The 115,343-nt window shown below is 42.2% G+C and carries 70 protein-coding genes (1 of these 70 only partly in view); 11 read left to right on the forward strand and 59 right to left on the reverse strand.

Annotated elements, in window-relative coordinates; translation table 11 throughout:
• The first annotated feature begins 134 nt into the window (after positions 1-134).
• The gene (era, locus tag B2107_RS17090) at positions 135-1,013 is read left to right on the forward strand and encodes a GTPase Era (RefSeq protein WP_293956894.1); all 879 of its coding nucleotides are present in this window, start codon (positions 135-137) and stop codon (positions 1,011-1,013) included.
• Positions 1,014-1,084: 71 nt separating this feature from the next.
• Here the strand turns inward: era and uvrC are convergent, their stop codons facing one another.
• From uvrC to B2107_RS17110, 4 genes are all read right to left on the reverse strand, one after another.
• A complete protein-coding gene (uvrC, locus tag B2107_RS17095; RefSeq protein WP_293956895.1) occupies positions 1,085-2,884 on the reverse strand; it encodes an excinuclease ABC subunit UvrC in 1,800 nt (599 codons plus the stop codon).
• A gap of 94 nt (positions 2,885-2,978) precedes the next feature.
• Complete coding sequence (locus B2107_RS17100; RefSeq protein WP_293956897.1) at positions 2,979-5,249, reverse strand: penicillin-binding protein 1A; 2,271 nt, start codon at positions 5,247-5,249, stop codon at positions 2,979-2,981.
• Between the two features lie 237 nt (positions 5,250-5,486).
• On the reverse strand, positions 5,487-5,966 hold the full coding sequence (gene ispF, locus B2107_RS17105; RefSeq protein WP_209578265.1) for a 2-C-methyl-D-erythritol 2,4-cyclodiphosphate synthase: 480 nt from the start codon (positions 5,964-5,966) through the stop codon (positions 5,487-5,489).
• 360 nt (positions 5,967-6,326) lie between these two features.
• Positions 6,327-7,145: a glycogen/starch synthase gene (locus B2107_RS17110; protein ID WP_209578264.1), complete on the reverse strand. Its 819-nt coding sequence runs from the start codon at positions 7,143-7,145 to the stop codon at positions 6,327-6,329.
• Between the two features lie 147 nt (positions 7,146-7,292).
• On the opposite strand from B2107_RS17110, the gene panC reads away from it, so the two are divergent.
• The 9 genes from panC to B2107_RS17155 all read left to right on the forward strand — a co-directional run bounded on the left by panC (position 7,293) and on the right by B2107_RS17155 (position 17,353).
• Positions 7,293-8,153: a pantoate--beta-alanine ligase gene (panC, locus tag B2107_RS17115; protein WP_293956898.1), complete on the forward strand. Its 861-nt coding sequence runs from the start codon at positions 7,293-7,295 to the stop codon at positions 8,151-8,153.
• 44 nt (positions 8,154-8,197) lie between these two features.
• Entirely contained in the window at positions 8,198-8,548 is a 351-nt protein-coding gene (gene panD, locus B2107_RS17120; protein WP_293956899.1) for an aspartate 1-decarboxylase, read from the forward strand.
• A gap of 134 nt (positions 8,549-8,682) precedes the next feature.
• Positions 8,683-9,045 carry a hypothetical protein gene (locus tag B2107_RS17125; RefSeq protein WP_293956900.1) on the forward strand — a complete coding sequence of 121 codons (363 nt, stop codon included), beginning with the start codon at positions 8,683-8,685 and terminating at the stop codon, positions 9,043-9,045.
• A gap of 363 nt (positions 9,046-9,408) precedes the next feature.
• Positions 9,409-11,745: a TonB-dependent receptor gene (locus B2107_RS17130; protein ID WP_293956901.1), complete on the forward strand. Its 2,337-nt coding sequence runs from the start codon at positions 9,409-9,411 to the stop codon at positions 11,743-11,745.
• 17 nt (positions 11,746-11,762) lie between these two features.
• Entirely contained in the window at positions 11,763-12,230 is a 468-nt protein-coding gene (locus B2107_RS17135; RefSeq protein WP_293956902.1) for a thioredoxin family protein, read from the forward strand.
• A gap of 74 nt (positions 12,231-12,304) precedes the next feature.
• Positions 12,305-12,991, forward strand: coding sequence for an FKBP-type peptidyl-prolyl cis-trans isomerase (locus B2107_RS17140; protein ID WP_293956903.1), 687 nt, complete (start codon positions 12,305-12,307; stop codon positions 12,989-12,991).
• Between the two features lie 200 nt (positions 12,992-13,191).
• A complete protein-coding gene (locus B2107_RS17145) occupies positions 13,192-13,791 on the forward strand; it encodes an FKBP-type peptidyl-prolyl cis-trans isomerase (RefSeq protein ID WP_293956904.1) in 600 nt (199 codons plus the stop codon).
• Between the two features lie 1,008 nt (positions 13,792-14,799).
• Positions 14,800-16,443: an NAD+ synthase gene (locus B2107_RS17150; RefSeq protein ID WP_293956906.1), complete on the forward strand. Its 1,644-nt coding sequence runs from the start codon at positions 14,800-14,802 to the stop codon at positions 16,441-16,443.
• Between the two features lie 337 nt (positions 16,444-16,780).
• Positions 16,781-17,353, forward strand: a complete 573-nt coding sequence (locus tag B2107_RS17155; RefSeq protein ID WP_293956907.1) for a DUF4136 domain-containing protein — start codon at positions 16,781-16,783, stop codon at positions 17,351-17,353.
• 191 nt (positions 17,354-17,544) lie between these two features.
• Here B2107_RS17155 and B2107_RS17160 read toward each other — a convergent pair whose 3' ends face one another.
• The 33 genes from B2107_RS17160 to B2107_RS17320 all read right to left on the reverse strand — a co-directional run bounded on the left by B2107_RS17160 (position 17,545) and on the right by B2107_RS17320 (position 75,164).
• Positions 17,545-18,582: a GntR family transcriptional regulator gene (locus B2107_RS17160; RefSeq protein ID WP_293956909.1), complete on the reverse strand. Its 1,038-nt coding sequence runs from the start codon at positions 18,580-18,582 to the stop codon at positions 17,545-17,547.
• 314 nt (positions 18,583-18,896) lie between these two features.
• Positions 18,897-20,297 (reverse strand): glycoside hydrolase family 28 protein, encoded by a 1,401-nt coding sequence (locus tag B2107_RS17165; protein WP_293956911.1) that lies wholly within the window; start codon positions 20,295-20,297, stop codon positions 18,897-18,899.
• Positions 20,298-20,593: 296 nt separating this feature from the next.
• A complete protein-coding gene (locus B2107_RS17170; RefSeq protein ID WP_293956912.1) occupies positions 20,594-22,672 on the reverse strand; it encodes a RagB/SusD family nutrient uptake outer membrane protein in 2,079 nt (692 codons plus the stop codon).
• Between the two features lie 27 nt (positions 22,673-22,699).
• Positions 22,700-25,828, reverse strand: a complete 3,129-nt coding sequence (locus B2107_RS17175) for a SusC/RagA family TonB-linked outer membrane protein (protein WP_293956913.1) — start codon at positions 25,826-25,828, stop codon at positions 22,700-22,702.
• A gap of 338 nt (positions 25,829-26,166) precedes the next feature.
• Positions 26,167-28,908 (reverse strand): glycosyl hydrolase, encoded by a 2,742-nt coding sequence (locus B2107_RS17180; RefSeq protein WP_293956914.1) that lies wholly within the window; start codon positions 28,906-28,908, stop codon positions 26,167-26,169.
• A 12-nt stretch (positions 28,909-28,920) separates the two neighbouring features.
• A complete protein-coding gene (gene rhaM / locus B2107_RS17185) occupies positions 28,921-29,232 on the reverse strand; it encodes an L-rhamnose mutarotase (protein ID WP_293956915.1) in 312 nt (103 codons plus the stop codon).
• A gap of 73 nt (positions 29,233-29,305) precedes the next feature.
• Positions 29,306-30,460: a glycoside hydrolase family 88 protein gene (locus tag B2107_RS17190; RefSeq protein ID WP_293956916.1), complete on the reverse strand. Its 1,155-nt coding sequence runs from the start codon at positions 30,458-30,460 to the stop codon at positions 29,306-29,308.
• Positions 30,461-30,479: 19 nt separating this feature from the next.
• The gene (locus B2107_RS17195; RefSeq protein WP_293956918.1) at positions 30,480-32,090 is read right to left on the reverse strand and encodes an arylsulfatase; all 1,611 of its coding nucleotides are present in this window, start codon (positions 32,088-32,090) and stop codon (positions 30,480-30,482) included.
• Position 32,091: 1 nt separating this feature from the next.
• Entirely contained in the window at positions 32,092-32,871 is a 780-nt protein-coding gene (locus B2107_RS17200; RefSeq protein ID WP_293956919.1) for a rhamnogalacturonan acetylesterase, read from the reverse strand.
• A gap of 8 nt (positions 32,872-32,879) precedes the next feature.
• The gene (locus tag B2107_RS17205; protein WP_293956920.1) at positions 32,880-33,650 is read right to left on the reverse strand and encodes a rhamnogalacturonan acetylesterase; all 771 of its coding nucleotides are present in this window, start codon (positions 33,648-33,650) and stop codon (positions 32,880-32,882) included.
• 58 nt (positions 33,651-33,708) lie between these two features.
• Positions 33,709-35,556: a rhamnogalacturonan lyase gene (locus B2107_RS17210; RefSeq protein WP_293956922.1), complete on the reverse strand. Its 1,848-nt coding sequence runs from the start codon at positions 35,554-35,556 to the stop codon at positions 33,709-33,711.
• Positions 35,557-35,597: 41 nt separating this feature from the next.
• Entirely contained in the window at positions 35,598-36,920 is a 1,323-nt protein-coding gene (locus B2107_RS17215; protein ID WP_293956923.1) for a rhamnogalacturonidase, read from the reverse strand.
• 718 nt (positions 36,921-37,638) lie between these two features.
• Entirely contained in the window at positions 37,639-40,500 is a 2,862-nt protein-coding gene (locus tag B2107_RS17220) for a glycoside hydrolase family 2 protein (protein WP_293956924.1), read from the reverse strand.
• Between the two features lie 366 nt (positions 40,501-40,866).
• Positions 40,867-41,808, reverse strand: a complete 942-nt coding sequence (locus tag B2107_RS17225; protein WP_293956925.1) for a glycoside hydrolase family 43 protein — start codon at positions 41,806-41,808, stop codon at positions 40,867-40,869.
• Positions 41,809-41,885: 77 nt separating this feature from the next.
• Positions 41,886-44,414: an alpha-L-arabinofuranosidase C-terminal domain-containing protein gene (locus B2107_RS17230; RefSeq protein WP_293956926.1), complete on the reverse strand. Its 2,529-nt coding sequence runs from the start codon at positions 44,412-44,414 to the stop codon at positions 41,886-41,888.
• Between the two features lie 313 nt (positions 44,415-44,727).
• Positions 44,728-46,038, reverse strand: a complete 1,311-nt coding sequence (locus B2107_RS17235) for a rhamnogalacturonan acetylesterase (RefSeq protein ID WP_293956927.1) — start codon at positions 46,036-46,038, stop codon at positions 44,728-44,730.
• A gap of 421 nt (positions 46,039-46,459) precedes the next feature.
• A complete protein-coding gene (locus B2107_RS17240; RefSeq protein WP_293956928.1) occupies positions 46,460-47,827 on the reverse strand; it encodes an FGGY-family carbohydrate kinase in 1,368 nt (455 codons plus the stop codon).
• Between the two features lie 12 nt (positions 47,828-47,839).
• Positions 47,840-49,114 carry a TIM barrel protein gene (locus B2107_RS17245; protein WP_293956930.1) on the reverse strand — a complete coding sequence of 425 codons (1,275 nt, stop codon included), beginning with the start codon at positions 49,112-49,114 and terminating at the stop codon, positions 47,840-47,842.
• A gap of 80 nt (positions 49,115-49,194) precedes the next feature.
• Positions 49,195-51,303, reverse strand: coding sequence for a bifunctional aldolase/short-chain dehydrogenase (locus B2107_RS17250; RefSeq protein WP_293956931.1), 2,109 nt, complete (start codon positions 51,301-51,303; stop codon positions 49,195-49,197).
• Positions 51,304-51,321: 18 nt separating this feature from the next.
• On the reverse strand, positions 51,322-52,398 hold the full coding sequence (rhaT, locus tag B2107_RS17255) for an L-rhamnose/proton symporter RhaT (RefSeq protein WP_293956932.1): 1,077 nt from the start codon (positions 52,396-52,398) through the stop codon (positions 51,322-51,324).
• A gap of 270 nt (positions 52,399-52,668) precedes the next feature.
• Entirely contained in the window at positions 52,669-54,993 is a 2,325-nt protein-coding gene (locus tag B2107_RS17260) for a DUF5703 domain-containing protein (protein ID WP_293956933.1), read from the reverse strand.
• A gap of 6 nt (positions 54,994-54,999) precedes the next feature.
• Positions 55,000-56,421 carry a sialate O-acetylesterase gene (locus B2107_RS17265; protein WP_293956934.1) on the reverse strand — a complete coding sequence of 474 codons (1,422 nt, stop codon included), beginning with the start codon at positions 56,419-56,421 and terminating at the stop codon, positions 55,000-55,002.
• A gap of 17 nt (positions 56,422-56,438) precedes the next feature.
• Complete coding sequence (locus B2107_RS17270; protein WP_293956935.1) at positions 56,439-58,457, reverse strand: aceric acid hydrolase; 2,019 nt, start codon at positions 58,455-58,457, stop codon at positions 56,439-56,441.
• Between the two features lie 7 nt (positions 58,458-58,464).
• The gene (locus B2107_RS17275) at positions 58,465-61,866 is read right to left on the reverse strand and encodes a glycosyl hydrolase (RefSeq protein WP_293956936.1); all 3,402 of its coding nucleotides are present in this window, start codon (positions 61,864-61,866) and stop codon (positions 58,465-58,467) included.
• 152 nt (positions 61,867-62,018) lie between these two features.
• A complete protein-coding gene (locus tag B2107_RS17280; protein WP_293956937.1) occupies positions 62,019-65,339 on the reverse strand; it encodes a glycoside hydrolase family 2 TIM barrel-domain containing protein in 3,321 nt (1,106 codons plus the stop codon).
• Entirely contained in the window at positions 65,317-67,476 is a 2,160-nt protein-coding gene (locus B2107_RS17285) for a trehalase family glycosidase (protein WP_293956938.1), read from the reverse strand. The genes B2107_RS17280 and B2107_RS17285 overlap by 23 nt, the downstream gene beginning before the upstream one ends.
• 131 nt (positions 67,477-67,607) lie before the next feature.
• Positions 67,608-68,903 (reverse strand): L-fucose:H+ symporter permease, encoded by a 1,296-nt coding sequence (fucP, locus tag B2107_RS17290; protein WP_293956939.1) that lies wholly within the window; start codon positions 68,901-68,903, stop codon positions 67,608-67,610.
• 11 nt (positions 68,904-68,914) lie between these two features.
• Positions 68,915-69,367, reverse strand: a complete 453-nt coding sequence (locus B2107_RS17295; RefSeq protein WP_293956940.1) for a MaoC/PaaZ C-terminal domain-containing protein — start codon at positions 69,365-69,367, stop codon at positions 68,915-68,917.
• A gap of 53 nt (positions 69,368-69,420) precedes the next feature.
• The gene (locus tag B2107_RS17300) at positions 69,421-70,506 is read right to left on the reverse strand and encodes a Gfo/Idh/MocA family protein (RefSeq protein WP_293956941.1); all 1,086 of its coding nucleotides are present in this window, start codon (positions 70,504-70,506) and stop codon (positions 69,421-69,423) included.
• Positions 70,494-71,720 carry an extracellular solute-binding protein gene (locus tag B2107_RS17305; protein WP_293956942.1) on the reverse strand — a complete coding sequence of 409 codons (1,227 nt, stop codon included), beginning with the start codon at positions 71,718-71,720 and terminating at the stop codon, positions 70,494-70,496. Before B2107_RS17305 ends, B2107_RS17300 begins: the two co-directional genes overlap by 13 nt.
• Complete coding sequence (locus B2107_RS17310; RefSeq protein ID WP_293956944.1) at positions 71,713-72,855, reverse strand: CaiB/BaiF CoA transferase family protein; 1,143 nt, start codon at positions 72,853-72,855, stop codon at positions 71,713-71,715. Before B2107_RS17310 ends, B2107_RS17305 begins: the two co-directional genes overlap by 8 nt.
• A 1-nt stretch (position 72,856) precedes the next feature.
• The gene (locus B2107_RS17315) at positions 72,857-74,008 is read right to left on the reverse strand and encodes a CaiB/BaiF CoA transferase family protein (RefSeq protein WP_293956946.1); all 1,152 of its coding nucleotides are present in this window, start codon (positions 74,006-74,008) and stop codon (positions 72,857-72,859) included.
• Positions 74,001-75,164, reverse strand: a complete 1,164-nt coding sequence (locus B2107_RS17320) for an ABC transporter substrate-binding protein (RefSeq protein WP_293956947.1) — start codon at positions 75,162-75,164, stop codon at positions 74,001-74,003. The genes B2107_RS17315 and B2107_RS17320 overlap by 8 nt, the downstream gene beginning before the upstream one ends.
• Positions 75,165-75,546: 382 nt before the next feature.
• Here B2107_RS17320 and B2107_RS17325 point away from each other — a divergent pair, with 382 nt between their 5' ends.
• Positions 75,547-76,323 carry an IclR family transcriptional regulator gene (locus tag B2107_RS17325; RefSeq protein WP_209578213.1) on the forward strand — a complete coding sequence of 259 codons (777 nt, stop codon included), beginning with the start codon at positions 75,547-75,549 and terminating at the stop codon, positions 76,321-76,323.
• 5 nt (positions 76,324-76,328) lie between these two features.
• Here B2107_RS17325 and B2107_RS17330 read toward each other — a convergent pair whose 3' ends face one another.
• The 22 genes from B2107_RS17330 to B2107_RS17435 all read right to left on the reverse strand — a co-directional run.
• A complete protein-coding gene (locus B2107_RS17330; RefSeq protein WP_293956949.1) occupies positions 76,329-77,909 on the reverse strand; it encodes a sodium:solute symporter family transporter in 1,581 nt (526 codons plus the stop codon).
• A complete protein-coding gene (locus tag B2107_RS17335; RefSeq protein ID WP_293956951.1) occupies positions 77,906-79,000 on the reverse strand; it encodes a Gfo/Idh/MocA family protein in 1,095 nt (364 codons plus the stop codon). The genes B2107_RS17330 and B2107_RS17335 overlap by 4 nt, the downstream gene beginning before the upstream one ends.
• 1 nt (position 79,001) lies before the next feature.
• On the reverse strand, positions 79,002-81,512 hold the full coding sequence (locus tag B2107_RS17340) for an L-rhamnose mutarotase (RefSeq protein WP_293956952.1): 2,511 nt from the start codon (positions 81,510-81,512) through the stop codon (positions 79,002-79,004).
• A 66-nt stretch (positions 81,513-81,578) separates the two neighbouring features.
• Positions 81,579-81,719, reverse strand: a complete 141-nt coding sequence (locus B2107_RS17345) for a hypothetical protein (protein WP_293956953.1) — start codon at positions 81,717-81,719, stop codon at positions 81,579-81,581.
• A 32-nt stretch (positions 81,720-81,751) separates the two neighbouring features.
• A complete protein-coding gene (locus B2107_RS17350) occupies positions 81,752-84,148 on the reverse strand; it encodes a glycoside hydrolase family 2 TIM barrel-domain containing protein (RefSeq protein WP_293956954.1) in 2,397 nt (798 codons plus the stop codon).
• Between the two features lie 154 nt (positions 84,149-84,302).
• Positions 84,303-85,424 (reverse strand): glycosylase, encoded by a 1,122-nt coding sequence (locus B2107_RS17355; protein WP_293956955.1) that lies wholly within the window; start codon positions 85,422-85,424, stop codon positions 84,303-84,305.
• A gap of 97 nt (positions 85,425-85,521) precedes the next feature.
• The gene (locus tag B2107_RS17360) at positions 85,522-88,260 is read right to left on the reverse strand and encodes a family 78 glycoside hydrolase catalytic domain (protein WP_293956957.1); all 2,739 of its coding nucleotides are present in this window, start codon (positions 88,258-88,260) and stop codon (positions 85,522-85,524) included.
• Between the two features lie 39 nt (positions 88,261-88,299).
• Positions 88,300-89,763, reverse strand: a complete 1,464-nt coding sequence (locus B2107_RS17365; protein ID WP_293956959.1) for a glycoside hydrolase family 28 protein — start codon at positions 89,761-89,763, stop codon at positions 88,300-88,302.
• A complete protein-coding gene (locus tag B2107_RS17370) occupies positions 89,754-90,641 on the reverse strand; it encodes a sugar phosphate isomerase/epimerase family protein (RefSeq protein WP_293956961.1) in 888 nt (295 codons plus the stop codon). Before B2107_RS17370 ends, B2107_RS17365 begins: the two co-directional genes overlap by 10 nt.
• Positions 90,638-92,050, reverse strand: coding sequence for an alpha/beta hydrolase family protein (locus B2107_RS17375; RefSeq protein ID WP_293956962.1), 1,413 nt, complete (start codon positions 92,048-92,050; stop codon positions 90,638-90,640). Before B2107_RS17375 ends, B2107_RS17370 begins: the two co-directional genes overlap by 4 nt.
• Positions 92,031-93,179 (reverse strand): sialidase family protein, encoded by a 1,149-nt coding sequence (locus tag B2107_RS17380; protein WP_293956964.1) that lies wholly within the window; start codon positions 93,177-93,179, stop codon positions 92,031-92,033. The genes B2107_RS17375 and B2107_RS17380 overlap by 20 nt, the downstream gene beginning before the upstream one ends.
• Before the next feature lie 40 nt (positions 93,180-93,219).
• On the reverse strand, positions 93,220-95,961 hold the full coding sequence (locus tag B2107_RS17385; RefSeq protein ID WP_293956965.1) for an alpha-L-rhamnosidase: 2,742 nt from the start codon (positions 95,959-95,961) through the stop codon (positions 93,220-93,222).
• The gene (locus B2107_RS17390) at positions 95,961-98,738 is read right to left on the reverse strand and encodes a glycoside hydrolase family 2 protein (RefSeq protein ID WP_293956966.1); all 2,778 of its coding nucleotides are present in this window, start codon (positions 98,736-98,738) and stop codon (positions 95,961-95,963) included. The genes B2107_RS17385 and B2107_RS17390 overlap by 1 nt, the downstream gene beginning before the upstream one ends.
• A gap of 12 nt (positions 98,739-98,750) precedes the next feature.
• Positions 98,751-100,184, reverse strand: coding sequence for a sialate O-acetylesterase (locus B2107_RS17395; RefSeq protein WP_293956968.1), 1,434 nt, complete (start codon positions 100,182-100,184; stop codon positions 98,751-98,753).
• Positions 100,185-102,017 carry an exo-alpha-sialidase gene (locus B2107_RS17400; RefSeq protein WP_293956970.1) on the reverse strand — a complete coding sequence of 611 codons (1,833 nt, stop codon included), beginning with the start codon at positions 102,015-102,017 and terminating at the stop codon, positions 100,185-100,187.
• Position 102,018: 1 nt separating this feature from the next.
• Entirely contained in the window at positions 102,019-102,948 is a 930-nt protein-coding gene (locus B2107_RS17405) for a glycoside hydrolase family 43 protein (RefSeq protein WP_293956971.1), read from the reverse strand.
• On the reverse strand, positions 102,948-104,348 hold the full coding sequence (locus B2107_RS17410; RefSeq protein WP_293956973.1) for a glycoside hydrolase family 140 protein: 1,401 nt from the start codon (positions 104,346-104,348) through the stop codon (positions 102,948-102,950). The genes B2107_RS17405 and B2107_RS17410 overlap by 1 nt, the downstream gene beginning before the upstream one ends.
• Positions 104,349-104,352: 4 nt before the next feature.
• The gene (locus tag B2107_RS17415) at positions 104,353-107,472 is read right to left on the reverse strand and encodes a DUF6298 domain-containing protein (RefSeq protein WP_293956974.1); all 3,120 of its coding nucleotides are present in this window, start codon (positions 107,470-107,472) and stop codon (positions 104,353-104,355) included.
• Between the two features lie 2 nt (positions 107,473-107,474).
• Positions 107,475-109,097 carry a polysaccharide lyase gene (locus B2107_RS17420; protein WP_293956975.1) on the reverse strand — a complete coding sequence of 541 codons (1,623 nt, stop codon included), beginning with the start codon at positions 109,095-109,097 and terminating at the stop codon, positions 107,475-107,477.
• 16 nt (positions 109,098-109,113) lie between these two features.
• Positions 109,114-110,745, reverse strand: a complete 1,632-nt coding sequence (locus B2107_RS17425; protein ID WP_293956976.1) for a polysaccharide lyase — start codon at positions 110,743-110,745, stop codon at positions 109,114-109,116.
• 119 nt (positions 110,746-110,864) lie between these two features.
• On the reverse strand, positions 110,865-112,895 hold the full coding sequence (locus tag B2107_RS17430; protein WP_293956977.1) for a RagB/SusD family nutrient uptake outer membrane protein: 2,031 nt from the start codon (positions 112,893-112,895) through the stop codon (positions 110,865-110,867).
• An 86-nt stretch (positions 112,896-112,981) separates the two neighbouring features.
• Positions 112,982-115,343, reverse strand: the 3' portion of a protein-coding gene (locus tag B2107_RS17435; RefSeq protein ID WP_293956979.1) for a SusC/RagA family TonB-linked outer membrane protein. The gene runs 902 nt beyond the window's last position; the window shows 2,362 of its 3,264 coding nt (coding positions 903-3,264); its start codon lies off the right edge, out of view — the gene reads right to left on this strand; its stop codon occupies positions 112,982-112,984.

Raw genomic sequence — 115,343 nt, forward strand, 5'->3', positions numbered from 1 at the left:
CCAACTGCTCCACCCCGCAATATATTTTTGAACAAAATTGCTTTTTTCTTTTGAAAAAACAAGATTATGATCCTTCCGAATTGGAGTACAAAGATATATTTTGTTTCTTTGTAATCCTAATAAAATTTAGAAAAATGTCACACAAAGCAGGATTCGTAAGTATCATCGGAAAGCCAAATGCTGGTAAGTCCACCCTAATGAACGCTTTAGTGGGTGAAAAAATGTCTATCATTACACCCAAAGCGCAAACGACAAGACACCGCATTATCGGTATTGTAAACGATGAAGACCATCAAATTGTGTTTTCGGACACTCCAGGTGTTATTAAACCAAACTATTCTTTGCAGGAATCCATGATGAATTTTGTCCAAGGATCTTTGATCGATGCAGACATTATACTATTTGTGACAGATATCAACGAAAAATACGATGAGAACGATGTCCTCGAGAAATTACGCAAAACAAATTCTCCTGTTGCTGTATTGATCAATAAAATTGATAAATCTTCAGAAGAAGAAGTCAAAGCAAAAATTGAATTCTGGCAAGAAAAATTAAATCCAGATACCATTTTTGCCATTTCAGCAAAACTGAATCATAATGTTGCTGCCGTAATGCAATACATAAAAGACAAGTTACCAATTCACGAAGCTTATTATGAAAAGGATGAACTGACAGATAAATCCATGCGTTTCTTTGTCTCCGAAATGATCCGTGAAAAAGTGTTCAAACTGTATGACAAGGAAATTCCTTACAGCACAGAAGTGATCGTCACATCGTACAAAGAAGAAGCTAATATTACGCGTATTGCTGCCGAAATTATTGTTGAACGCGACTCTCAAAAAAATATTATCATTGGAAAGGCGGGCGCCATGATCAAAAAAGTAGGAACCTACGCGCGTCAGGATATTGAGGAGTTTATCGACGGAAAGGTATTTCTCGAACTTTTCGTTAAAGTAATTCCTGACTGGCGAAGCAAGAAAAATTACCTTAAACGTTTCGGTTACGATGACTAATTCGTATGGAATACATCAGCGGAAGACTTTGATATATAAACCTTCGGCTGATGCACTATTCTATTTTAAAGTTACTTTGCAAAGTATTCACGAAGTGCTTTAATCTGTTTGAGATTAAGCACTTTTTTTAGGTCTTCATCAGACGCCTCCTTCACCTTTTTTACCGATTTAAATTCAGTTAACACTTTCTCCACTGTTGTTTTGCCTATGCCTGGCACATTTTCAAGTTCAGAAACAAAAGTTTTTCGGCTCCGCTGATTTCTGTGAAACGTGATTCCGAACCGGTGAGCTTCATCTCGAAGATGTTGAATCACCTTTAAGGTTTCAGATTTTTTATCTAGATAAAGTGGATATTGGTCACCGGGATAGAAAAGCTCCTCCAGCCTCTTCGCAATACCGATCACCGTTACTTGCCGTTCGATCCCCAATAAGCGCAGACTCTTTAAAGCAGCCCCTAATTGCCCCTTACCACCGTCGATAATAATCAATTGGGGCAGAGGCTGATCTTCATCCAACAATCTTCTGTACCGTCTAAAAACAGCTTCCTCCATCGTAGCAAAATCATTAGGTCCCTCCACTGTCTTTACATTGAAATGGCGATAATCCTTTTTTGAAGGTTTGGCATCCTTAAAGACAACAATAGCAGATACTGGGTAATTGCCCTGAATATTCGAGTTATCGAAACACTCAATATGCTGTGGGAGCACATTCATGCGAAGATCCTTTTGCATTTGCTTTAAAATACGCTCAGTGCGGACATCCGGATTAAGCTTCTCATATTGCAACAAACGTTCCTTCCTAAAAAATGCTACGTTCTTTTGCGAAAGCTCCAGAAGCTTCTTCTTTTCACCCAATTTAGGGATTGTAAATCGAATCCGTTCGTTCTCTTCAATATCTAACTCGAATGGTACGATAATTTCCCGCGACAGACTTTTGAAACGTTCCCGTATCTCTGGTATGGCCAGGGCTAGGAGCTCCTGTTCACTCTCATCTAAACGTCGTTTCATTTCCAGTGTTTGCGTCTGAATAATCACACCATTCATCACTTTCAGGTAGTTGACAAAAGCATACCCCTCATCCGAAGCGATGCTAAATACATCGACGTTTGTAATGGATGAGTTAACAACAGTGGATTTACTCTGATAATTGTCTAGCTTATCCAACTTCGCCTTGATTAACTGCGCTCTTTCGAAATCCAGAGCTACCGCGGCAGTAGCAATACCTTCTTTCAGCCGATTGGTCACCATAGCGATCTTTCCGTTCAGAATATCCTTAATATCGCTCAGATTCTGATCATAGTCTTCCTCAGATTGATACCCTTCGCAAGGCCCCTTACAGTTTCCTATTTGATATTCAAGACAGATCTTAAACTTGCCTTTCCGTATATTTTCCTGTGTTAGGGCCAAATTGCAGGTCCGCAAGGGAAACAATTCGCGAATCAGATCCAAAACAATATGCATCATCCCCACCGAAGGATAGGGCCCATAATAGCGAGAACCATCTTTGATATATTGCCTGGTCCAAAAAACGCGTGGAAAAGGCTCGTTCTTAATAACAATCCAAGGATAGGTTTTATCGTCCTTAAGAAGGACATTATACTTCGGTTTGTGTTTCTTGATCAATGAATTTTCAAGCAACCAAGCATCAATCTCCGTATCAACTATAGTAAAGGATATCCGATTAATCTTACGGACCAAAACACGTGTTTTGCCATTCAGCTGATTTTCACTAACGAAATAAGATCCGACCCGATTGCGCAAATCTTTCGCTTTCCCAATATATATCAGCTCGTTATTTTTATCAAAATACTGATAGACTCCAGGCCGATGCGGTATCTTCTTTAATTCCTCTCTATAATCAAATACGTCCATTATGTTTTAATATCAAGCACGCTCAGCAAAAAAGCCAGACAACAAATTTCGAAAAAATTTATTGTCTGGCCCACTGGTATTTTTTTAAAATAACTTAGAAGCCTAAGCGGTCATCTTTTAGTTTAGTTTCGTCTTTACTGCTCGAATCGGTAGATCCATCTTCTACATCAGAGCCTCCGCCACCCCAGTACTGATTACAGTCTATCACACGGGTGAGTCCACCTTGAGGTTGCTCAAAATCACCTTTGGTATATTTCAAATTCGAATCTTTATATACTTTCTGCATGTAATAAGCGAATACTGGCATAGCTGCCGCAGCCCCTTGACCGTACTCCATGCGATCGAAACTAATGCCCCGATCTTCCGCCCCGGTCCACACACCTGTAACCAATTCGGGCGTAATACCGATAAACCAAGCATCCGAGTTGTCATTCGTTGTACCCGTTTTACCACCGATTGGATTGGTGAGCTTGTACATCCATTGAATACGTCTAGCAGTACCCTGAGACACCACCTTTTTCAACATATCAACAATAATATAAGCAGATTCACTATTTAAGGCTTTTACGACCTTTGGTGCTTTATCATAGATCGGTGTACCATTTTTATCTTCAATACGTAAGATCGCAGTCGGTTCAATCCAGGTTCCTTGATTTACAAATGCCGAATAAGCACCCACCATATCAAACACCGACGCTTCATAAGCACCTAATGAGATCGAAGGATAATTAGGCACATCACTTGTTATACCCATTCGCTTTGTCAATGCGGCGACTTCGGCAGCACCAACTTCGTGTACTAAATAGGCTGTCGCATAGTTTTGAGAATAAGCCAATGCCTTAGCCAAGGTAATAGGGTTTCCTCCTTGCGCATTTCCCCTTGGGGTCCATCCGTTATACGTTTGCTGGTAGTTTGGAATACTATAACATGGTGAATAGCCATTGTCAATCGCAACCGCGTAAGTAAATGGTTTAGCCGTCGATCCGACTTGACGCGTGCCCATTTTTACCTGATCATATTTAAAATGGTCAAAGTCAATACCCCCTACCCACGCTTTAATATGTCCCGTCTTTGGCTCCATTGACATCATCGCATTGCGCAACATGAGTTTATTGTATTTAATGGAATCCATTGGCGTCATCATGGTATCGACGCTTCCTTTCCATGTAAAAATATTCATAGGAACTTTTACATTGAAAGCCTTTTTGATTTCGTCTTCATTCAAACCTTCTTCCTTCAAAATGCGGTAACGATCAGAACGCTTCATTCCGCTGATTAATAGCTTCGCTTTATCGCCTTTGAAGGGATCCCTATTTTTCCATTGTGCGGAAAATTTAGACTGCAATTGCTTCATCCACTCCTTTTGTGAATCCTCTGCATATTGCTGCATAGACATGTTGATTGTCGTATAGATTTTCAATCCATCGCGATCAAGATCATAGGGCGTACCATCCGGCTTGGTAATAGAAAGCTTGGCAAATTCCTTTTTGATCTCGTCTTTTAGTACCGCTCTAAAATAGGGAGCCAATCCTTCGCCGTAATTTGCGATCTTAAGCTCTAAACCAAGTGGTTTCTCTTTTGCTTTTGTTGCCTCTTCTGCCGAGATAAAATTGGCGGCAACCATATTGTTCAACACCGTATTACGTCGGGTGCGAGATCTATCAGGGTAACGCACCGGAGAATATGCTCCCGGACCTTTTAGCATACCCACCAACAAGGCTGCTTGTTCCGCTGTCAATTTGTCGGGAGTCGTATTAAAGTAAGTCCGCGCAGCTGATTTGATTCCGTATGTATTGTAGGCACCAAAGTCTACCGTATTGAAATACATGGTAATAATCTCATCCTTGGTATAATTTCTCTCCAGACGAACCGCCGTAATCCATTCCTGAAATTTTTGAATGACTCGTTTTAAAAAATTCTTCTGACGTCCATCCGAGAAGAGATTAAGTGCCAGCTGTTGTGTAATCGTACTCCCCCCTTGCTTATTACCTGTCAAGGTATGGAAGATGACTGTGAATGTACGCGAATAGTCTATACCAGAGTGATCATAGAAACGTTTATCCTCTGTAGACACCAATGCTTTGACTAAATAAGGGGACAATTCGCTATACTTTACATTGGAACGGTTTTGAACATAATAGGTCCCCAGTACTTTATGATCTTCAGTGATAACTTCAGAAGCTAAATTGCTTTTTGGATTCTCCAAATCACTGAAGGAGGGCAATTTCCCAAATAATCCAAGACGGATACTCAATATAAACAGAAAACCTATCGCAACAACTCCAACGATAATCTTCCAAAAATTGAATGTATATCGTTTGATATCAGCTTCCGTCAGTTGATTTTTTTTTGATACTCGTTTCATCTATTTACTAAATTTCAGACGTAAATATTATTCATTTAAAGGCCACGAAGCGTATTCAGGTTTTACACCCACTGTGCTATTTTAACACTCGAATACTGCATTATTTTAACCCTTGTAGACTTCTATTAAGACATTAATGCTCACTCTATCAGATAGTGTGCCAATAATCCTTACTTGGCAAAGGTATTACTAATTGTACCAAAAGCAAGAATTTAAACGCGAAAATATTGAGCAGAACTACGCACGTTCGATCAAGCAAACCGCATAGGCAACGGCCCCTTCCTGACGGCCGATAAATCCCATGGTTTCATTTGTCGTTGCTTTAATGGAAATATCATCGATATCCAAACCAGTGGCTTCAGCCAATTTAACTTTCATTTGCGGGATATAAGGTTTGATCTTAGGAGCCTCCAAACACAGCATTGAATCGATATTGCCGAGTGTGTACCCTTTCTTCGCAATCAGCGCCACACATTCTTTCAGCAACAATAAGCTACTGATACCTTTCCAGCGCATATCTGTGTTTGGAAAGTGATAGCCAATATCTTCCAAATTGGCAGCACCCAAAATGGCATCACATATCGCATGCACCAATACATCTGCATCAGAATGGCCAAAGGCCCCAGCATGATGCTCCAATTGAACGCCTCCAACAATAAAGGGATGTCCCTCTTTCATCTGATGGACATCAAATCCAAATCCTACCTTAATTTTCATGACAATAATTATAACTATGGTGTCTATTCCTCCTGAAACAGATTCCGAGACACACGATTGATATACCTTTAAAACAAAGCCAATATATGCTGTTAGGGGCGTGTATAACCGCTATAAATCAAACTTAGGAAATCTTCTCTTAAATTTCCACATATCAATATATATACCTAATAACAGATTACTGCGAAGATAACAATTCGCAGCTATATTTATTGTTACAAATGACTTAGGGAATCGGCATCACGACTAAAGTCAATCAAATAGTAATTCGACTCGATGAAAACCAGCGGAATAAAAAAAGGCTATTTTTTTGAAATAACCTTTTTTTATTGTTTTTTGAAATGCTTCGAAAAGTACAGCCTACGCTTCTACTTCTTCCGGTGCAAATTGATCATATACTTCACCAAAAGCATCATAGTCTTGATCGCCGTTAGGCTCAAAAACCTGAATATCTTTTGATCTTGCAAAATCAACTATTTCGGTATTGACATTTTGATCCGCCACAACAACCATATCGGTAAAATGCAAAGCACCTTTATAGATAGCCTCATAGCTACCATCTCCGTAAACCTGTGCATCCTCAGCTTTGAATGAACCCTCTGGTGCCATTTCCGCATACTTCGTACCTAATGTACCTTTAAACTCTTCATTGAACAAAGAGTACATCACTTTTGCATCCTTGAATGTCGGATCGTCTTTATAAGTCGTCTTGACATACGCCGGTACCAACGCAGAGAACCATCCATGACAGTGCACTACATCTGGGGACCAACCTAATTTCTTCACAGTTTCCAACGCTCCTTTACAGAAGAACACCGAACGCTCATTGTTGTCTGCAAAGAACTCGCCATGCTCATCACTAAAAACTTTTTTACGCTGAAAGTAGTCTTCATTATCCAAGAAATACACCTGCATCCGGGCCGCAGGTAATGAAGCAACTTTAATAATTAGCGGATTATCATTATTATCCACAACAATGTTCAGGCCTGAAAGACGAATAACCTCATGTAATCTATTTCTACGCTCATTGATATTCCCAAAACGCGGCATTAAGATCCGGATCTCAAAACCCTTTTCTTGCATCGCTTGCGGAAGTTGACGTGTGATTTCAGAAATTTTAGTTAATTCGAGGAAAGGCGACATCTCGTGAGTAATAAACAATATCTTCGTTTTTGCCATCTCCAGTTATTTTTATTTATTATTTTCGAACAGTAAAATCGGTCTACAAAGGTACGAAAAAAATACTTACTATGCAATTTACTATTAATCATCGTTTTATATTCCCAAAATTATATGCAACTTTGCCCACAAAAACTAAATAGCAAAGTGGAAATTTTCAAAACGAAAGCCTCTCTCCAAGCATACCTGCAAGAAGCACGAAAAACCGATCAAAAAATCGCCCTAATCCCGACCATGGGGGCATTACATGAAGGACATTTATCCTTATTAAATTATGCAAAACCATTGAGCGACATTCGCGTCTGCAGTATTTTTGTAAATCCTACGCAATTTAATGACCCAAAAGATCTCGAGAAATATCCACGCCCAATCGAGAACGATATCAAACTATTGGAAGCTGTGGGGTGTGATATTCTTTTCTTGCCAACCGTTGACGAAATGTACCCCGACAAACACGAACACTGGCATATCGATTTGGGCGAACTGGATCAAATCTGGGAAGGGGAAAAACGTCCAGGGCATTTTCAGGGCGTCACTCAAGTCGTCTATAAATTATTTACATTAGTACAACCGCATATCGCCTGTTTCGGACAAAAAGACTTTCAGCAGGTCATGGTTATTAAACGCATGATTGAAATGAAGGATCTACCTATTCAATTGGCGATATGCCCCATCATTAGAGATCAAGATGGCCTAGCTTTGAGCTCCAGAAACATGCGATTAAGTGAAGAAGGAAAAACCATAGCGTTGGCCCTTTCACGTTCCTTGACATACGTAAAAGACCACATCAATGATGCTACAGCACTCCGGGAAATAAAAGACCAAGCGCTGAAGATATTAACAGCTACAGATGGACTGAGCGTTGAATACTTTGCCATATGTGAGAGTACCAGCTTAAAGGAGGTCGATCACATCGATTTCAGCAAACAAAATGTTGCCCTCGTCACGGCCTGGGTTGAGGGCGTGCGTCTGATCGATAATATGATTCTGAATAATTTGTCAAATTAATTGACAAATCTTTCAAATTCAGTAGAAAGCCCTAACTTTGCGCCATGGTAATAGAAGTAATGAAATCCAAGATTCACCGCGTTAAGGTCACACAAGCGGAATTGAATTATGTGGGTAGTATCACAATAGATGAAGATTTGATGGATGCCGCAAATATCATCGCTAACGAGAAAGTTCAAATCGTAAACAATAACAATGGAGCACGTTTTGAGACATATGTTATCCCTGGCCAACGCGGTTCGGGAACAATTTGTTTGAATGGTGCCGCGGCCCGCTTGGTTCAAGTTGGCGATATCGTCATCATCATTTCCTATGCAACCATGGATTTCGAAGAAGCTAAACAATTTCAACCCTCGCTTGTATTTCCAGACGACAACAATCATCTGATTAAATAGTTAGAATGTAAGGATGGAGAACATTAAGGTTTCAAAAATAGGCATACTTAATATTTATTTAATCCATACAGCTTTATACTGATAAAATAAAATCGTAATTTTGAAGCGTTACCCTAAAAAAGTAACGCTTTTTTATGTACCGAAAAACAACCAGAAGTCCACGTCAGCTTATCGCATTATGCCAATTGGTGTTAATGTCGCTGATTATTATTTCAGGTGTTGTTTTTATGCACAAAGAGGTAAAATCTACAGGTGAAATTGTCATGCACACCCACCCTTATGATTTTACCAAGAAACAAAAGCCCCAAGAAACAGATGACCAAATCGAATACCTGAATGTCATCTATCACAACACCTACGTACAAACCGAATTTACCGTCCTTGAACTTCCAATTCCCCGCGAAGTAAGACAGGTACGCTATAGTTCCTTTTGTCCGGAAGCAATTACGTTAACTATCGATCATTACCACTTACGTGGTCCCCCCAGCATAGTATAAAACCAACATCAGAGATTTCGAAAACCGGTAGTCTGAAATGGCAGTACTCGACGCTAATAAACGGAACGTACCGTATGCGTCCAGTAACGCATTGCTAAACCACGGAATGACTATATCGGTACGACCTCTTTGATACAATTTCTTATTGGCCTCCTTTTCGAGAATTGTCGTTGATGCCAAGGCGACACCCTTCGTTGGACTACCTTACAGTGGTTTCAATGAACTCCTTGGTACAATAGCCCTATATAAGAACAAGTTATTTTCTTGTTTCCTATCCGTATTCAACACCTTGAATGCTGTTCATAGCGCGCTATAGACAATGGGATGCGAGGCTTGTATTTTTAAAATTTTTATAAAATTACTATGCTAAAGCAATACACTTTATTCGCCGCATTACTGGCGGGTACATCCACTATATATGCCCAATCGAAACTTGAAGGCTATTTATTCAATAAAAACCATGAAGCAGTTCCCTCCGGCACACTGACTTTAAAAAACAGCAAGCTTGCGACCACATCTGATACAGCGGGCTACTTCAAGTTGTCTGCTATACCGATGCAAAAAGTAACATTAAATATATCTGCAGTAGGCTACCGCTCAATCAGCAAGGTTATCTCCCTTGATACACTAAAGGCTCCATTACATATTCAACTGGAGGAAGACAACCTCAATTTGGATGAGGTTGTTGTTTCTGCTACACGTTACGGCGTCAAACGAAAGGATGCTCCCGTGGTTGTGAATGTCATAGGTCCCAAATTATTTAATGCGACACAATCTGTCGCCATGTCTGAAACACTGAATTATCAGCCGGGGGTACGCGTAGAAAACAATTGCCAGAATTGCGGTTTTTCACAAGTCCGGCTGAATGGTCTAGAAGGTCCTTATTCACAAATATTGATCAATAGCAGAGCCGTATTCTCCGCATTGAATAGCGTATATGGATTAGACCAGATTCCCACCAGTATGATCGATCGTATTGAGGTGGTAAGAAGTGGCGGTTCGGCATTATTTGGCGCCAATGCGATTGCTGGGACAATTAATATTATTACAAAAGATCCGGTAGAAAATGACTGGCAGGTAAAATCAACCAACTCACTCATAGGTGGCAGAAGCTGGGACAATACGGTTGATTTTAACACCTCGACGGTCGCAGAAGACCTCAAGAGAGGTGCGACGTTCTACGGCATGCACCGTAATCGGGAAGCATATGATGCTAATGGAGATGGTTTTTCGGAAATGACCAAACTTCGAAACACTACTTTTGGCACAAAAATATTTTACAAACCGAGTGATCTAGATAAAATAACGGTAGATTTTAGCACAGTGAATGAGTTCCGTCGCGGTGGTGATCAGCTTGATAAAGTACCCCACTTGACGCAAATCACAGAGCAATTGGAAACCAGTTCGCTTGTTGGCGGAATCACCTATGATCATTACTCTACCGATTACAAGCAGAAAATGTCGCTTTACGGCTCTGTACAGAAAACCGTTCGTGACAGCTACTATGGCGGCCTAGGGGGCGGATCAACACTCGCCGACAGCATATTAGCTGCCAATGCATACGGAAAGACAAATGATATCGCGCTGGTCGCAGGAGGACAGTATACTTACAACTTTGAACGCGATGTATTTACCGCCGGAGTGGAGTTCTCGTACAACGATACCCAAGACGACATACCGGGGTACAAACGAACCATTGATCAGCAAAACAGGGGATTAGGCAGTTATGCCCAATACGAATGGAAGCCTTTAAGCAATTTTAAAACCTTGATCGGAGCGCGATACGATTATACCTATGTCGATGGCAAATACAGTCTTGCAGGTACAGACCGAAACTCAGATCAGCGTTTTGGCACTTTTAGCCCACGGTTGACAATCTTATATGATATCACCAAGGACCTTCAATTTAGAGGGGGCTATGCCCGCGGTTTCCGTGCGCCCCAGGCATTTAACGAGGATATGCATGTCACTTCCATTGGTGGCAATCAAGTATTTGTGTTGATTGGTGAAAATCTAAAAACGGAGTATTCCAATGCGTATACAGGTTCCTTTAGCTACAACAAAACTTTTGGAAATGTACAGACGAGTCTGCTTGTGGAGGGGTTTTATACGGATCTAAACAATCAATTTGTCAATGTCATGGCATCAGAAAAAGACGGATTGATCACCCAGGAGATGCAAAACGGTGAGGGTGCCCGGGTATATGGCTCTAATATTGAGATCAATATTGCACCATCATCTTGGTTTTCTATCCAAACCGGTGGGACCATTCAGCGCTCAAGCTATAAAAAAGATCAACTTATCTACGAGGGAAGGGAAGATGGACAAGACATCCTGACCAAGAAATACGTCCGTACACCCAATATTTATGGCTATATGAATAGTAATTTAAAAGCGACCAAACAATTTGCGATCGATCTGACCGGAGTCTACACCGGAAAGATGATTGTTCCTCATATCCAAAACGATATGATGACCTTGAAAGACGCACGCGACTTCGTCGAGTTAAATCTGCGGCTGGGTTATACCTTACCCATACATAAAGATTTTAGTATTGAAATTTTCGGCGGTATACAAAACATGTTCAATGCTTTTCAGAAAGACTTTGACAAGGGACCATTGAGAGACTCAGACTATATCTATGGTCCGACTCGTCCACGGACATTTACCTTTGGCTTGCGCGTTGGCCATTTCCATTAAAAAACAATAACTGATCTATGAAGCAATTCAGCAAAATATACATTATGTCGATGATGCTATTTTATCCGCTCTGTCACTTTGGACAAGAGCGGATTAATTGGATCAGCTTCGAACAGCTTGATTCTTTACTCGCAGTGGAGCCAAGGGAGACACTACTTTTCATTCATACCGATTGGTGTAGCTATTGCAGAAAAATGGAGCAAGAAATCTTTACAAAAAGAGAAATTATTGAATTAATTAACCGGCGTTACTATGCGGTGAAGTACGATGCCGAATCTACCGAAGAGATTGTTTTCGACAACAGCATATGGAAGCCACTGAGCAGAAAAAAGAAAGTAGGGAAATACCATCCATTAGCAGTACAATTACTGCGGGGAAAACAGTTTGTCTTTCCGAGTATTTTAAGGCTGGACTCTAAATTTCATTTAAAAAGCATACGACAAAAATACTTGAATTCAAAAGAGTTATATGCTTTTTTAGAATAATTTAACATTTGATGTAGCGAAGTTTGTCCAGTCTGCGTTTTGAGTTTTATAATTAATACACACTTTAAGAAATTATGAAAAATATCACAAAATTTTTAATGGCGTTTTTGTGTCTTGGTATTCTTTTTACAGCTTGTAATAAAGATAATTTTGATTGGGACGCCTATTACAAACAACAAGAAGAAGCAATAAGAAAGGAAAAAGCAAGACAAGATTCTTTATATAAAGATCAAGCACCTCTATTGGAAGCTTACGCGAAACAGAAGTGGGGTAACGACGCTAAGCGTTCAGACTCTTTGCTATCAAAAGGTATTTGGTACAAAATCGAATATGCTAAAGAAACCGCTACACCTTATACATATGGTATCACTTTAACAAATAACGGTCCTGCGATTACACCTTTTGCGGCAACTTTCAATTTTCAAGGAGAGTTAATGGATGGAAGAGTTTTTGATAAAAATCCAGTTGGTTCACCAGCTGTTTATACTGATATATACAAAGCCATCAATATATATAATGTAGGATGGATGAGAGCCTTTACGCCTCCTGTAATTAAACAGAATGGCATAGATTATTATCCACACGGATTACTTCCAAAAGGATTACAAAAAGGAGATAAAATTACTTTTATTGCGCCTTCATATTATTCGTTTGATCAAAATGAATATACCAAAGGCAGTGAGAAGGTGACAGTACCTAAGAATACACCAGTTGTGTATACAATCGAATTGTTAAGTATTGGAGCTGCTACCTCCAACTAAACAAATAAGCCGTACAAAAAAAAGCCATTTTCTTAATGAGAATGGCTTTTTTTAGCAGATCTTAATACAGAAATGTAAATTAATGTATCAATTTGTTAATTATTTAGGCGTAAATATACAAAAAGAAAAAAATCACATACATTTGCTAGGCCAATTTCACAATGAAATGGCTGCTTATTGAAAAACTAACAAATAATACCATGAAAAAATTGTTATCACCATTATTTTTAGGAATTACAGCAATCGCTTTCCTTATTATTAGCTGTGCCAAAAGTGATGATGCGCCGATTTACGATGCAGCTGCACAATTTAAAACAGACTCTGTCGCACTTAAAAATTATGTCAGCCAAAAGTATCCCGATGCCCAATACAATAGCGAGACAGGCATTTGGTATGAAATTTTGGCTGAAGGCACAGGAAATTATCAATATAAAATTGTGGATACCTTAAATGCTAAAGTCTTTAAAGTTAATCCAACTGTAAAGTATACTGGTCGCTTATTAAATGGCAGTATTTTCGACCAAACTGGAACCGATAAAACGGCTAGCTTTGAGCTCCTCACCAATACCGGTTATAATTATCCTTTCGAGAGCACGCTTATACCAGCTTGGACATTCGCATTTGCTCCTAAAAAAATAGGTGATGTAGATCTCGGTGGACTGACAGAGAAAGGGCTTCAAAAAGGTGCTAAAATTCATATCATGGCGCCTTCTAAATTCTGTTATGGAAATCGCGCGATAGGACCAATTCCTGCAAACTCACCCTTGGACTTCGTGATTGAAGTGGTAGACATAAAATAGAAATATTTTAACTAGATAAGTGCTATTCTATACGATGGTGTTAGGATTCAAAATCCAAGCACCATTGCTATTTATTATTGAATCCATCAACCCGTGTTCGGAAAAAAGCCTGATTTACCTTACAACACCTCGAACGTAAATCACTATATCAATTGACCTGCAAATACCTAATAGCTTTTAGAAAATTCCTGCATTTAAGAAGTCGATTCGGCTATCAATCAGCCCCAATTAATCGCATGTGTATGATATTTCAATATTGGATCTGAAAAACTTCAGCCTGAAAGCAGCGTGAAGTTAAATGTGTCGGTATGCATTCTAACTAGATTCAGAGCTACCTATCTAAAGACAATATGTAAGCTACATCTTCCTCATCGAAGTAATTTCCTACAAACTTTCGATATGCTACCTTGATGAATTCTAGTACTTCCAAATAAAAAATAACAAATGGATCCCTCTTATACATCAACAAATCTAGGCGGGATGGAAATGAATTGGGGGCAAAACCGAATGTGAAATGTTTATAATAAAAAAGCTCGAAGTGGGGAACTCCGAGCTTTACCTAACCAATTATTAACCTAAATTATGAAAAGTTCTTTATATATTATTTTTAATATCTTTCGTTTCTTTTGATATATCAAAGGTACTATACATCTGCTTTCATGTCAAGAAATTTAACAGCATTTAACGTTGTTAAAATTATGTTAAAACAATTTAGCATATCTCATACTGTTAAAACTATTCATTCTCGCCCCCCGATTTGCCTACAGGCTGTTGCTGCTTTAAAGAAGCGGCCCCATTCGATTCAATTGCCCTAGCTTATTTCTATGTATACCTTACAAATACCCCTATATATCGCCACATCGGTAACATACAGGGTGCAAACATCGATTTCTCTTGGTTAACTTTTCTTTATTCGAATAAGAGGAAGCTTAGTATCAAAAAAAAGAAATAAATTTGTGAGAAGATCCTCCATAAGCAGGTATCTTATTTTTAGACGATCAATAGCATATGAAAATAGCTTTAGCACAGTTAAATTACCATATCGGTAATTTTGAAGCAAATACTAAAAAAATAATTAGCGCCATCCATCAGGCCAAAGAAGCAGCTGCCGATCTTATTATCTTCGCCGAACTCGCAATTGGCGGATATCCCGCCAAGGACCTGTTAAGAAATAAGGCATTCAAACATCAATGTGATGAAGCTATTCATCAAATCGCCGCACATTGCCAGGATATTGCCTGTATCATTGGAGCACCCGTCAAAAACGGTGATCCTGAGGGCAAAGAACTCTACAATTCTGCTGTATTTATCGAGCATGGAATCGTAAAAGATGTTATTAAAAAAGGTCTTTTGCCTGATTATGACGTATTTGATGAATATCGCTATTTCGAACCTAATAGAGTTTTCAACTGCATCGAACTGAGCGGCGTAAAGATTGCCCTAACAATTTGCGAAGATCTTTGGGACGATGACGAGGGTGGCAATTCGTACGTTGGCGATCCCATGGCAGAACTGAGAAAAGAAAATCCAGACCTACTCATCAACATTGCGGCCTCTCCCTTTTCCTATACGCATTTTGAGGAACGCGTTAACGTTCTTAGTCGGCAGGTCAAAAAGTCGGGCAGACCGCTGATTTATGTTAATCAAATTGGTGCTCATATGGATATTATCTTTGATGGACGCTCCATTGCATTGAATAATGAAGGCACAACGGTCGCTGAACTAAAAAGCTTTGAAGAGGATCTCCAATTTATAACCTATCATCAACAAAACATAATCTCAACCACAGCTGCTCCAAAGCATCCTAAATCTGAAATGGAGCTGGTGCATGATGCATTAGTCCTGGGCCTTCGTGATTATTTTCAAAAATCTGGTTTTAGAAAGGCAGTTTTAGGCCTATCGGGCGGACTGGATTCGGCTTTGGTTGCTGCCTTGGCCTGCGAGGCTCTCGGGGCCGATAATGTACTCGCCATATTGATGCCATCGGTTTATTCTTCCGACCATTCGATAAAAGATGCCATGGATCTGGTCGACAGTACTGGCTGCAAACATCGTATCGTTCCCATCAAAGATATTGCTAATGCCTACGAGCATAGCCTGGCCCCTCTTTTTGAGAATTTACAACCCGATACTACTGAGGAAAATATACAGGCACGCGCCCGTGCAGTAATTTTGATGGCCGTTTCTAATAAGTTTGGTCACATCCTGCTCAATACGTCCAACAAAAGTGAAGCTGCTGTGGGTTATGGCACACTCTATGGTGATATGGCAGGCTCTATATCTGTAATAGGTGACGTCTACAAGTCCAAAGCCTATGATTTAGCGCGCTACATCAATCGAGAACGGGAAATCATTCCAATAAATACCATTGAAAAAGCGCCTTCCGCAGAACTTCGACCAGACCAAAAAGATTCAGATTCATTACCGGAATATGAGTTATTGGATAAAATACTCTTTGAACTCATCGAAAATGAGAAATCAGGATCTGAGGTTGTAGCAATGGGCTTTGAACAATCGTTAGTAGAAAGGATATGTAAATTGGTTAATAATGCTGAATTCAAACGTTTTCAAGCTCCTCCTATCCTGCGGATCAGTCCAAAAGCATTTGGCCCAGGAAGACAGATTCCACTAGTGGCAAAATATCCTTATTAATTTTACAATTACGATTAAACCATATTTATAGTTTTTTGTCTAAAGTAATAGGTTGTAAAATCAAAAAGGATAATAGCATCCCGGAGGATAAAGAAACAATCGCCATAAAGACCGCCAACTGTAATATTTTTACACTTGAAAGGTATACGGATAAGGAATAAAAGCAAATTAGTTAAATAAATATAAGTTCAATATTGTCCATGAACCATCATGAGTTGGTCGCTAAATACGGTGATAAAATACTCACTCATGATAGATTCATCACAGTTAATAAACAAACCGAGTGAAACGAGCTCATTTACACCGATGAGATCAACACTTATAAATAATTACTACGATGAAAAAGATTCTATTATTTTTGGTGCTTTGCGTTGCACTCGCATCATGTTCGTCTTATCAATACAATACCACTCGGGTAGAAAAGATGGATTTTACGCCATTTAAGACGTATGCTTGGTTGCCTCCGGTCGACTCGTTATCAAAGTCTTATTTTGACAATGATATCGCTAAAACAAATATTCTGGACGCAGCTAATACTGCTTTGGAAGCAAAAGGCCTTCAATATTCCAAAGATAACCCTGATTTGCTATTTCGATACATCACGATTGTCAATAATAAGAGTCGCTTGGTGTATGGTGGCGGCGGTTACTACGGCTGGGGGGGACCCTGGGGATGGTATCGTCCGTGGTTTTCACCATATTACTACGGTGGCGGCTATTACCCAGTTGCAAAAGAACGCTATCGTTACGGTCATTTGATTATTGAAGCTATTGACCGCAAAACAAATGCTGTGATTTGGCAGGCACGCGGCTCGGGAGATGTCGATAACCCAGAAAAAGCAATTAATAACATCAGCAAGGTTGCAAAAGGTGTTATTGATCTGTTTCCCGTAAAGACCTTAAAAAAATAAACAAAGTTTATAAACAAAAGAAAGACTGGTTGACACTAATTAACCGGTCTTTTTCTTTTATATACAACGCCCTCTATTACAAAAAGACAGTTACTATCGGCATATATTTTGGACTGTGCATTCCTTTTGGACTGTGCATTCCTTAAGTATATTCCCCCGCTATGCGAAGAACTCATTATTATATCTTGATTCTAAATCGATGATCTAACTTTCAAATAAAATGGAACCTCAACACGGTCTTTGGATTTTTTTATGATCAATTCGGCTGCTAAACGCCCCATCATTTCAAAATCAGTTGATATGGTTGTAATACCATTGAGGATAAATTTTTTCAATGGTGTTTCATTGTAGGATATCACGCCAACGTCTTTCCCGATGACCAATTTCTTTTGTATTACTTTGTTCAATAATTTCACCAGATCATCTTCGATAATATTAATATAGCACGTTCCCTTCTCTACCTTCTCTTCATCGATATCAGAGACTAATTCATGTTCAAAAGCATATTGCTGGCAAAATTTATAAAACCCTTTGATGATAGCCTTCGGGAAATCACTATAGTCTGGAAAGACCAGTTTTAAGCTTTTGTATTTACTCAATACTTCATTAGCTTCCTCTAAGGCGGAGTAAATATCCTGTTCATAGTTCTCATAAACAGCCGGAAAATCGCCAGGTACATCTTCGATAAATTTGCCCAATAGCATTAGCTTTTCTGAAGGGATTTTCCGGATAATATCAGGGGCCTTATCTCGGCCTTCTTTAAAATGTGGAAATAGGACATAATGGTCATAAGTTTTCGTTAGACTTCCTAAAAGTGTATTTAGATAGGATAGGTCTGAATTGTAAACAAACAAGTCTAAATTTGCGTAGTCGCTAAGTTCCTTCGCAAAAGAATCGTACACAATTTTCTTATGTGCACTGAGCTTATTCAGAAAGATTGCTATCTTGAGTTTTGATTGTACATCTGTCTTATGCACATAATAGCCCTTACCGGGGTTCGAAGCAATAATCTCATTTTTCTTAAGGTATCGGTAAGCCTTTTCAACGGTATCACGTGATATTTCTAAATAGGCACTTAACTCATTAATGGAAGGCAACATATCATCTCGGACCAATATTTCGTTTCTTACGGCATCGGTGATGGTATTTGCCAATTGCAAATACTTTGGAGTAGCAGAGAAATCACTAATTTCTAAAGTTTTTAAAAATTGATTTACTGAATTGGTCATTGTTAGATTTTAAGAAATATAAAATTAACGATTTGTTCATAACTTTTTAAAAAAAACTTAAAAACCACCGTTTTCATAGATCTTTTACGATGCAGCCCATGGGAAAAATCTACTGCCTTCGAATCATATAAACATCCCCTTATTTTAACAGTGAATTTTTTAACAATTGAAATCGTTATATATTGAGCCGCTTAAAATGTAACTGAAGTTTAATTTAAAGGATATTGAACGAACCAATGATTTCTATCTAGCAAATATTGGCGAATTTGGTTCGTTTGGCCTTCGGAGTACTTCTGCGTGACGGATAGGTTATGCTAATCGAAAGACTTGATTTCCTTTCCATTAACAATGACATTCTTTAGCGTAACATGCTTTAGGTAATCTACTTTATAGGCTTCTTTTACACCTTCAATTTTACAATTCACCATTGTAAAATCAGTGACAGGTGAAGATTCATAAGCCGTGGAGAGCACAGCATACTTGCCGCCACCTTTTACCTGAAGGTTTTCGACCCAGATATTCCGAATCGTCGGAATATGTTTTCCGGGCTTTTCATAAAACATATTAAAACGCACAGCTGCCTCTTTATACTGTCCCACCTTCGTGTTATAAAAAAACACATTTTCGATAGTACCGCCTCTACTTGAACTGGTCTTTATCCGAAGGGCACGATCTAGATTTGGACTATCCATCACATTGTTCAGCGCATAGATGTTTTTAGCTCCGCCGGCAATCTCGCTACCGATAACGACACCGCCATGTCCATCCTTCATTTCACAATTTTCGATGATATGATTCTCCGCAGGTCGACCAATATTGCGGCCATCTTCGTCTCGTCCAGACTTAATAGCAATACAATCGTCGCCGGTATCAAAATAGCAATTCCTGATCCATACATTTTTACTTGCTTCGGGATCACAGCCATCATTATTAGGTCCATGACTCACCACTTTCACGCCTTCAATCAACACATTCTCACATAGAACAGGATTGAGATTCCACATCGGAGAATTAATTAACTTCACGTCGGCAATCCAGACATTTTTACATAGATAAGGTTGTACAAAATTGGGCCGGAGAAAATGTCCGTCGCCAAATACCCTTTTTTGCGGATCGATCTCTTCGGCCATCTGCTGATGCAACATTGCGCGTGCAGGCTTTTGTTCGCCAGGGCGGCCTTCATGCCAACCGTATTTGCGTGCACCGCACCAATACCACCAATGATCATTATCGGCATTTCCATCCATTAACCCTTTTCCCGTAATGGCAATATTTTCTTCTTTATACGCATAGATGAATGGGGAAAAATTGACACATTCCATCCCTTCCCAACGGGTGAATACCATTGGGTAATCTGCGCTATCTCGGCTAAAAAGGACTGTTGCCCCTTCGCTGATGTGAAGATTGACATTGCTTTTCAGATAAATAGCACCGGTCAAGTATACCCCTTTAGGAACCACCACCCGTCCTCCACCTTGCTTATTGCAGGTTTCTATTGCCTTTTGAAAGGCTGCCGTATTTTTTGTATTGCCATCTCCAATAGCACCGAAATCAGCGATGGAATAATCTTTATTTCTAAATGAAGGGGCCACAATGATCTTTTTAAGCTGTTCAATTTCTTTTAGGGGTTGCTGGGCACTGTTCCAGGTCGTCTGTTGTGCTTGACCTGCTAGGCAGGCAAAAATTGCGAGGAGCATACTGAGAATCGTTTTCATTGACTTATAATTGTTTCTGGTTATACTTAAATATATGAGCGGGCACCTACAGCCCACTGGCATCGATCGTGAAAATACACAGAATGGCCAATGGGATTTCTATCCATTTAAACACTTCCGTCCCGTGGTTTACAATTTGGTTTAATTAGACTCGCAGTGATAGGCGAATCAAGCTGTAAGATAGCAAAACTAGCAAAGGGACCTATCCTGCGCTATCCTGTAACCGAATGCATTTTTACAAAAAAAACCTTCCCGTTCAGAACGGGAAGGTTAGGTTGAGTTTGATTATAAAAATATTAATAGCCCGGATTTTGCATAGCCTGTTTTTCGGCCGGTGTCAATGCAGCACCACTTTCATTGGTGGTTGCATCCAAGAAAGATTGCGGAATTGGTCGATAGTAATGCGTATTCGGACTAAATACTGTATTACCCCGTACATAACCATCATTGAAAGCCTTCCATCTCGATTCCAAGGTTTTGGTGCGTGCCAGATCTTCCCAGCGGTAGAGTTCGCCACACAATTCGCGCGTGCGCTCATTCAACAGGAAAGCCATCATTTTCTGCGCATTGCTTGCCGCACCCAATTTTTGGTAGATTGGAGCATCTACTGCTGAGTTATAAATATCAGCGACCGAATTGATCAGCATCTGTGTTTCCGAAGATGCCGTGGTTTTAGCCATATCATTATTGGATTCGTAATAAGAGTTCCCTTCCCAGTAGATTGCACCTTCAGCGGAAAAACCACCTCCTTTACCGACCGCATAGGAATTATTCTTATAGGCTTGTCCGCCATCGACATTTTTCGCGCGGTCTTCACCATTTTTATAGCCGGCACGGCTACGTAGTTTATTGATCCACTGTATGGCATTGGCATACTGGCCTTCACCCTTGCGGATATAAGCTTCGGCCACCATCAATACGTCTTCTGCCGAACGTGCCATAATCACATCTCGGGTACCGTTGGCTGAGGCGATACTAACCCGATAACCGTCTCTAAACTTTGAAAGCGCCACATAGCGTGACTGTACACCATAGTAACCGTTATTTCCATGTTTTCCCACCCAGGCTTGCGGTTCTCCTTGAAAATAACGTACAAAGGTATGGGTATTTTGCATCACGCCATTTTTAAGCACCCCTGTTGCATCACTGGCTACTGCCGTGTAGCGCGTATCGCCATTGTTATTTACAATATATTTTATACCCAGCTCACCCCCTTTAAAGCGTTTGGTACCTGCAACAGTCCCTGTAGGCCCAAGAGATGCATTAGTTGCAGTCCATACAGGTGCATTCGCGGTATTATTGGCGCCATACATTGTAATAAAGGATTTCCAGAAACGGGAATCATTGACGCGGTCAAAGACATCTAAGGTATAGTTTGTGGTACGCGCATAGGAGAATTCACGATCGCCCGATATGTCTCGACTCGTTCCACCTAAATCTTGATAAACAGCAGGATAGTAAAGATGGATCTGATTTCCATAACGTCCCCAGGTTGCCTGGTCGTCCGAAAACTGTGCTGAAAGAACAACTTCAGATACTTTTTCATTGGCACTATTCGCCTTTTGATAATCCCATAGTTTTACATAGTCATCAACCAGGGGATGTGCCGCCACGACTTCCGTTCCGTATTTGATAACCGCATCCAAATCTTCTGCGATATATTTTGAATTCCAAGAAGCATATAACTCACTCGCCCGAGTCAGTCTGGCTTTAGCAACGTAATGTGCTGCAGCTGATTTGGTCACACGTCCAAATTCTGTCGCCGAAGCGGGCAGCAAGGCATAAGCCTGCTCCAGATCAGAAATGGCCTGCGCAAAACACGCGTCTTCGGAAGCGCGCGTAAAATAGGATTCCACTTTTGTCGTTGGGGTCAACTTTAAGGGTACACCACCAAACTGTACGATCAATTGTAGATAGAAATATCCCCGCATAAAATACCCCTCGCCTAGACGTGTATTATAGTTGGCATTGGATTTATCGTAATATAGTGGTACATTCTGAATCAGGGTATTGGCCGATTCAATACCGCTATACATATTGTCAAACACCGGCTGAATATTTGCTCCCCCATAGGTTGATTCAGCTGGGTTAAGATCCATACTATAACTATTGAAGCTCGGAGAGGGGTTATTTGCATCCGTAAACTCGTCAACACCTAAATTAAACAAAGCCATGCCCCAGGTATAATTATATTTAAATTTCAGCTTCGAGTAAACTCCTGTCGCCAGATCATCCAACCCTGCCTGTGTTTTAAAATAGTCAGTCGTCGGTGTGGTGATCTGCTCTTCTTTTAAAAAATCTTTACTACAAGCATTTAATCCCAGCAATCCCGCTGATCCAAGCATTAAAGCAATTAATATTTTATAATTTTTCATGAGAATCTTTTTTAATCTTTTTACGGTCTAAAACCCAATGTTTACACCAATTACTGCACCTCGTGTTGTTATTGCTGAGCCAGCTTGTGTCGTGTTATTATTATAACTTGCTAAATCCGGATCCAAGAAATCCACTTTTGAATACAACATTGCCGGATTCATAATTTGTGCATAGATTTTAAAGTTACTTACCCCCAGCTTCGCTAATTTTGTTTTCGGAAAATTATAGCCCAAACTTACATTCCGCAACTTAATAAATGAGCCATCACGATAATTCATGGAAGAACTCCACGGATCTGCCGCCTCTCCATTTGATCCTGGTTGGTAATATTCTGCATCTTCATGAACCCCAGGAATAAAATAATCCAATTTACGCATCATAAAACGACCGCCTAAGGTCTCCGCACCAGCATTAATCATTTGCCCCCAACGGGAGAAAATAAAGAAAGATAAATCAAAGTTTTTATAGGTGAATGTATTCATAATACCTGCTGACCATTTCGGACGATAAGAACCTAATATTTGTGAATCATAGTTTCTGTCCACTTTTCCATCAGGCACACCATCCGGACCACTAATATCTTTTACACGAATTTGTCCAGGTTTCGCCTTGTATTTGGTAGCTTCTTCCAGTTCTGAAGTTTTCCAAATACCATCATAAACTAGATCGTAGGGAACAGAAATTTCCTGACCCACAAACCATTTGTTGCTGATATCACTCGTACGACCGTTTTGCAATTGGATAATTTTACTCTTGTCTTTGGACCAAGTTAAAGTTGTATTCCACTGGAAATTATCCTGTTTGATATTGACAGTATTCAATTGTAAATCAATCCCCCAGCCACCGGTTTTCCCAATATTTGCCCAAGTATTTGGAAATCCTGTTACAGGGTTTAATCCCATCAACATAATTAAATCATTGGTTCGTGTCTTATAGAAATCCAGCGCTCCATTAACGCGGTTATTGAAAAAGCCATAATCTATTCCCATATTATATTGCGTCGTACGTTCCCAACCCAACTCAGGGTTTGCCATGGATTGGGGAGACGCTGCAGAAGGGTCTGATGCAATATAGCCTGGCGTTGAATTCGTTGCACTCCAATTGTAAAAGTTCTGTGTTAATAAGCCTTTAGTTCGATAAGGAGATATTGCCTCGTTTCCTACGATACCAAATCCCATGCGTAATTTTAAAGTATTGATGTAAGATGAATTTTTCATAAAATCTTCTTGATCAATACGCCAAGAAGCAGCTACAGAGGGGAATGAACTCCATTGATGCCCTGGAGCCAATACCGACGATCCATCCCATCGCACAAAAGCAGTTAACATATAACGGTCCTTGTAGCTATAGTTTGCACGAGCCATATAGGATTCCATTTGTCGTTCTGATAAGCCTGTCCCGTAGCTACCGATAAAACCTCCGGAACTAATATTATACCATAGTTCATTTGCACTATACACATCGGTCGCACGCATATCGCTTGTTTCGACATTTTTTTTCGATGAACTCTGTAATAAGGTAATCCCCAAGTGATGATCTGTGCCGAAGTCGCGATCGTAGTAGATCAAATGATCCAAGGTCCAAGCAAGATTTCGAGTTGTCGAAAACCTTACTGCGTTATTTCCGTCACCATTAATTCCTTCAGCCGCATTGGCCAAGCCCGCACGATAATATCTAAACTCCGGCCCAAATTGCACACGATATTTTAAACCTTTTAATGGCTCATAAATCTGTCCAAAATCCAATTGGCTAAAGAAACTACCATTCGCACCAAAAGTCTGCCGTTGATTGGTATTGTATTCCAATTCATTAATTGGATTAATGATATTGATATCACCTGCCGCAGGGTTTCTCAGGTAGTTTCCATTCTCGTCATAGGGTACTGTCCAGGGCAACATTCCTCGTAAAGCGTTGTAGTAATCGCCCGCTCCCGTGACGGATTTAGAAAAGTTATAGCCATAATCTTGATCGGAGAAAAATACATTTAGTGAAGCACCCATAGTAAACCACTTCGTCGGAGTCGCTTCAAAACTTACTTTTGAAGTATAGCGATTAAATTTTTGCCCTGGCTGTGTGGCATCTTGCTTTAAATAGCCAAATGAACCATAACCTTTTGAATTCTCGCCACCACCAGAGACGCTTAAGGTATGTTCAGTAGATAAGGCATTTTTACGGCCAGCATCAGCCCAATCGTAATTACCTACTAAGCTTGGATCCCAAACCGTATTATTATTGGTCCAACCTTTCGCGATATTTGCCCAGGAGGCTGCTACAGAGCCCCACTTTGAAAAGTCACTTGTATAACTAGGTGTTGTTGTTCCAAATTTCGCCAAGCGCGCATAATCCAACCATTGTGCAGCATCCATGTATTCTGTGACATCATACATCTTCTCGAATGTCGCTGTACCTGCATAATTTAATTGTAAACGACCTTTTTTGCCTTGCTTAGTCGTCACCAAAACCACACCATTGGCACCACGCGAACCATACACAGCGGTTGCAGAAGCATCTTTTAAGACATCAATGGTCTCAATATCACTCGGATTGATATTCTCAATGCCACCGGCCTGTAATACCATCCCATCAACTACATATAAAGGGTCTTGATCGGCGTTTAACGACCTTACACCCCTGATTTTTATGCTACCAGTTGTTCCCGGCCGTTGATTTGATGTAATATCAACCCCTGCCACCTTGCCTTGCATCGCCTGCAACGCATCTTTTACGGGCATTGCCTTAAGTTCTTTTTCGCCCACACTCGCTATCGAACCCGTCACATCTTTCTTTTTCATCGTGCCGTAACCAACCACCACGACTTCGTCCATGACATCGACCTTTTGTGCAAGAACTATATTGAAGATATTTTTATTACCCACAGAAATTTCTTGAGGTTCATAACCAAGGCTTCTGAAGGCCAATACATCCGATGGCAGTGCATTGATGTTAAATGACCCATCGGCATTGGTCTTTGCCGTCATAGTTTTGCCTTTTACCTGTACAGTTACACCTTGGATAGGCAAACCTTTTTCATCGTTTACTTTTCCAGTCCGAGCGGTTTGAGCAAATAAATTCAAGGTGCACAGCATCGCCATAAGTAGCAAAAAAGTGTACTTCTTTACATGATGATCAAACCTAATTGTTAAATAGTTTATCATTAAAGTATTATTTAGGTATTATTTTATTCTTTCCCTTTTTGATCTTCGGTAGTGAAAATCGGTTTTCACTATACGAGATAATGAAAGTGTTGGATGATCTTTACGTATTGCTTTATAGGACGACTGGCTTAAAAAATAATCAGATTTCCCCTTAGGCTTATAATGTTGGTTAAAAGTAACAGGATGATTTGTAATAACCATCCTGTTCAATCCTGTCACTGAAAGAGGCTTCTAAATAAAACGGGGCTGTCCAAGAAATTTAGACAGCCCCGTTTCCATGCGATTCATTGCACATCTCTAAGCAGCAGCATTTAAGCTATACATGTATCGTTTTTCATTTAATAACTCCAAATGGTTACGGGCCCAATCAGCCCACTTTCCATGGGCGCCCATTTGCTGGCATCAAAATCTTTATAATTGATATTGACGAAATTAATTTCGTGATAATTTCGCCAGGTAACTTTTTTGCGGTCCAAATAACTAATCCGGTTTGCCATTAAGTTGGCGACTTCAATACGAATCTTGTTTTCGCCATTCACCAATAATGGGGTAATATCCTGTTGAAAAGGAATTGACCATAACACACCCGCGTCCTTTCCGTTAATATATACTCTGGCACTTTCCGCAACACGCCCAAGCTTGAGTAGATATGATTTTGACAAGTCTTTATGGATAGAGAATGTTTTCTCGTAGTTTGCTGTACCCGAAAAATTAACAGCATCTTTATCGCCCCATTCGGTCCACGAAGAGAGCTGATCAAGCTTTTTGGCCTTCGGTAAAACAGGTCCTCCGGCAATAAAATTCACTTTCCAGTCGCGGTCCAATTGAGCCACTTGGTGTAACTCATCCTGATAGCGGAAAGGTTCGCTGGCTTGTTGCTCCGAGGCCAAGACAATCCAAGAATAACCCGATGGAATCTGCACCCGTATCTTTCCATCAGATGATGGCAACTGATAGGTCCGCCCAGTCTGGGGATCCAATAAAGAATAATATTTCGCTTGTACATTCAGCGCGATATGGCGATCCACGGTCTGTCCGCTGTGATTGACTAAATAATAATAGGTATCCTTACCGGCAACTCTTCTTGAAAACTTTAGCCCGGTTTGATTAATCCGTTCAGGTAATATCTGTTCGGTTTCCAGGGCTGAATTAATATCTGTAGTCAAATAGATTTTTCCTTTTCCAAATGCTGTATACTGATTAGCCTTATCTTTATCGAACCCTAGTGATGCAATTAATTTATTGAACAGCGTGCGCCGTTTCTCTAATTGGCTATATCCAGGAACCTCTTTCGGTAATTGCTGGAAGATGACAGTTGCGCCTTGGTTGGCCATTTCCAGAATTTTCTGCAGGGTCACTTCTGAAAAATAATGACAGGCAGGTATATAAATTGCTCGATACGGGATCGCATCCTTTGAGGTTTGTAATTTTCCGCCGTTTACTGTAGTTCCCGCCAAAATTTTATCAGTTGCAAAATCAAAGCTATACCCCCGTTTCTGCAGCTGAACACTTTGTTTATAAAATTGCGTTGGATGTAACCACTCGTCCACATCATGAACCTTTAGTGCCTTATCCATTCCTTTGGCATTATTCCAAATATCATAAATTGGCCAATATACCAGCATTTCATTGTCGGCCCGGCTGGATTGAAGGATGGATTGCACACGCGTAATATATTGATTCAAACCAGTAAGGTGGTCCCAGAACGAGTTTTGCGGAACAAAATTAACGGAAGCATAGAACAACCATCCCGGAAAAGGTACATTTTTCGGCGAATAGGTTGTCCCATGATAGAATACATGATTCACTCCAGCAAGGAATAATTGTTCGACTTCTGGTTTCGTTTGTGACAAAGAAGTTTTAAAATGTTCCGTCAGCCAGGTGAATGTTTCCGAAGAAGTATATTTTTTACCGTATACATTTGTCGCCGACGTCGCAAATTTCGCCATCATGGGGTCTGGATCCACATTACGGATATCAGCAGTATCCAGTCTTAATCCGGGAATATCAAAACTGCTGGATCCAAAGGTTTCACACTCCGCAATATCGGTATCCGCATACAAATCAATCAGATTTCCTGGAGATCCATGGGCTTGATTTTTTGAGACTGCGCTAAAGCGATGGGCAAAATCCGTAAATGGGGTCAAGAAATTCTGGGCAAGCAGTATATTTACAACTTCACGATAATCCGATTTAAGTCCTGCTGTTTTAGCTTCATTCTTGCCTTTACCTACAAAATCCAGCAGATGATCCTGTAACCTATATCCCTTTATCCGTTCGAATGATTGCAAAAATTCATCCGTCCAATTCGCACCGTATACTTCGTAGCTATCGTTAAAAAAAGCACGTACATGCAATGGTTTGTCCTGAAAAGCTTCGGCAAATCTATTGAAATAAGATGCGACAGAATGCTTCCCCAGGTGGTCCAACGTATATCCTTCTCCGCCCGGAGCGGCACGTTTGACTTTCTGCCCTGTTCTTCCAGAAAAGACAGCTATTAGACGAATATCGGTAGGGGCTTCCCATGTTCCGGCAGTCTTTGAAATATGATCATCCAGATTAATCTCGCTATTGTCGGCTCTAAATGCCCGTAATGCCTGCAAAAAGAAATAATGTTGTTTAGGATCCTTTGGCTTTAAGGGAAAGGTGACTTTTTCACCTTTTTTTAATTCAAATTCATCCAAGATCAATTTGGTAGCGGCATCCTTTTCTTTGATTTGAGGCCCCCCAAATGGCCAACCAGTTCCCAAATTGATGTCCACTCCCATGCCCAAGGCATTGGCCTTATCCGTCGTTACCCCCAACATATTCATCCATTGTGGTGAAAGAAAGTTCAGGTAGCTGGATTCAAATCCCTTAGCACCATAAATCGGTGTTACCTCAACTCCACCAAAACCACTTTTTTCAAATAAGGTTAATTCGCGTTCGATATTAGTTCGGTCCACAGCCGAACCGAGCCACCACCAACGCGTCCAAGGCCTCATTTCTTTGGTCACTGCTGGCCATAAATCCTGCGCCATCGGTCGACCGAAAGCCAACAGATTACAGGCAAGCACTAATGATATATAAATTTTCTTCATGTTACAATTGGCCTAATCCATGTGAAATACTTTTTTCAAACTGACCGATACTGGAGAATGATCGGCATGTACTTCCATTATATCGCACATATAATCCCACCATTGCTGAACAATAGCTTCCTTACCCAACTCTTGTGACGAATGTCCTGCTAAATATTGAACAGCAAATAGAGTGTCTGTCTCCTCATCCAAAAAAATGGAATAATCAGACACCCCATTTTCGCGTAATAAGGTTATCAATTCTGACCAGATCGCATCATGTCTCCGCTTATATTCCGCAGACATTCCCGGTTTCAATTTCATTTTAAATGCTATTTTCTCCATTTCTTTTCAGTCTTCAACTATTTTATGATCGACAAATTTTCTTAACTGGCCAATACCTGATGGATGCGGGTACTTATCTGGACAACATTTTATAAACCTCTGTACCCCCCAACAAAAAACATCCCAGCCCATAATCTTCAAAATCCGGTTGACTTGAAAAACTGACCGGCTGACCATCCTTAGGTTCCTTTCCCGTTCCTTGTAAATAGCCCAAAAAACCAGAAGGGTGTACCGCTTCTGCTGTCATTGCTTTCCACGCCTTTTCTACAACAGGTCGATATATTTTAGCATCTAGGAAACCATTATTGATGCCCCAGGCCATACCATAGACAAACAGTGCAGTGCCTGAAGTTTCACGCCCACCAAAATTAGTCGGATCGTGTAGACTGACATTCCAGAATCCATCCGGTCTTTGAATAGGAACAAGTGCTTCCATCATAGCTTTATAATCCGACATGTACTCGGCACGATGTGCTTCGTTCTCCGGAATCAAAGAGAGTACCCTAACCAAAGCTGCCACAACCCATCCATTGCCACGTGACCAATAGCAATCCTCACCATTCGGCTCCTTGTAAGGAGGAACAAAATCCTTATCGCGCCACCAAAGTTTATCGGCCTTATTATAGAGGCCTCCACCTTCTCGCGTTTTTGAATGATGATACATTTTATACATGTAATCAAAGTAAGTTTGATCCTTCGTCATTACCCCCAGTTTAGCATAAATTGGCATGGCCATTTGTATGGCATCAATCCAGGTCCAATCGTCTACTTTTCCAGATTTGATAATGTAATCTATATTAGCTTTAATCTTTTGGATACGCTCAGGCTTCGCTTCAATTTCATAGAGATCCAGATAGGTCTGCCCACAAGCTTGGTCATCGGCATTTCGAGTTTCCAAACCGTTGCGCATACCCCAGTCATGTTTATTTCCCCAATCCACAGCATAATTGTAGTATTCGTTATTTTTATCAATCTGATAAAGTGCCATGAGCCCTTCGTAATAAACGGCTCGGGTCCAGATATTGCTCGGCCGCCAACGGTTGGTATAGATCGGTTTACCGGTGTCTGTCCATTTGTTCATGAAATAACGATTGGTCAGCTGCAACGACTGAAGTACATCTACAGCGGTTAATTCCTGCTTCTGTTCGACAACTTTCTTCGTCGATGAACATGCTGAAAGGAAAAACGCAATCATCAAAGTGGCCGTATAAATATTAAATAGTTTCATGCTTTGTTTGCTTTATAATTTATTTATCAGGAGAATTTCCCTTTTTTTGTACAAGTTGTTCGTATGGTATCACTCCGACTCTTTTCGCCCAATTTTCATAGACCTGAATCATTTCATGATATATTTTCGGAAAAGTGGTGGACAAGTCTACCGTTTCGCTCCGATCGTTTTCTAAATCATACAGATACCAGCTGTGTTCAGGATAGGAAGACACAAGTTTCCATTTTCCTTTGCGCACAGCTTTGTTGCCCTCATGCTCAAAACAAATTTCCCTATTAACATCCCCTTTTTGTGCTGTCCATAGTGGAAGCAAGGACAATCCTTCCATCGGTTTAATCGTATTACCTGCATAGGTTTTAGGATAGCTTGCTCCTGACCATTGCGCCAAGGTTGGCATGATATCGATCAAATGGGCTGGCCTATCAAATTGTTTTCCTACTGGCAGGAATTTCGGTCCATAAGCGATAAATCCGGTGGCATTTCCACCCTCAAACTCCCAATGCTTGAACTTTTTGAAAGGCGTATTGCTCACTGCAGCACCTTCAACTCCATAAGCTGTAAAAGAGCGTGGGTGACTGGCAGGAAATTCGTCAGCTGCTCTAATTTCTGCCGTAAATCCAGCATTGCTTATCGTTTCATTACTCGCGCCGTTATCAGAGAGAAAGATAAAAACAGTGTTGTCCAATTGTCCCTTCGATCGGAGAAAATCAACCAGTCTGCCAACATTCTGATCCAATTCGTCTACCATCGCCGCGTAGACAGCCATCTTTTCGTCCCATTTGACTTTTTCTTCCCAACTGCAATCATTCCAATTTCGCAATGTTGTATCAATTGGTGACAATTTGGTCGTTGGCGGCAATATCCCTAACTGCTGCTGTTTTTGAAAACGCTTTTCACGAATAGCCTCCCATCCTTCCATATATTTACCCCGATACTTTGCAATATCCTGAGGTTTGGCATGTATAGGCCAGTGGGGAGCCTGAAAAGCGAGGTATAGAAAAAAAGGATTCTCTTTTTTAGTTTCTAAATGCTCACCAATGAAAGTCATTGCATAATCTGTATAGGCATCCGAGCTATAGTAATCTTTTGGCGGAACGATCGCCTCATTGTCCAAGGCTATCGTTAATGTTTGATTGGGGCGATAAGGCCGGTTTTCAAAGTAGCTGTTTGCTCCATCAATTAGCCCATAGTAGCGCTGAAATCCACGCTGCCTTGGCCAATTTTCCTTTTCTTGTCCAACATGCCACTTCCCAGCCATATAGGTTCCATAACCTGCGCTTTTCAATAGTTCGGCCAATGTGATCGAATTTCTGTTCAAATAACCCTGATAGGCTGGAAAAGGACGCTTGTTCATCATATCGCCCACACCTGCCTGATGCGGATATAATCCGGTCAATAGGGAAGCACGCGATGGACAACAACGCGAAGCATTATAAAAATTAGTCATCTTAATCCCTTCCTTTGCCATTTTATCCAGATTTGGAGTCTGAATTTCAGAACCAAAGCAACCCAAATCCGCATAGCCCATATCATCGGCCAGAATCAACACAATATTGGGCCGTTGCTGTGCATGCACTTTAAATAGGGTCAACAGAAAAAAGATCGCCAGAGGAAAGGTAGATTTCTTCATACTACATAAATTTCTTTAGTCCTATTTTGGTTTGTGCTTTCAATTGTTCAGCAACGAGTTTAGCATTTAGCATAGCACCTGCTTTAATTGTATGGGTCGCATCTTTAAGATCAAAAAATTCTGTTTCTACTTTCTTTTTCCCCAATGTTTCATACTGGGCAATCACGAGATCCTGCAAGGGGATAAAAAACGCATTGGCCTGTTGTGCAGCTTCTTTTGCCCATGTTGCGTAATCCGATTTGCGTACTTGGTTTCCTTCCCAAGCATTGCGCGGAATGGGGGAACAAATAATTGCTGTGGCTCCTTTGTCTTGAATATTTTTCACAAATCGACGTAAGTAAAAACCATAACTATAGACAACCTCATGTTGCTTCAGCAATGGATTATACACTTCTTGGTAATCGTCGCCATTTCCTTTTATCGTTCCACGAGCACGTAACGTATCCACAATAGGACTTGAATCATTATGTCCAAATTGCATAAGGACAAAATCGCCCGGCTGTATGCTATCCAGTACCCTCTGCCAAAGTTTTGGATTGTTATAAAATGTCCGGGTACTTGTTCCCCCCAAAGCACGATTCTTGACATTGATTTTATCTAATTTAAAATACTGACCCATCAAACTTCCCCAGCCCCACTGTCCATTGGCCCCATTTCCCTGTCCGTTTTTTACGGTGGAATCACCAATAATAAATAAGGTCGGTTTATGCTGTTTTTCCAAAAAAGACATACTGATTACAGCGGAAAGGACCGCAGCCCAAGGCAACAATTTCAATTTCATCTTCGTTTTTATTTAATGTATTGTACCAATTGGCTTTTAATTCTCCGAAATCCTTCGATTACAGACAATGCATTTTCTCTTGCTCCAGCTTTATTCGTATGCGTATGGTCACCTGGAAAATAATTGGATTTTACCCGTTCAGCACCCAGCTGATCATATTTATCTGCGGTAATACTATTCAGATCCAAAAAAGGAACGCACTGTTCTTCTGCAATCTGCCTAGCCCACAAGCCAAAGTCGTTGTCGGCCCGTTTCACCTTACCTTGATTATCCCATTGGTTGCGCGGAATCATGGATAACAAAATTGGTCTTACCCCCTTTTTCTTTGCTTCAATCACAAAACGGCGAAGGTTTTCACCGTAAGTGTGCACGATCTCCTTCTTTCCATTTCCCCAATCCAGCACAACGGAGTCCTGGCCAATGCCCCGCAGCACACCCCGATAGCCTTGTTTGCTGGTATCGGGCTTACTGCCTTCGTTGTGGCCAAACTGAATCAATAAAAAATCTCCCGGCTTGAACAAAGAATCAACTTTTGCCCATCTTCCTTCTTTGACAAATGTTCGTGTACTACGCCCCGCCATCGCATGATTGTCTACACGGATTCGTGTCGTATCCAATAATTCAGGAAGCAGGGTACCCCAGCCCCAATATTCCTTATTGCTGTTCCTAACGGTCGAATCACCGATAAGATAAATCGTAGGTCTATCTTGCTGTTTTGCAAAAGATATCAAAAGAACGGCTGTTAGCGCCATCCCTATCCATTTTATTGTATGCTTCATTTGTTAACTTATCTATTTCTTTTAAATCAGACAGTTCTAGTCGTACACTTCTAAATTTCTATTTTATGCGGGCAGGCTTTACCAATTGTATATTTGGGCTAACTGGACGATCCATACCTACACCAAGGTAATAACCAGTATGTGGGGGTTGATTATAACCTACATTCTGCCATGCTATACTCAAGCGATACTGTGGATCATGCATCAACGTATACGCCCTTTGCGTTGTAGGGATCGTTGTTGTATAAATACGTAGGCTTTGGTTGTCATCTGCACGGAGGATCAATTCTTCACGCCAATCGCCAAAGATATCCGCGCTCAGGTTAGGTGTACTTTTAGTTCCATTGATCGATGATGCTCCAATCGCCGTAAAGATTCGTTCTATTTTCCCATTTTTATATTTTTCAATATAGTTGCTGTTTAAAAGTTCACGGCTCAAATCAGCATCCCACCAAATCAGAAAATTGGTCGATCTCGGAGCCGGTCCTACACGATTACCTTTGGTATCGTACATATCTCGAGATCCCAGCCACCACAGATACGCCCCTTTATGATCGGGATCTATATTTGCAGCAACACCGCGAGGAATATCTTGGTCTATTGCACTTTTAAACAAAATTGCCCCGGTTTTGGCATCCAATAAAGCCACACCAGTCCCTTTCCGCCCACCTTTCAGTTCATGGATTCCAAAAATCTCCAGGCCGGGTCTATCCGGATCCAAATCACTGACATGCAAAGCATCACCATGCCCAAGACCTGTACTATATAGACCTCTGCCATTATCATCAATAACCATCGAACCAAAGACAATTTCATCTTTGCCATCTTGGTCTACATCCGCAACCGTGAGATTGTGATATCCCTGACCAGAATACGGATCTTTACGCACTTTGCTATCAAATACCCAACGGTTCACTAATTTTTTATCTTTAAAATCCCATGCTGCCAGAGCTGTCCGTTCATAATATCCCCGCGTCATTATAACACTAGGATTTACACCATCCAAATAGGCTACACAAGCCAGAAATCGGTCACTTCGATTGCCATTTGTATCCCCCCATGAACTTAGCTCTCCGCGTTGTGGCAGATAATCAACCGTACTCAGGGCTTTTCCCGTCAATCCATCAAATACCGTTAAGTATTCAGGACCTTTCAATATACGACCAACTGTCCGCGAATTTAATACGGTATCACGCCAATCGGCCTGTGCATCACCAATAACATTTCCCAGTCCATCTTTCGTACCGTCGGCCGTTTTACAGACTAACTCCGCACGGCCATCACTATCGAGGTCATAAACCATAAATTGGGTGTAATGTGCCCCTTCACGGATATTTTTACCCAAATTAATTTCCCATAAAAAAGTACCGTCCAGTTTGTATGCTTGCAATATAGGTTCGGAAGTTATGCCATTGTGCGCATTGTCGTGTCCAACACCAGTCTGATGAACAATAAGTTCATACGTCCCATCACCATCCAAATCGCCGACGGAAACATCCCCAGGCATATAGCCTTTAGGAGTGCGTAAAGGAATATCCAAGTATTGCTGTACTTTTTGATCTTTCGATAAGGTCAATTTAGCAACTTCTTTTTCTTTACCTCTGGTTACTATATCCAAAATGTAGGTAACATCTTGATTCAAATCGACATGATCGTCCAAAAAATTAGTCCCTTTGGTCAAAGGTGAAGTATTTAGTTTTTTCAGCTGACCATTCCTTTCCTTTCTATAAATTGCGAAGGCTGTATCAAAATCGTCAGTACCAAGCAAACGCCAGCTTAAAAAAACAGCGTTATCCGTCGTTTTTACAGCCACCATCCCCCGATCCAAAAACTCCATTTTACGTTGACCTGAGACGGATAGGGAACCGATCAGCGCCACAGTCAAAAGAACAAGTTTTGTCTTCATAATTCAAGGTCTAAGCCACAGCAATATCCTGGTACATATTATTATTGCTTTTTACTGTTAACAGTCACCTGATTCAGGACAAAGTTTTTAACATATTCCTTATGAATCACGGGATCTTTGGCGGCGCGGACATGCAGATTTTGAAATGTAAAATCCGACAGCACATATTGCTCCGAGTTGAGTACATCAAATACGATGTCGCAATCTAGGTCAATATTGCGCAAAACAATATTTTTTGCATAAGACATTTTGATATCTTTTTCGCCTTTCAAATCAAAAAATTGGGTCCAAGGTTTAATAAACAACATGCTATTGACATTTCCCTTTACATTTTCGATCAAAATGTTTTCATATTCCTGTGGCGTATCTGGCCGCATCTTTAACTGCAACAGCTTGCGTGCTTTATCTAAGGTATTGTTCCTAAAAATCACATTGTAACTATGAATAGATTCACTGCCACAAGTCAGTGCGCTATGACAAAAACCAAAGAAACAGTTCTCAATAATAATATTTGAGTTAGGTCCATTATTAGGATCTTTATCAGACTTTGGCCCTTTACCACCTTTTAATGCAATGGCGTCATCATTAACGGATAAGTAACAATCCTTAATCAATACATTGCGGCAGACATCCAAATCAATCGCATCTGAACTAGGCGCTTTCACAGGTTCCTTTGGCGCCGAAATGTGCAAACCGATCAATTTGAGATTTTCACATTTATAATAATGTGATGTCCAAAACGGTGAATTGATCAAACGAATGCCCGAGATTTGTACGTCCTTGCTATTGGACACATAAAGTAAGCGCGGACGCATCTCGTCCATATTTGTGCATTGTGGATTAAACTGTCTTCGAAGCCAAAAGGATCGCCAGTAGCGCAACCCGTTTCCATCGAGTGTGCCTTTACCCGAAATTGTAAAACCATCCACCTGATCCGCATTGACAAGCGCCAAAAAATATTTCACTGTCTGACCTTCCATTCGAGTCTCCGCTAGCGCAAAATCTGCGATATCATCACTTCCTTTTAACACAGCGCCTTCTTCCAAGTGCAAGTGTGTCTTTGGTTTAAAAAATAAGGATCCACTCAGGTAGACACCTTTAGGCACTATGACTACACCTCCACCGCTGGTATAGGCCTTATCAATAGCCTGTTGAATTTTGGCAGTTTGCACGATGGTGCTATCTGCGAGCACACCAAAATCCGTGATGAGAAATTTCTCTCCGAGCGTTCCGATCTCAGTCGATTTTACAGTCTCGAACCATTTTGAGATTGCTGTTCCGTCCGGAAACTTGCCTTGCGCATGTGCATTGGACAAGATGGCAATTGATGTAAGCAGAAGTAAAAATCGAAAGAATTTTTTCATCACAATTTAGTTTTATTTTAAGTCTTGTTTCCCCGCTTGTCTACAGCTTAATTAAAAAATGTAGACAATGACTTCGAATTGATTAGCGTATTTAAGAATGCTTAATAAGTAGCTTGTTTTAAAAGTATCAACATTTTTAACAAGAGCCATCCTGTAGTATCCTGAACAAAACAGACAATACAGTCAGAAAGTGCTCGTTTTCATGTATAATAAGGTTAAAAACAGGGATTCAACGCCATTCGTAATATATTTGTTATAGAATCCTCAACTCCATACCAACTTATTACCAACTTATTACCAACTCCTAACTGCAACCACGTTGAGTGCACAGTGAGTCCACGTTGAGTCCACCTTTAAAGGTTGATTCACTATGCTTTCACCTTTTTAACAATCCGTTTGCAGTCAGGAGTTGGTATGGATTTGGTAATACCTTATCCTTAAGAAAGTATATCCAAACCACCTTGTACTTTCTTGCTTGGTAAAATTAGAAGATCAATGGCAATCCCGAACTTCCAATTCAGACCGTACAATTGAAGGATGAACATCTTAAAAAAACAACATCAACTGCTATTCAAAATAAATACGCCAATGATTTTTCCTACACGAATAGCGATAAAAGTGAATAAAGCACAACCTTTTTGGGGTCAAGAAACCTAAATAAGCATTATTGAAAAGAATACATACTATTAGGGGTACACCTTTTTTATGCATTATTCTTTTAATCCGTCAACACATTAACCTTAGGCATCACAAATTGTGTATTTTCTTTTTCGCCTTTTGGGGTTCCAAAATAAAAATAGAGTGTCCGGTTAATCCTTTTATCCATTTGATTAAGCTCACCCGCGGGTCCATTCACCCCAGCATTTCCATTAATTCCCAATGCCAGTTTTGTTCCAATAGGGGGAATAGCATCTAAAAAGGAAATATCTCCAGACGGCAATTGCGGATATCCTTTAGGACCGGAAATTCCGTAAAACTCGAACAATCGCACAAATAAATCTTCCTGATCTGTTGCGACCAAAAACTTACCTTGCACGGTATTGAATTGTACCCAGCTAACATCGGAGAAGTAGCCTTTAAATTCAGGAAATGCCCATGGACCAATACCGGCTTTTCCATCATTGTACATTTTTTCCCATGTATTTAGGGTGACACCTTGCATCCTATTCTTCCATACGCGATACGGTCCATTACCGAGCCATTTGGCCCCAATAATATAGTTTTCAGGAAAGTTGAAGCTTACTCCGGCATAAGGCACCGTTTTTTTCATATTGTAAGCATAATCAAGTTTCAACCAGCCGTCTGGCCGCATCGTCCAACGGATAAAGCTTAGATTGCCATCAAACATAAACTCAACAACTTCATTTTTTCCATCCTGCCAACGTTTAGCACTTTTCAGCTCCGACTGTCCATCAATAAGCACCGGGCCATTATTAAAAGCTAATTTCATGCTATAATCATTGGCTAGATCAACCAATAATCCTGTTTTTTTGGAGATAAAAGCTGTTATTCCGTTTGCCTTGAGGATAAAATTCACACTGTCCTCTTTCGCTTCAACATCGGTCGAAGATTTTAAAGGTAGAATTTCAGCTGTAAGAACCTGATTGGATTTTACACGCCATGTCCAAGTATAAATTTCCTCCCCATGTGGGTCAGTTGCCATCAATATTAGCGCATCATATTGTTTCCAATCGCTCGGTAAATTCAACTGCACGTTTCCTTTTTGAGTCGGCGCCAATACAGGACTATTTATCTTTAGTTTCAACACCGAGTCCACCCCTGCTTCTTCGGCATAGGGTTGTTGATACGTCACCAATTTACCCTCAAACCTGCAATCTTTTAGGTCTGTAAAGTGATATCGATTTTCCACGGAAATAGTTCCATTGAAGTCGGCAGGTAATTTCTTCATCGTAATATGCACAGGTGAATAGATTTCCCGAATAGCATAGAAACTTCCCTCTTTTTCGCGATGTGGCCCAAGGATTCCATCGGGGGCATTTACGCGATTGACATCAATCGCATTATTGAAATCTGTACGCACAATACCTTCATCTGCAAAATCCCAGATAAATCCGCCGGCACCTAATTTGGCATTCCAGTGCAGCTCCCATATATCCGCCAATCCTGCCGCAGCACCTCCATCATCCTGTGCGTGGAGAAATTCCGTTGGCATATAAATATTTGGTCCTTCCAGAATTTTTTTTGTCGAATAAAAATCTTCATAATGGTTACAGTCGATTCCATTGATTGCATTTCCCGGTCTATGATGTGCATGAATGACTGTTCTCGACGAAAGATCATATTTCTTGTACTCGTCTACAAGTTCTTTATTATGTCCACCTTCATTGCCGTTGCTCCAAAGTATAATGGAAGGATGGTTGGCATCTCGAATAACCATTTCTCGCACCAACTTTTTACCCACAACAGTACTGTATGCTTTTTGCCAGCCAGCCAATTCATCCAAAACATATAAGCCCAATGAATCGCAATAGGCCAAAAAAGATCTATCTGGCGGATAATGCGAACAGCGGACCGCATTCATATTCATTTCTTTGATCAATTTAACATCGTTCAGATCCAATTGTGCGTTTACCGACCGTCCGGTTTCGGGCCACCATACATGACGATTAACACCTTTCATCTTCACTTTTACACCATTGACATAAATGCCATCTCCTTCGCGAACTTCGATCGTTCTGAAACCAAAACGATCTTCGTGTTTGTACCCTTTATTCTTTCCGTTCCATAGCGTGTACGTGACCTGATATAGGTTTGGTGTTTCAGCGGTCCATAATAAAGGGTTTTCAACTTTCATTTCGACCAATTTCACTGAGTCTTTCGCAGTAATTGGAAACTGTTGAATCGCGATCACATTACCCTTCAGATCTTTGATCTCTACCGATAGTTTATTAGCCTTAGAGAGCCCCTCTAAGTGCACATTGCTTCGAAAAGCTCCGTCTGCCTTTGCATCGATAGCTGTCCAACTGATATGCTCTTGTGGTGTCGCCTCGAGGTATACAGGTCTATAAATGCCGCCTAAAATCCAATAATCTGCAAGGCGCTCCGCATTGTTAACAGATTTGTCAGAAGACATTTTTGATACAGTCGCTTCCAATATATTGGCCTTGTCAAAGCTGATCTTGTCGGTGACATCGTATTTAAATTGATAGAAAGCACCTTGATGAATATCACCGGCCAGCTTCCCATTGATCTTAACTTCGGTATCGGTCATCGAACCTTCAAAAACAAGGCTTATTTTTTTACCTTTCCAGCTTTTTGGAACAGTAAATTGATGCCGGTACAAACCTTTCTCATCGTGAAAAATGAAGTTCTTGCCATAAGTCACATAGTCCCGACCATAGTTATAAGCCCCAAATCCCTGTTGTTCCCAATGACTGGGAACCGCAATCTTATCCCATTTTCCAGCCTTACGTCCCCCGGTTACCCAGAAGTCCCAATTAACGGTACGATCGTTGTCAGTTCCCGAAAGATACTGTATTTCTTTCCCAATCTGCGCTGAGGCGATATTTGCAACCATAACGTATATCAAAGCAAAGAAGAGAATTCGAATTTTAAGCATCGGTTTATTCATTTGGGTTAGCAAACTCCTAAAATAAAAAATTCAGGACGCACCAGTGTCCTGAACTTACCTGAATGGTTTCAGATCTAACCCCATACTTTTGGAACAGTACAGCACAGGATGACAAGTTCATTTGGTTTACGTAAACTTGCTGTATTGAATCGGTAGCTTTTCAATTTAATTGGCCTGTACATATGTTATGATTTAGATGAGATGGTTTAAATCAAAGGAAAGCCTATAGTAAAGCATGATATTTTTCATCATATATTTAGGATTAATTGGTTATTTTAAAGGTTTTCATTCTCCCCGTTTGAAAACCTTTTTTATTACAATCGCTATAATTAAGATGACAACTGTTATTCTCAACTATCTTTTCAATGCTAATAGATTGGATAAAACGGTTGGATTTACCGTAAAAGCTGTTCCATGACGAACGCCTTTAGGAAAGCTCACCAGATCAGAGACATCTTCCCAGTTGATACCATCTTTACTACGAACAGCACCATATTTATGATCGCGGTATTTATCGAAATATACATATATATACTCCCCTACTTTCAGCGGAGCAGGACCCTCCGCCCAATAATCGCCTGTGATTGGTTTAGAGACAGTAGTTGGAAATCCTTTCGCTAAATTCTTTGTTGCCGTGATTCGGATGTTTTTCTCCGGCGGATTAGAGTTTTCGTTTTTCAGCACCATCATATATTCCTTATTGGCTTGTTGTATAATGGCCGCGTCGATCACACTAAATTCGGGATCAAAAAATAACTTAGTTTTTGAAAAAGTTTTAAAATCTTTCGTCGTCACGCTATACATCCGGTGGTTTAATCCTTTTTCACTAGCACTAGTCGGTACCTCTTTGTGGCGACCAGGAATTGTCGTGGCCCAAATGATATAATATTCTTTCGTCGCGTTGTCGTAAAAAAGTTCGGGAGCCCATGCATTTTTTGCATCCGGTTCATCTACCATGACTGGTATTGCTTTTTGTTGGGCCCACTGCTTAAGGTCTTTGGAGGAAGAATATCCGATAATTTTGTCCCACCAACCTGTTGTCCATACCAGATGAAAGGTCCCATCGGGACCCTGACAAATACTGGGGTCGCGCATCAGTCTATCTTTTCCTACTGTTGGTGTTAAGAAAGGTTTTCCCTGATTCAATGGTTCCCATTTCAAACCATCCAAACTATAAGCTAGATGTAATCCATCAGCGCCATTATCTACAAAATACGAAAAAAGGTATACGGGAGATTGCGCCTTAACCAGGTAAGTTAAAAGAACGAATAGGGTAACTAGAAATTGTTTTTTCATTTTTGCCAAATAGAGATGAATAAAAACTAACATATACTTTTCTGCACAACTAGCGGTTTCATAGGAGTTGAATTGGGCTATTTTGCACGCGATGGAATTCGAATGATGGTTAACGAATAAGGTGGCAATTGCTGGTTTTTAAGCTTTTCCACTGGCACGCTCTTTTGTTCGGGCTTCGCTGTTGTACTCTTCAACTCTCCTGTGAGCTGCGCAACAACAGCAGGCTCAGTTTTTAGGTTAAATTTAGCTAGTTCCAATTCCATGTTGACGGCAACAGGCAAAACATTGACCATTTTTATAATGATTGATTGATCTTTAGGATCCTTAACAATAGAAAATGCCACGCGCTTCTGTACCTCAACGGCAGCATTAGAATAGCTGGCTTCCACAGGAACATATTCCGTTCCATTATTACGACCGAATAATTGCTGTACATAATAGGATGGCGTTAAATTCACATCGGTATTATTGAAATAAATAAGATCGGGGCGCCATTGGGTATAGCCATCTTTGGCTAACAGCGGTGCATAGGAAGCCATTTTAACGATATCACCATTTCTTTCCAATGCAGTGAGATATGCGGCTTCGGCTAATGCCACTTCCAAGGTACTTGCACGTCCTTCGATATGAGCGGCATATTCCCCCAAATAAACCTGCGCTTTATTCCGATCGTATTTATCGTAGAAATCTTGATTATGAATAAACCATCCGGGTGTCTGGTAATAGTGTTCGTCCATAATAGGTACGCTTAATTTATCGGCGATTTTCCAGCCCTCAACATAATCGGTTCCCTCAAAAAATGGCCCCGCCGTTCCAATAACCTGTATATCGGGATATTTTTCACGGATAGCATTGTAAATCATCGTAAAACGCTCCTCAAAAACATTCGATATTAAATCTTCGTTACCCACGCCAATATATTTGAGATGAAATGGTTCTGGATGTCCAGCTGCTGCACGTACCTTTCCCCAGGTGCTATTTTTATCCCCATTGGCCCATTCGATCAGATTGAGCACTTCCTGGATATAGTCATCCATATCTTCCATTGGAATACCACATTGTTGCCCGCCCAATGGATGACCGTGAGCGCCCGAATTTTGACAGGGTACCCCAGCCGCCACTACCGGGACAGCATAGGCACCTATATCTTCACAAAATTGAAAATACTCATAATATCCTAAACCAACAGTTTGGTGATATCCCCACATATTGCGTTGTGGCACACGGCTTTCTAAAGGTCCTACAGTATTGGACCAATGGTAGATATTGTCGATACCATCGCCATGTGCTAAACAGCCTCCCGGAAAACGAACAAAACGTGGATTCAAAGCTGCAATAGCCTCGGCTAAATCTTTACGTAATCCATTTTTACGTCTTTTGAAGGTGTTTTGAGGGAATAAGGAAATCAGGTCCAAATCCAATTGTTGTCGATCTGTAAATACAAATTCCAATACGGCATCCTTACAGGTCGCATTGGCTGTCAATACCAATTGATATTTTTTCCAGTTTTTGCTGTCAACAACAAGGGATTTTTCATCAAGGATCTTTCCATCTTGTGTACTTATCCGGATTTTTAGTTGACGCCCTTTACTCGCAGTGCCCCGTCCAAAAAATGAAAGATCATAGCGTTCGTTTTTATGCAGAGCAATCCCATCGTAGCCTATATTTCTTAGTATACCCGCGCCTTGTAACCTCGCATAATGCTTATTATTGGGATGAATGGGATTGATACTGTCGATATGAAATTGTCCCGATCCATGCATATTCCAAGCTGTTTTCTCGTTCCAATTTTTGTCATGCCCTTGTTTATCGCTCAATTTATATTCAAAATCTCTATTTTGAATCAATTCCGCATAGAGACCTCCGTCTGCTGCATAATTAATATCTTCAAAAAATACACCTACCAACATATCGCTGATGGACTTGCTTTGTCCGATCTTTGGGGTTAACTTAACATCCAAGGGTTTTAAGCCTGCAAAGCGTACATCATCGTCAACACTTCGTTCGGACCATTGCTTTTGCTTAAGCAGAGCAAGATCATAGTGTTTAATCAATTCTTTAACTACAGCCCATGTAACTTTCAGCTTCGTTCCACGTAAACTTTCGCCATTAATGGAAATAATCTCACGGTCCAACAAACTGTTATTTACAAGCGAAACCATTGATTTATCCAAATCATTTAATTCGACATAATAGTCTTGCCTGCCCCAATTAAAAAAATCAGTTGTAAAAGTATAGGCATATGGCCCATTATTTTCAGGACTTAATTGCCACGCACAGGACCACCCCCCGCCATTTCGAGGAAACAACACCGGATTTATCATCCGTTTTTCTGATCCCCAACGTCCATAATCTGATTTTACAAATGCGAGTTCTGTTCCAATAGCGTCCCATTGTTTACCGTCCAAACTCCAGGCATATAATAACCCTTCTCTACCAGCATTCTTATCTTTTGCATAAGCAAAGAGATAGGCTGAATCCGGTTCAGAAATCGTGCTGCTATAGGCATATGCGGACGTACTGAAAATCCAAAATAGACAAAAAAAGCAAAGCGATTTTATAAGAAACAAATTATAAGCTCTTAATTTGAAGTTATCCGTTTTCATTGGTTATAATTAATCATAATATTTATAAATGTATAAATTACAATTATAAAACGCAAACGGCATTCTCAAAAGAATGCGCTGTCATTGACATGTTACGATTTTATCCCTTTTTAACTAGCACCGAGAGGTTTGAATCAAATTATGGTTATGACTGGTTTAATGTTGATTGCTTGTAACTATAGTACCTATACTACAATTATATTAAATATTCTTACAATCACCATCCTGTAGTATCATGGTCAAAATCAACAAATAGCGCACAAAAAAAGCCGAACAAAATCTATCGTTCGGCCTCACATTATATCAATACAAATTAATTGCCATCTGGTTTGATAACACTATTGATCAAACTTGGTGGCCAATACCAAGTTTTAAAATCATCTGGTTGCTGCGGATCAAAGCCCTGAAAATCGACGATATGGTCTGCTATCTTCAAGTTGTTTTCTTTAATTCCTGTGAGCACCATTTTAGCGATCTCATAGGCACCATAGGGATTGAAATGGGTATTATCGGCAAGATCATTTTTTTGATTTGGAAAAGTATGCGCGGGATAGTGAACAAATGCTCGTTTAGACTGCTCAACTCCTAATGCCTCGTAAAACAAACTCGTTTTCTGATTAAGATCTATTAAAGGCACCTGAAGTTCTGCTGCGACTTTCCGAGCCGCATCGGGAAAATCACCTAATGTCTGCAACAGTTTTCCTTGTTCATCAAATGCTCGCCGTGCTGTGGAGGTTAAGATAACTGGCAGGCCACCTTTTGAACGAAATTCACGTACAAAATAACGTAAACGATCACTATATCCCTTATATGCACCTGCATTTTCTCCTTTTTCCTTTTGATCATTGTGCCCAAATTCAATAAATAAATAATCTCCGGGCTTGGCAACAGAGAGAATTTTCTCCAATCTTTTTGAGGACAAAAACGAACTTAGTGCTAGTCCAGATTCCGCATGATTAGCAATGGCCACACCTGCATCAAAAAATCGAGGAATCATTTGTCCCCAAGACGCCCAGGGCTCATCCTCTTGATTAACTACCGTCGAGTTCCCCGCTAAAAATACAGTCGGGACATTGCTTACTGACTCGATTCGAATGGTCGAAATACAATTTGTTTGCTGGAACTCCAAAGTCAATTTATTATCCCAGTCGAGTTTTTGCAGCTCCCTTGGCTTCTTCAATGCTACAGTTTCGTTAGAAGCAATCTTTGAATCTTTTATATGTACAATAAAGGTTCTCTCTAAAGATCTGTTACGTAATACCTCTTGGTTTTCGATCTGCAGCCTCCGGGATTCAGACCGTACGGTACTGCGGTAAGGCTTATCGTTCAAACCCTGATAGGTAATCGTAATTTTATAATTGCCTTCAGGAACCCTTACCGAAAAATAAAATGGCTTTTCGCTGAAAAGGCTTTTATTCTTTGAATCAATCCTGACATCTAGTTCTGTTGAAAATTCAAAACCATACCCTTGCTTATCCTTATAGGGTGGTGCTTCCCTTAAAGAAATTACAGCCTGGTTTTTCTTAGTACCACCAAAGCGAAATTCCCTAACAATCTGTTCGGCAAATAAAACATGGCAACAGACCTGTATAAAAAATGTGATCGTTAAGATTAGTCTCTTCATCTCTAAGTTTTATTAATTTAGGGGACTTAAATATAATTTTTCCAATTGGTCAGACCACCCTGCGCTTACCTGTGCCTCCCTTTTGCCAACAGCTCAGGACAGCTAATCGCCCAATTTTCCGCACCTTTAATCATCATATAATAATTGGTATAATTATTCTTAATTTTAGGTTTTAATAAAAGGTTTCCTCACGCCCGTTTGGAAACTTTTTATTTTTTAACACTTGTCGTAACCATATAAATACACTCCTACCGATATATTAGAAAATAACTTCACAGGTACCGACAGCAATGAAAGCGAACAGAAGGTTCTTTCTAGCCAATAACATCAGACACTTTAAAAAAAAATAGGCCAGGCAAAAATCGCCTGACCTTTCACGATAACTAATAAAAAAACTAAATTCTTATTCCTATTATTGAAATTAATGTATTTTTTTGCCTGCCCTAAAATAACGGAGTTCAATAATGTCATTTGGAATAGGCTGCTTATTCCAATGATCGTGAATGACTAAAGCTGCTCCGAGTGCCGTCGCTTGTGCCATTGAGGCACCAAATACTTCACTATTCGGAAAAGCTTGCGCTAATAACGTCATATAAATCACATTACGGCTAAATCCGCCATCTACAAATATTCGTTGAACACCGTTGTTCTGTAACACCAAAGAGGTTGCTTTGATCTGTGCTTTTACCAAATGCATCATAAAAACATGATAAGCTTCGGTATAATCATTAAAATGGCTCAAATCAATGGATGAAAAAGCCGACAGCTCATCCGATATATCTAACGCTTGATATTTTTCTACTATATTCCATTGCAGCCCAATTTGCTTGAACTTGCCCGTTGAAACCTGAAAGAAATTTGCAATACGTTTGACCTGTTCTTCATGTTCATAACCTGCAAATAGGCGTGACGCTTTAACTGGTTTACCGGTGTAAGTCATATATTGTAAGCAGTCTTCATTCAGCTCTTCTTTAGTCAACGGTTGTTCGTTAAATGGATTGAATGAAATGCACCAGGTACCCGTTGAAATCAATACAAAAGGTTCATGAAAATTCAACAAGTATGGGATGAGAGCCGAAGAACTATCATGCAGCCCACTGCCTACGAGATAACCACTTCCTGGAAAAGTTGCCCTGAAGAGCTGATCTCCTTGAACGATAGGTGCCATTTTTTGTAAAATGTCCGTATCAGAAACCCACTTATGGTAATTATTTTTCTTAAAATCCCACAATGCTGTATGGCAACCTATACTCGTCATATCGGCATAGGGTTGTCCTGAAATTAAATAACTCAAATATTGCGGAAGATGTAATGCCCATTTGACCTCCTTAAACAGCGCTGGCTTTAGTTTAAACAAACGATAGATCTGTAGCCCAGAATTTAGACTTCCCAAACTCGGAGACGAAGTTTCCAATGCGAACCTATCTTTTCCACCATATTGTGCATAGAATGACTCCAGCAGTTTTTTGGGATATTCTTTTAAATAGTTATACAATGGTGTTAAAGGCCGCCCATCCTTATCAATGTAGACAAAACTCGCACCATAGGATGTAAAATTAATCGCCTTAATCTCAAACTCACCTTTCCGAAAGACTTCATGTAATGAGTCAAAAACAGACAAACGTAAACTTTCTAGATTTTCACAGCTATCACCATCTTCATCGGTAGTTTCTAAAAAACGAGCCGACCTCTCAAAAACAATCTGGTAATGCTCATTAAAGAGAAATAATTTCTTATTCGTCTTCCCGACGTCAAATATGGCAACTACTGGTATTGGTTTCCCCTTCATTCTTTTTCTTTGTTACAAACCGGTAGCTACAGAATTTATTCCGCGTTCTTCGATAAGTTTACTTCGTAAATTTTCTTCGTTGAATAATCGAACTGGATTTAATGCAGCACCACTTCTTAACCTTGCTTCTGCAACAAGCGGTCTGACATCAGTTCGAAACGCATCTTGCAAAATTTCCTGTGCTTTCACGATATCATTTGTCTGCTGTGCCTTTTTCAATGCTTTCCGATCAACTAACAAAGCCTGTGCATAGGCGATCTTAATCGCTTCAACTGATTGTAACAAATCGACCAAGGGATCTTTCAGGTTATGAGAAGCATCAATCATCCAACCCAACCCTGTCGCATGGTCTATCCCATTCAAATCCATTCCATCGACCAATTCGTTGAAGATCAAAAATAACTGATATGGCTTAATGCTGCCCGCTGTTAGATCGTCGTCAGCGTACTTACTATCGTTGAAATGAAAACCACCAAGCTTGCCCTCCATAAGCAATAGAGAAACAATTTGTTCAATGTTAGCATTGGGTAAATGGTGTCCCAAATCAACCAAAGTATAAGCTTTAGGCCCCAATTTATTGGCCAATAGTAAGGATTGCCCCCAATCTCCAATAGTTGTAGAATAGAAATATGGTTCAAAAGCTTTGTATTCTACAAACAATTTCCAATCGTCTGGTAGGTGCTTATAAATTTCACTTAAGCTAGACAATGTATTTTGAAATGCCTCTCTAAAATTCAACTGTCCTGGAAAAGATGAACCATCAGCGAGCCAAACTGTTAGAGATTTAGATCCCAAAGCTTTTCCATAATTGATAACTTCAATATTGTGGGCAATAGCCTGTTCACGTACTTTAGGATTGACATGGTGAAGCGAACCAAATTTATAGCTGTATTCTTGTCCAGTCTGATCTTGAAATGTATTGGAATTCACCGCGTCAAATGCAATGCCGAGTTTAGATGCCAATGATTTGATTTTTTCTGCATCCGAAGGGATATCCCAAGGTATATGTAAGGAAATAGCACCGCTTGATTTGTTGAGCGCGTGTAATAAGCCTACATCCTCTAACTTTTGTTCCAACGTTCCGGGCTCACCCGCTCCGGAAAACCGTCCAAATCGAGTACCACCTGTTCCTAATGCCCAGCTTGGGATGGCAATTTGAAATTTCTGGAGTTTGTCCAAGATTTCCGCTGTGTCTGAAATATTTGCCGATACGTAGTTAAAAGCTCGTGTATGTTTCTCCGCTAATTGGTTATTGTGCTGATCTATAATTTTCTTATCCAGAATCATAATTTAATGGTTATTGTGTAAAAATGTGAGGTGTCGCGTCCATATTTCCCTTTCTGAACGCGACACCTAAGATATAAAAATTAGCGTACAAACGCCATTGCAACACCTCCGTCAACGTTTAAAACGTTTCCAGTAGATTTATGCAATAGTCCGCCGACAAAAGCAAAACACGCGTTTGCAATGTCTTCTGGCAGGATGATCTGATTCAATAGCGTCCGTTTTGCATAGTAAGCAGGCAATTCGGCAACAGTGATGCCATAGGCTTTCGCACGACCTTCAGCCCATCCACCTGCCCAGATATTACTGTCTGAAATAACGGCGTCCGGGTTAACCACGTTCACGCGTACGCCTGCCGGACCTAATTCGGCAGCACATAAACGGCTTAAATGCAATTGTGCGCCTTTTGCACTTCCATATCCTGTATTATTTGGACCACTGACCAAGGCATTTTTACTGACGATATTGATGATATCACCGCCGATTGCCTGGCCTTTTAATAATGAAGCAACTCCTTGAGTAACAAGGAATTGACCTTTTACCAGTACATTATATAACAAGTCCCAATCGTTCTCCGTATGATCTTCGATTGTTTTCGAAATCGATAATCCGGCGTTGTTGACCACAATATCAATACCACCAAATGCTAGCGTAGCATCTTTCAAAGCACCTTTGATAGAATCTGCGTTGGTTACATCAAGAATTGTAGCGATGACCGAGTCTGTTCCAAACTCGGCGACAAACTCGGCTTTGCTTGACTCCAAACGTTCTGTATTGATATCATTTAAGACAATCACAGCGCCTTCTTGAGCCATCTTTTTAGCGATTGCTTTTCCAATACCACCACCACTGCCAGTAACCAAAGCAATTTTTCCAGAAAGTAACTTGGGTTTTGGCATGCGCTGCAACTTTGCTTCTTCCAATAACCAATATTCAATATCGAATGCTTCCTGACGAGGCAAAGCGGTGTACTCACTTACTGCTTCTGCTCCTTTCATAACATTGATTGCATTGGTATAGAATTCTGCGGCTACACGTGCTGTCTGTTTGTCTTTCGCAAATGCGAACATCCCGACTCCAGGGTATAGAACAATGACTGGATTTTTATCTCGCACTGCCGGGCTATTTTCATGTTTGCAGTTTTGATAATAGTGCGCGTACATCTCACGATATTCGTCAAATAAGGGCGTTAACTTTGCTTTTAACTCCTCTACGTTGTCTAAATCTTGTGATTTATCCAAATTCAATACCAATGGCTGAATTTTCGTTCTTAAAAAGTGATCCGGACAGCTGGTACCAAGCGGAGCCAAGCGTTCTAAATCATTCGAATTGATAAATTCCAATACGCGCTCATCATCTGTAAAATGCCCGATCATGTGGCGCTCACTGGAACAAAACCCTCTTAAAACAGGAGCGAGTTTGGCTGCTTGTGCAGTTCTTTCTTCCTTGCTGAGACTAGTTACTTGCTGTCCCCCGAATACAGGCGCTTTTTTACCATAGTTTTGCTCAAGATATTCCGCACAAGCTTCGATGACGTCCAAGGAATTGATATAACAGTCATAAGCTGTATCGCCCCAAGTAAACAAGCCATGTGAGCCCAACATAATACCGCGGATACCTGGGTTTTCTTCTAAACATGCACGCAACTGCAAACCTAAGTCAAACCCTGGGCGTTGCCACTCCACCCATCCTATCGTTCCATTAAACAATTCTTGGGTTATTTTCTTTCCATCTTTCGCCGCAGCAATCGCAATTGCAGCGTCTGGATGGAGGTGATCTATATGTTTAAACGGCAGAAACCCATGTAAAGGTGTATCGATAGAAGGTGCTTTTGATGCTAAATCGTAGATACAATGGTTAAATAACTCAACCATTTCATCTTCATGTTCAAGACCACGATAGACATTTTCCAAATTGCGAAGACGTTGTAAATAAAGCGCTGCAAGACCTGACTTTTTCAACGTTCCGATATCTCCACCAGACCCTTTAATCCACATCACCTCTACTTCTTCTCCCGTCAAGGGATCTTTTTCCACTACTTTACAAGATGTATTCCCGCCACCATAATTTGTGATTCTTAAATCTGCACCTAGAATATTTGAACGATATAATAACAAAGCTACTTCATCACCCCTTAGTGCCTGAGCTTTCTCATCGTCCCATAAATAATTGACATGTTTGTACGTTTTCACTGCTTCTATATTTAAATATTAATTTTCTAATGTCTTCGCAAACCCTACAATGCAAATAGAGATGATAATGGTTAGAATTCCTCCTATGATTGAACGATACGTCGAACGATCGACACCTTTCCATTCCTTGAGCACTACGCCCCATGCATTGGAAATAAGAATGATAAAGGCCATATGTAGGATCCAGGAGCTAGCGCCATTTCCAAGACGGCTTTCTCCCATACCGTAAAAGAAAAACTGTAAATACCAGGTGGTTCCTGCTAGAGCACATAGAAGGAAATTCATGCCTCTCGGTGCTTTTGATTTCGTATAATCCGAAAATGTTTTGTTTTTAATCAACAAATAAAGGCACCATAGGCAGTTTGTTGTAAAACCGCCCCAAAGTATCACAATGTAGGTGACATTATTCTGGTAAAGAAATTCGCCTTGGTTTGGATTAGCAGACTTCCATAATGTATTTGCCACATCGGCCATCGGTTTTCCGGCTTCAATACCGAAATTGAAACAAGCACTTAGTATCCCTGAAACAATAGCTACTACAATTCCTAAACCAAAATTATAATCGGATTTGCTCGCTGTTGATAGGGAGGTTATATGTTTCTCTTTAGAAACACCTGCCTTACCACATAGATATACACCAAGCACACAGACTAAAAGACCAAGGAGAATACAAATACCGGATTGGGTTGTAAAAAAATAATCTATGCCATGCTTGCCTTCTGCTTTATTAAAAAAATAATAAATGCTGGGCATTAAAGAACCAAACACCATACTCAGGCCCAAAATAATACTGCTACCCAAGGATACTCCAAGATAGCGTACACCAAGACCATAAGTTAAACCGCCGATGCCCCAAAGCAAACCAAACAAAAATGTGTAACCTAATATCGTGTTATTCGCACTTTTAATAATCTCAATAAAATTGGGTATCGTCAACATCGCCGCTATGGGCGGAACAATAATCCACGAAAAAAGTCCGCCTAGAATCCACATGGATTCCCAGGACCATCCTTTTACTTTCTTGTACGGCACATAAAAACTTCCAGAAGCGAATCCGCCTATGAAATGAAATATAACTCCGAAAACTGCATTCATATAAACGTTATTTAGGTTCTTAGCAACTAAGATAATTCTTTGGTTTTTCAGAACTGTTATGCACTGTTATGAACGACCCAATTTTGTATAGAAAAAACAAAAGGGGCTATCCAATCTTCTTGGATAGCCCCTTTATTAATATTTTAGACATCGCGTGTATTGACCTAGGAGTCAAGGCATCAAACGTCTATTTTCTTATTTTTCAGCGCTCGATTTAATGGTTACAATGGGTTAATACGCGATGTTGTTTCGCTAACAATTTCGAAGCGGCTATTGCAATAGGTTGACAATTGCCGCTTCTCTTTCTTTTGGAAAAACTTTTAGCTCCAATAATTTACCGTCCTTTAATGTTCCTTCAACGGTAGTCTGCCCCGGCGCATGTAGTTTAAAATCCACATTCCAATCTTTGGGCCATGCCGGAAAAAGGTAAATTTTATCGTCAACGGCCTGCAAAAGCATTTCCTGTAAGCCGATCATGCCCGAACCACCCCAGTTATGATCCGGAACCCAGTCAAAGCCCGGTCCCCAAAAGGTTGGAAATCTTCGTTCTGAATTTTTGAGCTTTAAGACAGTCAATTGTTTGGCTTCATCGGTCAACCCAAGACGTGCAGCAAAGATATTATGCTGCTTCCAGCCGACATGGCTTTTGAATTTAAGCACATCGGGATCATAGTTGTAGGTATTGACGGCAATATCGATATCTGCTTTACCGATACCATAAATTCCCCAAGGATATACAGGATAGAGCTGCGGGGATTCGGTATTGTTGATCCGGGCCCATAGCTGCGCTGGAGCCAGCATTTTTTTGCCTGCAACTTCACGCTGTGGTAACGGGGGTATTCTAGTCAAAAACCCCTGAAAATAAGCTCGTGAATCAGCATGAATATACCCCTTGGGCAATGCCAGCAATCCTTTGGTTACCTGCTGTAAAGCAGCAATTGTACTTGCCGAATTATAGGCCATTTTATAGGTTTCCGCAGAAGAGCCAGGATATAGTACAAGATGACCTGCATCATCCAATACCTTGCTACCCCGTTGCCGAGCCCGGTATTGATAATGCTCATCAAAAAAACGCAGACAACTTTCTATCAACGGAATATAAGTCTGAATATCGGACTTATTATAACGTTCTGTTTCCAGTATCATCATGCAGAACTCCAGCACCGTATCCCACTCGTATTCCAGCCAGGCATTATATTCGAGGCCCTTATCAAAATCTTTGGGCCGTTTCCAATTGTATTCAGCAGGATTGGGTAAACCAAAATTTTCGATCTGTTCTGTAAAACTTGCACCAGCGTGCCCCCAATAAAATTTGGATCGCCATTCGGCATTCTTCAAAAGGCGTTGATAAAACTTAAACTGCGCCGGCATTAGATCAAAATCACCGCTCTTCAATAATGGCCAATACACTAATCGCTGATTTTGTGCGGTATGGGTACCTCCACCCCAATTCCGAAAATCCGGTGTGAACGTAAACGTACTATCGATCGTGACAGGATCGTAGGTAAATAAACCGCCATTAAATTTTGTTGGATAATCTCCGTAAGCATTACAAGCTAGCATAAATCGAAACAACTGATAGTTTCGGCCGACTTGCCAAGCTTCATTATGGGGATCTTCTAAGCCAGGCTGGATAACGATATGACTTCTATCCCAAAAAGATTTCCACCAGGATTCCGTCGCCCGTTTGAGCGACACAAAGCTAGGTTTGGGCGTAGCCAGATCTTCCAGTTCTGCTTTCCAGTGCTTTAGGTCTGCTTGCTGTCCTACGTGAAGCGTAACTTGAAGTGCATGATTGGTTTTTGCGGCTTTACTTTTGAGTACCCAAGCTTGGTATGGTGTATTCATATAGGTTCCGGCACGCTCACCAGCGTATACAAAATCTTCTCCTTTTAAAAGCCCCCCTGAAATTAGGCTTTTCAGGGGATTATATAATGAATCTTTGATTGTTGTCAAGCCTTGTTGGTCTACGACAAGATCAAATGCAGTGGTATCTTGATTTTGATGATAAAAAATAACATCGTTTGCTGTCGCGGCAATCTGATCTTTAGGCGTCACTACCGGTTTTGGAGGTGCCCATTTCCAAGAGTTTGCATTGTTTTCCTTTTTCTTTGGAAAAAGATCCTGAAAGCGCCAGTTTTCGTAAGCCACTTCCACCTTAACCTTCCGGTTGCTGCTCACTTCAAGATGGACATTAGGATTGAAAACATCCACCCAAACCAATATTTCAGCCTTCACTCCTCTGTTCTCCCCTTTCAGAACAATGTGTCCCTTTTCCAACTGCAATTCCTGTTGAAATTTTCCGTCCAAAAACGGGTTGGGATAGAGACGAAGTCGAATACGGCCAAGCTTCAACAGGGTATTGTTCTCGTCAAATGCTCCGGTCTTCCCTAAATACACAAGTAGTTCACCGTTCTCCATCCAAACGTTCAATCCAATATCTCCACCTCCTATAGGCATGGATTCAGATGAATTCTTGCTTTGCTTGGACCAAGTTACATTGTAGTCCTTCCAGTTGAACTCTTGCGCCCAGGCTGGATTTAAGAAGGTTGCCACTAGGAATATAATGCCTATAATACGTTTTTCAATCATCATTTCTATTTACCAATCATCTGTACGGAAAGAGCTTAAGGGCAAGCCATTGGCTCCAAACACCTCTCCGACAACGAAATCTTTAAATGCATAACGCACAGCCACCGGCTCCTCAACTTTGAGCGACGCGACAATAATGGTCTTTCCTTTCAAAACAGCCTCTGCAGGATAAAAAACCTGATCTTTACCCGCAACTTCAAAAGTCTTTATTTCTTTACCATATGCTGTTAGCCCCAATGGTGCATCCTTAAAAGAAAGTATCGCTGTACTGCCTTTAATTTCCAGCTTTTCATAAACAGGACTTTTGAGATTTAGTGAAGCAAAACCGTAGCTTCCGTGCAGTGCAAGGTAGGCCAGTCGCTCACCACTTTGTTGTTTATGGGATGGATGGATGCAATTTTGTTCGCCCAAATCCATGCTGACCGCCATAGCGGAATGTGGAATTTTATCCAGCGATTTACGCTGTGCATCACGCAGATAAGCCGAATTATATTTACCTCCCAAATGATAAGGCGGTAGTGAAGCGTAATCAAATGGTGCAATTTGTGTAAAATAAAAAGGAAGTTCATGATTTCCCCACAAGGACCGGAATTTTTCGACCATTCTCGGAAAGAGGACCTCATACTGATCCGGGCGTTCGTAGTTGGACTCACCTTGGTACCAAATGATACCTCGAATGCCATAACCGGCAATGGGATGAATCATACCATTGTATAACATGGTCGGTACGCGATTTTTATCTTTCAAGCCTTCCTCTTGTTTTGGGATTTTTATATCTTTCTGATCCGCCAGCCAAGATGCCTCCATCCAGGCTTCGATATTTGAACCGCCATAGCTGCTATGAATCAAACCGACAGGCACCCCTAAAGTTTTGCGCAGTTGTCGGCCGAAATAGTAGGCCGTTGCACTAAAACCGACCACAGACTGCGGTTCGACTTTTTTCCAAACACTTGGCTTGCTATCGGATGCAGGCTGTAACAAGGGATTGCGGGGTACGGTATAGATACGCAATTGATCGTCTTTGGAATTCATCATCGCTTCTGTACTGCCGAGGATGGGTTGCCCAGGATAGCCTTTCAAAGGCATTTCCATATTCGACTGGCCAGAACACAGCCAAACTTCACCGATTAAAATATCGTGCAGTTCAATCACATTTTTTTCTGAGACCTTGATCTGATAAGTTCCACCTGCTGCTGGTGTATGCACTACAATTTTCCATTGGCCAAGCTTGTCCACCTTCGCATGATATTTTTGCCCATTCCAGGAGGTCTGTAAGGTTACTGTTGTCTGGGGGTCCGCCCACCCCCATACTGGGACTTTACTTTGTTGCTGCAGCACCATCCCATCGGTAAAGAGCGCCGATAAACGTACTTTCGCCTGGCTACTCAATTGCGCCAACAGTAACACGATCGCAAAAAAACAAGTTTTCATTGTCATAAATTATCGCTTTAAAAAACTGGCATCCAAACGCTCATGTCTCCAAATGTACGGTTTCCCCAAGCAAAATAGGGCACTAAACGTACCGGAACAGTCTCCGGCTTTCCATCAAATGCTTTCCGGTACAGTGAATTCCATTTCGTGCTATTTGTACGATAGGCTTTTCCTTCCAACAAGACAATATCCTGTCCCAAGATATTTTCATTTCTCAGGGCGAACTGTTCACCTTGTTTCATTTTTAGATCAAAGATATTGATGTCCGCAGCCACATCCTGCTTTTCCAGACAATACACAATTGGTCCACGCATGACCGCAACCTGATTGCGGGTTTCCTCGACCAATGGATTTGATTCCATCAAAGAAACATCCATGGGTAACCTAATTTCAATGCGGTCCCCCTTTTTCAGCGGTCCGGCTAAAAGGGCATAGCCTTTCTCGATCGGTGCGTCTACTTTATTCTTGTTTTTCCATATTTCTGCCTTTCCAGCCCAACCCGGTATCCGTAGTTTCAACGTATGATCGGAAGGAAACTCTTTTAAAGTGAAGGTGGCAGTTCCTTCCCATGGGTACCTGGATTCTTGTACAATGCTGATATGTTTGCCTTGGTATCTTGTATTCAATTCATTTCCGCCATACAGGTTGACCGTAACAGCATCTGTGGATAGTCCGTAAGCATAGTTGGCTACTTCTGCAATCGTACGAACAATATTGGGTGGACAGCAATTAGATAATGAGATATAAGGAACCCGCTTTTTCGACCAGCGCTGCTGGAATGGAAGATCGGAGGAGTAACTCAATGGATTGGTATACAAAAATTTGTCGCCATCTAAACTAATCCCTGACAGTACGCTATTATAGAGCGCCAGCTCCAATATATCGATGTATTTTGCATCGCCAGTGAAATTCGCCATGCGCCAATTCCACAACATATTACCAATATTTGCACAGCTCTCATTGTGCGCAGTTAAGTTGGGTAATTGATAATCGCGCCCAAATGCCTGATGGATTTTCTGTACCTCACTGGGATTATAGGAAGTTCCGTCAGGTGAGGTACCATCATACAGCGATCCCAGACCACCAGTAATATACATCTTATGCTTAATGACATCAGCCCAAATTTCAAAAAGGCGGTTGCTCAATGTGGTATCTGCAATCTCGGCACATAAGTCGGCAACTCCTGCATAGAGGTAGCTTGCCCTCACGGCATGTCCCGTGGCTTTATGCTGCTTGCGGAATGGGATACGGTCCTGATTGTCGTCAGTACCATCCTCAATCTCACCTTTAATATCGATCAAGTGCTTGGCAAGTTCCAGGTATTTTTGGTCTTTGGTCGTCCGATAAAGTTCTACAGTACCCATATAATGAGAGGGACAGATCGCGTTTCGGGCCAAGGTCGGATTGGATTTTTTATAAAATCCATACAGGTAGTCGGCGGCTTTGATTGCGATATCCAACAACTCACGTTGTCCGGTCGCCCGATAATGTATACATCCTGCTGTCATCAAATGCCCGATATTATAGGATTCAAAACTCAGCCGATCTTGAAACTCAATATTTTGTCCCGATCGCTGCTGGTCAATTGTCGCCTTGGTATAAATATAGCCATCTGCACGTTGCGCTTTGCGGATAACGGGAATAACTTCATCCAGCATGTGAAGCAGCTTTTTATCTTTTGTCTGGGCATATAGTGCACAGACTGCTTCTAATGTTTTGTAGAAGTCGCCGTCATGAAAAGATGGTCCGCTATGCTCACCCCTTTCCAATCCCGCGGCGATTTCAAAATTACGATAAGCATGGCTAATGGAGGCATCGGTATAAACGTGCCAGAGTTGCGGTACCATCTGCTCATAACACGATTTGGTACGATCCGCCCAAAAGCCTTTCGTCCATTTCACGTCGCCCATATCAACTGCGTTTTGAACAGCATGGGGACTCGACCCCGTATTGGTAATAGACTTTTCCTGGGCCTGGACTTGACAGGCCGTCGCGAAGAAGAGCCCTAGGATCATTAGTTTGTGCTTCGTATTCATGATTTCTTTATTTTGCATCTAACCACAGTAAGTCAACTTTCCCTTGTAATCCGGAAGGTAATAAGCCTTTGAGGAACTTGTCTGACGCTGTTGTCTGTATTTTCTTTTCTACTGTTGTATTCTCTTTTTCATAAAGGAAACGGTTCCCCCATGTATTATAGACCTTGACCTGTACTTTATTATCACCTTGCCGGATAAAATCAGTTACATCGATCTGATAAGGTTTGGTCCAGACAACCCCAGCATATTGTCCATTGACAAAGATTTCTGCCATAGATTCAATGGCCGAAAATTGTAAATGAGCGCGTTGCTTTTCAGCTATTTTTTGGATATGAATGGTCGTTTGATAACTTCCTGATCCAGCATGATATTTAATGTCATCGTCTGCACTGGCTGTCCAAAACTGAGGCTCTTGCTGTTTAATTGCTTGCTTGCCGGATAACCCATCAGCCGTAAATGACCAGGGTCCTGTCAAAGCTGTTTTTCCGGAGTATTGATAGGTCGGTATATCTATTTTTTTATCGCTGGTCAATACAAAGCTAGATTGATACGCATCAAACGATAGTTCGATAACGGTCCTATCGTTGATCACTTTAAACGGTAAAACCGCTAGTTTGTCGCTTACAGGATCGTAACGGTAGGCATATTTTTCTTTTGTCCGTAAGGATAAAGTTGCCTTTTGCGCTAAACTATCTTGATTGGCTACAAAAAGCAAATCACCACCATCGAAACGGCGATGGTTCCAAGAAATATGTGGATTGTGCCCTTCGTTAATCAGCACATCGGGAGCAATATTTAGCGGCTTAAAATCTTTGGCGTTATAGTTTCCCACAAGTACGCGCCCTTTGCCGAATTGCTTAACTTGTACTGTTGTATTTGTCAATGGTTTGAGGTCGCTGAATAATTCTGCTAGCAAAGCGCGATACTGTTGTGCTTTTTCGTCCGTCAATTTGCCTCGCCATGTCTGTGGTATATCTTGGAATAGTACTGTAGCTCCAGCATAAATAAGCGTACGCAAGCGTTCTAGCGTACGAAGGGAATATTGGCTACCATTCGGATTCAATGCAGTTTTACCTGGCATCACCAGAATAGCATAAGCAATATGTTTCGCAAAAATCACTTTACCGTCGTGCACCCTAGCGTGGTTCCAAAGCGCATCGGGATTGAAGGAATCGTAGGCATAGCCGCGAAGTGGATCGACCCAATCTTCGGGTCGATACATATTGGCACTTGTCGTGACACCCGCAACTTTTTGCAAAGGTAAGCCGACATTCGTCAATAAAGAATCTGTCCGATGAACACGGGCTTCACCAATAATACCGGGCAAGACATCGATCAAAGCACTTGGAAGTACAGACCTTCGTGGGATCTCTTCACCAATAAACACCGCTACGTCTCGTACGGGTACTCCATATTGCAGTAGCTGCTGTGAACGGATCGCGTAATTAACCCATTCTTTGCCAGGCTTCCACCAGGTTTGATCGCGCTGAAAATAGGTTCCGATACCATCCATGGTCATGCCTGGCTTGCGGTTCATCCAGGGATTATGCACATACACATGGTAGACCAGATTGTTGATCCCTAGGGCGTAATTTCTATCCTGCAGACTTTTGAGGAGTCGAGGATGTTCGTCCCATTGGGCCCGAATCTGGGTAAAGGCTTCGGACATCGTCACCTGTTTACCATAGACATGGCTTCCCGAAATGGCATCCAAGATGTCCGAAGGTTTATCGTGTGATGGGCTTCTGAACCAAAATTCACCCATTGGACGGTCGGTTGAAGCAAAATGTGCCAAACCATCACCGGCCATCACAGGAGCAGTCGCTTCTGCTGTAAATTCAACACCGTATTCATCCGCTTTTCGACGCAATGTCGCATAGCCATTCTCTTGCAGCAGCTCGCTGATCGTTTGTCGGTAATCTTGCAAAAAGGCTTCGGAATCTTCCACACTATTCACAAAACAACCTGCTAAAACCGGGAGATAGTTCGTCAGGTCATAGCCCCGGCGTTTTAAAAACTCATCCGGAAAACTACGGGTCCAGTTTTGACTACCACATTCCCAAGAATCAATATGAAATACTGTGAGGACTTCTTTAGATAATTGCGGATCCACCTGTTTTTTAGCTGCCCCGAACCACTGGTCAAATTGAAAAGCGACAGTAGCTGCGTCCAACTTATCACATTCTAGGCCCTTTCCTGCACCAGCAGTTTCATTTTTATGGCCAGTAGAGGTATGTCCCACCCGTAATATTTTCCACCTTCCTGCAGGTAATGTCAGGTCGACACGACCCGCTTGATCCGGCTTAGGCAAACGGATAAGCTGTTGCTGTCCAATAATAGCTTCCGGCACAACAGCGCTTGGGTCGGACTTTTTGCCAACACGCCATATTTCACCTGTCTTACCTTCGATCTGATGAACCTGCGCTTCTTCAAACAGACTGATACCATTCAATTTTAGGGAAGGCTTCCATTTACCAGAATCAAGGTCTTCGGCTCCGGGCTCACTTACTGTTGGATCGTATACGAAGCGAAAATATTTCGCTTTGGTGTAGGGGATCAGATGTGTTACACCATTATCCCAATCCAACCAGCCCATTCTTGGGGATTCTAATTGTGTAATCTTCCAAAAATTTAAGCCATCATCGCTGGCCCAAACTTGCAAACGGTTTGCTTGGTAATTGGATGCTGTCCATTCAATTTTCAATGAATTGCAAGGGAAAGGGTGTTCGAAAGCATATTGGATCCATCCTGCTGCAGCTGCCGCAAAATTTTGTTTGTTGCCTCTTTCAGCCAATCGTTTTAGATCTTCGCCATAGCTATTGGATACGTGGACCTTCTCCGTAAAGCTTTTTCGCGGCGAATGTGTCAGTGGCAGTGCAAATAAGGCAATATCTTCGTAATAGCCTTGTTGGGCTTGTGGTTGTGGCAATTGAACATTGCGCATCCGCTCGCCCTTGCTATCGATTACGGTATCGACATGCACGACTTTCTGCATCGACTTCTCTGGACTGATCCATGGTCCCCCCGCGGTTGCAAATCCATCATTGGGCAATAAAGCTATTTTTACCCCATATTTTTTTGCTTCGTCGACGATATATTTGAACATATCCCACCATTCGGGTGTCAAAGACTCTGTTGGCGGATTGAAAAGCGGCGGATCAGTTTTCCCCTTAATAGGGGCCAAATATGCTCCTTTTATGTTGTTATCCGCCATCGCTTTCAAATCTGCTGCAATCCCTTCCTTGGAGTAACTGGCATGCATAAAGTACCAAAACACCCAAGGTTTTGCCTGTTCAAACGAACGCTGATCCAAAGGAACTAATGCCGTTGGAATACCTTTAATCTGTGCACTGCTGTTCAAACAGCCAAAAAGAAGACTTGTCCCTAATAGCAACTGAATCCTCGTCATATCTTATCTTGTTCTTTAAAGCTATCCAAAAGTTTGGACAGCCTATTTCTTTCACTTTTAAATTTATCTCCCTTATTGCGTCATTTCAACTAGTCGACACCTACAGGGTTTAACTTTACTTACTGGATATCTTCCTGCTAATCTTCATTTATTTAATTAGATTTTACAAAATCCTCGATCGATTGCTTCAAATCTGTTGGAATCAAATAAAAGGAATAATTGTAGTCTTGTGCCGGAATTTGATATTTCCCCAACGGTTGCGACACATCTGTCCAGGTATCATTTCCGCCAACACCCATCTGTTTTAAATCGACATTTAAAGTGATCTTATCTTCTTTTTTCAATTTAAACCAGTGTTTTGCTTCGACGATTGCTTTTTGTGAATAAGACCATGCACTCATATACAGCGGCTGCTCGCCGACAACCAAAAGACCTGCATTTTTATTTTGAAGGTGCATCCAACGCACGTCCATCCGATTTCCGTTTTCCTGTGGATAAAGGTAATGCTCCATGAATTGATCGATGTTCATGTGATAGACACCAAGGTCAAAACCATAAGCACGATCAGGATAATTCTCCATCGGCCCTAAGCCATAGTATTGGATGTCTTCAAATGTCGGATTGATACCCATTTGGAGCCCAACTTTTGGGATATTAGGTAATCCAGCCTTCACCTGCAACTGGTAGTTTACTGACACAATACCTGGATTTTTCACCGTATAGATCACTTTTACCTGTGCAGAATCAGCTGCAAGGGCGTACAGTGTCTGTATTTCATACCCTTGATCTTTTTCCTGCGCGTTTACCGACACTACTTTTGGTGTGCCATACCAGTATTTTAGTTTTTTCTCCGGTTTCCAGCCCCGGCGGTCATTGTCCGTAGCCGGCCGCGTAAAGTTTGGGCGAATGGCATCTTTGATTATTTCCTGTCCCTTGTAATTAAACGCAGTCAAACTTCCGGTTAATTTGTCAAAGCTGACCTGAAATGTCTTGCCTGCGATATAATACTTATCGGTAGTTTCTGTCTTAATCAGCTTACCTCCTTTATCAGGTAAAGGTCGGATGACATTGGATTGTTCCAGCAAGCGTACTTGGGATGAAGAGACCACAAATCCAACTGGTCCCCATGCTGTCGCTTCCCGTAAACGAAATTGAATATCGAGCTGATATTCCTGATCTGCGGCACGCTTGAAAGGTAAATATTTGGCAAAGCTTACCTGTGCAGAATCGCCTGCGGCCAGATTCATGGCCGATATCGGCACTTCTTTTACCAGCAGCCCATTTCTGCGGAATAATAAGACAGCATCATAATGATTTAGGTTGAGCACCGCTGATCTATTTTTGACTTGTACCGTGGCCTTTTCTGGATCAACCAAAGTGACTTCTGCAGGCTGATAGATGCGCTTATTTTCGTACATCGCCGCTTTTGGACGTCCCCAAGCGTCGGTAATGCCATTCAGGCTAAAAGCGCCATTATGCACCTTTTCACCAAAATCGCCACCATAAGCCAGCACTTTACCATAAACGGAATCTTTGCGAATCAAGGCCTGATCCTTATAGTCCCAGATAAAACCACCGATCAAACGGGGATGGGCACGAAAGATATCCCAGAAATCACGAATGTTACCGGTCGAATTGCCCATGGAATGGGTATATTCAACAAAGAGAATAGGCCGATTATCACCATTATTTTGATTTAGTAAGAGCGCGGGGGTGAAAATGCCCGGATAAAACCGCGACACGATATCGACATAATATTGATCCTTTACATTTTGAATCCGATGCGCGTGATCGTTGGATTTTGGATAACGAGAATCTGAAGGGTCAATATAGCCCGGCAACTGATGGCTCCCCATAGCTGGTTCGTAATGTACAGGACGTGTGATGTCGAAATCATGGATCCAGGCAGCCATCGCGGCTGTATTCGGACCTCTTCCAGATTCATTTCCCAACGACCAGATGATAATGGAAGGATGATTCTTGTCCCGTTCCACCATGCGTGTGACACGTTCCTGAAGTGCCGCCAGCCAGGCCGGATCGTTCATCAGCTTTCCTCCTAGACCATGTGTTTCCATATTGGCTTCATCCATCACCATAATACCATAGCGGTCACAGAGTTCATAGATATAAGGGTCATTGGGGTAATGTGAGGTCCGAATCGCATTAAAATTAAATTGCTTGATCTGACGAATATCCGCTTCCATATCTTCCCGTGTCAAAGCCTTCCCACGTTCGGGATGGTGATCATGACGGTTGACACCATAGAGGTAGGTCGTTTTACCATTGATCAGAAGTTTGCTATCGTTTGGAGAGAAAGCGATGCTCCGAAATCCTACTTGACAGGTCTTCGCTTCGAGCAAACGATTTTCTTTGTCGTAAAGCGTCAGTACCAAACGGTAGAGATTAGGTTCTTCCGGCGACCATTTCTTTGGATTTTTCAGCGTTGTTTCCATTAGTCCAAACTTCACATTGTCCAATCTCGGATAGATTTCATCAACGATAGCCGAAGCATCTTTTTCTAATGGTTTGTCGAGAATAGGTTTATTCTTGCTATCATACAGCTGTGCTTTTAGCGTAAAACCGTTGATGCTGTCGCCTGAAAAATTATCAACTTTTGGACGAAGCGAGAATTTGGCATCTTGATAATCAGCATCTAAAGTTGCCTGCCAATGAAAATCAGCAATACGAACTTTTGGCTCGGCCATCAAAAATACCTCGCGGTGAATACCGCTCATACGCCAATGATCCTGATCTTCCAGGTAGGAAGCATCGCTCCAACGCAGGACTTGGACAGAAATACGATTTTTACCTTTTTTAAGGTAAGGTGTCGCATTGAACTCGGATGGTAAACAGGAATCTTCCGCATAGCCTACGTAGTTGTCATTAATCCACAACTGATAAGCTGAAATAACCCCGCCGAAATGTAAGGTGATATTCATTCCATCCCAGGATTCGGGCAATTCGAATGTTTTTTGATAAGACCCGACACCATTGTACTCTTTGGGAATGCGCGGCGGATCAATTGGACTAAATGGATAGACTGCCGAACGGTAAATGGGGATATCATAACCTTTCATTTCCCAATTGGAAGGGACCTGTATTTTGTCCCAGCCTTTGACTTCGGATACATGAAAATTTTGAGGTGCATCGGCCGGTTTAAAGGCAAATTTAAAATCCCATTCGCCATTTAAAAAGAGCATTCGTTTATTGCTTGCCCGGTCATTCTTCAAAGCTTCTTCCACTGTCGCATAGGAATAGCCCGTGGCACGTGAGGGATCCCGATTGATCGATGTAATCATCGGATTTTCCCATGGTGCAGCGATTTGTCCATTCGGCACTGGCGGGATAACCGCAGGTTTTCCATCAACCGTTTGTGCCTGTACCGAAATTACTGACAATGACAACAACAGGGCAACACCCAGCTTGGATACGACTATTTTTTTATATAACCTAGTTTTTGTAATCAACTTCATATGCTATTCCTTTTTCCAAGACGAGCTCATAGTCGTACCCTGAAATATGTTTTACTTGGCCTTGTTTTACACGTGGAACTGTTTTGCTTTGCAACTTGAGCTTTCCTGTTCCAATAGGCGATTTAATCTTGATTTTATTTTTTGACACGTAAAGTTCGATCTCACCCAGAGGTGTGGGCACCTTTCCTTCCATCCATTCCAGCGATGCCAGATAGGGTCTGATTTCATACTGTGCATAGCCCGCCGCTGTAGGTTGCACACCAAGATAGTACTTACCCAGCAAATAGATCGGGCTCGCTCCCCACGAATGACAAAGGCTCTTGCCAAAATCTCTTCCATACATCGCATAGTGCTCGGCTCCTTTTTTCGCTGGATTGAATTCTTCCCAGAAGGTCGTCGCACCAAGTTTTAGCATACCGCCCCAATAGTCTTTCATCTCTTTCATCACATAGTCCTTTTCACCAAGTTCACACAAAGCTTCAAGTTCATAGTAGCGCATATAAGGTGTGGTAATCTGTTGCACTTGATCATTTAACAAGACATTAGCCTTCACGCCTGCCTGTTGCTGTTCATTCAGATAATTAAAGAAAATCGCAAACATATTGCTGTAGCGTGTCACATTATCGGTTTGCTTACCATCAATACGGCTATGTGCAAAGGCCTTTTTCTGATCATTCCAATAATAGGCAAATAACTTATCTTTGAGTTGTTTCGCTTCTTTTTGATAGTGCCGGTTGTCTGTCGGTTCACCAACCAAATCGGCACACATCGCCATGGTTTCGAGACTACGGCAAAGCAATAATTGTTCAAAGCTAACTTCACCTTGCTTGCTGAGACCTTCGGCCCAGTCAATAAATACCCAATCGCCAGCTAAACCTTTCATCAAACCATCACTATTTCTTCTATCCAGACAAAACTGCATCAGACTTTTCATTCGTGGATAGATGCCCGCTATAAATTCCTTATCACCGGTATAGCGGTAATAATCGGCAATACTCAAAAACCAATAGAAGGTATAGTCCATGATGGTGTTGATGTGGCTGATCGTCGGTTCTTTACCCCGTAAGGCTAAAATCGTTCTTTTGACGGACTCGGAATCAAAACCCAAATAGTAATTCATCGCATAAGATTGGTAGGCATCACCGCTCCATATCCAGCGATCGCGTTTGATACCGTCAATGAAAAACTCACGTGTGGTTAGCTCCATGGTATATTTGGCAACATCCCATATCTTGTTTAATTCATTGTCTGAACTGCGAAAGAATCCGCGATCTGCAACAGGTAAGTATTCGTACTGCATGGATACCTGGTCGAATTTCACCGTTCCTTCAGGTTCCAGGTAGACAAAACGGAAGGCTTTGGAAAGGTCGAGTGTACTGTCCTGTGGTTGTTGGTTGTGTACCTCAAGTAAATCGATGGTCTCGCTGGTTTTCGTCGAAAGTGCTTCTTCACGGGATTCGCCATAATAGATGTTCAGGCGACCTGTCCCCACCAGCTTATGCAGGGTAAGAAAACCAAATGTATTTTTTCCGAAATCAACCAAGAGACCTTTACCTTGCTTTTCTTGCGAATGCGCTTGCTTTGGCTTAACAGGCAATTTAAATGCGGATGGGCGAACTGTTGGTCCGTTAAAGTTCCATTTACCAGCCTTCACATAGGTTGTTCCAGATTGATCAGATGCTTTACCTGTCTCGTCTATCCATTCCTTATCTTCATACGTTACGTTCCAGTCACTATCCGTCGTTACGGTGTTTCCAGCTACATACAGCGCCGGCACGTTCCCCTGGTTATAGACTTTGACATTGATCTTTTGCTTTCCTTTTTGAAGCTTCACCTTATCGGGTGTCCCATGAAGCATTTTTCCATTGATCTTCACGTTATACTTACCTTCGGCATAAATACGGATTTCCTCCGCTGCCGGCAAGTCAAATTCTTTACTGAATTCGACCAGCACATAGTGACTGTCCATCTTCCAGAAAGGCGGGAAAAATGTACCTCTTTCGGTGCGGCGATTTTGCATATCGTTGCTCAGCCAGACCTCATAATCTCCAGGATACCAGATCCAGGTACTTACCTGTTGTGCAAATGCTGTCGTTGTCGCAATTAAACAACCTATAATTAAAATAATTTTATTCATATTCGAATCATTGTTAATCAATTCACTAACACCAAAACCAATGTTAACTTCGGCGGTATATGTGTTTTTCACTAGTAAAACACGCGCTATATTTTTTTAATTGCTCACTAAAATACACGCTGAGACACAACTTAGGCTTTTGCCGGTTTATATCCTTTCAGTGCAAACCATAAAATAACGAGATAACAAACCAAGGGTACACTATAGCCAATCGGTGTATTATCATGTACAGCATCAATAATATTTCCCGTTACAAATGGAAATACCGCGCCTCCGACAATGGACATAATTAACCAAGAAGAAGCCTGTTTCGTCTCATTCCCTAGTCCAGCAATACCTAGTGAGAAGATCGTTGGAAACATAATTGACATAAAGAAGCCAAGTCCACCTAGTGCATACAAAATGATCATACCTGTACCTGAAATGGCTACAGTTGCCAATATAGCGCAACAAACAGCATAAATAGCCAATAAACGCTGCGCGGTCGTATAACGCAACAATAGGGTACCGACGAAACGTCCGCCCATAAAGAGCAAACCATATACACCTAGGAAATACCCCGCAGTCTTCTCATCGACACCGGCTCCCTGCTGTGCCATACGAATAAAAAAACTGGTTACACAAACCTGTGCTCCAACATAGAAAAACTGTGCGATTACAGAAAAACTCAAGTGCTTGTGTCGAAGTACAGTAAATAAGCCAGTCTTTTTCTCTTTATCTCCTTCGACTTTATCACCTTGTATTTCAGGTAGTTTTATAAATAAAAAGATGAGCGCTACAACAACTAGGATTAATCCTAATATCAAATAAGGCATTTTTACGGAAGACGCTTCATGGAGCAGGTATGCTAAGCGACTGCTCTCTGTCATAGCCGCCAGTTCATTTTCTGAATAGCTCGTACCCGACAAAATAAAGGTCGTACCTATCACTGGTGCCACCACTGCTGCCAACCCATTAAAAGAGGCCGCCAAATTAAGGCGGTGGGTTGCCGCTTCGGGCTTGCCCAAAACTGCAGCATAGGGATTAGCCGCTGTTTCTAATAAAGCTAGTCCACAACCAATAATAAATAAAGCCAGTAAAAAGAGCTCATACATCCGGTGATCTGCCGCAGGGAGAAATAAAAATGCGCCGACGGAAAAAGTCAGCAGTCCGATAATAATAGACAGCTTATAACCCCACCTGCGTAATATATAACCTGCCGGTAGAGCCATAATAAAGTAAGCGAAGAATATTGATGTATCTACCAGTGCTGACTGGCTATTATCCAACTGACAGGCTTTCTTCAAATGCGGAATCAGAATGCCATTTAAATTATGAGCCATACCCCATAAAAAAAACAGACTGACAATCAGAACGAAAGCAAGCAGGTAGCGCTTATTAGACAATGTCTCGGTTGATTTGATCGATGATTTTGTACCAATTTCCATGTCCCTATCAGTTAAGTTGACGCTTCTTTGCGTTTTGCCAGCAGGATATGGTCTGCAACCAGTACGACTTCAGCATGTTGATTGATAATCTCCACATGTTCAACTACGGTACCGAACTCCGGATTTTTCGCAGCGGATTTTTCCGAAATAGTCACTTCAGCACGAATGGTATCGCCAATAAACACAGGCTTGACAAAACGAAGGCGATCGTAGCCTTTGGAAAATGCTTCCGGATTAATAACTGAGGCCGTCAGTCCGATACCAATCGCAAAGATCATTGTTCCGTGCGCGATGCGCTGTCCAAAAGGTTGGGTCTTGCACCATTCCGCATCGAGATGATGTGGAAAAAAGTCGCCTGTATGTCCAGCATGAACAATAAAATCTGTTTCGGTAATCGTACGCCCCAATGTCGTCCGTTTGTCGTTTAATATATAGTCTTCAAAAAAAATCGATTCAAAATGCATATTGTTTAATTTATGTTTATAACCTCTAGTTCCTACTCGCTGATCTCCAATCTTTATTTTCTAGTCTCTACGATAGGTACACCGCCCTGAGCACTGCTTTTATAAGCAGCCTCCACGACGGCCATGGTCTCGATAACATCCTCCACCGCCGCCGGTAACACAGCAATTTCGCCCAGTTTAAAGCGCATCAAGCTACCCATACTACCGATAAAGGCATCGGGGAACCAAGTCCCTTCGATCGGGAATTGTACCCACTCCGGCTTACTACCATCGGTCGGTTTAATGCAATATTCAAATACATCGGGCACGCCGTGCGGATAATCCATCAATAAGCCCATTGTAGCTTTGATCGCTCCTTTAGTCCCTTCCCATTTGATGTAACTTTCTTCGTTGTGCGGTCCAAATTCATGGTCGTGATTGGTATTAACCACCGCGTGCATAGTATCCCCATAATCAAATAACAAGGTTGTCCGGCTCGAAGATAGCTCTTTGGCTGGATGCTTCAAGGTCTTGGCATAAACCGATGCCGGTGTACCCAAAAAAGAACGGATCAGGTCTATATAATGCACGCTATGGTACAGTATTTCCAAACGCGGATGCACCATCACGTGTGGAAAAAGCTGCCAAGGGGTATGCACGGCTACGCGCACCTCCATATCGTAGAGTTCGCCGATGTAGCCCTGATCGATCAGCCAACGAGCCGCATTGACAAAAGGCGCCTGACGCAACTGACAGTTGATCGCAGCCACCAAACCCTTGCGCTGGCAGACCTCCAAGATTGCCTGGCTATCGGCATAGTAATCGCCCATCGGCTTTTGGATCAATACCGCTGCTCCATCGGGCAAAGTCTCTAAGGTTTCGATATAGATATTCGGCATAGTCGTCATATCGTACACCGCATTTTCGGGTGCCTGCGCGACGGCATCCGCCACCGTATCGTACACATTCGGAATACCGAACTCCTGTGCCAATGCTTCTGCTTTCGCCCTTGTACGATTGACAATACCATGCACATGAAAGCCGGCCTTACGATAAGCCGGGAGATGTGCATCTTTCACTATACCGCCTGCGCCTATTATAATAATGGGCAAAGACGTTTGGGGTAATATGGTTTTATATTGAATGTCTATCCTATCCATGTATTTAGTTTTTTCTGTGCTTTAGTCAATAATGAAAGACTACTTTCCTCGGAATTAATCGCTGCTATGACGGTCTCATCAATGATATGTGCAATCTGCGGCCAGTTGGCCAAGCGCGGTAATGTACGTGCAGTATCATGCAATTCAGCCAATTTATTATAAAAGGGTATCATCTGATTGATTTCGGAATCATACCAGGTGGAGTAACGACAGCCTACTCCTCCTTCGACAGTAAGCAGCTTATCTTGTTGGCGTCCGACTGCAAAACGTATAAAGTCATAAGCCAACTGCTTATGACGGCTACCTTCTGGGATTGCATACAACCAATACACATTTAATGAAGGAGACATTCCCCCTTCTGCTGAAGGAATGGCTGCTACATCTACCTTACCTTGCACTGCCGACGCCGCATCAATTTGTGCCCAGGATGCAAATCCAAACCAATTGACCATCATGGCTACTTCTCCCCGCGCAAAGGCGGCACCGGCCTGCACGGATTCATAATTGGCCGATTCGGGGTGCAATCCCCTATTCTCTTTAAATAACCCTCTATAAAAATCCAATGCTTCTACAGCCAATGGCTGATCCAGCTTAACAGGTATCTCTCCTTGCTGCAAATCGCCTCCACGGGACCAAAGTTGAATACAGAAATCGAATACTGCATTGTGTCCATCTGGATAACCGGCAAACACGGTTCCGTACAGGTTATCTTCCGGACGGGTAAAAAATGTGGCAACGGTTAAAAAATCAGTCCAGGTTGTTGGAACAGCCAAAGGCTTTCCGTAAAGCGCGTGAAAACGGTTCTGCTCCTGTGGGTCATCGAACAGATCTTTCCGGAAGACCAGGCATTCAGGACCATCATGAAAAGGTAAACCAAACACTTGTCCATCAAAACGTTGTAAAGCCTGTAAACTTTCGGGCCATGCACACTCCGCTTCTTCGGGTGGATATTGATCGAGCATAAGATCGAGATTAGCTAAACCTTTCGTATCGTAAGCACGTGCGATCCAATCGGTATTGATATGGACAATATCCCAATCACCATTATGAAGGCCTTGGTTTTCAAAGAAGGCTGCTGTCAATTCCTCTAAATCTAATGGAACAAACTCTATCTCCATATCCGATGGATATAGCTCCTGATAAGCCACCCAACATTTCTCCAGGGCACGCTCAAAGGGGTCGAATTTCCGGACAGCAAAACGTAACTTATCCATACAGTTCCTCCAGTATTTTAGCGGTGTGCTCACCTAATTTGGGCGAACCTTTTGTCGCAGTCAAACGCTCGCCATCGATACGAATCGGACAACGGGTGGTCTCATAATGGAAGCCGTCGCCCATCGTTACTTCCTGTAGCATGTCTAGCACTTTAAAAGCATCGTGCTCGGTCAAACGGCGCCAATCCAATACATCGGCACACCAGATGTCTGCTGCTTCCAGTATTGCCAACCAATGCGCCGTCGATGCTGTTGCCAAGTGTTCCGTTAATATCGCTTTAATGGTATCTCTTTCGCGGAAAGCCTGTTCACCGTCCGCGAAGCCTTCCAGCGCTGTGCAATCTAATAACTTGGTAAGAAAAGGAATAGAGCCCATAGCAAGTGCCAGAAAACCATCTTGGGTACGATAAACGCCATATGGCGCAGCCAAATATGCATGTGCATTGCTCACCTCGCTACGTTGGGGTAACAATTTACCATCACGAAAATAGGTTGTGACAGCCTCAAATTGTATATCTACAGCAGAATCCAACATGCTAACATGCACGTGTGCCCCCATTTGGTGTATCGCACGACGATACAGGCAAGCCAAGACGGCACTACATAGATTCGAGCCGGCAAACATGTCCACAATGGAAAGTCCCATGGCCACTGGACCATTATTTGCGTCGCCGCTCAACCAGGTCATCCCGGTAAGTGATTGCAAGAGTAAATCCTGTCCAGGTCGTTTCACCCAAGGTCCTTCTTTTCCATACCCTGAAATTTCTCCATAGATCACCGTCGGATTGATCTCTCGGACACTTGCATAGTCAAAGCCCAAACGTTCCATGACACCTGGACGAAAATTGTGCAGCACCACATCTGCCCGCGCGATTAAATCACGTATGATCTGTTTGTGGGATTCACTTTTTAAGTCCAACACCATACTTTCTTTATTCCGATTAATGGCATGAAACACCGTTGAAGTACTATTGAGTATGGTATCCGAGGTATATAATTGCCTGCAAATATCACCCGTCTCTGGTTTTTCTATTTTTATCACCCGCGCACCTAAGTCGGCTAGCCGTAAACTTGCTAATGGGCCGGATAAAAATTGACTAAAGTCGACTACGGTATAGCCTGCTAATGGTAACATATTAATTTTCTAAATAATCGTGAACAATTGATGCGGTATGCTGGCCCACTTTTGGTGCAGGTTTGTCCGCATATAAACGCTTTCCATCAATCTGGTAAACACTACGGGTGGTGGTTAGCGCGGTACCGTCTTGTAAACTGACTTCCTGCAACATCCCTGTCTCCTTAAAACCTTGCTCCTCAAAAAAACGATGGTAATCGTTGACTGCACCACACCAGATCCCTTCCGATTCCAAACGGGATACCCATTCGCTAGTGGTCTTCTGGCACAATACTGTAGCAAAGGCCTCCAATATTTCATCACGTCGCGAAAACCAGGTTGAAGCATCTTGATAAGGCTCACTAGACAGACCTATTGTTTCTGCAATATGTCCCACGTTGCCCATAGCCAAAGCTAGATAACCATCAAGTGTCTTATAAAGTCCATAGGGCGCACTTAAATAAGCATGGCCTGCGCCTCGAACAGCCGAGCGCTGTGGCAACTTACGTCCATCATTGATATGTGTGGTCAACATTTCAAACTGCATATCCAACACAGATTCAAGCAAACTGACTTCAACAAGAGCGCCCTGTTGGGTACGGGCACGTTTCAACAATGCCGCCAATATACCTTGTGTCAGATGTGTCGCGCAATACATATCGACCACAGCCAATCCAAAAGGTACTGGTCCATCCTGCCCACAGCCTGATAGCCAAGAAAGTCCCGACAGCGACTGCACCAGCAAATCCTGACCCGGTTTTTTGGACCATGGCCCTTCATTACCGTAGCCCGTTACTGTGGCATAGATCATCTTTGGATTGATTTTCCGTACGCTCTCATAATCCAAACCGATCTTTTCCATCACCCCCGGACGGAAGTTATGTGTCATTACATCCGCCTGACGGATTAATTTCTTAATATTTTCCAGATCATTTTCGTCTTTCAAATTGGCCGCATACGATTCTTTATTTCTATTAATGGTATGAAACACCAGGCTGCTCTCATCTACAAAAATATTTTTAATCGCAATCTGTCGTCCGCCTTCTCCGGCGCCAGGACGCTCGATTTTGACAACTCGGGCACCGAGATCAGCCAACCGCAGGCCAGCGGTTGGCCCGGCCATAAATTGTGAAAACTCGAGCACTAAAAGTCCTTCCAGTGGTTTATTATCCATTGTCTTCTTTGTCCACTAATGATTCCCGATACATCTTGTTCATCTTTTCTAATACGGCAACTTCATCCCCGCCCTGTCTGAGATAGTCAACTACAATATCACCGGCGTGATCCTGAAAATACAGATGACCATCATAACGCGGGCGCAGATAGGCACGCTCCAATGTAGGCAGGGTATTTTTAAAATAGTCGGCCGTATAGGCGTTGACTTGCTCATCTTCCCAAGCACCTAAATGTCCCGGCTGACCACCATTTTCGACATATAATGTTGCCTGAATTTCTGGTGACGCAACAAATTGGGCGTAATCCATACCCACAGCAATATGTTTGCTCTGAGAGGATACTGCTAATCCCGCACCCCCCAGTGTGCTAATCATTGGCGTACCGTTTAACGACACTAAATCATGAAAATGCAATACTTTACGAGCATAACCAGTTCGCGCATAATTGGAATAACCATACGCAAATGGACAATAGGCAATTTCATCCCGCTGCGTCATTTCTTCGAACACTTTGAATGGATTTTTCTCATAAAATCCAGCATCCAATTCATCCGCAAGTGATTTGAATAATTTTAGGACCTGTACCCCGATGGCTTCGCTGATTACTTTTTCGTCGTTTTGGCAAGGTTCTTCACCCAAAGAACAACAAAGACCATAAAAGTGCATCAAAGAATCAATCGGCAACAGTGAAAATCCAACCCGTCCTGCTTTAGCTAAGGCCAAGACTTCTTCAAAGGTACGCGGGAGCGGCACACCTAGCGAACGTAAAATATCTGGGCGACTTGCAGCCACTGGTGTCGCCGCATCTGTAGCCAAGGCCCATTGCTTGCCTAGAAAGTTGTAGCTTTCATAAGACTTCCCAACACTATTCGCCTGTTGACCGGCCAAAAACTCTGTAGACAGATAATCATCAAATGGAGCCAGCATCCCCTTAGCAGCGGCATGTCCCGTCCACGGATGATCGATCACCAACAGGTCATATTCCTTGGCTAAATCCGTTACCGACTTATCAGCGAATTCCTGCAAAGTACGTTTTGTCCAAACAATCTCTACTTCCGGATGTAATTCTTCATAACGTTGTGCCGTTGCAACCATTGGCACAAAACCTCGCGAATGCCCCCAGGTAATCCCCTTTAACCGGATTTTCTCTGTCATTGTATTTATGTATTATTTTATGTAGTCTTGTTGAGATCCTTATCAACCATTTGATTACCAAACATCAAGTTATTCCAATCTCCAAAAACAGTAAAACATAACATTGTAGTTGTAGCTATTTTTATCCTATTCTTCTTGATTATCCAGGCAAGATAATATAGCATAAGCCGCGCAATACTGTAATCTAATGTTGGAATTAAATATGTTTATAATCTTTTTCCCTTCTAATGCTTTTTCGCAATGAAAAAAGCGGTTTATAATATTCAAATATAAATACAATATTTGAATATAAAAATTTAACCTGTTTTTTTTGGATCGCTAAAAACGCCTCTTCAAATACTTTTTTTATCTTTATCCCAATCATTTGTTAGCAAAATATTTTATGACATTAAATAGCTCCGATAAATATAAAGCGCCAGCACTCGAAAAGGGATTGCAGATCCTGGAATTTCTGGCCTTGCAACCAACGGCGCAATCACAATCCGAGATCGCCCTTGGCTTAAATCGAAGTCCCAATGAGATCTATCGGATGCTTGCCTCGCTGGAGTCCAATGGCTATATTCATCGTGATCAGATTTCATCCAAATATTCGCTTTCCCTGAAGTTATACTATCTATCGCATCGCCACTCTTTTGTAGAGAAATTACGGGCCACCTCATTATTGCCAATGCAAGAGAGCTCTAATGAAATTAAGGATCCATGTCATCTCTGTGTGATCTACGATAACCAAGTCATGGTAATTTCCTACGCCAAAGGATCATCCCCCATCAGCATCGTAGTTGAAGAAGGAAAGCTGTACAATACTTCACAAACGGCTTCTGGCAAGCTTCTTTTAAGTTTTTCAGATGCTGAAAAAAGAAAATCCATTTTAGGAGCTGATCCCTATTACAAAAGCTTAAAGAAAACAGAGCGTCAACAGTTTGACAGCGATTTGGAAGATATTAGAATGAAAGGATTTTATGAGATGCCCAGTGCTTACGCAGAGGGCATTATCGATATTTCCGTCCCTATAGGAACCAATGAAACAGGTATAATCGCCTGCCTCACTGTTTCAAAACTCATCCGACGTCAAACTGAGCATACTGTATCCACGGAGGACATTGTAACAAGCCTAGAAAAATGCCGATCACAAATTGAATCCAATCTCGGATTAAGGTGAAAAAGTCATTTCAACACCTTGTACAACAATAGCATTACGACAAATAAAATTGTCCAAGCGATCTTAACCCGGTTACTTGGCTTGTCCATCTTAATCTCGACCATATGCTGATGTGCTAATTCGTAAGCTGATTTTGGAAGGAGCAACGACACACCAATTCCAATAAGCAGCAATAGAACAAACAAACTGAATGAAAGCATCAAGTAATGCGGCCAAAAAGTATAGACATCTTTAGGAAATATCCAAAGATAACATATTCCTGTGCCCAAACTTAGTAGCGCTCCTAGGGTTAAAATGGTATTAATAGCTGCTCGATTAGTCCGTTTCCATAACACAGCCATCAGGAAAGCGACCGCTAAAGGGGGCGCGATAAATCCAAGGATAGATTGGAACACATCAAAAAGATTAAGTCCTTTAATTTGATCGATCGCCAGTGCGACGAAAACCGAAGTTAAACAGCCCATAATCACCGTATATCGCCCTATCTGCGTAATCTGCTGATTGTTTGCTTTTGGTCGAATATGCTTGAGATAAATGTCCATGGTGAACACCGTACTCAAGGAATTAAGCGACGAACCAATGGTGCCCACCAATACAGCAATTAACACCACGATTACCAATCCATTCAGGCCTGTAGGAAACAGGTTAGTCACCATCGTCATATAAGCAAGTGATGGGTCTTTAAGTCCCGGAAATAAAACCGAACAGATGATACCGGTGAGGATAAACAACGGCAAGGAAAGTATCTTGAGCCAAGCGATAAAGTTAATTCCTAGTTGCCCCTGTTCGAGATTCTTGGCTCCTAAAACTGATTGTACCATGGCTTGATCCGTACAGAAAAAAGCGATCGCTGCCACTGGATATCCTAAGGCGATGGCATACCAGGGGTAATCTGGATCACTCGCAGGTCTGATCAATGACCAATAGCTAGTCGGAGTCTGCTGTGCCAAAGCACTTAACCCTCCGATTTTGGACAATCCAAGAAAAGTTAAAAAGGCCGACACGGCGATCAGCAAGATCATCTGAAAGATATTGATTTTAGCAACTGTCTTTAATCCACCCGTATACGCAAACAGACCAGCTAGGGAGACTAAAACAGTAACCGATTGCCACATTGGAATACCTAAAATCTGCCGTACTAAAAATCCGCCAGCAAATAGTCCCAACGACAACCATGAAATAAGCATTTTTACCAATGAATACCAAGCCAGAATAGTCTGCGTATTTGGACCGAACCGCTTGCCCATAAACTCGGGTAAGGTGCGTACTCCGGTAGAAATATAGCGTGGTGCAAACACCACCGCCAATAGGAAAAGATAGATAAAAGCATACCAGTCAAAATTGACCGCAACGATACCTGTGGTATAGCCTACTGTAGCAAAAGCCAGCAACATGGACGGTCCAACGTTAGTGGCCCACATATTGAATCCAATACTGTACCAGCTTAAGGATTTGCTTGCCAGGAAGTGTTCTGCCCCGTCTACCTTTTTACGGGATGACAAGAGACCGATTGTCAGTAATACTAACAAATAGGCTACGACGATGCAATAGTCGTAAATGGTTAACTTGTCTAAGATACTGTTCATCTTCCTAAGCTCAAATCGACACCATATCTTTCCAGCAGTTCCTTTGGACGGACAGGCTTTCCTGTTGTCAATGATTCATCCATAGCTTGCAATAAAGCTATTGTCCCGATACCTTCTTTCATATCTGGATAGGCTTCCTCTCCAGTACGTATGGCTTTTGCAAAATGCTCTAGGTAATTTTGATACTCACCAGCGTGATGGCTTTTTCCTTCAAAACGGAAATAGTGTTTTAGTTTATGCTCCCAAGTCAACATGCGCTCTTCACCGGTTTTATCGGTAATCGCATAACGAAGGTCCATATAGTCAGCCTGGCTCGCCCCTTCTGTCCCTCTTAGAATACAGCTCATTTCGCTATCTCGTGTGACAGGCTGCACCGGCCCCGTATACGCCCCGCTCACACGGGCGACCCGGCCATCTTCGGCTTTAAAAATAAAATGCATCGTATCAACATTTTGAAGCCCACCTTTTTTCCCATTAGCACTCAACATGCCATAGCCCATCACCTCTTCAATATTGGGGAGGTACCAGCGGATGAAATCAACTGGATGGCTCAATCCTCCATAAAGCCATTTGAAAGAAGACTGCAAAGACCAAGGTTTATCCAAAAACCAGCGGTGATCAGCGTGATAATAACCTTCGATCGTAATTAAGTCACCAATCAGTCCAGCGTCAAAATCTTCTCTTTGCTTTTTTACCGGTTCAAAAAAACGGGAACTCTGTCCGACAAAAACACGTTTATTTTTCTGAGCTGCGCGTTCCAATAAAGCGTTGGCATCAGCAAGATTATCGATAAAAGGTTTGGTACAGATGACGTGTTTGTCATGTGCCAATGCTAGCTCGATGTGCTTCGCATGTAGATGATCCGGAGTATATATGGCAATGGCTTCAATATTTTCGTCATCCAGCATGGCCTGATAATCATTGGTATAAGCATGAAAGTCAAACTCTTTCATCCGCTTGCGCCCAAGCTCCTCATTCAGATCGCAAATCTTGACCAATTCGATGTGAGGGCTTTGCAATGCGGCTGACATCGTACTGCGCCCCTCACCTAATCCTAAAATCCCTAATTTTAACTGCTGTATATTTTCCATTTTACTGTTTATAAAAAATCCATGTTTCATTTTTTCGTGTTCCGGGAATACCTTCCTGATAGGAACTCATGAGTTTGTTCCACTCCACAACTCGTGGATTATGCTTGGTTGTCAACAGATCAATTGTTTTAAAATCCTGTCCTTTTGGAAAAGAAATATATAACATCAGCTGACGCCCATTGCGATAGACGAGCACTTCGTCAAATCCAGCGTTACAGAAACCTGCCGCAACCTCGGGCCATTCTTTAAATTGTGTTTTATGTGCGTTGTAATAGGCCTCCTGTTCTTTCTTATCATCGATCAATTGGGCGGTCAGTAGCACAAAATCGGTATCAATCTCTTTTTTACCAGCACAGCGGCTTCGGTCAAAGTCGTAGAACAGATCGGTAAACAATTTGTATTCAACCTCAGGATAATGAGCAATCCACGCACTCGCTAATTTTTTACCAATCTCATCACTGGTCATGACGAGCGTGTAATCGTTCCATCGATATATCTGTTCAGCACCCACTCCTTCTTTTGCCAAAAATCCTTTGATTGCTTGTGTTGTCAATTTGTGTTGCGGATCATAGATCTGGAAAAAAACAGGTTTGGTAAAAGGAATATAGGCATTGAAAGATGCATTTTTAGGAATTGATCGTTTTTCAGACAACAAATAGGTATAACGCAGACCGATGCCTGCTTCGTCTTTGACACAGGCATCCGCATCGGGGCCATTTTTTATCCACTCAACACTCGGCCCATTGGCATTTTGCAATATTTTATTAGATGGGAACCAGTTGTTACTCACATTCATATAGGCAGAACCCTCATCGGTATAGAGATAAAACCAATGCTCAGGAATATGCGCATAAGGTGACACATAGATGCTATCGATATAATTTTCCTGAATTTTTGTTCCGGGTTGTGCCGATAAAGTGTAAATACCAGCTACATCATACATGTATTTACCATAACGTGTGATCTTATTTTTTAAAACACGATTATTTCGCATGGCATTGACTGTAGGTGTCCAGCCCCAGCCCAAGCTAATTCCTGTGTACGGAAGATCCAGCAATTCATTGTTCGTAATAGCTACATTGCGGACAAATCCGGCGCCAATCCCCACCGTTCCCCAATCCTCATTTCCAATATCTTGGATTAGATTGTTACTGACGACAACACCATCGGTCAAGATACGCTCGTTGTTGGGCTGAAAAGGCAAATGTGCTTCCATTTGTTCGTCTGAGAACTGACCGAGCAATATTCCGGATCCGCCAATATCCTGAAATAGATTTCCATTTAAACTATCTTTTAAATTGCCGGCCCGGTAGTCTATTCCTGTCGCGGCCAAATGAGCAAAACGGCACGCAGAAATTTTGGTAAATGCGGTATGACGGAGTAGGACCGCAGCTTGCGGCCGACCCAACCAAGCCTGATTTTCCAGCCCAGCTTTATCAACAGTCCCCGGCTTAGCTAATTTATACGCATCCAAAAAATACATACCTGCCTGTAGCGCAACATGTCCAGCATAGTGGGGTCTCAACCAGGAGCTGTGCTGAAATTGAAGCCCTTCGATATATACATGACGAACAGGTGATTCCAAAGTCCCTTGCATCCTCAGGATCGTTTCAAGATAAGGCGCTACAACATGTAACTTGCTTAAGTTTTCATCAGGTCTTTTATAATAATATACTTTATGGTTTTCTTCATCCAAAAACCATTCTCCCGGCTGATCCAAAAATTCAAGGGCATTGACCAGACGAAATGCAGAATTGCCATATTCCTTAGACAACCAAGGCTTAGGCCAAGGGTGTTCATTCTGTAATTTACCTTCCGGTTCATGAAAAAATAGTGTGGTACTATCTTTTGTGACTACCGCCTCACGAACCCGGAGCTGCGCTATTGCCCACCACTGATGGATGAAAAACTCCATTCCAGCTTTATAGACAAACTTTTTAGGGAATACATTAGGAATAATAGCAGCCTGCTGCTTAAAATCCCAATTAATAATCCGTGGCAAGTGGTCATCATCATGGCTTTCCGCACGAATCGCCTTACGTGAGCCAACCCACAATTGGCGGAAAGGGAAATACTTTCCTCCGGCCTGAGGGGCATCTGCCACCACGATATGCTTAGCTATAGCAGGATCCAGTCTCTTTTCACCTTTTACTGGCTGCCAGCCCTCAATAGAAATTCCACCCGAAAATATGGCTTCGTTGCCTACCGCTTTTATCCAGGTCGGACTTTCGGCTGTTCCGCTGTCTTCAGGACGTATAAAAATAGTCTGAGTAGGCACATATTGTCCGTCTTGAATCCAGATTGTGATGCCATGATGCATACGCGGATCGTTTAATCGTCGCCATTCCCTAGCCTCACGCAGGGCATCCTCCAAACATGAAAATGGAGCTCCCGGGCTGCCATCCCGTTGTTCCTTGCTGCTTTGTTTACCCACATGGATTTCACCTGTCTGCGCCGACAGACTACCGAGCGAAAAAAAAATAAAAAACCATATGAGAATTGTCTGCTTCATCTGTAAATAATTTAAATATGATACTATTCGGTTTCAGCCGTAGTTATAGACTCAGAACAATGGCTATCAATAGCCACTGTTCTGAAGAAATTCACCGAGGTTGCTAATAGCATCCATCTGTCCCTGCGGAATTGGCCGAAGGGCATCAACACCATTCGTACAGCTGTTTACCTTAGGACTGAATAACGAACCTGAATTAAATTTCACCAAAAAACGATAACAACTATATCTCGCTGTACCTAGATCGATATTTGTTGGTCACCTAAAGCCGAGCTGATAATCACAGTACAGGGTGCGTCGACCATTTTTTGAATAATTCCTAATGCTTTTCCTTTAAATGTTTTTCTGTTGGGACGATGCAGCCCTCTTAGATCGGCTTGAAACCCATTGTCAGTGCCGAGTACTTTTGCATCTCCCTTTACAATAAACTCAATTTCTTGATCATTGTGCAACACGGACTGTCCTGCTTGATCCACCAGTTCTGCGGTCACAAAATAAAGGTCCCTGGATTCTCCTGTGGCATATTTTTCATGTTCCACAGAAACTTTTACTGCATGTGCTTCCGTGGCCGTGCGGACACTCGCTTCCTGAACAATTTTACCGGCCCGCTTTTTAACCACCTTCAGTTCGCCTTTTTCAAAAGGCACCTTCCAGCTAGCGTGCAAACGATCTGCTGTCTTTGCTGAAGTTCCCAAACTCTTACCATTGAGAAACAGTTCGACCGCCTCAGCCTTGTTATAATAAGCCCACACGTCCACCGTATCGCCCGTTTTCCCATTCCAATGCGGTAAAAGATGCAGGACATCCTTGTCAGTCCATTCAGACTGATACATGTAGTACACATCTTTGGGAATACCGGCAAGATCAACAATGCCATAGTAAGAGCTCCTTGCAGGATAAGGGTAAGGAACGGGTTCGCCAAGATAATCAAAACCGGTCCAGACAAATGTTCCCGCCAAAAAAGGACGGTTCTTGACCGCCAACCAAGCTTTCTCATGGCTTGTGCCCCAGTAGGCGGCAACATTATCATAGGCCGATACCGTATAATCAGGATTGCCATTGACGACATATTTGTCCTTCGATGATGCAGGCCAAAGCTGAATCGTGTCGTGCAGCCTGTCATATACCCCTCTGGTCTGTAAGGCAGACACGGTTTCTGATGCCAACAGCGGTATATCTTTGAATTCTACAGGTAATTTCTCATAATCTTCATGTTTGTAGTTGAAACCCAGTACATCCAAAGCCTCTGCCTGTGCGATAAAATTCTTGACATAATTATTTTCGGTCAAGGCAGCAGTAACGGGGCGTGTTGGATCCAGAGATTTTACCAATCTGGCCATTTCTTGCGTTAAGGCAATACCCGTGGAGTCAAATTGCTCTCGGATTTCATTTCCGATGCTCCATAGGATAACCGAAGCATGATTACGATCTCGACGCACCCATGCTTCAATATCCTTAAGATGTTCCGTAGGAAAGTCAATGTGGTAGTCGAACTTATTTTTTCGCTTTTTCCACATGTCAAATGCTTCATTATAAACCAAAATTCCCATTTCGTCGCAGAGATCGAGTAACTCTTCTGCGGGTGGATTGTGTGCAGTTCGAATGGCATTTGCACCCATTTCTTTCATCATGACAAGCTGTCTTTTCGCAGCAGACTTATTAAAAGCGGCTCCTAAAGCACCCAAATCATGATGCATACATACTCCTAAAATTTTCAAGGCCTCGCCGTTTAAGTAGAAGCCAGTTTTCGCATCAAAGCGAATTGTCCGGAATCCGATTCTCTTTTCAATTTGATCTTCGACTGTATTATTTTTAGTTAAAAGAGTGAGTTGCACACGATATAAATTTGGCGACGCTAGGCTCCACAATTGTGGCTTTTCCACTTGAAGTGATGCATCAATATATCCATCTTTCTCAACCCCTGTCTTTTTTAACAGTATATTTCCTTTGGGATCCCATACAGTAATTTGATATTTATTCCCTGCAACGCCTTTAGGTCGCGCCAACTTATTCAATTTAGAACGTACTTTAAGCTGCCCCAATACACCCTGTATTTCCGGCGTAGTGATAAAAGTTTCTTGTTCGTCGAGGTGTACTTCGCTGCTTTTTATGAGATAAACATCACGGTAGATTCCGGAACCTGAATACCACCGGGAGTTTGGCTGTTTACTATTATCCACACGAACAGCGATCCGGTTGGGCTGGTTCCCAAATTTAAGATGCGGAGTCAGATCCAGTGTAAAAGAGAGGTAACCATTGGGCTTTTTCCCAAAATAAACTCCATTAATCCATATTTCTGCATAACGGTAAACTCCGCCAAAGTACAACTGTATATTTTTACCTTGATCTGCGGTAGGTAGCTTAAACCGCTTACTGTACCAGCCAATTCCGCCAGGCAATGCACCACCGGCATTACCTGCTGGGTAACTAGCATCAAAATCAGCTTTGATACTCCAGTCATGGGGTAATTCAACCGATTCCCAGGCTTGGGCATCTCCGTCGTTCAAGTGATAGCCCAGCTGATCCTGCAACGTAAAATGCCAGTTTTCATTAAAGCTGATTTTTGAACGTCCTTGTCCGTATACAAGCTGAAGTTGAAATAAAAAGAGAATAGAAATAAAATAATATAAATTCATAAGTAAATGGTTATTGATAAGCACTGCTTTCATTGCAGTCAATGATGGCTTCGTGCTTGCGCCTTTATTCGTTAGTCTATATTGAGGTATTTAAACTTCCTTCGGGTTTATCCATTAAGAATAGTTTTTTGAAAAGTGACCTAGGCCTGAGGGGCTACTCTTGCTCTCGGCTTAAGTCTTTAAAACGCACCGTACTTCTACCTAAATCTTTAGAGGTCGCCAAGGCTATACCACGGTTACCTTTGCTATCTACGGCACAATAAAAGTGATAGACGATACCCTCCGTTTTCAGCACAAAAGACTTGTGCGCATATTGCTGATCAAAGCTCTCACTTGATTCAATCAGGTTGGTGCCTTCCCAACCCGTCCAATGGATCAGGTCTTTGGAAGCGGCAAAACGGTTAAATGCCCCTTTACGATCTTTCCAAAATGCCCCAAAATAGAACATAACCCAGGTATCATGAATACGTTGGATCATGGGGTCACCCGTGATGCCGATAGGATGATGAACCACCGGATCTTTTTGAAAACGCTTCCAGGTTTTCATATCGTCAGATACGGCCATACCAATCCGTTCATACCAGCGGGTTGCCTTATTATTCACCAAAGAATCGCCCACGGCATTGTAATACATCACAAAACGATGTCCTGTATTTTTATCCGGGTCTTCAATGACATAGCTTTTAAATAGCTTATGACGGTTTTCCCACCAGGAAACATCTGGGTCTGTACTGTTCAGGACAGGATTGGGCAGCTGCTGCCACTGGACGGGTTTGATGGGCTTCATATTGGTATAAGCGATCCCGATAGATAATGGTTCAGGCTCATAGCCTGCGGTAGAACCGCCGAAATAAGACATCCAATATTTTCCAGCATAGGTATTGAGTTTATATGTTCCACCCCATTTTGTATCAACCAAAGCATTGTATCCTGCTCGCTGCTTGGCATCCCAGTTACCATCGGGTGCCACAGAAAGCTGTTTCCCCAGGGTCTCCCAATGCAGGAGATCCGAGCTCTGCGCCAGCCAGGTCTCATAACCACTTCCATCAAACACAATATAGGTCATATACCAATATTTTCCGGCTTTGTATAGCGTTGGACAGTCTATCAGTTCACCTTTATGCTGCGGAACCAATACGAGCCCGTACTTGTAAGGTGTCTTTACTTCTTCATAAATTTTTGTCATTTCCGCACTGGGAATTCGTTGAGCATGTGCCCAAGATGTCCAGCCTGGCAATGCAAAAAACAGCAATAGTATTCTTTTCAGTCGTCTCATCTGTAATCGTTATTCTTTCATCGTTGCTTTCAAGTCCCTCATGTGACAGCCAGACCATTGTCCATGCTACTTTTAACGACGGGGAGCTTGCTTGCTTTTACTTCGTAATGGTATATTTTCCCGAGCCCAATTTCAGTTCCACCTGCTCCTTGGTAGAAACCACAGCATCGCGATCCAGCTGCTTTCCATTGACCTGATAAGTTCCCTTTGGCAAAACCAATGTACATTGGCTATTGACAGGTATCTCTACTTGATAATTTCCTTTAGATTGTTCTCGGTTAAAATAAATTTTTCCATATGGACTTCTAAAACTTATCTCACAGTCTTTCAGTGCATCCAGCATTTTGGGCTCGATTCGAAAGTGTTTAAATGCGGTCGATCCTGCATCTTGCTGTATGCCACCCAAGCCGGTATGAAACCACTCCATCAGGTGGCCAAGCATAAAATGATTATTGGAGACGTTTGGAAGACCCGCCCAAGACTCGGTCAGTGCTGTGGCACCTTTTCGCAGCTGATATCCATATCCGGGCCGGTCATCACGATGGTGCATGGCATAAATCAGATCATCACGGTTGTTGGAGTGTAACACCTGTAGCAGGTAACGATGACCGATATCTCCCGCCGTCAACGCCGTATCATTTTGGCAAACCGTTGTTGTTAGTTTTTCAAAAACTGCCTGTTGGGCCTCCTGAGGTACCAGTCCAACATACAGTGGCATGGCCAGCGCTGTCTGACTACCGGAGCCATAGCTATGTTCCTGAGGTCGATAAAATTGTTGATTGAAGGCACTGAAAACGGCCTGCTGTAACGTCTCAAATTTTTCGGCATCTTCTTTTTGTCCAAGTAGCATAGCGATGTCTACCATGAGTTTCAAGTCATAGTAATAGATTGCCGTAGCCGTAATCCCGGGAGTAGTCAGCTGGGAAACACCGGGACGCTCCGGTCCCAAATCATACCAGTCACCCAAACCCTGTGTTAAAATATGTCCCTTCGCTTTTGTACCCAAATAATCGATATAACGGGTCATCATGGCATAATTATCGGCAAGAAAAGACTTGTTTCCATACCAGCGATAGGCATACCAGCCCAAGATAATCGAGCTGCTTCCCCACTCGGGTGAGTCCCTGAACATATCACCGCCCCAGTCAAACTGCACATATTCGGGCGCTATTTCAGGAACTAGACCATCCTTTGTCTGAGATTGCCGCATGTCCCGCAGCGACTTGGCAAACAGGCGTTCAGCATCAAAGTTAAATTGTACCGACGGCCCCATTAAATGTAGCTGCTCCAGCCAGCCCAATTTTTCGCGGTGTGGACAATCGGTAAAGACACTGACCATATTACTCTTAATAGCCCAATTGATCAATCCATGGATCTGATTAAATAGCGTATCGGAGCTTTGAAAGCTTCCTACCTGCGCTGTACTATTCCGGATATGGGCCAACTGTATCGCATCCATCCGAACCGCTTTGCTACCGGCAGGATGCAACTGAACTTCAGCATAGCGAAATCCATAATACGTAAAACGTGGCTGCCAGGATACCGTCCCATCGTTTGCAAAAATATATTGATAATAATAAGGGCTTCCTGAATGCTTTTGACTAGGGCGGCCATCCGCGGTCAGCAATTCGGCCGGATACACCCGTACGGTATCTCCCGCTTGTCCTGTCATTTGCATAGTGACAATGCCCGACGCATTCTGTCCAAAATCATAGGTGATCCGTTTTCCCCCATCAGCTTGCTGAAATCCAACAGGTGCGAAGCGCTGCATAATTTTTACCGGATCAATATCCTGAGCCCGTAGATGTGGTCCATCCGTTATGCGCGCTTGCTGCCAGTTCCTGTCATCGTAAACAGGGGCTGACCAATGATCAGGTAAAATCCGTGCATCGTAATCCTCGCCCCCATACATGCTGGAAAAAGTAATGGGTGACCGGTGTGTTTTCCAGCCTGCATCACTAACGATGATTTCTTGCGTCCCGTCCGTGTAGATATTGACGATCTTAAGTTTGAGCTTTGGTAGACCAAAAGCAACTTTATGTTTTTGAAATCGGCCTTTAATTGGTGGAATATAATAAAACCCATTTCCTAATAGGGCAGCAATTGTATTCTTTCCCTGTTGCCAGGCTTGGGTAAGATCATAAACCACATAATAGGCTTCTTTGTCATATTTTGTCCACCCCGGCTGTAGCACTGCATCATCTACCCGCTTGCCGTTCAAGAGCAACTCGTAATGTCCCAGGCCTGCCACATAAGCAATCGAAGAACTGATCTTCTTTTTCACCTGAACTGATTTCCGGAAAACCGGAAGGTCATAACTTTTATCCAGGCGGAGCTTGCTGGAGCTTAGTGGCAGTGGATTGACCAATGAATCCGATAATATATCTTTTGCAATCCATCGGGCATTGCCCCAATCTTCTGCATTCAGCAATCCCGTATGAAATCGTTGTACGGCGCTTGTTGCTGTCTCCTTTTTATTATCACGAACGTGTATTCTGATGTAATAACTTGTACCCGTAGCTAAAGGATTTCCCTGGTATAACAAATTTAGGGATTGCTCTGCCGCTACCCATTGGGAATCCCAAAGCAAATCCTGCTTTGCAAAACGAGTGCTTTTACTGACCTCGATACGATAAGCTTGTTGTTGTACATCAAATTTATCGCTGTGCAATTGCCAGCTAAATGAAGGCTTTAATGTATTTATACCCAATGGGTTTTCGCGTCTTTCTATCAAAACACGCGTTACTGATAACTTAGCCATACCAACTAGGGGCATAGCTAGCAATAACAGGAAAATGCTTCCTAAAACGATTCCCTGTTTTACAATATTCTTCATTCTTTTTCTTTTTTCCCCGACTGTATTCATAACCAACTATTAGGGCGATTCCGTGATGACACGTACGCGATCTTGTATCAGCCCCAATACATTGGTTGTTGAGATGCTTGTATCTTTACACAAAAAAACACTGTTTTTAATCTTGATATTTTTAGCATCTTTAATCGACAGATATTGGTCTCCGCGTCCAAAAACACGATCAATAGATACGTTTTCCAAAACAGACTCCGGAATACCTTCGATCTTAATACAATTTTTAGCCGCATCAATATAGATATCCTTTATTTGGATATCCGAGAAACGTGGTGTCAGAGCGTTCTTTTGAACTTCGAAATCACGGCTAGCCTGATTGCCCACATGTTGGGCTTGTCCAAGCATATCCCAGCGTAAAGCTGATTCCACCTCCTGCATCCGGATACGCTCAAAGTGAATATCAGATCCGCCACCACCGCGTGGCCTTCTGGTCTTAAAACGGATGCCAACATTGGTTTTTCCAAACACACAATCATGGACATACACCTGCTTGGCCATGCCGGCAGTCTCACTACCGATTGTAAATCCACCATGACCTTTTTCGGAAAAGCAATAGCGGACAACTATATTTTCCGAAGGTCTATTTACCCGTAGTCCGTCGAACCCACGTCCTGCTTTCACGGCAATACAATCGTCTCCAGTATTTAGGGTACAGTACTCCACAAGCACGCGGTTGCATGATTCAATATCGATCCCATCCCCACGTGGTATACCCATAGAATGGATGCGAACTCCACGGATCACGACATCCTCACAATAAGTGGGCACGATATTCCAAAAAGCAGTACGCTCGAGCGATACACCTTCAATCCAGACACTTTTGCAGTTAATAGGCGCAATGAGTGCCGGTGGGAAGATGAAATCTGCGGTCTTTCCATCGTAGATCCGTTGATCAACAGGCGTATTACTATCGACAATATTTTCAATGACGTCATGCGTCATGGTTTTATTCCGGACGCTGCCTTCACCGGGGCCAATAATTCTACCTGATCCCGTGATGCCAATGTTTTCTGCCCCATTGGCATAAATACAAGCCCCCAAGCTATATAATTCTACTCCTTCGTTCCGTGTAAACACCACAGGCAGAAAATCATTGATTTCATGCTTAAATTCCAAAACGGAACCTTCATCCAATTTTAGATTAATATGGGACTTTAACGTAATCCGTCCTGTATGGTGATGTCCTTTCAGTACTAACGTACCTCCTCCCTGTGCCGCAAGCTGATCGAGCTTAGCCTGTATATTTTCAGCAGGCCCTGCAGTATCATGTCGCATTGGAAATGTCGGCCGCTGGACCTTCCATGCCGTAAAAGGGGATTGTATCTTCTCTGGCTCAAGAGGCATCTCTCCCGCTCCTACCTGATCGACACGTAACAGGGTCTCATCCAGCTGCTTTTCAACCGGAATACTTCGACATCCCTGCATCCCCAGTATGACCGCCACAAGTGATATTATCCAGTTTATTCGCATTGAAACACCTGTTTTACGTAACGTGTATTTGCACCAAAATTTTCTTTAACAGCCCGTGGTGGTAGATTTGCGTCGCGCGACCGCTCGATCACGAGCCAACCACGCCAGCCCATACGATCTAAGGTTTGTTTTACCAGGGGCATATTTAGTCGTTTATTATTTTCGAGCCAGACACCGTCCTCATCCGTACAATGTATCTGACATATCCGCTTCTTCCCCAAAATAGTCAGCTCCTGAATCAGATCACGTCCTTCTTTCAACGGATTGGAAAAATTAAAATAGATTTGGATATGTTTGGAACCAACCTCTTTTAAAAGACCGACTTCGCCTTTCGCGTCCAAAGCTGTTTCAATTCCGATCACCACACCCGCCTTTTTTGCCATCTCGCCAACCACACGAAGACGCTCCACGATAGCAGGTCGCAACTCAGGATACTTAACCAAATCGCACGTTACGCCCAAAGGCAAAAAAGCCACTTTAACGCCCATTTTCTGACAAGTGTCCAAACAGTCCCCTACCATCTGCTGATAAGTCGGCCTTGTTGCAAAGGACTGTGCATAAAAGCCGGTCATGGCCAATGAACAGATCGTTATTCCGGTTTCCTTTGCTTTGTCAAGAAAGGCCTTTCGTTGCGCAGGATCGCCTAACTTACTGTCAAAAGTAATCCGGTTACCCAGTCCGCCCATATCTACCTCCAACCCATCCGCTCCTATCTCTTTTGCTAAGTCAAACGCACTTAGTTTTTGCCGCTTTAAAATCATCAGATCGATTACGGCAACATTATAACGCTGCTTTGGTGCTGCAAAGAGAACAGAAGGCAGTGCTGCTACACCAATTAAGGCCAAGGTATTGCCTATAAATTTTTTTCGGTTCATCATAGTTCAATCTGATATGATTTTAATACTACTTTCAATTGTTCCATCCCACGAATGGCGTTCTTTGGTAAGTCTTCACCTTTCTTTCCGAAACTGTATAATAATTCTTCAGGCTCGATCTGAATACCGGTCTCCGCGATGATATCGGCAGCTTTAGATTGATCCAATTGAAAATGATCTGTTAGGAATTTGTAGAGTGCCTGCCTTTTGTTATAGCCAAAATCATGGCCTTCATCAGGAAAATGTGTATGTTGCACCTGATTTTGCTGCCCATAATAACCGTAAATATGTTGCAGGTACGGAAAATCGTTGATTGCGGTCTCCTTCGTCCAATCCTGCCCATCGGAGATGATCAGCTGTGGTTTGGGCGCTGTCATCGCAGCCAGTTCGACATTATTGGTACCCCCACAGACAAAATGCACGGGCAGTCCACTCTCACAGGGGCATCCACCAAAGAAGTAGGATGACATCGCCACGACAGGGGCGACCAAAGTAAAACGATCGTCCAAGGCGGCCATTAAAATACTGTGACTACCTCCACCTGATCCACCACTGATACCTACCCTGCTCCGATCGACTTGTGGCAGGCTCATAACATAGTCTAAAATGCGCTCGGCGCCCCAGGTCTGCATTAACATCGCCTCACTGCTGCGATGATCTGAACCAGCAAACTGCAATAAAGACTCGCCCCAGGCAAATAGGTCATAGCTTACTGCCATACATCCCATTCGAGCTAAGGTGATAAATCTCTTTTGCGCATCCGAACGGTAGCGCTGCTGTGGCCAATGACCATCTGGAGAAAGCACAACTGGGATATTTTTCTTCTGTTTGAGCGGCGTATAGATACTGCCATTGATATAGACCCCTGGTATAATTTCTAAGGCAAAATTCTGAACCTGGTAGTCCGCATAGCGACGTACCTTGCCTAATTGAATGGGTTGATTCGGTATACTTTTCAGCTTATCCCAGTACATCGCTTGTCTCAACGCAACACGCAATTGATCTTTTCTCTTTTCCCAACTTGCCTGATCTGTATATTTTTTAGACAAGAGGTTCAGAAAATCCCAGCCTTCCTGTGGTTTCCAGCGGTAATACTCGTATGATTTTAATTTATACGTATTAGGCTTTGCTTCCTCTTGCAGTTTAAAACCCGAAGGATACAGCAAATTGATTTCTGTACCGCCAAGATCTGCTCTCAACTTCCAAGGAGCATACTCCACTATAATGTTCTTGACCATCAGTGGATCATATTTGATCTTGACCTGATAGCGCTCCTGCATTATCGCCAGAACTTTTTCTAGCGGTTGCTTAAATTTATGCTCATAATTCATTAAGCTGTCTTGACCTTTCACCATAAGCGAAACGACACACAGGCATAAGGTGAAAATGAGCTTATTCTTCTTCTTTGACATATACATTAGGATCTGGTTTTTTATATCCCTTTTTTATTGGCCATATGCCATCCTTAATCGGGATTAACTTCACTTTCTTCGGATCTACGACGACATGTTTCATTTTCTTTCTACGCCAGGTGTAGCCAAAATGCAATAGCCCATCTTTAGTTTGAATCACTGCGGGATAAGAATACTGGCTGATTGGCGAATCCTCAAGAACAAGCGCAGCCTGCCAGTCCTTGCCATTTTTGGAAAAGGCAACATTTAATGGGGTACGTGCGCCTTTAGCTAAGTTACCTTCCGGAAGCACGTGGTTATACACCAATACATGCCGTCCGTCACTTAGCGTTACGGCATCTGTACCCGAATTATTATTGGGGAGCGTCGTTTTTTCCAGTGGGGTCCAGTGCTCACCCCAGTCCTTTGACCAGGATGTCACAACCGCACGGTTGCGTGTGCGCGCTAATATTTGCAACCGGCCATTTCCGTGGTCAAGTATGCTCGGTTGTATGGCCTCCAGATTATCTGCACCACGGGCGATTGGACCTATCTTGCGCCAGGTCTTACCGAAATCCGAACTCGCTTCAAAATGTACGTTCCAGCCATTTCCTTCCGTGCTTGAAGGACTCAGCAAGGTGCCATTTTGCAAAAGAACAGGTTTGTTTTTCACAGGTCCAATAAAGCCATCGGGCAATCGTTCGGCAGCAGACCAAGTCTTTCCGCCATCTTTGGAGCGTTTGAGCATGCCCCACCATTCCGATGGTTTGGGCCCAATTTTATAGAATAACAAGAGATCTCCGTTGGGTATTTGATATAAAACTGGGTTCCAGGTCGGCAAGCGCTTGCCATCTGGCTGTACACCATCCGCTGCCGACACTGGCGCTAACCAGTTGCCGTTTTCAAATCTACTCACATAGATTTCCACATCGGGATGACGTTCTTTCGTTCCACCAAAAAAGGCATATACTAGGCCTTGATCGGTCTCTGCCATGGTAGCCGAATGACAGGAAGGGAAAGATGCTGTATCATAAATAAACTCATCTTTTATGACTCCTTTTTGCCATTCTTTTAATGTCGGATTTTGTCCGTAAGAACACAAGGAATATAAAAACAATAGGGCTGTTGCTAATTTAATCTTTATCTTCATAAATGTATTTTTAATATTATACATGTATACTAAATACTGCTTATAGTTTAATTTTGAATTGGTAATGTCCAGATCCAATAACGAACCAAGTGCCTGATTTTTCCTGTCGTAGAATCTGAACATCTTTATCGTTTTTTAATTTTCGGTTGCTTTCCAGAATCGTGGACAGTTCTGTCGTAGGCAGATAGATCTCTGCTCTGGTATTGGCCGGAATAGAAATCTTCCATTCGAAAGCCGATTTGCTTTTGCTCCAATTGGATTGAATGGTTCCATAAACACTTTTATAGCTTGCATCCACATGATCCAATCCTGCTACGACCTGCGGTTTCATGACAACAGTCTGAAAAGCATGCTCCTTTGATTTGATGCCCGCCAGATCCTCATAGAGCCATACCAAGAGATCGCCCAACATCATCACATGATTTTGTGAGTTCATTTTGGGATGGGCAGTATTCCCATTCCACAACTCCCAAATTGTTGTGGCCCCATTTTCTACCATGTAACCCCAAGAAGGATAGGTCTTATTGGTTGCAATTTTATAGGCAAGATCCACACGACCTATTTTGGTCAGCGTGCGCATAATCCATTGTGTCCCGATAAGTCCTGTACTCAGGTGCCCCTGATTTTCTTTTTCGACAATCTCAACGATCCGATTACTGAGCTTTTCTCTATTCGCATCCTCTACCAATCCCAAAGACATTGGTAGTAGGTTATCGGTCAATAAATTGCTACCATAATAGCCTGCATCGTGATAGAACGCGGTATTAAATGCTACTCTCATCTTCGCTGCACGATCCAAAAAGTTAGCTTGGTCCTGTCCGTTGCCGACGAGGACACTAAAGCGGGCCATGGTCTGTAGCAAATGATAGTAATAAGATGTCGCGATCAATGCGCTTGGATATTTTTTATCGGCAATCTTACCTCTGCCGGCTTCAATGGTTACCGGTGGGAAACACCAATCTCCATAACTGTCCTTGGTAATGATACCGCCCGGGCCTGTATAACGGGCCTGCATATAATCCATCCATTTTTTCATGGCCGGATAATGTTTTTCCAAAATGCGTAGATCTCCGGTCTGCTGATAGAGCATATCGGTGATAAATAGGTATGTTCCTGGCCAGCTGATATTATCACTATAGTAGCGCCAGAAGGCTGGTGCAACGTCCGGTAACGCGCCATCCTCCTTTTGGGACAGCCGAATATCTTCGAGCCATTTATGATAAAAATTGGCGTTATCAAAGAGGAAGTTCTCACCGTATGCACTGACTGGACGGTCACCCAACCAGGGCTGACGCTCATTGCGTTGAGGACAATCTACCGGAATACCTTTGTAATTGGAAGCGATACCCCACCATGCATTCTGATGAATCTGATTGATGAGTGTGTTGGAAGACACAAAGGTTCCTCCATCGGGTATATCGTCGTAGACAAAACGGCCAACAAAATTACTTTTTGAAGCTACACCCGGATAGCCGCTGACTTCGACATAACGAAATCCATGATAAGTAAATCGCGGCTCCCAGGTTTCCTTTCCGCCACCTTTTAATATATAATGGTCCGTTGCTTTCGCGTCACGCAGATTGGTCGTAAATAATTCGCCGTCTTCGGTCAAAGATTCTGCAAAACGGAATGTCACTGCTGTTCCACGCGTACCGGACACCGTCATCTTTACCCAACCCGAGAAATTCTGTCCGAAATCAAGGATGTATTTTCCTTCAGATTTTTTGACGATCGAAACCGGTGCAATATCTCGCATCACCTTCATACCTTCCGACTGCGCTTCATAATTGCCACCGGGCTCCTGCACAAAAGCAGCCTTTAACCATGTTTTATCGTCATAATCCGGATTTGCCCAACCCGTTAGTTCTTTTCTGGCATCATAATTCTCACCGTCATATTCGTTATTTGCCGTTATGGGTCCTTCGATCGTTCCTTTCCACGAATCATCGGTCTTAATGACCTCTGTTGAACCATCCGTATAAGTCAGCATAAGCTGCATCTGCATTTTTGGGAATCCAAAAGTTTTCACTTTATAGGGCTTTGCTTGACGCATGGCATAAAACCGTCCATTTCCCAAAATGACACCAAGCGCATGTTTACCCTGCGAAAGTGATTTTGTTACATCCAAAACATTATATTTAATGTTCTTGGTATAATCCGTAGGCACTGGAGCCAGTACTTGATCCCCTATCTTCTTGCCGTCGATATATAACTCATAAAGTCCGAGCCCCATTACATAGGCTGTAGCCCGCTTAATCTGTTTGGTTGTTGTAAATTCCTTTCTGAAATAACGGGCAGCCAATTGACTAGTCCTTTCATTGTCTGATGGGAAATACTGATCAAAACCAATCCAGCGTCCTGTCCAATCTTTGTAATGCAGCAGCCCCATAGTCCAACCAGCCGGCTCAGACCAGCTACTTTCACCCTTATTCGTATACACTTTTACTTTCCAGAACACTTCCATGCGGCTCTGCAGAGCGCTGCCTGCATAAATAACATACGTGGAATTATTCGAAACCTGTTTCCCAGAATCCCAAAAATCGCCGATATTCTGATCCAGTTTTTCTTGTGAGGAAGCGACAAGTACCTGATAGGCTTCTTGTCGGATAGACCGCCCGCGGCCCTGCAATTGCCAGCTCAGTCTTGGAGCAATGACATCTATACCGATCGGATTCGAACGTAATTCAGTCCGCAGGTTTGCAACAGTGATCTGCGCTGTAGCCTGATGCCACAAGATCGACAAGAACATGGATAAAAAGGATGCAAGAGTATTAGCTTTCATTAGTTTTCAAAATCAAAATAAAGGACCATATGCAAAGCCCGAGCTGGCTCCTTCTCAAAATCATAGTAGACGTGCTTCATACCCATCGGCCCGGTCGTTTCTGGCTTTTGTGTTTTCGTGCCGATGGCTGAAATACCATTCATAAAAGAAATATCGCCTTTCGGAAAAGTAGGTTCCATGTTTTTCCATTCGGTATCTTGCTGTTCTTTTGGCGTATATAAACGCAAAAACACATCCTCCCGATCGGTAAACACGCGGAAACTTTGATCCTTTCCGATAAATTTGGTCCAGTACATATTGGCATGGTACCCTTTAAATTCGGGATATTCGAATGGCGATTCGCCCGTTGCCGTGTTATTGTACTTCTTTTTCCACACGCCAAACTGATTCCCTTTCATCCGGTTTTTCCAAACCCGATAAGGGCCCATTCCCCGATACTCAACACCTTCGATTTTATCTTCTGGAAAATCGAAATTCACCCCAACAAAACGTGTAAAATAACTTTCAGGAAAATATTGAACATGCATCTTCAACTGTCCCGAAGCAAGGATTTCCCAACGCAAGGTATTGTAACTCTCTTTTTTATCAAAAGTAGATGCGATAATCACCTTTCCATCCTCACGGTCCAATTTGAAATTCTTATAATTTGTCGCCGCTTCCTGCAAAACAGGTCCGTTTTTGAAAGGAATTACTCCTTTGGCATTTTGAACCTGCTCCAGCAATCCGCTTGTCTTATTGATTTGATAGCTGATGCCATTCGCTTTCACCAGATAGGCATTCGCGGTCTCCTGTACGGCAATATCCCCTGTTCCATTTGGTTTCAGGAGGCTACTTGCCACCTGATTCGGCAATGTAATCGGAAAGTTCCAGGTAAAGAGTTCCTGTTGATGCACATCTTTTGCGGTAATATATAAGACATCAAAGTCCTCCCAACCTGTAGGGAAATCAACTTTTAAAATCCCTTTATCACCGGGGCTGATATTGGGAGCGACAATCGTTCCTTTTTTTGTTTCCTTAACCTCATCATAACCGCCCAACTTTTTGAGTTCGTACGAAAAGGTACACTGGTTAACATTGGTAAATGCGTATCTATTTTCAATATGGAATGCCCCATCAAATCCCTTGGTCATTTCCCGCTTTTCAAAGAAGATAGGACTCCATACCTCTTTTATCGTAAAGAAGCTTCCTTCTTTTTCGCCATGGGGGCCAATAATACCATCCGGACCACGATTTCCATCAGTATCTATAATACCGCCTTTATCCGTCCTGACGATTCCCTGATCACGAAAATCCCAAAGAAAGCCACCTGCAGCAAGGGGATTGGCAAGCATCGCATTCCAATAATCATCTAATCCGGCACCATGCCCGCCATCGTACATACCGTGCAAAAACTCTGTCGGCATAATGATATTGTGCCCATGATCATAGGTACCAATACCATAGTTATATTCCCGGTAATGGGTTGTTTCAAAACCATCATGTATGGCCCAAGGATAAATCACAGGGCGTTTTTGAATATCCTCCTCTGCGAAGATGGAATCGAGATCCGGATTATGCCCACCTTCATTCCCATTTGCCCAAAAAACAACGGATGGATTATTTTCGGATACGACCATCATCTCCCGCAATAATTTGGTACCAACTTCCTTATCGTAGTGTCCGTGCCAGCCCGCTATCTCGTTCATGACATATAACCCCAATGAATCACAGACAGCCAGAAAATGATTGTCTGGTGGATAATGGGCCATCCGGACAGCGTTCATATTCATTTCCTTCATGAGCTTCACATCGGCAATGCTAACTTCTTTACTCGTCGTCCGTCCGGATTCCGGAACGAACGCATGCCGATTGACCCCTTTGAATCGGACCTTTACGCCATTGACATAAACGCCATCACGTTCTTTGACTTCTATAGTTCGAAAACCAAATTTTTGCACCAGCTGGTGCTGTACCTTACCATTTTTCGACAAGGTAAATTGTGCTGTATATAAGTTTGGAAATTCGGCAGACCATAATTGCGGCGCTGAAAACTGTCCCTCGAGCCAGTTATTTTTGTCTGACAGGTTTGCTTTCAGCTGTTTTCCAAACTTCCTTCCTTTGGCGTCAAATAGTTGAACGGTAATTTCATCGGCTTCTCCCACCGTCTTTATTTTGGCTAGGAATGTTCCGTCAGCCTTTGCGTCCAACGAAACACGTTCAATATGATGCTGGGGCAGGGCCTCTAAATAGACCGGTCTAAAAATCCCACCGAAAATCCAGAAATCACCTTCCCGTTCCGCCGCATTCACCGACTTGTTTGCCGAATGTTTAGCGACATTGACTTCCAATAGATTTTCTTCGCCAAACTTCAATAGTTTCGTAATATCGTATTTGAAAACATAATATGATCCCTGATGGATGGCGCCGGCCAGCTTACCATTGATCTTGACTTCGGTATCGGTCATCGAACCTTCAAAAACTATCCGAACCTGCTTATCTTTCCAGGCATCGGACACATTAAATCTATATTTATAGTGACCGACCTCTTTGCCTTTATCAGCCTCTTTATTGAAGCCGTAATTATATTTCCCAAAGCCCTGTTGTTCCCAGTTGGAGGGAACTGGTATTTTAGTCCATTTCCCAGCGTTCAAGCCTTCGGTCACATAAAAATCCCATAACACACCATCATCCTTTCCTGTTCCAGAGAGGTATTGGCTCGCTGTTTTTTGGGCAGATACCTGCAATCCCATAGTCCCAAAAAAAAGTAAGGATAACGCTATTTTTGTTTTCAAGTTCATGATCGCTAAAGACTATTTCAATTTAATATGTTGTAATGGATTATTTGTTCTAAAAGGTGCGGCCGGCAGGTCAGCGGTATTCACCAGGTTGGATTGCGCGACTTCGTCCCATCCGAACCGGACCTGACGGATCTGCTGTACCTGGTCACTTTCAAGTATGACTGTATGTCCGTTGATAGCAGCCTGTGCTGGATAAAAGATGCCATCCTCACCCGCAACTTCAAATGATGTTAAGGGGTTACCATCAATGGCCTTTAAGCCTTTCGCATGTTTCAATTTTACCCTTGCTTGTTTGCCTTGATATTTTACGATCTTTAGTTCAGGGCCATCGGCTACAATATTTTTATGATAGACATATTTTAAAGCCTTAAGGGCATGACGACGACCGATTTCCCATTTATAACTTGGATGGAGATCGTGTGGATCATCGACCAGATCCGTCGTAATGATACGTGCTGTATGCGGCAATTGTAAAACCAGATCTTGGGCTTCCCGAAATTCCGGCAACACCGTTCTCGGCATACGGACATGATCTTTTTCGTCCAGAGAATAATAAAAAGGTGCGATCTCGGTAAAATAAAACGGTAATTTGGGGTTCTCCCAAAGAGTCCGCCAATTTTCGATCAGCGCCTTCATTTTATAACTATAACTAATATTCTCTTTTAAAAAGGTATTGGATTCACCTTGGTACCAAACAAATCCTTTTAAGGTATAAGGCGCTAATGGTGCAATCATCGTATGAAAGAATTTACCGGGATCGCCTTCTTTCTTTTTATCTTTCAGATAAGGTGAACTTGTCCAATATTCTTCGGAGAACCAGGGCTCGATTCTGCTGCCGCTCACAGCTGATGAAATAATGCCTACAGGAACACCTAATTCTTGCTGTAGCGTTTTCCCGAAGAAATAGGCCGGTGCAGAAAATTGACGCAGTGCCGAATCCCGGGCTACGGCCCAGCCCTCATATTGGCCATCCGGCTTGGCTAGAAATTTTCGGCGTACTAAAAAAATTCGGATATTGGGATTGTTTGCTTCGGAAACTTCATTTTTAGGGAAATAGGTGCCTCTCAACGGAGCTTTAACTTTCTCAATTTTACGCATTTGGTATTCCATATTCGATTGGCCCGAGCACAACCATACTTCACCGACCATAACATCTTTAAGTTCGATCGTATTGTTTCCCGTGATGGTCAACGTCTGTCCAACCGCATTAGCCGGCATGGCTTTTAGTTCAACTTTCCAACGACCATTTTGATCGGCTTCTGTCGTCTTCAACTGGTTTTGAAAAGCTACGCTTACCTGCTCGCCAGGGCTCGCTGAACCAAAAATGGCGACCGGTTGGTTGCGCTGTAAAACCATGTGATTCGCAAAAATATTCGGCAATATGACATTCGCCTTTGCCGAAAAACCGGCTACCAATAAAGCTATATGTACAATAAACCGTCTCATTTATTTCAGCTTTTGAGCTTTCAACGAAGTAATCTGATAAGTGGCTTCTTTTACCGAAGCTCCCGCATTTTCGACATCAAAGTCCTGATCTGTTTCCGTATCCGCATTGGGAAACCTTCTGACATCGCCCGTACGGAACGACACTTTGCTCACGTTACTGGCCGGTTGGAAAAATAACTTTGTCCCTTTATCCTCTCCGTTAATGGCAACTTGATAAGAACGGGTGTTCACATCGAAAGTTAACACAAAGTGGTAAGATTTTCCAACCTCATATTTCGTCAACGAAGCATTTCGGTACCCGGCTTTATTTTTAATAATGCCGTCTTTGTCCATGATAATTCGCGCAGCTGCTAAGCCACTATCATTCACCAATTCAATCTGTAAAGAGCCATGATCATTTTGCTGTGGCGTCACCGTAAATTCAATGGTCCCTTTTTGGGCCGATTGAATCACACGATCTGCCTTCGCATAGTCAAAAGGATCTTTATCACGCAAGACCAACGCTTTTCCTTCAACCTTGGCACTTGCCCACAATGGACTATAGATATTCCAGTTGTTATAGGCTTGTCCTGCATTTTTCGCAAAATCGTCGTTCACGGCCTCATCTACGGTAGATTTGATCGGAACAGGTACAACTGCAGTCCAAATATCTTCTTTGTTCATACTGTACGTCAACCACATATTGTTATCGGGAACCACGCCATTACCTTCGACGATACCACGAACATATTGCGGTCCATACGACTTATAGTTCCCGCCATAACGCATCGTGGTGATCTCACCGGTCACCAATAACAAATCGGTATAATTCAATCCATCATTGCTGGTTGAGACGGCTAGTGGCCACCTGAATTCCGATGGGTTATACACTATTGCGTAACGTCCATCCGAAGTTTTCTGTCCCCAGATTTTCGCATTGCTATTCACAAATCCAGGCGCACGCAAAGGCGAATATTGCCAGGTCTTTCCATTATCCTTACTCATTGATGTCAATGCATGTTTCCATAAACCGACGACCCTTCCATCATTGAGATGATAAAAAGAAAACGCTTTTACCGGACGTTGCAAAGGAATTAACGGATCGTTTCGATTGGACTCCTCTACCCATTGTTGCATCATAAGCGGCGTACCTAGCAACTCGTCACAAGCTTGTACAAAGGCCTTATCCTGGCTCTTTTTATAAAAAGGATATTTGGCCCCCTTCTCATCGAAAGAGGCATTGAAATGGATAAAATAAATTGGCCCAAAGCTACCATCTTTGTGGATCTCCCGCACGACACGGCCAAGACCATTTCCATCATTTGGATCGTCCTTGGCATCCAGGGCTACACCGTAGTAAGCAAGCGTCAGCAATTTATCATTCTTTGCATGATAAAAACCCATACGTTGGTGCATGATCGCATACAGGCTTTTTCCGGCTTTATCAGTTCGTCCCGGCTTGGTAAAACCCTCGGGTACCAGATAAGTAGGGAACAGATCTATAGGATTAGACCAATTGCGGCCATCTTTTGACGTCAGCAACAATGTTTTTCCTTCCGCGATATGCTCGCCCACGGGATTGCTCAGAAACTGTAAATAATAAGTATTGTTCCAATACGCCAAAAAGGGCTGGTGGTTATAGGTAAAGTTGTGTCCGCCGGCCAATTCAGGAAATTCTCTGTTTGCTCGAAATACCTGGATATTGTGCGTACCCACAGCAGGTGTCAGCTGCCCGTGGTGATAGTCTACATTGGATAATGTCTTTCCTATATACCTTACCGTATCTTGCTGTGCTATCGCCTGTTGCACGACAGCAGCCAACGATAGACTGACTAATACTGATTTGATCATCATATTATTTCTTTTTGGCTTCATCCCGAAGCAAATTTTTTAAATCTTTATTGGACGCTTTGAAGATCGTTCCATGTTTATGCCCTTCTGGCACGGAAATCATGTCGTTGATTTTTTCGAAGACCTTGAAATCTTTGGTGGACACAGCCTCATAGCTTTTAGTGCCATAAGAGTCGAAATAGATCAACCATTGATCCTTGACTTTAAGCACCGCAGGTCCCTCACTTAAATACGGGGAGAAAGGCTCAGAGATCTGCTTAAATGGCCCCAACGGATTTTTCGCAAAGGCCACCTTTAGATTTCGGTTGGGCCGCGTATTATCCTTTAATACAAGCACATAATCCTTTTGCGTCTTCTTGACAATGACCGCATCAATGATACTAAAGCCCGGGTCGCTAAATAATTTGGTTGCCGTGAAGGATTTAAAATCCTTTGTTGTCGTATAGTACATGCGGTGATTGTTTTTCTCCTCTTCCACACCTTTCGCAAAGCGGTAAGGAATGGTGGAGGCCCATATAATAATAAATCGGTCTTCTACATCATCATAAAATATCTCAGGCGCCCAGACATTGACGGTATTTGTTTCTTGTTGCATCACTGGAACGATCTGTTGATTTTCCCAATGGATCAGGTCTCTCGAACAGGCATAACCAATGCCCTCATTTCCCTGCCAGCCAATAGTCCATACCAGATGATAAATTCCTTGTTTATCCCGGATCATCGACGGATCGCGCATGATTTTCTGTTTTCCTAATTCCGGCTTTAAATACACCCCGTTAATCGTATTCCAATGGTATCCATCTTTGCTATACAGATAGCGCAAACCTTCATTGGCCGGTTCGCGGAACGAGGTAAATAGGTAAACATCCCGCTGACAGGAACCCAAGAGCGATGTCACACTAAATAAAATCAACAATTTGACCAAATTCCTCATTAAATGCTATCTAAGATTAATACCCAGTCGTTTCCGTCCTTTTGTCCTCCCTCAGGCACAAAAGTTTGTACACCCTTGTTTTCAAATTCCCCGATTACCTTGGTTGATCCATTCCGAGGGTCAAACCAGGAAGCTTTTACTTTATCCCCATTGATTTTTCCCATATTAATTTTCATTTCCCTACCATTGTAATTGTAGATAAATGCATAGCCCGATGTTCTTGTTGCGAGTAAGCGGTTGTATTTCTCGCCATTATCCGCAATTAAAGACTGATCTGGAACACGATCAAAGTAATTGTCTCTGGAAAGCATAAGTTCTTTTAAGTACTTCATCTGAGCAGCACCAGGTGCATTGATTGCCAAGCTCCATACTTCATCCGAACCATAGGCCGAAGTGGAGTCTTGCTTTCCATGCATCTGCATGACCGAGTTCTGTCCGTAGGTATACCCAAATGCCCCAGCAAATACAGACCAGTATCCGTATCGTCTTACGTCGGCATCGCCCCAGCGTGGCTGAGTAATGTCGTGTAATCCCTGTGGGATGCCTTCATAAGAGGGTTCGCCGTCGATCGTTGGCTTGAAGGGCTTCATATCCCAGTCGGCCGCCATAAACTTCCAGTTATCCTCACCATAATGTTTCTGTTCATTCGCGGAAGTGTCCTGAGCATAAGTACGGTGTCCCGATTGTACCATGTTGAAATCCAGCCAAGGTCTATTATGAAACCAATCCGAAGAAGCCGTTCGTCCTCTAGGATGAAAAGTCATTAAATGGTTATGATCGATGGATTTTATTGTTTGGCCGATTTTCTCCCACACTTCCATCTTATCAGATCCCTTGATATCACCCCCATTCAGCCAAATGATATTCGGACGGTCTTTCCACCTTTCCGCAAGAAACGTGGCATATTTTTCTGCTTGCTCAGCTGATACTTTTCCATCCTTCACCGGAGATCCCCAAACCGGGACCAAAGCAACGTAGAGTCCCTTTTCAGCTGCCTTATCAATAATGTAATCGACATGATCCCAATAATCATACGCTGTTGCATTATCCGGATTGTTCCCTTCGGTCACTAGCGGTCTGGAAATATCTTTGTTGACAACCGAAGAATCACCATAACTATTTACAGAAGGAACCGTATGCAAGACCATGGCCTGGATGACATTGAAACCTTTTTGTTTTCGATCTTCCAGGTATTGATCAGCTTCGGATCGGTTGAGTTTATTAAACAATAACCAACCTGTATCACCCAACCAAAAGAAAGGACGCCCATCCTCGGTCATCATATATCGGCCATTTTCCGAGATCTTCAATAGGGATAGGTGCTTGGTCTCTTTATTGGATGCGCACGAAAAGAGTGCTCCTGCAACTGTAATTAGTATAAGTTTCTTACGAATAGACATGTTGTTATTTCTTGTTTAACCAGATAATTTCTGAACCTTTTGTATAATTGCTCAAATTCATGTGCTTGCCTAAATTGATCTGCTCGATTTTGGTAATCGCTCCGTTTTTCGGATTAATATGTGTCATTTCAAAACGTCCTTTATAATCAGATAAGTCAATGTCTTCACTTATAGCTTGCTCGCTATAAATAATCAATCCTTGTGCGCTCTTTAATAGCCACATACCTTTGTTGACTTGTACAGTTTTCATCGCTGATGCTGCACGGTAGAAATCGTTGTTTCCTATCTTAGGTAAGTTTGCCATAGAACCACCAGCCATAAAGGAGGCCCAGGCCATCGTTGGGTAATTGTCCGCAAAGTATAACACGGCTTTATCTGGATATCTTGTACGGTATTCGGATACGGCCTTATAAACAGCCTCCATCGATGTTTTCTTTGGTTTCAACAAGCGTGCATGCTGACGTGGCGCCAGATTTTGCCCACCTTGGGGAGCATAGGTCTTTCCATCGGCTTGGTAGTGCCAGTAGCGGATGTCAATGACCTGAATTTCTTTGGACCGTTCGGTATCGGCCAAAATAGCATCCTGTACGTCTTTCGTCGCGCTCAAACCAATAATTGGATTTTTTCCCGTCTCAGCCTTCCATTCTTTGATCACATCGATCCAAAACTGAACGAAATGCAAGGGTCCAGTATATTCGGCACTGATCATCTGAATAACGCCCGAGTTGTCTTTAAAGTTATTTAAACATTGACGGATGTACGCGCGGTGTAATGCCCGACGAACAGGATTACTGATATCATAGAACTGTTCGGCCATAAAAATACGTTTGTTTCCGGCATAAGGAACAGGCTCTGGAAATCCAACATTGTTAATATTATTGGCGGTCCGCCATGGAAAGTCAGCATAGTGCGCACCGGCTTCGATAATATTATGCTGGAAATAATTTTGGTGAATCAAGACTAAACCTTTTTGGTCGGCTAGATCTGCATATTGTTTCAGGCGTCCCCAGTAAAATTTGTTGTACTTGGTCAAATCATACTTAGACAGGCCGTCATAGGCTAGCCCTTGGCCACTACGCGCAAAGGGCAGTTCATAAAACGGCGGCCACACTTCCCCATTGATCCGACGAATACGTTCGTGATCGTCACGTCTCCGATCGTACCAAAGTCCGTAATTGTGATCAATGGCGATAATATTATCTTTTTTTAATGAATCCGTCATCTCTTCAAGATCGTCCGTCAACCCCGCGCCAACCTCTCCAGGCACATAGCGCGTGATATGTGGTTTAGCTTTTTCAGCACCATGCGGTCGAGCGCTGCCACTCCACCAGGGAACATCCGATTTGGCTCCTACGAGTATTTCATCACCGCGTACCAACCAACCGTTTTCGACACGCATATCGGCTTGTTTTTTTGCTGGAGTAGTCTCTTTATAGCCGATCTGATCGATGGTTTTTACATTTGCGGTCGTATTTAAGGGATAACGATCACCGGCTTCTGCAATAAAGTCAACCAGTTTTGCCATTGGGTTTTCAGACTGACGTGTCAGCTCCATGGCAACACTGGCAGGAGGGCTACTGGATGCTTCGGTCAGCACTGGCAACAGTACTGCGCGTTCATCAGCCGCTAGGCCAATCCTTTCCCGTAACTGTGCATAATACAAGCTTTTGGGCTTGATATATTCATTCGATTGCTCCCAGTAGCCATTTCCCTGAAATTGAGACCAAATCCCAAAAGCCCAGTTTTGCGCCGTCGGCGGTTGGTAACATTCCACAAGTCCAGCTGTCGACTGCCAAAATACAGAATTTGCTGCCGACCATCCAGCTCCCTGACCATCTTGACCTCGGTTTTTGTAACTAAGGGCCTGTGCATCTATATCCGCGTTATCAAATAGAATTCCTGACGCCCAACTGTCAACACTGCCACTAAAACTGAATGGCTCTACTGCCTGACATTGGACAAAAGCATTTGGACCTGCTGCCAGGTAGCCTACAGCGAAGTCATGATAGCCATGCTCAGAATAAAGCCGTTGAAACAGGGTTTGTTGCCCCTTTGTAAAAAAAGTATATCTTCGTTGTCCACCAATTTCTGACACTGGATTCAGAGAGATACAATCTTCTACAGTCAGTTTTTGAGTACTTGCTAAAGCATAAACCGCTGATCCTGCGAAATATTGAAATCGCATACGACGCACCCAAACGTTTTCCGCATTTTCAATGGTAATGGCCATCCAGCGGTGGTCTTCGTCCTTGGGGTTATTTGAATCGAAAGCGGATTGGAGGGCAATATTTTCTATACCAACATTTTCGATTCTTCCTTTCCAAGTATATTGTTCAACTGTAGCTTGGCCATAGCGTTTATCCAATGCTGTTGTGATTGGCGCATCGATCTCGATACGATTACCTTTCACAGCGACAATCGTTCTATCCCAGGTAACATCACGTTGCCCAGGCTTCCAGCCTAAGGAGGTAATGCCACCACCAAAATGATCGGTACCAAGCTGATTAATCCAATTTTGGGTAGAAGGTCTTGTAATCCTAATTTTATCTCCAGCTTTATAGGAAGCTGCACGATCAATTTCCAATTCCCGCGCGTTGACAGGGACGTAAGAACTTGTTACGTTTGCTTTTTTTGCAAATGTGATATCGTCTTTTCCGACAACACGGATGAGTGTTTCTCTTGTTGTTCCTTCACCAATGATGACAGTTCCATTTGTTGTGAAACCACTGCCACGCAGAATTACACCTGAGGCACTTATTTTAAGGGAACCGGAAACAACATAGGTTCCGGCTTGTAAGAGAACTGCACCGCGCAACCCATCTTTACCTAAAGGCAAGGATGCGACATAGTCGATAGCAGCCTGTATACGTTTTGTCGCATCTCCCGTTTTTACAGGAACGACAACAGCAATCTGGGCTGTAGGAATAGCTTCGTTCCCCCCTTTGTATCCTGCATAAGAAAAGTCAGGAATTTGGTTTCCAAGCGAATCTGCATGGTAAACGAACTTTGACTCATCCCATACCAGAGGACTATATACCTTCATTTTTTGTGCATGTGCAGAATAAGCAATGCAGGTGAAAGCATATAATGCGATACAAGAAAAGAGCGAACTTCTTTTTATCATAACTATTTTTTATTTTTTGGCACGACGGCATCTATTGCAACCACCCCATTTAAATAATTCTCAATATTGGCATAGCCGTTTTTCGCTATTTTTCTAGAATCACTTGGATCATTTGGATTCAACCCCATACTTTTTTCTACATTATCTGGAATGCCATCGTTGTCCGAATCTTGGTAAGGCACCCCCTGATATGCCGGATAGCCACCCACTTGTGCGATATGGGATATAATGCCTTGTTTGTACGAGTCTTCTGGAAGGCGTCGTTTAACATATGCAGACACAAATCCATGTTGCGCTTTTGTTGTATCATAATATACTTTATTCTCTGACACTTGCCTAATAATCCGTTGATCAACAGCGTCCTGTTTTGGTAGAAATGCACCTACATTTTCAAGAACATAGTTGTAAGCATCCTGAGCAGATAGTGTGGTAACAGGAGCCATTGGAAACGCCTTATCCACACGGATTTCTTTTGCACGATCACCAACATTCGGTAGATCTTCAATCTGGATGCCTCCGGCCCAGTTATTTTTAGTGACCTCTGGAAAACCTTCTACCACATTTCCATGCGCATATACTTTCCCATACTGATCTTTAAAGGCTTTGTCTCTTCCAGATTCTGGCTTTAAGATACGATACGCAATCGGCTTATCTTTTGGTGTAATGGGGCCAGGTTTATAGTAATTATTGATAAAATTAAATAACGACCTGTTATCACCACCATCAGCACTTCTATTCCACCAGTTCCAAATAACATTATTAACAAATCCAAAGTCACCATACATTCCTATGGAAGGATTCCGACTGATATTTGATGCCCATAGGTTACGCATAAAGGTACTGTTTAGACCACCTATTGTACTTCCGAAAGCGTGGTTGTACGCATCCAGTGCTTCAGAAAAAATAGAATTTTGGATGGTAATATTAACAGTAGGTAATTTGAGATTCTTACCTTCACGGTCGTATACATGTCGGTAGATAGACATATTTTCATCCAAACCCCAGCTAGCAGACACGTGGTCGATCATAATATTTCCGACTACGTTGCCACCGACAGCATCATCACGTCTCGTTACATCGGTTTCACCGCGGCGGAAACGTAAAAACCTTAAAATGACATCGTGCGTATCAATCAGAAAAGATTCTCCGGCCACACATACCCCATCACCAGGGGCTGTCTGTCCAGCAATCGTAATATAAGGCGCTCTGACAACAATTGGTTTTTCAAGTTGAATAATACCAGCAACATTAAATACAACGATACGGGAACCACCGGCTTCACAGGCTTCTCTCAACGTTCCGGGACCAGTGTCCGCAAGACTTGTCACGACAAAAACTTTTCCTCCTCGTCCACCAGCCGTATAAGCGCCTCCACCTTCAGCACCAGGAAATGCTTTAATTTGCGCTTGCGGTAAGTCACTCGGTTTTGCAGCCCAAGGGATATAGGGTTTACCTTCTTTCTTAATAACTTGCTGTGCTTCGGCCCAAACTTTTTCTAAGCGTATGATTTCTGCATTTTCCCGTTCTGTAGCCAATTTTTTCAGGGAATCTGGAACAACCGGATATTGACCCAATGCCGCTATGGGGCTTATTAACCCCAATAGCAACACAGTATTTCGGTTCATTAATGATGTCATAGCTTTATTTAGTAGCTAATTTATTCAGATAGATTTCGATATTCGCATAACCTGATGCTGTAATCTTCGCTGAATCACTCGGATCATTTGGGTTCAATCCCATTTCTTTTTCTACCGCATCTGGAATACCATCATTGTCCGAATCCTTATATGGTGTACCTTTGTAGACGGGATAACCGCCTACTTGGGAAATATCCGTAATAATGCCAATCTTATAGGAGTCTTTTGGTAATCGTCTATGCTCAAAATCTTTTTCAGGCAGCTTCACGTTGCTTAATAACTTCACCGGTTTACCATTTTTCACATCACCTATAACACGTGTATCGACAGGATCTCTTTTTGGTAAGGTCGCACCTGCGTGATCAAGTACATAACCATAGGTCTCCTGCGCAGTCATTACAGGGAAACTAGCATGTGGGAATGGTTCCTTAACGCTCATTGCAGCGAAATAAGGCTGAGCTTCAGCATAAGTCATCGCATCCCCTTTTTTATTTTCCAGTTGCACACCACCATCCCAGTTGTTAGCCGTTACTTTCTCGTTTCCTTCAACAATATTACCTTTGACATGCGCCCGGCCGAATACCACATAAGGCAATTTACTTCTACCCGATTCAGGTTTCAAGATGCGGTAACTTACAGGCTGATTTAAAGGTGTCGCTGGTCCTGGTTTAAAGTAATTGTTGACAATATTGTATGTCGCTTGGTAATCACCACCATCAATTGAGCGGTGCACCCAATTGTACACAACATTATTGTAGAAATTGAACAGACCATTCCAACCAATAGATGGGTTACGAGCCGCATTATTTGCCCAAAGATTGCGCATGAATGTGCAATTCTCACCACCTAAAGTACTACCAAATGCATGGTTCCATGTATCTAATGCTTCAGAGAAAATAGAATTTTGGATGGTAATATTTACAGTACCACGTTTTTCTTCTGCTTTTCCAGTACTATCATTATACATGTGGCGGTACATGGACATATTTTCGTCCAAGCCCCAGCTTGCTGAAACGTGGTCGATCATAATATTTCCGACAGGATTACCACCGATAGCGTCATCCCGACGGCCAACGTAAGTTTCGCCCCGTCTAAATCTCATATGTCGGATCAAGACATCGTGTGTATTGATCCAAACAGATTCACCGGCCACACAGACACCATCACCTGGGGCAGATTGTCCGGCGATAGTCACATACGGCGCACGAATAATCAATGGCGTTTTTAGGCGGATGATACCAGAAACGTTAAATACGATAATGCGAGGACCACCTTTTTCACAGGCCTCCCGCAATGAACCAGGACCATTATCTTCTAAGCTAGTCACCACATATACCTGACCGCCACGACCACCAAAAGTAAATTTACCACCACCTTCCGCTTCCGGGAAAGCCAAAATCTTAGCTTGTGGAAGATCATCAGGCCGCCCCGCCCAAGGAATATAAGGTTTACCCAGCTTTGCATATTCTTCTATGACAGGTAAAGCTTTTTGCCACGCTTCGTCAGATTGCTCATATGCTTTTTTCATTAGGTCATCTGTAGACTTCTTAACGTCTTCTGGTATTTTGGGATATTGACAAAAGGCAATGCATGTGAAAAGGCTCAACAATGCTGTCAGCGTTATTTTATGTAACATGTTTATCTAGTTAGTAGGATTTATAATTTCTATTTCAAATATATGTCAACTGTACATTTATTAAAAGCAATGTATGTCACAATACGCATACATTGCTTTGATATTCTGTACGTGGGAAACTATTTTAAAGGATCGAAAGATCCGGAACCATTCATGCTATCCCAACCCAAAGTTTGCTGTAAATAGGGAGAGGTAGACAAAATTGTCTGATTGAGTCCGAAGAAGTAATATTGTGGATACCAGGAGAAAGTCCATGATCCATTTGTGGGATCCAAATCGTCTTTTTCTGCAATATTAAAGTAATTGTCGTATAAATAATCCAAATATTCATCTTGATTCGTGATTCCAGAAGGATACGAAGAGGGCTGACGCTCTATTACCGGCACGCCGCTTTTACTGTCCCTTAATAGCGGATCTAGATCACCAACGTATTCCGCACCACTATTTTTTACAGTAATAAATAAGCCTGTACGCCTTGTTCCATTCAATGGTTTCACTCCGATTCTTTGCGCAGTAGGAGAGTCTGCCTCGAAAAGCTTCCATCTCCTTAAATCGTAGAATCGTTTTCCCTCGTAAGCGAACTCTAATCTACGCTCATTAATCACAGCCCCAAATAACTTATTTCTATTTCCTATTGCAGCGCTTAAACCATAAGATCCATCCTTATTTTCAAGCCCAGCACGTTTACGAATCTCAATAATTCCCGCAAGTCCTTCTGTTAATTTATCTGAACCAATAGCCGATTCAGCTAAATTCAATATCACTTCCGCAAAGCGTAATTCAATAAAATCAGTTCCACTTTGTTGGAACCCTGCTCCGCCATTCGATATTCCAGAAGCTTTTGGATCAGAACCCTTTTTCAAATATATACCGCTGGCATTGGCACCTTGGGTTTCTGTAGACACATACGCTCCCTTTTTATTTTTCCAATAATAAGTCCACTGGCGATATTCGCTACCACTCGCATATGGGAAAAGCGCACCGTTAAATACAAATGTCTTTGAAAATCGTGGATCCCTATTTTTATAGAACTTTCGTTTATCATAACTATAAGTAGATGATGGATCATCTATACTTTTCCCGTCTAACATTGGAAATGCATCCAGCATTTGTTTAGTAGGGGAAATAGACCCAGAACCAGAGAGTGCACGAGGTCTAACCACTTGTTCCCATCCATTATTTTTAACAGCCCCGCTTGTTGAGGTTAGATTATTAAATCCATAGACTATTACCGCTTCCGAATTTGCACTGCCTTCAGTCAAAAACATGTCAGCCCAAGATTTGCCATTTGCTGTACCACCATTCTGAAACAAACCAAAGCCATTTTGCTCCAGCAAGTTTTTCGCCTCCAAATTGGCAGTATATGCAGCTTGCCACCTCTCACGAGAATCGTTTGGATTAAATTGCGGACTAGCATAGGTTAACAAAACGCGTCCTTTTAATGCTGCTGCTGCCCCACTTGTGATACGGCCCCAATTTGCGGCATCCCATTTTCCTGGCAAAAGACTCTTTGCCAGATCTAAATCCTTTACAATTTGAGCAACGCATTCCGCAGTGCTGCTCCTTTGAACAGAATTCTCTTCATTATTTCCGACAACGGGTGTCTGTGAACTTAACACTAAAGGCACACCGCCATACATCCGAACCAATTGAAAATATTGAAATGCGCGCCAAAAATATAGTTGACCTTTCATTTGGTTTCGCGTTGCCTCGTCAACTCCTCCTTGATCGATTTTTTCTAAAAAAACATTGATCTCCTTCATTCTGGTCCACACGTTATTTCCTACGCTTGCTGACATTCGTTGACCAAAATATTTATTAGCATGATTATTAATGTAAGAGATCGTATTCCATTTTTTGTTATAATCCGTTTCCCCCGCCAATTCATCTGTCGTTTGGGTAAATGTATTGCTATACCCTCCATTTTCAGACGCATCTTGCGTCGCCACAAATGTTTGCGCATTATTTGGCGGCAAAAACAAACCGTAAACATAATCTACATACGCACGCGCCAATATGGGATCTTTGAATACATCATCCTCTTTGACAGCAGCTAAGTCCGTTTTCTCCTCTAGAAAATTATCCTTACAAGCTTGATTTGCCAAGAGTAGGCATACTAATGCTATATTGAAAATTGATATTTTTTTCATCTGTATATAATTTTATTCCATCATTCGATGGAGCTGATCATTCAATCAAATTATCTTTAGTTTGTATTGAACAGTTTATTTTCACGTTATAATGTTACATTTACACCAAAAGAATACGTGCGCAAGTTTGGATATGTATCCCAAGCCGCTCCATTACCATCCTTATATTTAAATGGATTATAAATAGTTAATGGATTCATAGCGCTGGCATACACACGAGCATTGGCTACTTTTAGATATTTCACCAGTTTTTCAGGTAATCTATAACCTACATTGAAACTACTCATACGGAGCTGAAATGCTGGAACTGACCAAAAATTAGATACTCTATTATAAATATCAGACCATTGTGGGTTCGGCATTGTACCCGTAGGATTAAGATCTGGATCGTAGATATTTCCCCAAATGACAGGAAGATTGGTATAAACACGCGAAATATCGTTATTCAGTTTATTCCGTTCAGTAATTTCAGCATATCCACCAAAGGTTCCAGTCAATACCGTCTCAGCGCTAAAGCCTTTATAACCCGCTTTAAAAGTCATCCCTAATGCGTAATGGTTTGTATTATTTTTTGCTAATTGTATTTGGTCATTTTCGTTAATGATTCCATCTGGTCCCGCAAATGTACCATCCGCTTGGAGTGCCCCACGGACATCGCGGTAATAAAGCATACCCGGTCTTAGCTTATCAGCGGTCTCTTCAAATACTTGTTTAATATTATATTGACTTACGTAGTTGTCAATATCTTGCTGCGTTTTAAACATTCCTAAATAATCGTATCCCCAAGCACCGTTGTCAGATGGCCCATTCGGACGTGCTTTCCAAGGGTATAGAATATCTATGTCATTAAAATCTCCCAAGATAACCTTATCATTAGACCAAGAAAAACGTGTGCTGATACCATAGTTAACCTCATTAACCTTATCTTGCCAACCTAATTCAAACTCATAGCCAAAGGTATTTTTACGGCCATAATTTTCCGCCGCTACAGATCCCCCAACTGAAACAGGAATATTCCCTGTTCTTATTACCAGAAGATCATAACCTTTGTTGTAGTAGCCATCGATTGTTGCGGATAATCGACTATCTAGAAACCGCGCATCAATTCCAATATTATTTTTATATTCATTGGCCCAAGTCGCATTTCTATTCGGGGATTTTTCCATTTTTAAGCCAGTACTCGCATCAATGGAGTTATTATTTTCACCAAAGACACCACCTTTTCCCTGCTGATAAGTGTAACGTTGTAACCATCCCCAGGCAGCAGTCTGGTCATTACCGAGCTTACCATGAGACAAGCGTAACTTCAAATAATTAATCGCATTCGAATGGAAAAAGCTTTCTTCACTGATCACCCAACCTGCAGAAACATTGTAAAAATTTCCCCAGTAATTCTCCGGAGCAAATTTTGTTGACGCATCCGAACGAAACAAAATCTCTCCAAGATATTTATTACCATAACGATAGTTCAAACGTCCCACATAACCTAGTGTTCCTGATTCATAAGCGGCCGTACGCCCGCTCACCGCTCCAAAAGCGGTGTTAAATTGGCCATTCGTTGTTGCCAAAGGATCGTCTTTCCAAACATCTTCTTGTGAACTATTAGCCTCCGCTTTCTCAACAGAAAATAACCCAGAGAAATTATGCTTTTTCCATTGTTTATCATAAGTAGCGGTAAAATTTACCTGATAGTTGCTACCTGCCGCATTCGAAAAATAGACTCTGTTACCATTACTAAAAGTAACTGCTTTAGGATCTGTAGCAAGATCATAGATATGCCCATTGTCGCCTGCTCTTGTAAAGGTATACGTCTGATATTTTGTACCTATTTGTGTACCTCTATCATTTTTTAAATTTCGATTGTAAGATCCGCGTAAGATCAATCCATCAAGCCATGGTGCTCGATATTCCCCATTTAAGTTGATACTGAATTGCCGGGTGTCTGACGTTGCCAGATTACCAAGTTTTTGCAATTCAAAATAGTGATAGGCTGATAGATCTCCTGATGTCCCGGGTAATCGAACGGGCAAACCATTAACATACGACGGCACATAAGGAGAGGCCAACAATAAGTTACGATAATCGTTGTCATCATTCTCACCGCCTATTTTGTTAAAAGTTTTCTGCAAGTTTCCGGTATTTCCAGACACTTGTATCCCTACTTTGAAGTTACTTGCTACTTGAATATCGCTACCTGCCCTAAAGTTCCAACGATCATAGTCGAGCGTGCCTAAATTTCCGTCTTGTTTGCTGTATGCAACATTCGCAAAATAGGTTGCTTTATCAGTTCCCCCCGAAACATTCAAAGAATGTCGGGTCAAATAACTCGATTTCCATGCATCATCCAGCCAGTTGTAGGAATGATTTTTAAAGTAATCCAGCTCATCCTGTGAAAAAAACCATTTATCAAAGCCCGGCTTTGTCGCGTCACTATTGCTTCCATTCGGC

The organism is Sphingobacterium sp. UBA7855, from assembly GCA_002500745.1.
Taxonomy (GTDB): Bacteria; Bacteroidota; Bacteroidia; order Sphingobacteriales; family Sphingobacteriaceae; genus Sphingobacterium.

Bases quoted from the DNA above. Each gene is read 5' to 3' on its own strand.
- B2107_RS17230 (WP_293956926.1), bottom strand. From the start codon at position 44,414: ATGAAAACGGATAACTTCAAATTAAGAGCTTATAATTTGTTTCTTATA.
- B2107_RS17235 (WP_293956927.1), bottom strand. From the start codon at position 46,038: ATGAAGAGACTAATCTTAACGATCACATTTTTTATACAGGTCTGTTGC.
- B2107_RS17355 (WP_293956955.1), bottom strand. From the start codon at position 85,424: ATGAGACGACTGAAAAGAATACTATTGCTGTTTTTTGCATTGCCAGGC.
- B2107_RS17140 (WP_293956903.1), top strand. From the start codon at position 12,305: ATGAAAAATATCACAAAATTTTTAATGGCGTTTTTGTGTCTTGGTATT.
- panD (WP_293956899.1), top strand. From the start codon at position 8,198: ATGGTAATAGAAGTAATGAAATCCAAGATTCACCGCGTTAAGGTCACA.
- B2107_RS17380 (WP_293956964.1), bottom strand. From the start codon at position 93,179: ATGAAGATAAAGATTAAATTAGCAACAGCCCTATTGTTTTTATATTCC.
- B2107_RS17270 (WP_293956935.1), bottom strand. From the start codon at position 58,457: ATGAATACGAAGCACAAACTAATGATCCTAGGGCTCTTCTTCGCGACG.
- uvrC (WP_293956895.1), bottom strand. From the start codon at position 2,884: ATGGACGTATTTGATTATAGAGAGGAATTAAAGAAGATACCGCATCGG.
- B2107_RS17125 (WP_293956900.1), top strand. From the start codon at position 8,683: ATGTACCGAAAAACAACCAGAAGTCCACGTCAGCTTATCGCATTATGC.
- B2107_RS17100 (WP_293956897.1), bottom strand. From the start codon at position 5,249: ATGAAACGAGTATCAAAAAAAAATCAACTGACGGAAGCTGATATCAAA.
- B2107_RS17225 (WP_293956925.1), bottom strand. From the start codon at position 41,808: ATGAAAAAACAATTTCTAGTTACCCTATTCGTTCTTTTAACTTACCTG.
- B2107_RS17240 (WP_293956928.1), bottom strand. From the start codon at position 47,827: ATGAAGGGGAAACCAATACCAGTAGTTGCCATATTTGACGTCGGGAAG.
- B2107_RS17320 (WP_293956947.1), bottom strand. From the start codon at position 75,164: ATGACAGAGAAAATCCGGTTAAAGGGGATTACCTGGGGGCATTCGCGA.
- B2107_RS17190 (WP_293956916.1), bottom strand. From the start codon at position 30,460: ATGAAACTATTTAATATTTATACGGCCACTTTGATGATTGCGTTTTTC.
- ispF (WP_209578265.1), bottom strand. From the start codon at position 5,966: ATGAAAATTAAGGTAGGATTTGGATTTGATGTCCATCAGATGAAAGAG.
- B2107_RS17165 (WP_293956911.1), bottom strand. From the start codon at position 20,297: ATGAAAACGATTCTCAGTATGCTCCTCGCAATTTTTGCCTGCCTAGCA.
- B2107_RS17410 (WP_293956973.1), bottom strand. From the start codon at position 104,348: ATGTCTATTCGTAAGAAACTTATACTAATTACAGTTGCAGGAGCACTC.
- B2107_RS17335 (WP_293956951.1), bottom strand. From the start codon at position 79,000: ATGGAAAATATACAGCAGTTAAAATTAGGGATTTTAGGATTAGGTGAG.
- B2107_RS17370 (WP_293956961.1), bottom strand. From the start codon at position 90,641: ATGATGAACCGAAAAAAATTTATAGGCAATACCTTGGCCTTAATTGGT.
- B2107_RS17195 (WP_293956918.1), bottom strand. From the start codon at position 32,090: ATGAAGAAATCTACCTTTCCTCTGGCGATCTTTTTTCTGTTGACCCTA.
- B2107_RS17160 (WP_293956909.1), bottom strand. From the start codon at position 18,582: ATGACCAATTCAGTAAATCAATTTTTAAAAACTTTAGAAATTAGTGAT.
- B2107_RS17110 (WP_209578264.1), bottom strand. From the start codon at position 7,145: ATGGCAAAAACGAAGATATTGTTTATTACTCACGAGATGTCGCCTTTC.
- B2107_RS17285 (WP_293956938.1), bottom strand. From the start codon at position 67,476: ATGAATAAAATTATTTTAATTATAGGTTGTTTAATTGCGACAACGACA.
- B2107_RS17180 (WP_293956914.1), bottom strand. From the start codon at position 28,908: ATGAAGAAAATTTATATATCATTAGTGCTTGCCTGTAATCTGTTGGCT.
- B2107_RS17310 (WP_293956944.1), bottom strand. From the start codon at position 72,855: ATGTTACCATTAGCAGGCTATACCGTAGTCGACTTTAGTCAATTTTTA.
- B2107_RS17135 (WP_293956902.1), top strand. From the start codon at position 11,763: ATGAAGCAATTCAGCAAAATATACATTATGTCGATGATGCTATTTTAT.
- B2107_RS17340 (WP_293956952.1), bottom strand. From the start codon at position 81,512: ATGAAGCAGACAATTCTCATATGGTTTTTTATTTTTTTTTCGCTCGGT.
- B2107_RS17265 (WP_293956934.1), bottom strand. From the start codon at position 56,421: ATGAAAACTTGTTTTTTTGCGATCGTGTTACTGTTGGCGCAATTGAGT.
- B2107_RS17415 (WP_293956974.1), bottom strand. From the start codon at position 107,472: ATGATAAAAAGAAGTTCGCTCTTTTCTTGTATCGCATTATATGCTTTC.
- B2107_RS17295 (WP_293956940.1), bottom strand. From the start codon at position 69,367: ATGCATTTTGAATCGATTTTTTTTGAAGACTATATATTAAACGACAAA.
- B2107_RS17405 (WP_293956971.1), bottom strand. From the start codon at position 102,948: ATGAGGAATTTGGTCAAATTGTTGATTTTATTTAGTGTGACATCGCTC.
- B2107_RS17360 (WP_293956957.1), bottom strand. From the start codon at position 88,260: ATGAAGAATATTGTAAAACAGGGAATCGTTTTAGGAAGCATTTTCCTG.
- B2107_RS17170 (WP_293956912.1), bottom strand. From the start codon at position 22,672: ATGAAAAATTATAAAATATTAATTGCTTTAATGCTTGGATCAGCGGGA.
- rhaM (WP_293956915.1), bottom strand. From the start codon at position 29,232: ATGGAGAAAATAGCATTTAAAATGAAATTGAAACCGGGAATGTCTGCG.
- B2107_RS17315 (WP_293956946.1), bottom strand. From the start codon at position 74,008: ATGGATAATAAACCACTGGAAGGACTTTTAGTGCTCGAGTTTTCACAA.
- B2107_RS17400 (WP_293956970.1), bottom strand. From the start codon at position 102,017: ATGATGATCAAATCAGTATTAGTCAGTCTATCGTTGGCTGCTGTCGTG.
- B2107_RS17300 (WP_293956941.1), bottom strand. From the start codon at position 70,506: ATGGATAGGATAGACATTCAATATAAAACCATATTACCCCAAACGTCT.
- B2107_RS17260 (WP_293956933.1), bottom strand. From the start codon at position 54,993: ATGATGATTGAAAAACGTATTATAGGCATTATATTCCTAGTGGCAACC.
- B2107_RS17155 (WP_293956907.1), top strand. From the start codon at position 16,781: ATGAAAAAGATTCTATTATTTTTGGTGCTTTGCGTTGCACTCGCATCA.
- B2107_RS17395 (WP_293956968.1), bottom strand. From the start codon at position 100,184: ATGAGACGGTTTATTGTACATATAGCTTTATTGGTAGCCGGTTTTTCG.
- B2107_RS17205 (WP_293956920.1), bottom strand. From the start codon at position 33,650: ATGAAGCATACAATAAAATGGATAGGGATGGCGCTAACAGCCGTTCTT.
- B2107_RS17365 (WP_293956959.1), bottom strand. From the start codon at position 89,763: ATGCGAATAAACTGGATAATATCACTTGTGGCGGTCATACTGGGGATG.
- B2107_RS17390 (WP_293956966.1), bottom strand. From the start codon at position 98,738: ATGAACTTGAAAACAAAAATAGCGTTATCCTTACTTTTTTTTGGGACT.
- B2107_RS17245 (WP_293956930.1), bottom strand. From the start codon at position 49,114: ATGATTCTGGATAAGAAAATTATAGATCAGCACAATAACCAATTAGCG.
- B2107_RS17330 (WP_293956949.1), bottom strand. From the start codon at position 77,909: ATGAACAGTATCTTAGACAAGTTAACCATTTACGACTATTGCATCGTC.
- B2107_RS17305 (WP_293956942.1), bottom strand. From the start codon at position 71,720: ATGGATAAGTTACGTTTTGCTGTCCGGAAATTCGACCCCTTTGAGCGT.
- B2107_RS17385 (WP_293956965.1), bottom strand. From the start codon at position 95,961: ATGAAAGCTAATACTCTTGCATCCTTTTTATCCATGTTCTTGTCGATC.
- B2107_RS17375 (WP_293956962.1), bottom strand. From the start codon at position 92,050: ATGTCAAAGAAGAAGAATAAGCTCATTTTCACCTTATGCCTGTGTGTC.
- B2107_RS17325 (WP_209578213.1), top strand. From the start codon at position 75,547: ATGACATTAAATAGCTCCGATAAATATAAAGCGCCAGCACTCGAAAAG.
- B2107_RS17200 (WP_293956919.1), bottom strand. From the start codon at position 32,871: ATGAAATTGAAATTGTTGCCTTGGGCTGCGGTCCTTTCCGCTGTAATC.
- B2107_RS17150 (WP_293956906.1), top strand. From the start codon at position 14,800: ATGAAAATAGCTTTAGCACAGTTAAATTACCATATCGGTAATTTTGAA.
- B2107_RS17220 (WP_293956924.1), bottom strand. From the start codon at position 40,500: ATGCTTAAAATTCGAATTCTCTTCTTTGCTTTGATATACGTTATGGTT.
- B2107_RS17425 (WP_293956976.1), bottom strand. From the start codon at position 110,745: ATGTTACATAAAATAACGCTGACAGCATTGTTGAGCCTTTTCACATGC.
- fucP (WP_293956939.1), bottom strand. From the start codon at position 68,903: ATGGAAATTGGTACAAAATCATCGATCAAATCAACCGAGACATTGTCT.
- B2107_RS17175 (WP_293956913.1), bottom strand. From the start codon at position 25,828: ATGATAAACTATTTAACAATTAGGTTTGATCATCATGTAAAGAAGTAC.
- B2107_RS17275 (WP_293956936.1), bottom strand. From the start codon at position 61,866: ATGACGAGGATTCAGTTGCTATTAGGGACAAGTCTTCTTTTTGGCTGT.
- rhaT (WP_293956932.1), bottom strand. From the start codon at position 52,398: ATGAATGCAGTTTTCGGAGTTATATTTCATTTCATAGGCGGATTCGCT.
- B2107_RS17215 (WP_293956923.1), bottom strand. From the start codon at position 36,920: ATGAAAAAATTCTTTCGATTTTTACTTCTGCTTACATCAATTGCCATC.
- B2107_RS17210 (WP_293956922.1), bottom strand. From the start codon at position 35,556: ATGAAGACAAAACTTGTTCTTTTGACTGTGGCGCTGATCGGTTCCCTA.
- B2107_RS17430 (WP_293956977.1), bottom strand. From the start codon at position 112,895: ATGAAAAAAATATCAATTTTCAATATAGCATTAGTATGCCTACTCTTG.
- B2107_RS17145 (WP_293956904.1), top strand. From the start codon at position 13,192: ATGAAAAAATTGTTATCACCATTATTTTTAGGAATTACAGCAATCGCT.
- B2107_RS17350 (WP_293956954.1), bottom strand. From the start codon at position 84,148: ATGAATTTATATTATTTTATTTCTATTCTCTTTTTATTTCAACTTCAG.
- B2107_RS17420 (WP_293956975.1), bottom strand. From the start codon at position 109,097: ATGAACCGAAATACTGTGTTGCTATTGGGGTTAATAAGCCCCATAGCG.
- B2107_RS17280 (WP_293956937.1), bottom strand. From the start codon at position 65,339: ATGAAGTTGATTACAAAAACTAGGTTATATAAAAAAATAGTCGTATCC.
- B2107_RS17130 (WP_293956901.1), top strand. From the start codon at position 9,409: ATGCTAAAGCAATACACTTTATTCGCCGCATTACTGGCGGGTACATCC.
- era (WP_293956894.1), top strand. From the start codon at position 135: ATGTCACACAAAGCAGGATTCGTAAGTATCATCGGAAAGCCAAATGCT.